Source organism: Paenibacillus anseongensis, assembly GCF_009757995.1.
Classification (GTDB): domain Bacteria; phylum Bacillota; class Bacilli; order Paenibacillales; family NBRC-103111; genus Paenibacillus_E; species Paenibacillus_E chondroitinus.
In genome coordinates this window covers 1-115,343 of record NZ_WSEM01000034.1, presented here as the reverse complement: position 1 = coordinate 115,343, position 115,343 = coordinate 1, and the positions used below count along the sequence as shown (strand labels likewise).

Below are 115,343 nucleotides of genomic sequence, written 5' to 3'. Positions count from 1 at the left end.
TACAACCGTAGAAATCAATAGTCCTACTAATGATCCTGGGATTTTAGAAAAAAGCATTGGTGTGACAATAATGAGCACTAGACATATCACTGCGGTTAAGACACTATACATATTTATTTTTGAAAGATGAAGAATTAATTCCTTCATATTGGAAAGGAAATCTTGATGGTTTTGAAGATTATGTAATCCAAGGAAATTCGCAATTTGTCCTGTGAAAATGGTAACAGCAATCCCTGTGGTAAAACCAATTGTAACAGGACGTGGAATAAAGTTAATTACACCACCCAGTTTAAAAATCCCCATGAATAGCAAAATGACTCCCGCCATAAATCCAGCAATAAGCAAGTTTGCGTATCCATACTGCATGACAATGGCAAATAATATAGGTATAAATGCTCCGGTAGGACCACCAATTTGAAATTTTGAACCACCAAGAAATGAGATTAGTATTCCTGCGACAAACGTAGTATATAACCCATATTCTGGCTTTACGCCTGAGGCAATTGCAAAAGCCATTCCTAATGGAATGGCAACAATACCTACAATAAGCCCTGAAATCAAGTCCTTTTGAAATTTTTTCCCATTATAACCATGGTATCGTCCACTAAAAGAAAATTTCATACCTAATCCCACCATATATTAATATTTGATTATTTGAATATATATAAAATCATATATGTAAAACTATTGTGTGTCAATTTCATTTTTCCTGAAAATTAAACAAATAAAAAAAGGGAGTAAATCGAGAACAAACCCGATTCATCCCTTTTTACATATCACTGATTTTTTATATTTTCTAACATTGAAATAGCATTTACAAGATGGTTGTCAAAAATTTGCTTAGCAACAATAAGTAGGTCTTTAATTAAGGGGTCTGTTAGAGTGTATATCACTGAGGTCCCGTCTTTAATCCCACGCACAACGTTTTTACTTCTTAACACAGCCAGCTGTTGAGAAACAGCAGAACCTTCGCTACCTAATATTGTTTGTATCTCGTTCACGTTTTTATCGCCCTCAACTAAAACCTCAAGGATTCTTATACGTAATGGGTGTGCTAACGCTTTAAAAAAATCGGCTTTAAAATGCTGTATTTCTTGATACATAGCGTACTCCCCTAAATGTTTGACAATTTATATATATAGAATATCATAACACAAACCGGAAAGCACGAAGGTAAAGGCTTGAAATGACCTTTGCCTTCTTAAATGCTTTTAAGTTATAGTATAATTATAAATATCTATAAAATCAAATATTTTGTTTTTTAAAAATTAAGAAGTAAGGAATGGTTTTGAATGCTGGTTGGTGATGAATTGTATATTGCTACAAGAAAGTATCTTATCGACTTTGGTATGCGACATTTAAATGGATTAGGGGCAGACCATATTTGTAAGATCTGTATTCAGAACGGCGGTTCTTGTTGCCGCAGTTGTAAACATTTAATAAACGGAATAGGTTGTCAAAATAGAAATACAAGTTGCACGTCTTGGTTATGCGGATATTTAAAATTATTATATTACAAAGCAGGATTGCTTAAGGACTGGCATACATTTTGGGGTGAAGTGCCTGGTATTGATTTTAGAAAGGATTATACCCCAACATTAGTGAAAATGAAGACTCATTTTGAAGTTACTTTTATGAGAGAACTGGGTGAGGCGCTAGCGAATGACCTTAAAATTAAGTTGAGTAGAGATAAGGACAATATCGATTTCATTGTATTGGCTAGTGAATTGGATGAGCTGATCGATGAGATAGAGTTTGCTAAAGATTCGGATATGATGACTCATTTTATACAGAGGCTTAATTATTTAATTAAAGATTTTGAAAACTTTCGACAAGCCATAAAAACATACAAATTAGGGGGGAGATAATCACGAACTTTAAAGAAAAAAACAATTACTATACAAATTAATAATACGGGAGGGTGTTATCGAATGGTTGGTGCAATCATTTTAGGAGTTGTTGCCCTATTCATCATACTGGGCTTAACATTTTGGGCAACGAAGATAGCGTACTCCCGAAAATGGGATGAGGCTGATAATGATTGAGAGTAAATTGATCATTAGCGTAAAATATCACATAAGAAACAATAGAATGTGAGGAATCCAAATGTCCAAGAAAACTTCATATGGCTTAATTCGTATATCAAACGATGTTATTTCTACTATAGCTGGTATCGCTGCCCTAGCCACACCTGGAATCGCTTCTATGTCAGGCAGCATCTCCGAGGGTCTTACTAAGCGTTTTAGAGGAAAAAACGCCATAAAAGGTGTGTTTGTCGAGGTTTTGGAATCTGAAGCAACCATTAATCTACATGTCATCGTCAACTACCGTACCAATATTCAGGCCGTAAGCCGAGAGCTTCAAGAAAACGTTAGAGAGTCTGTGGAAAACATGACTGGGCTTAGAGTTGTAAACGTAAATGTAATAGTTGAAAGCCTGCTTATAGAACTTTAACTACATGAGCTTTAACTCAAAAGGTAGAATGCAAGAGAGAGAAAAAATCAAAAAAGCAGAGAGGTATCTATTGAGTGCCAATGGAATAGGACTTTGGATTGTTATTGTCGTTTATGTTAGTTTAATCATCTGTTCTTGTATTGTTTTGAAGCAGAACAAGGCCAATAAAAAAAGAAGGGGAAGTGGAAAAAGCAAATAAATATATATGAGTAGAGAAATGAAATGGAGGCATAAAGAAATTAATGGAAAACTCAAACGAGGTACTATCAATAGCGTGCCACGATTGCAATATTAAAGGTTTCATTGAAAACCTTGAACTAATTGAGGTGTCTTATTGTCCAAAATGTGGGGGCAAGAATATAACTGTTCAGGATAATAAGAAGTCTTTCATTCAATAATTCGAGACCATTAGGAGCATCCAGTTGGAGTACATCCGATGAGGCAATCAAAGCTTTTACATACTTACCAATTTTAAGCGGTACTTTGCTGCTTATTCTCGCTATTACCTTTTATTTTTGGATTAAGAATACGACGAAGAACGATAGCTGAGTAAACGATATCAAGAAGGGACTGCTTGATGAAAAAGAAGATTTTTATTTTATTGGTCTTATGCTGCATAATAGTAACTTCATGCTCATCAGAACATAAAGGTAACAATGATAATTTAAATGATTTAGAGAAAAGTAGGTCAAATTTCCAGACAAAACTTATTAAAAAGGGACCGGCACCTCAGGAATATACCAATGATCCACCTCCTAAAGGAGTTTCGGAAATTAACTATAATTCAGGTAATTTAACCCTTAAAGCTTGGTTATCTAAAGTGCCTGGGGATAGCAAGCAACACCCTGCTGTTGTATATGTTCATGGAGGATTTGCTTTCGGAATAGATGATTGGATCGATGCAAAAAAATTTCAAGACGCAGGATATATAGTTTTAACCCCAATGTTAAGAGGGGAGAACGGAAATTCGGGAAACTTTGAATTTTTTTTTGGTGAAGTTAACGATGTTATTTCGGCGGGAGAATTCCTTTTAACATTAAAAGAAGTGGATCCGAATCGAGTTTTTTTAGCTGGGCATAGTTCGGGGGGAACAATTTCGTTGCTCGCATCCATGATGCCATCTCCATATAAAGCAATTTCCAGTTATGGTGCAGCACCAGATCAAGAAGAATTTTTAAAAAGTGGCTGGGATAAGGTTGCACCGTTTAACGTTAAAGATACGAATGAAGTGACACTGAGATCGCCGAATAAGTTTACTGAGAGTATTCAAAAGAAATTATTTGTTTATGTCGGTAACAAGGATAACGATCACCTAAAGGAAAGTTACTCCTTCGTTCAAATAGCAAAAGAAAATGGTAAGAACGTTGACATTATTCTCATGGAGGGCAATCATTTTACTTCCTTAGATAAATCAATTCTTGATAGTATTGATAAATTCAATAAAATGTAAGCATTCCTTGGATCTTCAAACTAACGGGTGACGGTAGTTTAACAAATAACTGAGGCTGCTGGGGTGGAGGTAAAAATATTGGAAAGGAATTTACTTTATCATTTGATAGTTCAGTATATAATTACGTGGTTTCCCCCAGCGGTAGCAGCAATTATGCTTAATGTTAACCCCTACATATCGAATATTTTTGAGGAGTTTATTGCCTACTCAGTTGGAGTAACTGGATTAATACCTATGGCTATCCTATTATTGTTTCATTTTAACCCATTAATTGTTATGTTAATTTTCTTTGTTATAAAGATATTTGTTTTATACCCATTTTTCGTGTTTGTGTATTTAAAATCTAAAAGAGTTAAATGGCTACCTTTTATGATTAGTTCGCTTCTAAGTTTGTGGGGAGTATTTTTGGGGTTTTTTTGGATGGTTGCTGCAATGCAGTGAATTAATCCATTAAACGGGGAACGTTAGTGAAATAATCAGGGGGCAGATCGCGGCGACCGGCATCTGCTTCTTTTCCGTTGAAGTATCGGGAGGATAATTGAAATCCTTTGAGGAATATATATTGAGCAAATTAGGTTATCACCTAGGTTCAACTATAATCAGCGGGGAAGAGTCTTTCTAATGAACGATAGTTGAATAACCAGGGAGCAGATAGCCGACACCGCCATCTGTTCTCTTTTTCTTTGAAGTAACGGGAATTATGTATAGGAAAATAAATGAATTAACCGAATATATTTTTATAATTGATAAATCAGGAAGGAGGGATTACGTAAGATGCTGAATTATTGGGCAGAGAATCAAAATTGGGCTAAATTAACACCTTGGTTGGGGCTCATTTCCATTGTAATGCTATTCTGGACATTGAGTCCTGTCGATACTACATTCTGGGCATTAATCAACATCCCATTATATTTGTTTCATCAAACCGAGGAGCATTATTGGCCGGGTGGCTTTAAGGATTACTTTAATCGAGTCGTGAATGGGTTGCCGGAGGGAGACGAGGCTTTAACGGATGAAAAAGTGTTTTGGATCAATATTATTCTAGTGTGGCTGGCGTTCCTCATTTTCGGGCTTTTATGTATCGTAAATATCGGCTTTGGTTTGTTAATTGTCATTTTTAGCTTGATGAACTGTGCCACCCATATTTATACAGGAATTAAATATAGAGAATGGAATCCAGGACTGGTAATGGCAAGCCTTCAGTTTATCGCATCCGTTTATGGTGCATACGTGATTACGGCTAAAGGTATTTCCCATCCGATGACCTGGTGGATTAGCTCGGTTTTATTTTCGATTCTTGTTCATGCCATCTTATTTAAGTTTGTGATGGGTAAGAAATAGCTCGGGAACTAACGAAAAACGATAGCGCTGCGGAGATGGAACCGATTCATCGCTTATTTTCGTTTCGGTGCGCTCCGCTCAACTGTCTGGAGTTATGCGGGGTCTCATAAACATGAATTCGAATAGACGATTGACATAGAACAGGATAACTCTATCTCTTCTCGAATACTATCTGTTATCAGAGAATCAAAGAAGATCATAGATATGAGTTTGATGAGTAACGGAACATCGCCAATAAATTTAGAACAATTGGATGAGGTGAGAGAGTGATCAAAATCTTTACATTCTTACTAATATTTCTATTTCCCAATATGTCGCAGAATTCGCTAAATTTAAGTTTGTCTAAAGAAGAAGCATTAAGTATTCACGATGTTGCAGCGAATTATCTATTAACTATTAATGAAGGTGGAACTTGCTCTATAGAAGATAGGAGAGTACCAAATGATAAGAATGAGCACTATTACTTTTGTACTAACTTAGATTCTACAGAGAAAATGTACAATTACTTGGAAGAAGGTTTTACTCACAATATTGCTAATCAGATAATTAATGGGTTAGATATATTTGAAGTGAATAATAGGCTTGCTTTCACTCCAAGATCGAGTGGTTCAATGAATGATTGGAAGAACGCAACAGGTGAAATTTTAAATGAGGGAAATGGCACAATAGCTTACAAATATATAGTCCCACTTGTTGTGAAGGGTGATTATCCGCCTGCCGAAGTAATTCTTGATTATGTCTATGTTCTAGGGGCGGGATGGAGAATAAATAATATTCCGACTAATTTCACGTAGGGTTTTAAAGCACGTAACACCTTATTCAGCGGCAGCTCCCTTTTGTTCAACGAACTTTCTGAAAATCACGTTATCTGAAACCAAGACCTAAAACATAAAGGAGCGATTAATTATATGAACCGCCTAGTAATTATGACAGTTGGAATAACGCATAGTGGAAAAACTACCTTTGCTAAAGAATTGGAATCTGTATTACAAGAAGCTGTAATCATTGATCAGGATAATCATGCAGAATTTATAAATAGTCATTATAAGAAACTTCTCCCTAAAGAAGGACCTAATACACTAAAATTCTCTATTACCAATGCGATTGTTGAATATGCTGTATTGCAAAGTAATTTTGACATCATCTTAAGCAATTGTAATTTAAATAAATCAGGACGAACAAATGTACTCAGATATTTTCATGAAAAGGGATTTAAAAGTATTATTGTTTACTTTAATTTATCTATTGAAATACTGAGAGCACGAGTTGAACAAACACAAAGAAGTAAAACTATTTTCAGAAGTGCATCGAGCTTTTTAGAAGTGTTGGAGCGACAAGGAAATTTGGGAGAAATACCACCTAGTAAAGACGAAGCTAATTATCTATTTGAAATAAAAGATCCCAATAATATCACAGATATCATACAACAAATTGAAGCAATTAGCATTTCGGAAGTAAGTTTTCGGTCGAGAGACGATAGTTGAATGACACCAGGCGAGGTTGCCGATTTAATCGGTTGCCTTGACGAAATGCGTGGTCTACCGAAAGGCAAAGTTTATCTTGTTCCTTGGACGAATGAGTGGGGAGCGGAATTTAGGAAGGGACAGATCGCCGTGGTCGGCAACTGTCCCTTATTTTATTCAAGTGACGGGTAGATACGGTGTCTTTTATATACATCTTCCATTGGACTTTGCTGAATTTAGTAGATGAAACTCACTGTTAAAATCCAGTAAGCGTAATTATTCAATTAGGTTTTTCGTAGCCTTATACAGATTTTCCACGTATACATCTACTTCATCTCGGGTCATGCGTAAGCGATTCACAGAAGTACCATATCCAATTTCCTTTTTACCTTCTTCTAATTCTTTGAAAATTCCATCTGCGAAGGCATCTAATGGTTCTCCTTGGGTATGACCCCCCGCTCCACCTAAATCTGTATTCACTGCCGGAGGAGCAACTTCAATTACTTCTACAGACGTTTCAGAAAGTTGGTGTCGTAGACTCATTGTAAATGAATGAAGCGCCGCTTTGGATGCTGAATAAATGGGGGCAATTGCAAACGGTGTAAAAGCTAATCCAGATGTCACGTTGATGATAGTCGCCTCTTTTTTTGTTGCAAAAAATGGAGCGAACATCATAGAGAGATGCAAAGGTGCTTCAAGGTTGGTTGTGATTTCTTTACTGAAATAATTCCAATTGTTCTTCGCATCCCCTTTTAACACATTAAAGCGTTGTTGGATCCCTGCATTGTTAACTAACACATTCACTTCTGGATAGTTTGCTGTTACCCAATCAAACAATGCTACACGCTCGGATTCAATATCCAAATTACTTACACGAGTAATAAGGTTAGGGAATTTTTCTTTTGCATGTTGGAGTACATCTTCACGTCGTCCACAAACAATGACTTTATTTCCAGCTTCGATAAAGCGCTCTGCAAAAGCTAAACCTATTCCAGTGCTTCCGCCTGTAATAAGAATTGTATTTCCTGAAAGTTTCATCTTATTTCCTCTTTTCCAATATGAATTCATCTTCTTTTGCTTCTTTTCTTTCCTGCGTATACTTTGTATAACGTGCGATTTTCACATCAATTCCTTTTAATGCTTCTTGCATTAGCGAAATTTCAGCTAGTACATTTTTTTTGTGATTCTTCATCATTTCAAGTCGCAATTCAATAGTACTCTCTCCCTCTACTACCCAATCAACATATTGTTTAATTACACTTATTGGCATATGCGTGTTTTTTAGATAAATAATGATTCCAAGGAAGGTAATTTGATTTTCTGAAAAAAAACGCCTCCCAGCTTCATCACGCTCAACTTGTGGTAATAATCCTTTTTTTTCATAATAACGTATCGTTGATTCCGGAATATCGAGTCTGTCTGAAACTTCGCTAATTGAATAATACTTCATCTGGAGGCCTCCAAATTTTATATTTCATGTCGACAGGAATATGATACGACTTAAACCATGGTTTAAGTCAACAAAGAAATTAATAATCTGTTGAAAGCTAAAAATTTGAATCCAAGAACGCCTACGTTCCTTCATAAATTGCAACCAAGTGTTTCGACAATCGTAATACAGCATATACTGATGTACGGAGGTGCTTGAAATGGATTTTTTGAAGGATTTAGGCAAGCTGGCAGGCGATGTGACAGGCAAAGTGCTTGGAGGAACTGTCCGTGTGGCAGGGGAGCTTGTTCGCAGTGATTATATAAAGGAAATTGGCAATGATATAGAACAGGTAACGGCCAAAACTGGCGAAATCGCGGGCCATGCAGCGAGCGGTGTATGGAATTTAAGCGCAGGCCTAATTACCTCAGATAAGCAGCAATCGAAAGCTGGACTCCATGAACTTGAACAAACAGCCATTACAACGGCAAAAGGAGTTGTCCATGGCATCGAGTATGTGGTTGAGAGCGGAAAAGATGTCGTGACAGGCTTTAAGGACAGCGATAAAGCGAGGTTGAAAGACGGCGTGAAAAAGCTGGGAAAAGCGGCTGCTATCAGCATTCTGGCTATCGGTGTAATCGATGTCGTTGATGGTCCGGACGTACCTGATTCCTCAGGTACAGTTTAAGACATGTGCCGTCACAGACCCGACGAGAAATCGTTGGGTCTGTTTTAGTATTGGTATTAGTTAATGTACCAGAGTTGGATAGTTTGGAGTAAACCTTTATGTTAAAATGTGGTTAAAAGCCTAAGGTGGATTCTATGGAGAATTGCTCACAAATAATGGGTATTCCAGTACCCAAAATAACAATGGAAGATACAGTCCATATTATTGACCAAGTAATAACGGAAAATAAAGCGGAATTGTTTCATGTGGTAACGCTCAATCCAGAAATCACTATGTCTTGTCAACATGATTTGCTGCTCCATACCATCATTGATGAGGCGGGTCACCTAACCGCGGACGGTGCAGGGATCGTCATGGTCTCTCGTTTAAAGGGAAATCCACTTCCCGAACGTGTTACAGGATGTGATCTTCTATTCCATTTATTAGAGATGGGGAACCGAAAAAAATGGTCATTTTATCTTCTGGGCGCCAATGAGATGACTAGTAAAATGGCAGCAGAAGAAATAAGAAAGAGATACCCAAATGTATCCGTTTTAGGTAGAAAGCATGGCTTTTTTGATCAGAAGGATGAGGCACAAATTGTAGATGAGATTGCGACCTTGAGTCCCGATGTTCTAGTGGTTGCACTTGGAGCCCCAAAAGCTGAATTTTGGATACATAAATTTAAAAACGAATTAAATGTTAGAGTTGCTATTGGCGTTGGAGGAAGTCTTGATATCATTGCTGGGACAGTAAAAAGAGCACCAGTTATATGGCAGAAGTTAAATGTGGAATGGCTTTATCGATTATTAAATCAACCATCCAGATGGCGAAGACAATTAATTTTGCCTCGTTTTGCAATGAAAGCATTGTTATTTAAAGAAAATAATCGGTGATAACGGAACAGAAAAAGGTTTGGGAGAATTAGTCAAAGAGGAGAGTGGAAAGTATATTTCATGTAAAAGATTTGTTATCCGATCAGTTATTAGCAAATGCTAATGACCCTAGTTGGTACCTACCCTTTTCAGCTGCAGTTGACAATTTGTCGGAGGAAGCAGCTTTTTGGAAGCCTAGTGAAGATAGCAATAGTATCGCTGAAATTGTGCAGCATTTACTTTATTGGAATAAAACATGGCAAACCAGATACCAAAAATCTGATGTCAATGCAGTGCCTTCCATAGGAGATAATAATAAAAGTTTTATAGTTCCTAATGACAAAAAGTTCACTGATTTAAAAGATCAATTATTAGATGTGCTTTTAAAATGGCAAGAACTACTTACTGAAGAAAAAGTCGAAAGTGATGTAATAGGATTTCCGGTGGCTGTCAAGTGGTGGGAGATACTTGGAAATGTATCAACTCATAATGCCTATCACATTGGTCAAATTTGCTATATTCGGAAGCTGCAAAAGAGCTGGAGTAAATGATTAGTCGATACTGCGCCGATGAACAGTAGGCTATTAGCCACAAAGGAGGTTTTTATGACAGAGAATCTTATTGAACGTGCTGCCGGTGGATTAGTTATTCGCAAGACACATTCAGGAATCCATGTCCTACTCATTCACGATAGATATGGACATATTGCTTTCCCAAAAGGCCACCTGGAATCCGGAGAGACATGGGAAGAAGCTGCAATTCGAGAAATTTCAGAAGAAACTGGGATTAATTCCAGAATTCTTTCACTTCTTGGCGACATTGAATATCCTATCGAACGAAAAGGGTTAACCATTCGCAAGCAGGTGCGCTTATTCCTTCTAGAAGCCATTGACGAACAGGCTGAACCTATCCACCAAGCTGACGAAATTCAAGGTGCTCAATATTTCATTTGGGAAGATGCCGTTCGACTACACTTGGAACGAGGCTATGCGGATCTAAATTGGGTATTTGATAAGGCGAAAGAACTTATGGATTTGCACGAGAAACACTAATTGGCTGGAAGGCATATACGATACAATTACATGTTTTAATAGGCAAAATTGTAATGTCAAATCTATCAACTTATTAGACAAGATCATGATCTCATTAAAAGCCGCGCAAATCGCGGCTTTTTCTCATTTTATAGGAAAAACTCCTCTCGCATTCTTTAAAAACAGTCAGCATACTGTTAGAGGCGACTTCAACGCTATTGTATGATAGGAGCAAAGAAACGCAGAAAGAGGGGAACTACTTGGCGGAGGCAGCAAAAATGCAAAAGAAAGTTTTTAAAAAGTATATCCGACTTACAGTAATGACGGTTCCTGGGCTGCTTTACCTGGCGCTCAATTACTACCTACCCATGTTCGGCATCATTATTTTTTAAGTTTATGAGCTATTCCTTGAAGTTATCGTTCGATCATTTTTTCGTATTTAATCATTTGTCCATCGCATGTTAAAATCCGATTAAACAAGTTGGAAAAGTAAGAAAGACAATGGAGGGGAGGACAAGCGAGTATGCGTGCATACATGATGAAGCGGGTGCTGCACCTAATTCCAACACTTGTCGGCGCCTCGTTGGTTATTTTCTTTATCTTCGCCCTGGCGCCGGGAGATTTCATCGACTCAGACATAAATCTGACACCGGAACGGGCGTTGGAGCTTAAGGCGCTCTACGGTTTCGATAAGCCGCTGTTCGAGCGATATTTCATCTGGCTAGGCAATGCGCTGAGGGGTGACTTCGGCTACTCGTTGCAATACCAGCAGCCTGTCATGAAAGTGCTCGGGGAATATATATGGAACTCGTTTCTCATAGCCGGCGCCTCGCTCATCATGACCTGGATCATCGCACTTTTGGCGGGTGTCATATCGGCTGTCAAAATGTACACCTGGTACGATTCACTCGTCACCTTCGGTGTATTTGCGCTGATGTCGTTTCCTTCGTTTTTCCTCGGTTTGCTGATGGTGAAGTTTTTCGCCGTTGACTTGGGGTGGCTGCCTATAGGAGGCATGCTGAACACCGGAAGCGAGGCGACGGGGTGGGCTTACGCATGGGAGGTACTGAACCATATGCTTTTACCGGCTACCGTTATGACGCTGCTAAGCGTTGGATCGCTTACCCGGCATTTTCGGACCAATATGATCGACGTCATCAAGCAGGATTTTGTCCGTACGGCAAGAGCCAAGGGACTCAAGGAGCGGGTCGTAGTGTTCAAACATGCGCTGCGCAATGCTTTGCTTCCGGCAATTACGCTGCTGGGGCTCGAACTGCCGGGATTGTTTTCCGGCGCTATTATCACCGAAAAAGTGTTCACTTGGCCGGGAGTTGGCTACATCCATATGGAGGCGATCACTAACCGGGATTATACGCTGCTTATGGGATTTACGATGTTTCTGGCCATTATAACGGTGCTCGGCAATTTACTTGCCGACTGGCTATATGCCACAGCGGATCCACGAATACGGATGAAATAGGGAGGTGGGGGAATGCAAGCGGAGACCTGGAGCTCGGTGCAGACCGGAAATAAGACCGCCGCAGATCACGAATCCCGCACAAAGGCCACGTCACTTTGGGGAACTGCACGAAAACGGTTAGGTAGAAAAAAATTGGCTATGGCGGGACTGTTCTTTTTGCTCTTTATGGCGCTATTATGCGTGATTGGACCTTTGTTCTCGGATTATAAGGAAGGCAAGGTGATTGTATCGCTGATTAACAAGCCGCCTAATGCCGAGCACTGGCTAGGAACGGACCAGCTCGGCCGGGATGTGCTGACGAGGCTGATGCAAGCTGGGCGCATATCGCTGCTTGTTGGCGTCGTATCGATGGTACTCTCCGTTGTATTGGGTTCGCTGCTCGGGGCTCTCGCAGGCTACTATCGCGGAGCGGTTGATAACATCATCATGCGTGCGGCAGATATTTTGCTGGCAGTCCCGGAAATTCCGATTCTTATCATCATCGGTGCCATTTTATCCGACCTCAAGGTGCCTTCCGAATATCGGATCTATCTGGTCATGGTCATGATCAGCTTCATGGCTTGGCCGTCGCTCGCCAGGTTCGTGCGCAGTCAGATTTTATCGTTCAGGGAGAGAACCTTCATGCTCGCTGCAGAATCGCTCGGGCTGCGAGACCGCAGGAAAATCGTGCATCTGCTGTTGAATGCGGTGCCGGTCATCATCGTCGTTGCCACCTTAAGTGTGGCCAGGGCTATTTTAAGCGAGACAGTGCTCAGCTATTTAGGGCTTGGCGTTGTGCCGCCAACGCCATCTTGGGGAAATATGATGGCTGCGGCCAATTCGCTCATCGATTTCCAAACACGGCCATGGTTGTGGATTCCGCCGGGGACGGCGATTTTCTTCACGGTCATTGCCATTAACTTGCTCGGAGATGGACTGCGGGACGCTTTGGATCCGAAACTAAAAAGGTAGGTGAATCCGTTGCCCGGAACATTAGCGGAATTTAAAGATCTGCATACTTATTTTTATACGGAGCAGGGGATTGTCAAATCCGTCAACGGCGTGAGTTTCTGTATCGGCGAAGGGGAAACGGTGGCATTGGTCGGGGAATCCGGCTGCGGCAAAAGCGTAACGGCGCTTTCTATGATGGGCCTGATCGAGCAGCCGCCAGGCCGTATCGTCGGCGGTGAAATTATATTTGAAGGCGAAAATTTGCTGCGGGACGGCGGAAAGCCGGTGCACCGGCTGCGTGGGCACGAAATCGCGATGATCTTCCAAGAGCCGATGTCCTCGCTTAATCCGGTGCTCACGATCGGTGAGCAGCTCATGGAGCCGCTGATGGAACATTTGCATCTTCGTAAAAAAGAAGCTCGCGCCGAAGCGGTCGAGTGGATTCGCAAGGTTGGCGTCCCGAGAGCGGATCAGCTCGTGGATGCTTACCCCCATGAACTTAGTGGGGGGATGCTGCAGCGAATCATGATTGCGATTGCCTTATGCTGCCGGCCGAAGCTGCTCATTGCCGACGAGCCAACAACGGCGCTGGATGTGACGATACAGGCACAAATCCTCGATTTGTTGAGGACGCTTAGGGTAGAAACCGGGATGTCAATTCTACTTATTACGCACGATCTTGGTGTGGTGGCAGAAATGGCCGATCAAGTTATTGTCATGTACGGTGGCCAAGTGATCGAACAGGCGCCGGTGCTGCCGTTGTTCCGCAATCCACAGCATCCGTACACACAAGGGCTGCTGAAATCCAGACCCCGACTCGGGCAGCGGGTGGACAGACTATACGCCATCCCTGGACAGGTGCCGAGCCCAATCGGCCTTGCAAGCATATGTCGGTTCAGCGACAGATGCGAATATGCAATGGAGATTTGCCGTACGAGAGAACCGGAAAATCGAAATACTGAAAAAGATCATTCCGTAGCCTGCTGGCTGTATGAGGAGGGGAGCGACATTGTCCGAAGCGTTGGTGCAAGTCAAAGGGCTTAAGACATATTTTCCTATTACTCAAGGGTTATGGGGACGTAAGGTCGGCGACGTAAAAGCGGTTGATGGCATCGACCTGACGATTCGCAGAGGGGAAGCCTTTGGGCTTGTCGGTGAGTCCGGCAGCGGCAAAAGCACGATCGGACGCACAATTTTGCGTCTCGGTGAGAAGACCGACGGCGAAGTCCGGTTCGACGGGATCGACCTATACTCCTTATCTCGGAACGAACTTCGCAGCATGCGCTCGCGGATGCAGATGGTGTTTCAGGATCCGTTCGGTTCGCTCAACCCGCGCATCCGCATTGGAGACGCTATCGGAGAAGCGCTGCTCGATCATGGTCTTGCCTCCAAAGCGGAAATCAGGGAGAAAGTGCTGGAGGTGCTTAACCTGTGCGGATTGGCTTCCTATCATATCGACAGGTATCCGCATGAATTTTCCGGCGGCCAGCGGCAGAGGATCGGCATTGCTCGCGCTATCATCTTGAATCCTGAATTTATCGTAGCAGATGAACCGGTTTCTGCGCTCGACGTGTCGATTCAAGCGCAAATCATCAATTTGCTCAGCGACCTGCAAGAGAGCCGTGGCTACACGTATTTGCTCATCTCGCACGATTTGAGTGTGGTCGAGCACTTATGCACGACCATCGGTGTTCTATATCTGGGCTCACTGGTGGAGCTTGCTCCCCGTGATGAGTTGTTCAGCCATCCCCAGCACCCGTATACAAAGGCGCTGCTCTCCGCAGTACCGATCCCAGACCCGACAGCCGTGAGGGAGAGGATTGTGCTGAAGGGAGATATCCCAAGCCCGGCCCATCCTCCATCCGGCTGCAAGTTTCATACGAGATGCCCATGGGCAGAAGCCGTTTGCCGAGAACAGAAGCCAATGTTTAGAGATGTAGGCGGCGGTCATTATGCTGCTTGTCATTTGATCTAATTGAGAAGGAGGCAGAACGATGCCGAAAGTAAAACTTCCGCAGCCGATAGGCGTTCGTATTGAAGCTGCCCGGGCATACGGGATTTCCGGAACGGAGTTGACGGAAATATTAAGATCAGGCGACTTCAATAGACTGAAGAATGCGGTTCTCGACGACTGGACGTGGGACAGCTTGTTCGAATACGCAGCCTCCCGGCGGGAGGAGTGCGAGGAAGCCATCCTGCACGGCTATTCTTTTACCTTTATTACGATTCGGGGATTAAAGACGTATTTGAAATACCGGTTTGGACTGGTAGAGGACCAAGACTTCAGCAGCAGTGAATACGGTGTGGAACAATTGAGGCTGAATCAGGAAGAGTTAGTCCAATTGCGGGAGACCATACCCGATGTACATTGGCATATCGTGGTTCGCGAAAATGTCGCCGTAGAAGGTAAGAGTACGGTGGACATCGTCTTGAAGTCTCCGGGTTTAACAACATTTTGAGTTAGAGAAAGGAATAGAAAATGAAGAGAAAAAAGTGGGTTACACTCATATTATTGAGTCTTATGACAACAACGTTGGTGTCAGCATGCGGAAGCAATCCAGGGGCTACCTCTACCGCCAATCAAGCGGGCCAGACTCCACCAGCAGCCGAGCAGTCAAGCGCTAGTGATATTAAAGATGGTCTACTGAAAGCGACGGATCTTTCGAAAAATCCGGATACCTCCAAGAAACGAATCAACACATTCGTATCGGGGACACTGTCGATGGAGGGTGTTTTCAATCCGTATTTTTCGCAAAACGGCTGGGATGGCAACGTGACGAACGTCATTTTCGGTCAATTGGTCGGCAAAGACGGTGCGGGCAAAGCGATTCCCGAGTTGGCTGAGAAATGGGAGATCTCCCAAGATCAATTGACCTATACATTCCGGCTGCGTCCAGACTTGAAATTCAGCGACGGTACGCCGTTAACGGCCGAAGATGTAGCTTTTACGCTGACGCTGCTACACGATCCCGTTTATGATGGAAATACGGATATTACGCAAGCGAACATTATGGGTGGCAAAGCCTACAAAGAGGGGAAAGCGTCCTCGGTAGAAGGAATCAAAGTGATTGATCCGCAAACCATTCAAGTGACGACGGATAAGGTGAGTACGCTGTCGCTGCCGTTGATTGGCGGCAAGGTGTTGTCCAAGGCCTACTACGGCAAGGGTTACAAGCAGGGGAATTTGGATGAAATTAAAACTTTGCATTCACAGCCTCTAGGTGCTGGACCCTATAAATTTAGCAAATACGTAAAGGGCCAGGAGGTACGGCTTATAGCGAATCCTTATTACTTTAACGGCAAGCCGGCTGTGGAAAATTTCATTTTCAAGGTCACCGATGGCAGTACGAATTTTCAATTGTTAAAAGTAGGCGAAACCGATTTTGATCGATTCACGGCGAACCGCGATAACTATGAGCAGCTGAAATCGCTCGGATTTGCCAATATCAACATTTTTACGGCAACCTCTTACGTCTATCTGGATTTCAATTCGAATAAGCCGTACTTTAAAGACAAACGCGTTCGTCAGGCGTTATATTACGGGCTGGATCGGCAAAAGTTCACTGACATTTTGTACCAAGGCTTCGGTTCCGTAGCCAATGTTCCAGTTTCTCCGAGCTCGTGGGCGTATACCAAAGACGTGACCGCATATCCGTTTGATCCGCAAAAGGCGAAGCAACTGCTTGACGAAGCTGGCTGGAAAGTGGGCTCTGACGGTATTCGGGAGAAAGACGGACAAAAGCTCGTGCTGCAATATTTGGGCCGCAAAGGCTACAATATCGATGATGTGCTCATTCCTCTGGCTAAAGAAAACTTGAAGGATATAGGGATCGGTGTAGAATCGGAGATTTTGGATTTCAACGCGTTGCTGGCCAAGCGGAAGAAAGGGGACTTCGATCTCGCGTCGTTCACAACGACGAATTTATCCGATCCGTATGATGGAGTAAAAAGCTACCATTCGAAATACAACATCAGTGGCTATGCCAATCCGAAGGTGGATCAATTGATCGATCAGTCGACGGGCGTTCTGGATACGGGCAAAAGAACGGAGCTTTATCATTCGCTGTACAAAGAGCTGAAGGAGGATCCGCCTGTGCTGCTGCTGTCTTATCTGAAAATTTTGTCCGCACATAACGCACGGGTTAAAGGGGTGGACCTCGATCCGATCAACATTTTGGGCAATTCGATTCCCTCTTTGAAAATTGAATAGCATCCGAGCTTATTCTTGATTGACTATAGGCTTGAAGGGTGATACGCTCAATAACAATGTAATTTCATAGGAATTGTTGGTATGTCGATCAGATAACTGAAGACATAACATTTGTCGTTTATTCACGGCTGTGTTATGTCTTTTTTTTGTCTAGGGGAGGAGTGTAACGATGGATAGTCGGAAGCTGCAATACTTCGTAGAGGTTGCTGCATCATGCAGCTTCACGAAGGCGGCGGAGAAGCTGCTGGTGGCTCAGCCTGCCATAAGCAAAGCGATTCAAAAGCTGGAAGAGGAGCTGCAGCTGAAGCTGTTTGATAGGTCGGACAAAAGTGTTGTGCTGACTTCAGAAGGGAATGTGCTGCTCGCATACGCTCAGTCGATTCTAGGCCAATTCGACGAAGCTCGCCGGGAGATGGAGGAGCTGCGCAGACTTGAGCGCGGGGAGATTCGGATAGGCCTTCCTTCCATCATCGGGAGCAGCTCATTTGCTCCATTGTTAAAGGAATTCAAAAAGCTGCATCCCAAGCTCGCTATTACGGTCATCGAAGAAGGGAACGACCATATTCGCCATCTCATTGAATGTAAAGAGATCGATTTCGGTATCCTGCTTGGTTCGAATGAAGATGCTGAGCTCATGGTCGTTCCGCTGTTGACCGACGAAGCGGTTGCTTGTGTTGCTGAAGATCATCCGCTTTCCAACAGAAGATCGGTGACGATGGAGAAATTGCTGGAGGAACCGCTGATTTTGTTCAAGGAGGATGAGCAGCAGCTAAACATTTTCTTAGAAGCCGGCAAAGAGTCAGGTATCGCACCAAACATCGCTTTTACAACGAATCAGTTCGCTTTGCTCCGCTCTTTAGTCGCCGAAGGAATGGGGGCAAGCATTTTGCTGCGAACGACATCCAGTACGGATGAAGGGCTTCGGACTGTACCGCTCTCTCCGCCCGTTCCCGTGCAGCTTGGTATAGGCTATAGGCGGAACTATCAGCTGCCTCAAGCTTGCGCTGCTTTCATCGACTTTTTACAAAGGAAAATCAATGAACGAAAACACGTGCTGCCGCTGATTCCACGGAGAGAGGTTTATCCGGCGACAAGTGAACCTTTGACAAGCTTGCGCTTGCCATTCTGTTAGGTTATTGATGGATGAATAATGAGTATTGTTCCAGAGCGGAATCCACGTGATATATTGTTAATATCAAATCCGATTAAACGGGTAAGAAAAGTATTAAATTATAAATGGGAGTGTGTTCATATGTCAACATTAAACGAGTATCTGATTCAGAAAAAAGCGGCAGGTGCCGCTCTGCGTGAGAAAGCGGCGCAAGATCCGAAGCCGAATGTGTTAAAAGCACAAGCCCGCGCAGCCGGCCGCAGCGGCATACGCGAAATCCGCATTCGCGACTTCCAAATCATTAGCGACAGCCCGGAAAATTTCGCCGGCTACAATCTCGGGCCAAGCTCACCGGAGCTACAGCTTGGCGTCCTTAGCAGCTGCATTACGCATATTGCGCTGATCCAAGCGTCAGAGCGTGGTGTTACGCTCGAATCCCTCGAGGTGGAAGTGACCGGGGAGCAGCATCCGCTGGCCGGCAAACCAGGATATGAGGATGTTCCTATTTATCCGCATAATATTCAATATAAGCTCTACATCACCTCTAATGAATCGCCGGAGACGATCGCCGCCCTTCATGAAGCCATTGAGCGGGTATGCCCGATTTATAACCTGCTGAAGAATCCGCAGGAGATTCAAGGCGAAGTCGTTCACAAAACGGTTCAAGTTGTTCAGGAAGCTTAACATAGTTTCATGCTTAAGACGCTCGAGGTTTTCCCGAGCGTCTTATTTTTGCTTCGCTTGAGCCAGGTTGCTCCCTTGCAGGGGAACTACAGGGTGCTATTTCAGCGATAGAGGCTCTTTTTTGCGCGGAGGAACTGTGGGCCGCTATTTGTCCCGTTTCTCAAGTCACAAGATTTCTAGGTTGACAGATTTTGTCTCATGATGCTATCATACAAATACCAAGTAATCTCATAGAAATTTAAGAATATCTAATACTGACCGGAAAACCGGAAGCATGGGTGCTATATCCATGCTTTTTTTCGTTCAATATTTTGGAGAAAGGAGGAGTGAGTATGACTACAAAGCAAGTCAAAATTTCATACAATGAAGTTCCTGTACCCGTTTATTTGATCGGCACCACACAAAAGCTGATTCCGGCTCTCTTATCTGCATTAAGGTTAAATAAACTTACATTGGCATCCATTAAGGAGTCTCCTTTGTATATTGATTTATATAATTCGGAGGCCATACTGTACGCAAGCGAAGGAAATAAATACAGGATCCCTATTTTCTAAACGCAAAAGTAGAGATTCGACTATAGCTTTCTGAAACAAATACTAGAGAATACGGGAGTGGGCAAAAGCATGAAAAGATCGCATTTATTATCTATCCTATCTATGATTTTTATTTTGTCGGTAACGGGATGCGCAAAACCGTCGAATACGAAACCTGCCGCAAGTCCAGCTGCAACGGCAGCAAGTACTACAGCTGCTCCTTCACCCTCAGCCAGTCCAGCAAATGAAAAAGCCAAATTGAAGGTCGGCATTTCCGCAGGCGTGGAGGAAGAAATTTGGAAGAAAGTTAAAGAAGTAGCTGCGAAGGACAATCTGGAAATCGAGATTGTAACGTTCAACGATTACATTCAGCCGAATAAAGTGTTGGCGGATGGCCAGTTGGATGCCAATGCTTTCCAGCATGAGCCATATCTCAATCAGTTCAAGGCAGATAACAAGCTGGATATCGTTAAACTGGCGAATACGTTGAATTTTCCGATAGGGCTTTATTCAAAGAAAATTAAAAACGTTTCTGAGATCAAAGAAGGTGATGAACTGGGGCTGCCAAATGATCCGTCCAACGGGGCAAGAGCATTAATTTTATTTGAACGGGCAGGCTTGATCAAGCTGAAGGAAGGCGTAGGCGTCAAAGCTACAGTTCGTGATATCGTAGAAAACCCTAAGAAACTAAAATTCAAGGAGTTAGAAGCTCCTTTTATCCCGAAAGCACTGCCGGATCTTACCGCAGCAGTCATTAATACGAACTATGCAGTGGATAACGGGTTCGTGCCTACTAAGGATGCCATTTTTATCGAACCTAAAGATTCACCTTGGGTAAACCTGATAGCTGTGCGCACAGCAGATAAAGATAAACCGGTGTTTCAACGATTAATTAAAGCTTATCATTCGGATGAAGTGAAAAAACTTGTTGAAGACAAGTACGGCAGCTACATCGTACCTTCTTGGTAAATATATGCGGAATGGAAAAATAGAGGTCTCTTTCCAAACGAAAGAGGCCTCTTGCTTTGCACTTGAACGGAGAGGAGATGTACAGCTTGATCGAGTTGAGGAATGTCAGTAAAACATTTGAACAAAAAGGAGTGCGGGTAGAAGCGGTTAAACAAGCCAACATTCAAATCCATAAAGGCGAAATATTCGGTGTAATCGGCTACAGTGGGGCTGGCAAAAGCTCCCTCTTGCGCTGTATCAATTATTTGGAAAAGCCGACCTCCGGCAGTATCCAGATCAACGGCGTGGAGATGTCGCAATTAAACGAAAACGATCTAAGGATGATGAGAAGAAAGATAGGGATGATCTTTCAGCATTTTAACCTGTTGTCTTCAGGAACTGTTTATCAGAACGTAGCCGCACCGCTGCAGTTGGCAAAGGTTCCAAAAAAGATGATCGACGCCAAGGTGAGAGAATTGCTTGAGTTGGTGGGACTAGAGGACAAAGAAAAATCGTATCCACGCCAGCTTTCGGGAGGGCAGAAACAGCGTGTTGCCATTGCCAGAGCCTTGGCAAACGATCCGGAGATTTTGTTATGCGATGAGGCTACTTCGGCATTAGATCCTCAAACTACGGAATCTATCTTAGATTTGCTACTGGATATTAACCGTAAATACGAGATAACGATAGTCCTTATCACGCATGAGATGCATGTCATCAAGAAAATCTGCGATCGGGTTGCTGTCATGGACAATGGCCGTATTGTCGAACAAGGTTCGGTTATCGATCTGTTTTACTCCCCCCAAACGAATACCTCGCGTAAGTTTATCCAAAGCGTTTTTGATATGGAAATCCCGGAATTATTATTGTCTAAGTTACGAAACTCTGGGAAAACAAGCCTCTTGCTCCGTGCTTCATTCATTGGTGAATCTGTCACAGAGCCTGTACTGGCCGACTTAACCGCAAAATACGGTCTACGACCCAGCATTATTTATGGGAATATTACACAAATCAAAGAGAGTATTTTTGGAATGCTTGTTTTACATATAACTGGCGATCGCGAAATTATCGAGAATGGCATACGCTTCCTGAAGGAGCAGAACTTAAAGATTGAGGTGATACAGGATGTTGAATAAATTAATTGAGGATGCTGATCTCTATGTGAAGTCTCTGAACGAAACAGCTGTCATGGTCGGATATTCAATCGTTTATTCAAGCGTGATTGGACTCTTGTTAGGGGTACTGTTAGTTGTGCTTAGACCAGGCCATCTTTATGCAAATCCAGTTGTCTATCATATCTTGAACACGATCATTAATATTATTCGATCTATACCTTTTATCATTATTATGGTTGCAATTATTCCCTTAACGAAATGGCTTGTTGGTACGACTATCGGTGTAAAAGGAGCTATTGTGCCTCTTGTTTTTTACACGGCCCCTTATATCTCACGTTTGATGGAAACGGCGCTGTTGGAGGTCGACCACGGTGTCATTGAGGCTTATCAGGCTATGGGCGCTTCCAAACGGCAGATTATTATCCGAGTTATATTGAGAGAGGCACGGCCAGCTGTGATTCTCGGACTTGCAATTGCTACAATTGGGTTGGTTGGGGCATCGGCAATGGCTGGTGTTATGGGGGCCGGAGGTTTAGGGGATGTAGCGATAAGGTTCGGATATCAGCGGTGGGAACCTGATGTGATGTATACCTCTGTGCTATTGCTTGTTCTGATTGTTCAGATCGTGCAATCCCTAGGAAATTGGATATCGAAGAGTTTGAGGAAGTAAACTTGCGTATGATTTGGAGAAATTGGGAAACCTTAGGTGTAGTTAATTCGCGTTTACTTTCTCAAGGAGGACAGAACATGTCAGTCACAGTCAAAAATTTAATAAGAGGAATCTCAATAGTAAGTTTGATAACTGTAGCAGTTGTTGGTTGCTCTAGCAAATCAGGGAATAATACGCAGGGAACAGCTTCAGCAACACCAAAGAGCACCAATGCTGCCTCTGAGGATTTGTTGGCATCAATTAAGAAGTCAGGCAAAGTCAGAATTGGCTTGATGGGGACGTATGCACCCTACAATTTTCTCAATGATAAACATGAAGTGGACGGATTCGATGCCGATGTTGCCAAGGAAGTTGCCAAGCGGATCGGTGTTCAAGCAGAATTCATTACGGGTGAGTTTTCAGGATTAATCGAAGGGCTGCAAACAAAAAAGTATGACGCCCTTGTCAGCCAAGTTACCATTACGGACGACCGCAAGAAAACGATGGATTTCTCTTCACCCTATATAAAAAACAGCGTGAGTGTCATCGTTAAAAATGAGAATACCTCTGTGAAAGGGATTGAAGATTTTAAAGGGAAAAAAATCGGGGTTGGGCTTGGAACAAATGATGAGACTTATTTACGCAACGAAGTACTGCCGAAGGTGGGCACCTTTGATATCGTGACCTATAACGATGTGATTACATCGCTTACGGATTTGAATGCGGGGAGAATCGATGCCACAATCAACAATATTTTTGCCATTCAACCGTTGGTTGAAAAGAACCATTTTCAGATTAAAACCGTAGGTGCTTCAGTAAAAGATGACTTTGCCGGTATCGCGATTCGTAAAAATAACGCTGAACTCTTAAGTGCATTGAATAATGCATTGGCCGAAATGAAATCAGACGGAACATTTAAACAAATCTTCCAAAAATGGTTCAAAGTCGATCCTAACATCTGAGCATCAGTGCGTAGGAGGAGGCATGTATGGAGCTTGTTTGGCAAAATCTCGACTTTCTATTGAAGGGTGCGTATTACACGCTGTTAATCACCGTGGTGTCGATGTTTTTTGGCTTCATTCTTGCTCTGGTTTTGGCGTTTGCCCGCCTAAAAGGAAACATCGTTGTGAGGAATATCGCGATGTTTTATGTTTCTGTTTTTCGGGGAACGCCAATTCTCGTCCAAATTTTCATCATCTACTACGGCTTACCGGATTACGGCATACGTTTGGGTCCCCTTACAGCCGCTTTTCTTTCACTCAGCCTTAATATTGGCGCTTTCTTATCGGAGACCTTCCGCGGTGCCATTCTATCTGTCAGCAAAGGGCAGACGGAAGCGGCGATGTCACTAGGTCTTACTCCTTGGCAAACGACTTATAAGGTTGTACTGCCACAGGCCGCGCGCGTAGCGATACCGCCGATGGGCAACACCTTTATCGGGATGCTCAAGGAAACATCGCTCGTTTCCATTGTTACCGTGACAGAGCTGCTCCGCACAGCTCAGCTTTTGATCGCACAGTATTATATCGCCATGCCATTTTACATAGCTATTGCTATTATGTACTGGATCATGAGCTTGCTGTTTTCCCATTTGCTGACGAGGATCGAAAAGAATTTATCTAAGGCTTATTGAAGGTGTGAACCGTATGATTGAAGTGAATCAGCTTTCGAAGAGTTTTAATGACTTGCAAGTGCTGCAACAGATCGAGTTTAAAATGAAGGCCAAAGAAATCGTCGTGCTGCTTGGACCAAGCGGTTCGGGGAAGAGCACGCTGCTGCGCTGCCTCAATGGGCTGGAAGAACCGGATTCCGGCACAATTCGCATGGATGATGTCACATGGAACGCTAACATGGCCAAATCCGCGAAGCGGGAAGCCATTAGACGAATTCGATTAATGAGCGGGATGGTCTTTCAATCTTTTCATTTGTTTTCCCATATGACAGTACTTGAAAATATTACGATGGCGCCTATGCTGGTTAAAAATTTGAGCGTTAAGCAAGCGGAAGAACTAGCAGAAAGATTACTCGTGAAAGTCGGTCTTCTGGAGAAAAAACACGAATATCCTTCTCGTCTTTCCGGCGGTCAACAGCAGCGAGTAGCGATTGCACGCTCGTTAGCGATGCAGCCGAAAGTAATGCTTTTCGATGAGCCGACCTCGGCATTGGACCCTGAACTGACCAGTGAAGTGCTTCAGGTTATGAAGGAGCTTGCACTTGATGGAATGACGATGATCGTTGTCACTCACGAAATGAAGTTTGCGAGCGAAGTTGCAAATCGAGTCATTTTTATGAGCGATGGTGCCATTCAAGAGGAGGGGAGTCCGAGTCAATTTTTCGTGCAGCCGCAGACAGAACGTGCTCGCAGATTTCTAAGACAGTTAGGGGATTTGTAGGCATATCGCCTCACGTAAGCCGAAGGAGAGGAGAAAAATATACCAGTGTCCCATCCCGATGAGCATCATTTAAACACGATTGCGGCAAGAGCACGAGTACTGATGGAGGAAAAGAACCTGGATGCGCTCGTGGCATCGTCTTATGAAAATTTCTATTATCTTTGCGGGCATGAAAGCACATTTATGTATACTTTGCGGATGAGCGAAGTTGCATTAGCGGTCCTATTCCGTGATCCCAGTTCCAAGACAGTCATGATTATGAATGACTTTGAAGCGGCTGGCGTATCCAGCGATTTGCCGAATTGTGAGCTGCGAACTTATCCGACTTGGGTAGATGTTGATGATCCGCTCGGTATGAGAGGCGGCAAGTATGAAGGCAAACGACCAACAGGTCATCAGGCGCAGGAAATGTTCGGTCTGCTCCAGAAGACGCTAGCGGAATATGGCTGCCAGGCCGGCAGAATTGCTGTCGAACTGAACAACATGCGGCATTCCTCAGTGGAAACACTGCATCAGGCGGCACCAGAAGCGGAACTGGTGGAGGCCCAAGGTCTGTTCACAGCGCTGCGCATGATCAAAACAACGTGGGAGATCGAGCAGCTTCGTGCCGCGTGCGTCTATGCGGAAGCAGGTATAACGGATGCGATTCAGAGCATTCGCCAAGGCAGCACAGCGCAGGACATCGTGCATGAGTTTCGCCTGTCTTTGATGAAATACGTGAAGGGCTTATCCGCACGTTTCGATATGATTTCGGTGGGTGCTTCATTTGCACCTGCTCATCGCTTTGATACCTCCCCTGCGAAAACAGGGGACGTCATCAAATTTGATGTTGGCGTAGATGTGAACGGCTACGGGTCCGATATTGCGCGGACCTTCGTTCTCGGCAATCCCTCGGAAACGATATCGCGGGTCTACAGCGCATTGAAGGCTGGTCACGACCGCCTTTTGGAGATCATAACACCGGGCATCTCGATGCAAGCAGTATTTGAGGATGCGATGGGAGTGATCCGGCGCTCGGGGCTTCCGAATTACAATCGTGGGCACCTTGGGCATAGCGCAGGTTTAAGCCTCGCAGCCGAGGAGCCGCCTTTCCTGGGTCCATCTGAAGCGACATTGTTCCAGCCTGGAATGGTCATTTGTCTTGAAACGCCTTATTACGGTTACGGCATTGGTGCGATGATGATCGAGGATATGGTGTTGGTCACAACGAATGGTTGTGAACGTTTGAATCAGCTTTCCCGAGAGCTCGTTTCTCTGTAAGAAGGGAGCTGATCTTTTCATTGACAAATTTTGGTCGATGGTGCTATTGTGTAAATACCGAGTAAACTTATAGGAATATATTAATCTAACACTGACCGGAAAACCGGAAGCATGGATGCTAAATCCATGCTTTTTTTCGTCTACTAGTATTGTGGAATGAAAAACTTTTATGGAGGAATGACGGATATGAGCACTCAAAATGCAGAAAGAATTTCACAGAAAAGAAGAGAGCGAGCTTTTCAGGAAGCCTTCACTTACCAGCAATTTATTGACAACGCCAAGGTAAATGTTGAAAGGTTTCAAGCGAATTTCGAGCAGTATACATTGAGCAGACAGGAATTAGCTTATTTCAAGAGTCTTCCGGAGCCAATAAATGTCTTGGTGCTAGCCCATGATTGGTGCGGAGATGTTGTTGCGAATTTACCTTTATTTGCAAAGATTGAGCGCGAAACAGGTAAACTGAAGCTGCATATTCTACTACGAGACCCTGACAATCAAGATATTGCTGCCGCTTACCTGCACAAAGACGGGCGTAATCATATTCCAACTTATGTGTTTTTTAATGGTGGAGAGGAGCTGGGCTTGTTCATAGAACGCCCCGATCAAATAACTGATCTAATCAGCATTTGGAAGGAGGAATTTTGGAATCTTCACTCAGAGTGGGAAGGGAGAGATAAGGCACTTTCTGAATTGGATGAAGAAGTAAAAAGGTCGTTATTGCGTTATTTAAATGAACAACGCCCAAAGGCTCGTGAGCAAGAAAAGACGGCTATTATTGAAAGTATTCGTTCCATTCTCGGCTAACTCAATAATTACTACCGGGAGGGTTAAATCGGTTTATTCGATGAAGGATCACCCGAAAATAAACAGGCCGAGTTCATGCTACTCGCCCAATAGGAGGATGTCTCATCAAGTGTCTATTCCAACATTAGATCAGGACCATAAGTTCCCAGGGAAAACATATGCGGAGGTTGTCTTAAGTCCAGCTTATGACCATGCCAAGGAAGAATTGCTGAGTCCCATGATGGACATTAACAAAGCGCATTTAATTATGCTGTGGGAGCAATCGTTAATAAGTGATCATGATGCCCATACGCTTGCAGTCTCATTAAAGGCATTGGATATTAAGCGGTTGAGGGAAACTTCTTACACGGGAGAGTTCGAGGATTTGTTTTTTGAGGTCGAGCACCAATTGCACCTATTGGCTGGGGAAGCTGCAGGTCATTTGCATCTAGGGCGAAGCCGGAATGATATGGGAATAGCGATCTATCGAATTACGCTGAGGGAAAAACTTTTGGATACATTGGCATCCGCTTTATTTCTCGAGGAGAATTTGTTGCAGTTTGCACGTTCTCACGTCCATACAATTATGATTGGCTATACGCACACACAGCAAGCGCAGCCAACGACGATAGGCCATTATATAGCAGCAGTTTCTGACTCGCTAGGCCGGGATATCCGCCGGCTTCAATCCGCCTATGCGAATTGCAACCGCAGTAGTATGGGAGCTGCAGCTTTAACGACTTCCGGATTCCCTGTGAACAGAGAGCGGATGGCTGAATTACTTGCATTTGATGAGGTTATTGAAAATGCATACGACGCAGTTAGCGGAGCGGACTATGTCGGTGAAATCGCTACTAGTGTTCAACTTGCGGCAATAAACCTAGGCCGTTTTGTACAAGAACTGCTGCTTTGGAGTACACAGGAATTTGCCGTTCTGAAGGTGGCAGCCCCTTACGTTCAGATCAGCTCCATTATGCCGCAGAAACGGAATCCTGTATCTATTGAGCATATGCGCTCGCTTTTGTCCAGTTGTGTTGGCCTTACACAGACCGTGTTGACTATGATTCATAATACACCGTTTGGCGATATTGTTGATACCGAAGATGATATGCAACCCTACGCTTGGAAAAGCCTTGCTGTACTTGAATCCATTTATCGGTTGCTTGCTAATGTTATTGCAACACTTACGATTAATAATGAAGTGCTGGAGGCCAGAGCAGAGGAGAGCTTTTCAACGGTTACTGAGCTTGCGGATACATTGGTTCGTGAGGAGCAGCTTTCGTTCCGCACCGCACATTCCATTGTTAGCAGTGTCGTGCGAAAAGCGCTGGAATTCGGAAATTCCAAACGTTATCTTTCCTTGGAGCTGTTAAACGATGCCGCTTCTGAAGTTATTGGACGTAAGTTGGAAATAAGTGAAGAAAGGTTAAAACTTGCATTGGATCCCAGACATTTTATTCATGTCCGAAAGATTATCGGCGGACCGAATCCATCGGAGGTGGAGCGGGCATTGAAGGGGCAAGATCAGCGAGTAGATGCTGAAAAAGTATGGCTCGCAAGTAAAAGAAGCGCGATACACGATGCTCATGAGAAAGTGGAACGCGTACTCGATAAACTGGCTAAACAAGATAAATAGATCCGTTCCATTCAATTTACCGGACAACCGGAGATGAGTTTTCTTCTGCCAAGAGGAGATGACGCATCTCTTTTTTTATTATTCTAGGAGACATGACTTAGGAGGAAGATGGCTATGTTTAAAAATGGTTTTCGTGTTTTTGATATTCATGCTCATTTACCTTATTCTTTGCCATTAGGTTCACACCATGAGTTCATTAATCGTCACAAAGCGCTGCGATCCGAGCGTATGCGTTTGACTTGGGATTTTCCATCCCAGCCAGACAATGAAGAGGAGTCCAAGCGTCCGCTCATAGACCGATGGATTGATGAATTGGATCGCTATTCGATTGGCGGTATTAATTTCTTAACGGCTTGGAATAACGATGATCTGGCTGCGCAAATTCGTAAGTATCCCGATCGTGTGACAGGATTTGCCCATCACAACATTGAAGAGCCAAATGCTGCGGAAGAACTCCAAAGAGCCGTTGATACACTAGGTTTGAAAGGTTATAAATTATTTGGACCGCTGGTTGAAATTCCGTTTCATGATCCCCGATTGACTCCGGTATGGCGGTTTCTGGCTGAGAGAAAGCTTCCGGTTTTAATCCACTTTGGCCTATTAGGTCACACGGGAGGAATTGTGCAGCATTTGAACATTAACCCGTTGGCCATTTTCAACGTCGCCAGAGAATATCCCGACATCCCGTTTATCATTCCGCATTTTGGAGCCGGATATTTTCAGGAACTGCTGCATTTATGCTGGAGCTGCCCCAATGTCTATATCGACACATCGGGATCTAATCAGTGGATTCGATGGAGTCCTTATGAATTGACGCTGGAGACGTTATTTCGCAAATCCTATGAACTCATCGGGCCTGAGCGCATCATATTCGGCACAGATTCGAGTGCGTTCCCCAGAGGTTTCGTATACCGATATTTGCAGGACCAGGTCCGGGTCTGTAGAGATCTTCGGTTCAGTGAAACGGATATGGAACTTATTTTCGGAAATAATGCGAGGAAGTTACTGCAAGTGGGTACATATTCACTGATAAGTGGAGGGGAAGTAAGATTATGATAACCACATACCGTATGGCCAAAAGAGCTATTTTTTCATCTTTAGGATTCATTGTTCTACTAACCGGGTGCTCAGCAGGAGACAGTAAATCAGTCTCGACTACAGTGCCAACGAATACGACAGCACCACAAGCAGCGGTTACAGCCAATGCTAGTAATGATGAGAAAGTGACGATTGAATACTGGCAGTATCAGTACCCAGCCAAGGTGGAACTTATTACCAAATTAATTGACGATTTTCAAAAGAAATATCCGAACATAACGGTGAAGCAAACTACTTTCCCGTATGATCAATACAATGAGAAAGTGGCGACGCTCGTACCTGCCGGCAAAGGGCCGGATGTCATCAATCTGTATTATGGCTGGCTGCCCAAATATGTCGCATCGGGCTTCTTACAGCCCCTACCGGAAAGTGCATTTTCTGAAGAGAAAATTAAATCGGAGTTTTTCCCTTTTGTTGAGACAGCGAAGCTGAATGGCAAATATTTTGCCATACCGACGGCGGTGCGAACACTAGCGTTGTTCTACAATAAGGATCTATTTGCGAAAGCAGGACTTGATCCGAGTAAGCCGCCTGCTACTTGGGATGAGCTAGTCACATATGGGAAGAAGTTAACGGAAAAAGACAGAAATGGTCAATTTGTTGTTGAGGGCATTGCTTGGCAGCCGGGAGCGCAGCTGCACCACTGGTTCCGTGATGCATTGGTTTATCAAGCGGGAGGTAAAGATATCAGCGATGACCGCCGGCATATTCTGTGGAATGAATCCCCTGCAGGTTTGGAAGCATTCAAATACTTGATTGACTTGTCGCTTGTTCATCAATTGGGCACAAAAGATTTTTACAATGATGACATCACGGCGTTCAAAGGCGGTCATGCAGCGATGAACATTGACGGCTCCTTCCAGCTGGGTGGAATTGGTAAAGATGCGCCAAACCTTAATTACGCTGTTGCGCCACTGCCTTCCTATAAAGATAAGGCTACTCAGGTTTCTTTCTGGGCGAACGCCATAACAAAAAATGTGCAAGGAAAGAAGCTTGAGGCTGCTACAGCATTTTTGCAGTTTCTAACGAGTAAAGAAGTTCAAGAGCAATGGGCGGAAAAGGTGGGCGAGCTGCCTGCCAAAAAAGAAGTCGCGCTCCAAGATAAATATACGAAGGATGAGAAACTGGGGCCGTTCATTAGCCAGCTCAGTTATGCCCATGCGCATTACTTTGTGGATGAGAAACTAGAGAGAGATTATTTCACACAGGCTGTCGATGAAGTCGTATTGAACAAAGTTCCGTATGAAAAAGCCTTTGATGACCTGGTGAAGAAAACGCAAAAGCTATTTGATGATTATTGGGCCAAACAGGATAAAAAATAATGGTAAAGCAAAAATATTTGTTTATCTACAGCTGCTTACTACTTCCACTATTCTTTTTCTTAAGTATTCGAATCGTACCGATCCTATACTCGTTTAACATAAGTTTCAGGGAGTGGGATATGCTTTCGGAAGAGAAGCCATTTGTAGGCTTGCAAAATTTTGTTCATTTATTTCAAGATGAAGTTTTTATCGCGTCAATCCGAAATACGCTCATTTATGTCATTGTTGGTGTGCCAGCACAGCTTCTGGTAGGACTTGTGATTGCACTCTTGTTGCAGCGGTTGAAATGGTTAAAAGGCTTCTTTCGTACCCTTTATTTTATCCCTTACGTGACAAGCGTTGTGGCCGTAAGTTGGGTATTTCGTTGGACGTTAATGAAGAACGGTATTGTGAACGCTCTGCTGATTAAGCTTGGGTTCGAGCCGCAGCTATTTCTTGGATCTCCATCACAGGGAATCTACATCATTATTACCGTTATGATTTGGCAAAATATCGGGTTTCAAATGCTCATTTTTCTGACGGGGTTGGAGACGGTACCGAAATCCTATGAAGAAGCGGCAGCCATTGATGGCGCCAATTCATGGCAAAGATTGTGGCACATCACGCTGCCGCTGCTGAATCCCGTGATCGTCTTTTCCATCGTGATCGCGACGATAAGCTTTCTGCAATCGTTCACGCAAGTGCTGAACATGACCAACGGCGGACCCCTGAACTCTACAGTTTCGCTAGTCCTTTACATTTATAATTTAGCATTTAAGCACTTTAAAATGGGGGAAGCATCGGCAGCCACGATTATCTTATTTGCAATGATTCTGTCATTGTCACTTCTGCAGATGAAGATACTCAATAGAAAGATTGATTATTGACGGAACGGCCAGGATTACGGAGGTGTAACAATGAGCAGAACGTTCCGGTTGATTTTACTAGCAGTCGGAAGTTTGGGCATGATTTTTCCATTTGTGTGGATGATATCAACATCTTTGAAATTTCCGGTTGATGCTTTCACACTAAACCTATTACCGAAACAAGCAACATTGTCTAATTATGTGGAAGTATTTACCCGAACGCCATTCTCTCAATGGATTCTGAACAGCGTTATCATAGCTATTATAACAACGATAAGCGTCTGTTTCTTTGATACTGTGATCGGGTATGTCTTGGCAAAGTTCTCCTTTAGAGGAAAGAAGCTTATTTTTGCTGCCATTCTGAGCACATTAATGGTTCCTACCGAAATGCTCATCATTCCTTGGTATTTACTCACCGTAAAGCTGGGCTGGGTAGACACGTATATAGGGATTTTATTTCCTGGTCTTATCTCGGCATTTGGTATCTTCCTGATGAAACAATTCATGGAATCCTTACCAGTGGATCTACTGGATGCTGCAAGAATTGATGGAATGAATGAGTGGAACATACTTTTTCGTATATCCATTCCGCTTGTAAAGCCTGCTCTTGCCACGCTATGTATATTGTCTTTTCTTGGTAGTTGGAACGCGTTTATTTGGCCGTTAATTGTTACGCAAACCCCCGAACACCTGACGATTCCGGTAGGAATCTCGTATTTCTCAAGTGAATTAAAAGACAGCTCAAGCTGGGTATTAATTATGACGGGAGCTTCATTATCTGTCATTCCGCTTATTGTTATTTTTTTCATTTTCCAGAAACAAATTATTCGAGGGATAGCTCTTACAGGATTTAAATAACGAGGTAGGAAAGACAAGACACGGTAATCAGAGAGCGGTGACAGCATGGAACGCTATTGGAAACGCAATCTTTATATGTTATGGCTAGGCTTATTTTTTAATCACATGGCGTATACCCTTTCAGTTCCGTTTTTTCCTATCTTTTTGCAAGAAGATTTAGGTATTCAGAGTGGTTTAGAAGTTTGGTCAGGCGTTTCCATTTCGATCAGCTTTCTGATTAGTGGTTTGTGTGCGCCATTTTGGGGTGGGCTCGCCGATATATATGGCAAGAAACCTATGCTCATTCGTTCTGGTATAGGCCTAGCTTTGGCACACTTCGCGAACTACTTCGTTCATGATCCTTATAGTTTCATGATTGTTAGGATCTTTCAAGGACTTATGGCGGGCTTTAGTCCTGCTTCAATTGCTTTGGTCGGCACGAATACGCCTGAGAAACATGTCGGTTACGCACTTGGCGTCATATCGACGGCAACTGCTGCTGGGGGAATTCTAGGGCCGCTCGCCGGTGGTGTTCTTAGTCATTGGTTGGGATTGCGGGCGTGCTTCGTCGTATCTGGTCTTATCACGTTAGTTTCCGCTTTCATCGTTCTGATCGGTGTTAAAGAAGTTCATGAACGGCATAAGGGGACTCGACCAAGTGTCATCGGTGATCTTAAACAAGCTGCTGGCAACACGCGATTGATGCAGATATTTGGGCTAACCTTATTAGTCTCAACTTCCGTTATGATCCTGGAGCCGCTGCTCACAATCTATGTGGTGCAAATTGGTGGCAGTATAAACAACGCTACGCTCAGCTCGGGTGTTGTCTTTTCAGCAGTGGGCATTGCCATCGTCATCATGGGTCCTCGATGGGGAATCATCGGAGGGCGTATCGGTTATGACAAAATCCTTTTCATCGGGCTGATCGGCGGAGGTGTTGGAAATATCATCCAGCTCGGTGTTCATCATCTTATCGGCTTTGGTATACTGCGTTTCAGTTATGGGCTGTTTTTTGCTGCCGTTTATCCCGCATTGAATTCACTTGTCGTTAAATACAGCGAGGCAGATTTTCGCGGAAGGGCAATCAGTCTTAACCAATCGTCAAATCAGTTCGGCATTGTCGCTGGTCCTTTGCTTGGCGGTGTACTTGGTGGATGGATAGGAATCCATTTCGTATTCCTCGTTACCGGTGTTGCCTTGATTGGAGCCGCCTTGACGCTCAAGGTGCTTGAAGCTAAACGTGTGAAACAGCTCGTATAAAAAGTCTTCTGGAGACAAATTCTTAAGAATAAATTTCTTGAGATTTTTGTCTCTTTTTTTGTTTTGCTTCCTGCTTGCGATTAAATGAAGATGCATCATCCGTGATACAATATGGAGTGGTTGGATTTTCATTAGTTGAGATTGAATTCAAGTTGTAGGAGGAAATCATAGTGAGGAACCTGCTCATTGCAGACGATGATGCGAATATTCGAGAACTGCTTCGATATGTGCTCACGAAAGAAGGATATGGGATTTACGAGGCTCAGGATGGCATGATAGCGATCGAGCTGATGAAGCAAACACCCATTGATTTAGCGATCGTTGATGTCATGATGCCGAGAATGGATGGGCTCGAACTATGTGACTATCTTCGACGAAATTACGATATCCCCATTATTATGCTTACTGCTCGGGATCAACTACAAGACAAGGAAAAGGGATATACCCAGGGGACAGACGATTATCTGACCAAACCATTTGAGCCGGAAGAGCTGGTATTCAGGGTTAAAGCCTTATTCCGACGGTATCATCGAGCTTCAAGTGACACCATTCGATTAAATCGAATTACAATTGATCGGAGAAATATTGAGATTACGGACGGTCAGACTGTATTTCTGCTGCCGATGAAGGAATTCGAGTTGCTTTCGCAGCTTGCTGAGTATCCTGGCCGATTGTTCTCGCGCGATGAACTCATTCAACTAGTATGGGGAATGGATTACGAAGGTGATGATCGAACGGTCGATGTGCATATTAAACGGCTTCGTGAACGATTTGCAGATTACGCGGACGATTTCGCTATTAGGACGGTTCGCGGGATCGGTTACAAAATTGAGGTGGGCAAGCCATGAAGTCGCTATACTCTCGGGTCTTCCTGATTACGCTAACGGTCATCATTGTAAGCAGTATCATCGGTTTTCTGGGATCCAATATGTACTATCATGTCAAACTTAAGCCCTACAACGACGAGAAGTTAATTGGCATTGCGGAGCAGATGAAGCAGTATGCGGAGAAACAACCTGATAACATCCATGAATATCTGCAAAACGCCGCGGCACTTGGGTATCAAATCTATTGGACAGATGGCCAAGGGACCAATCGCTATTATGGACGTGATTTCCGCGAACAGGATATGGATGATCACGCGAAAGAATCTGTTCTCAACGGTAACTTGTATCACGGTGTCGCTGAATTCCCGAACAAACCTTTTATCTCTGGTTTTTTTGATAATCGGTTGAGTAATACAGTAGGGGTCCCCGTTCATGGAAGAGACAGGACTTATGCCCTCTTCATACGCCCGGATGTGCTCCTGCAATTTGGTGAATTACGCATATTTTTCGCACAAATCATTTTGTTCACCATTATCATTAGCATCGTGCTTTTCTTAATCAGTACAACCTATTTAGTGAAACCGATCACACGCCTGTCCGATGCGACGAAACGAATTGCTCAGGGAAGCTATAAGATTAAACTCCCGATCCATCGCCGCGATGAAATCGGGCAATTGGCTGAGCATTTTATGACCATGAGCCATGAATTGGACAGAGTCGATCAAGCACGGCAACAATTCGTAGCCAACGTCTCCCATGAGATTCAATCACCGCTAACGTCCATTCAAGGCTTCGCCTCCGTACTCGCAGATCGTGAGCTTCCTCAGGATGAAAGAAAGCATTATGCATCCATTATCGAGAAAGAGAGCCGCCACTTATCGATGTTAAGCAAGCAACTTCTGTTGCTATCGTCACTTGAGCAAGGACAAGAATCAGTGAACAAGACATCCTTCTCGCTGCGAGGGCAGATTCGCCAAGCTGTTCAAGTCCTGCAATGGCAGATTGAAGAGAAGGAGCTGCTGTTAAAGCTTTCTGTACCTGAAACGATCAACCTTTACGGCGATGAAGTGCTGCTTATGCAAGTTTGGATGAATCTGATTGGCAATGCCGTCAACCACATCCCAAAGGGAAGAAGCATTGATATACGAGCGGAACGGACAAATTCTTTTTGCAAAATACAGATTCAGGATACAGGCGACGGTATTGCGACAGAGCATCTGCCGTTTTTGTTCGACCGCTTCTATCGGGTAGATCGTGCACGCGAGCGTTCCTCCGGCGGGACAGGTCTGGGACTTTCTATTGTAAAGAAAATCGTTCAAGTTCATGAAGGCCGTATAGAAGTAGCCAGTTCGCCGGAAGGAACCACCTTCACGGTAACGCTGCCTCAGATGTAATCTGTTATTCATTTGCCGTTCATTTTCGCTTCCTATACTTGAGTCATTACGAAGGAGGGAAGCATGATGTATCTTGCTATTCGAGAAATGAGGTTTGCTAAGGCGCGATATTCATTAATCGCCACCATTATGGTGCTGGTAGCATTTCTTGTTTTGTTTGTTACCGGGCTTGCGCAGGGTCTGGCGTATGATAATGCCGCATCGGTTAAAAACATGGACGCAACACATTTTGTAATGGAACAGGACGCAAACCACCGATTTACCCGATCGAAGATAGATAAGAACCAGATCGAACAAGCCGGCCTTGTCGTAGGACAAGAAAATGCCGAACCGCTTGGCGTGAAAATGACAACGGTTATGCAAGCTGGAGGAACGGAGAAGATCGATGTTACGATACTGGCTGTGAATCCGGATGGTTGGCTGGCACCCAAATCCGTAGAAGGTTCGCCGATGACCGAACTGACAGCAGGACATGTTCTTGTTGACAGGAAATTGTCGGATTCCGGCGTCAAAATAGGCACAGAGCTGGTCGATCAAGCTTCAGGGACAAAATGGACCGTCAGCGGCTTTGTAAAAAACGAGTCATTTAGTCACACACCTGCTGTCTTTCTAAATAAACAAGATTGGCAAAATCTTCAGCAGTCGTCCAGTCGATCCAACTCTTCGGAGGAGCCATACAATGCGATTGCGATAAAGACCTCGAATGAAAAAGCCGATCAGCTCCAAAGCGTGCTGCCTCATACCGAAGTGATAAAAAAGTCTGAGGCTGTGTCAGCTATTCCTGGATACAAAGAAGAGCAAGGCTCGTTGATGATGATGATTGTTTTCTTGTTTGTTATCTCTGCTTTTGTATTAGCCGTATTCTTTTATGTCATTACGATTCAGAAAACAAGCCAATTCGGCATTTTGAAAGCCGTAGGGGCACGTACGGTCTATTTAGCAAAGAGTGTGGCGCTGCAGGTTCTAGTCTTATCCATTGGCAGTTTAGTTATTAGTATTCTCTTCATTCAATTGTTTAAGGCTGTAATACCGAGTTCTATGCCATTTCAATTAGGTTTCTCTACATTGGCGGTTACTAGTCTATCTTTTATGGCCATGTCTCTTGTCGGTTCGTTAATTTCGGTGTGGAAAATTGTGAAAATTGACGCTTTAGACGCGATTGGGAGGACTGCAGCATGACAAACAGACTCGTATTACAGGCGATTACCCGTACTTTTCAGGACGGCGGCAATGAAAGAATGATTTTGGATAAGCTCGACTTGGAGGTAGCCGAAGGCGAACTCGTTGCGGTGATGGGGCCTTCAGGCTCAGGCAAAAGCACTTTCCTGTCCATCGCAGGAGCGCTTCTTGAACCAACGAGCGGACAGGTACTGATTGACGGAGAAGCCATTCACGGTAAGGACATGCAAGGACTGTCCGAACTACGGCTTCAAAAAATCGGCTTTATTTTTCAAAGCGCCAATTTAATCCCTTACCTCAAAGTCGAGGAACAACTGATCCTGATCTCCAAGCTTGCCGGGACGGAGAAGGCGCGGGCAGGTCAAAGAGCCAAAGCTTTGCTTGATAAAATGGGGCTCACGCATCGACGAAACGCCTATCCTGAGAAGCTTTCAGGTGGGGAACGTCAACGGGTAGCGATAGCCAGGGCCTTTATGAATGACCCCGCCGTCCTGTTCGCAGATGAACCAACAGCGAGTTTGGACGCTTCACGCGGACTCGATGTCGTGCGTATGATTGCCAAGCAAGTCAAAGAGCAGCGAAAGAGTGCCGTTATGGTTACGCATGATGACAGAGTGCTGCCGCTTTGTGACCGAGTGCTTTGGCTTGAGAACGGTAAACTAATCTCGAAGTAAAAAAGTCATTACAAGATTTTATCATCTAAAAAAAACGTTCTATTAAGACTCCCTTGACGTTAATGGTAAGATAGAGACAAACGAAGAAAAGGGAGTGCTTTTTTGGCTGATAATTCCTGGAAAAGAAATCTTTTCGTGCTGTGGGTAGGGACTTTCCTCGTCAGTATGGCCTATACGGTATCCATACCGTTTATGTCTATATTTCTGCAAAATGATCTCGGTGTACAAAGCCATTTGGAACTGTGGACGGGTGTCGTATTTGCCATTACTTTTTTGGCCGCTGCTTTAATCGCTCCATTCTGGGGCTCCATGGCCGATAAGTATGGCCGGAAGCCGATGATGCTTCGCGCCGGAATTTGCTTGTCCATCGCGTATTTTTTATACTTCATCGTACAAAATCCATACGAGCTTATCCTCGTAAGAATTATCGAAGGCTTGCTCGCGGGTTATATTCCCTCAGCCATAGCGATGGTAGCAACGAATACGCCGGAAAAACACGTCGGCTATGCGCTTGGCATCATCTCTACCTCCGGTGCAGCCGCTTCCGTCATAGGACCGCTGGTGGGAGGAAGTGTAAGTTACCTGATCGGCACGCGTGAAACCTTTTTGCTGGCAGGTGTGATGGTGCTGATTGCCTTCGTCATTGCATGGGTTTGGGTGAAGGAGCCTTCCTTTGTTAAATCCGAAGCGAAGCGATCCTCGGTGCTTAATGATCTTAAAGAAGCGATTGCGAATCGGACGCTCGTATACGCGCTGTTCATTGTCTTTATTACCTCGACATCCATCATGATTTTGGAACCTTTACTAACGATCTATGTGCTGAAGCTTGGCTCCAGCCAGTCGTCCGCCTCACTTCATGCGGGGATTATTTTCTCCGCGGTAGGAGTTGCAACATTGATTGCGGCGCCCCGTTGGGGCAAGCTCGGAAGCAAGCTGGGTTACGAAAAGGTGCTGTTCATCGGGCTTATCGGCGGAGGCATCGGGAATTTTTTGCAAATATTGTTCCACGATCTAATTGGATTCGGATCGCTGCGGTTTGTTTACGGGCTCTTTTTCGCTGCTGTATTTCCAGCGCTTAATGCTTTTATCGCTACTCATACGGAACCAAGCTTCCGCAGCCGCGCGTTCAGCCTTAATCAATCGGCCAATCAAATGGGCCTGCTGTTGGGGCCGCTGATTGGGGGCTTTCTAGCAACCCAACTATCTATTCCCGTCGTGTTCGCCATCAACGGTAGTTTGTTGTTGCTGGTTGCTGTGCTGCTTAAGCTGCCGAAGTTTTCTTTCCAGTCCAGTGTATCCGCAGCTAAGGAGATATCTAAATAAGAGCTTTACCACACAGTTCCATGGCGCATAACGCCCAATCTCTGCAATAATATACTATAGCGACTATAATCTAAGATGTAATATATGAGAAAAGCCGGTAAGAGGAGGTTCTCATGAATATTACATCTTTTGTTATTTACTGTATGATTGCTACCTTTACGCCTGGACCTACGAATATCGTGATTTTGTCCACCGTCCATCATCATGGGGCGAAAAAGGCGATGAAATATACGTATGGAGCAACGGTTGGCTTTGGCGTTTTACTGATCATTTCCGCTTTTTTAAATTCGATGCTCATGGCGTTTTTACCGAAAATCATCCTGATTCTGCAGATCATTGGAAGTGCTTATATGCTCTATCTTTCCTATCTGATTTGTAAAATGGATACAGCTAACCCGACAGTAAACCAAGCGGCGACCTTTCGGTCAGGCTTTCTGATGCAGTTTATGAATCCGAAAGTCGTGTTATTTGCACTAACGGTAATTCCAGCGTTTATTATACCTAGCTATAGCTCACGCACGATGATGTCAATTAGCATTATGGTTATCATTGGAATCGGATTTTTAGCCTTTCTCACATGGGTGCTTTTCGGTGCGATTTTCAAGGCATTTTTACATAAATACAACAAAATTGTTAATGTCTTGTTGGCGTTATCTTTGGCTTATGCTGCCGTTATGGTTTGGTTGTAAGCAAGCTTACCAAGAGGTGAATGAAATGAACCAATTTGTGTATAAAAAGTCGGCCGGTATTAAAGCGCTGTCGGCAAGTATGACGGATTTTAAGTATAAAAAGCACGCTCACCAGGAATACGCCATCGGAGTGACGTTACGTGGGATTCAAGAATATCACTTGGACGGCAGTCTGCAATTATCGCATCAGAATGGTGTTATGCTCTTTAATCCGGAACAGACGCATGATGGCATGGCTCATGACAAGACAGGTTTGGATTATGTCATGCTTTATTTTGAACCCCAATTACTCTTGGATGCCTCAGAGAAAAAGGAGATCTTGCGATTTTCAGCTCCGATTGTCTACGATGTTCAGCTAAAACAACGCGTTTTAAGTCTCTCACAGGCCATTTTGAGTGAGAAAGATGAGGCTTTGTGCAGCGAATTATTCGTAAATCTCGCAGAGAGCCTGGTTCAAACGAACTTTTCAACGAACGTCAAGAAAGATAACCAGTTGATTCGTAAAGCAAGGGAAATGCTGCATGCCAACCTGGAACATGTGCTTAAACTTGACGAAATCTCTAGTGAGCTTCAATTATCAAAGTTTCAATTTATTCGTTTATTCAAGGCGCATATGGGCATATCACCCTACCAATACTTCTTGAACGCCAAAATCGAACGGGCGAAATGTATCATCGAGAAAAATAAGGATATTTATTCGGCCGTAGCTGCCTGCGGATTTGTTGATTTAACCCATTTAAACAAACATTTCAAAAGTGTCTACGGGACAACAGCGTTTGAGTATATATCACATTTGCATTGAAAAAAGTCCAATGAGAATGAAGCCCCCAGCCGGAATGGGGATGCCGGCAGAGCTGCCGTCGTCAACCAGATATCAATCTCGGACACAATTTAATGGATGTTCGTGCATTTCCAACTGTAAACGCATACATTATGATTTGAATTATAGACAGTCCTACTAAATTTTCAAGAATTGGAAAGGGTGTGTAGGTGATGAGGAAAAAGTGGTCATCGACTGCTGCAGCAATTTCGTTAACAATCGCGTTAACTGCATGTACACCTAATGTCGGAGAGTCTACATCTGGCGAAAATAAAAATGCAGAGCAAACAAATGCAGGTGGAAAAAAGCTGACATTATGGGTGTTTGCAGAGCCTCATAAACGGTTTTTTGAGGCTGTAAAAGAAGATTTTAAGAAAAAACAGCCGGATGTTACGGTTGACATTAATTTAATGGAGAGCACAGCGCTTGTCGACAAATACTCCGTTATTTCCAAATCTGGAGGAGAGGGCGCACCTGATCTGATCGACATTGAACAAGGACAGTTTCCTAAATTTATTCGCGGTGATATCCCATTCGTGCCTTTAAATGACTATTTGAAAAAAGACAATCTAACCGAAGTGATGTCTAAAGGTCGGCAAGCGTTGTACACCATTAACGACAAGCAGTACGGGATCGAACATGCCGCAACGGCTTCTGCTCTTTATTATCGTAAGGATTTGTTTGATAAAGCAGGAATCTCTGTCACCGAGCTCAAAACGTGGGATCAATTTACGGAACAAGCTAAAAAATTAGTCGGTGATAAACATTTTATATTTCCCGGAAATTCCACGACGAAAACCGGAGGGGACCAAACCTATTTCGAATTGTTCATTAAGCAAGAAGGAGGAGATATTGTAACGAAAGACGGCCAACCCGGCTTTAATACCCCGGAAGGCCAAACCGCTTTGAAGCGGATGTACGCATGGAAAAAAGACGGCATTATGGATAAAAATTATTATGACGGCCCGGCGTACTGGGATCAATTCAAGAAAGGGAACTACATAGCCGCTTTCGGCCCCGATTGGTGGGTCAATCTGCTTGCGGATAACGCACCGGAATTAGAGGGCAAATGGGCGGCTGTTCCCATGCCTTTAGGCGGCCCGAAATCAGTCCCGACTACCGTATGGGGCGGAACAGGCTTGATGATTTCAAAGTTTTCCAAGAATAAAGATTTAGCCTGGGAATTCATGAAGCTTGCGCAGTTAACTCCTGAAAACTCCGTCAAACGCTTCCAAATTGTGAACCTGTTCCCTGCGCTTCTGACTTCCGTCAAGGAGGCGGGCTTGCATGAGCAAAGCAAGTATACCAAGTATTTCGGCGGTCAGGATCTGGGAGATCTGTATGGGAAGCTTGTAGCTGTAGCGCCAAACCAAAACCAGGCTTGGTGGCGGACCTTATTCGCCGATGCTTGGGATAAGTATAGATTTGAATTGGAAGGTGGCAAATTGACTCCTGAGCAGTTTCTTCAAAAGGTTGATGATGAATTAAAGCAGTCGATGAAGAAAAATGAAACTGCCGGTTAGATGGCGGGCAGTTTGAATGACAAGGGAGATGAGGGGCAACCTGCACCTCCTTTCTTCTTGTTAAGTAAGGTTTGGACATTGGTTTTAAGGAGGTTTGAACGTTGCCTATCAAACAGTCAAAGTGGTTTAAACTTGCACCATATCTGTTCATTAGTCCTTTTTTTATTCACTTTGCCGTGTTTAGCCTTTATCCGACTCTATACGGGTTCTGGCTCAGCTTATTCCAAGGTGTCAGCAAGCTGACCTACGCAGGATTCAAGAATTACACGCTTGTTATGAATGATGATGTTTTTTGGAAGTCGATGTGGAACGGGCTGAAAGCGACAGGGGGCAGTGTCTTTATCATCTTGCCGATTGCGCTAATGGTTGCTTTGCTAATTAACCAGCCTTTCATTGAAAAGAAGAAGGGGTGGTTTGCAACCTTCTTTTTTACACCTAATATTACATCGGCTGTTGCGGTAGCTATCATTTTCGGATTCATCTTCAACAAATCATTCGGCATTTTAAATACAGTGCTTACTTTCGTCGGTATGGATCCGATCGGTTGGTTGGAGAATCCAAGGTGGACGCTTCCCTCATTAATCATTTTATTAACGTGGCGATATTTGGGCATTAATATCCTTTATTTTATGGCAGGACTTCAAAACATCCCTAAGGAGCTTACCGAAGCGGCCAAAATAGATGGGGCAAACGCGATCCAAAGGTTGTGGTTTGTGACTTTACCGTTGCTGAGGCCTATCATGACTTTTATCGTCTTTCAGGCCATTATCGGCTCATTTACCATGTTTGCCGAGCCGTTTGTGCTTGCCGGGCCTGGACAGTCAGGACCTGAGCAATCGTTGCTATTCCCAACGATGTACATCTACCAGCAAGCTTTCCGGTTACAAAACTTCGGGTATTCATCCGCTGTGGGTTATGTGTTTACTGTCATTCTACTTATCGTAGGAACTATTCAAATCCGGTTGTTTCAGGAGAAGAAGTAAAGGGGGAATGCCACAATGACAGTAAACCGGATTCATCGTTTAGCTGTATATACTGCTTTAGTTTTATTGAGTTTATTATTCAGTCTCCCTTTTCTATATATGGTAGGCGTATCGTTTAAAACATACGATGACATCGTAGCATCTCCGTTGAATCCGATCCCGCTGCATCCAACGCTGGACAACTTTATCTTGCTGTTCGAGAAGATACCGTTTTGGACCCAATTTTTCAACGGAGTTTTTATTGCCGTAGCGGTTTCTGTGCTCTCTATGATCGGTAATGCCTTGGTTGCTTATGGCTTTTCACGGTATGATTTTAAAGGAAAAAATGTGCTGTTTACCGTTGTGATCGCAACTATTCTCATTCCATCGCAGATGACGCTCGTTCCGAGTTTCATTATGTTTAAACAGTGGGGATGGTTGGATACGTTTTCTCCTTTAATATTTCCCGGAGCGATATCGGCCATTAACATATTCTTGATACGCCAAGTGATGACGGCCATACCCAAAGAACTGTATGAAAGCGCACGGGTGGATGGTTGTACGGAATGGCGAACATTTGTGAGCATTGCAGTTCCTTTATCCATGAGCGGCATCGGAATTGTGGGACTTCTCAACTTTATGAACTCGTGGAATGACTATTTAAGCCCGTTGATCTTTTTAACCTCTGAGCACAAAATGACGTTATCCGTAGGCATTTCGACGATGAATAATCCCTATAAAGAGGACTATGCTACGCCGATTACAGGCGCGTTTCTGATGGCGGTTCCGGTCTTAATTCTTCTAAGCGTGGTGGGGAGGAAGTATTTTATCAGCGGAGTTGCGTCAGGAGCTGTAAAAGGATAATGAATAAAGCCCGGTACTACGCTTGGAAGCGTGGCCGGGCTCTTCTTCTGAATCATACGTTCGTTCCAGAGCGATAGGGCTTGTTGTAGTGTTCCTTACGAATTTCACTAGGTGTCAGACCGGTATGCCGTTTGATGGTTCGTGCAAAATGATACGAGGTTTTAAAACCGGATTGTTCGGCAACTTCACCAATATTCAAGCCTGTACTGCGCAGCAATTCCAGCCCCTTTTTTACCCGGTACTGCCATAAATATTGGATCGGTGTTACCCCTTCATCCCGCTGGAACAGGCGGATCATATGCTCGGGCGTTTTTCCGGTAATCTGCGATAAATCCTTAAGGTTGAGCTCCTCGCCAAATCTTTCGTGGATTGTTTCCACAGCAAGGAGAACGGCCGGATGTTTCAGGTGATTCAATCCCAAATGCAAATACTCCGTCGCATACAACCACAAAGCAGAACGGCCTAGCGCTTTTACCACTTCATCCTCCGTAGAGCATCCATCGTTTTGCAAAGACATCAGCATATCTGTCAATTGATTCAGTCGCGTCGTCAAAGGGATGTAGAGGGGTAATGAATCGAAATAAGCCGCTGCGTCTGGTAATAGCGGGTCCACAGCCACAGCAATCCAACGGTGCCACGTGTCACGTTTCTCATTAAAATGAAACATCTCCTCATGTCCCGGTTTGAGCAGCGCAATGCTCTCTGGAGGGACAGAGAAGGGGACGCCGTCAATCTCTACGGTCATGGAGCCGCTATGGAGCAGGACAAGCTGCAAATCCATCTGAATACGGGGACCGTATTTCCCGCCGGGGCCATAGACTACGGTACCTGCGTAGGTATTCGTCACAACAAAAGAAGGTGGAATGACTTCCACCTTGGATGCTATGTCCATTCGATTATTCCATCCTTTCGGACAGCTTTTCTTTCATTATACAAGAGAGATTTTCTTTTTTAAATCTTCTCGCTCAATCGTTGAGTCATGGCGGATGTAGTGGCATACATAGGAGCGCCGCCAGCGGTTGGAACGGTTCCGTGTAGAAGAGTGGATAAGGTTACTGTCAAAAATTAAGATATCCCCTTTATCCAAGATAACTGGAATCTCCTTGCTTAAATCGATGCCTTCCACCTCATGAGTCCAAGCTTCGTGTTCCTGTAAATTTTTCACATCGCCATGGGGCAGAACTCCGAGTTTCTGAGAGCCGGGGATGACGTACAGGCAGCCGTTCTCTTCATTGGTATATTCCATGGCAACCCATGCGGCGGTCAACGTGTTCGGATCATTCTTAATGTAGTAATAGTCCTGATGAGCGGCTTGCCCTGGGGATCCGGGTTCTTTGTAAAAGTACATGCTTTGAACGCCAGCGGCTTCATCGCCAAGAACTTGGGCCAGTGCGCCGCGTACAACCGGCAATTTCATCATCTGCAAGGAAAAGCCATCATGCAGGTGAGGATTAAACAACCGGAGGGAGAAGCGGTCCTTATCATCGACCACGGCTCCGCCTTTTCTTGGTTTTGCCCATTCAGGCATAGATTCGGAAGAACGGATAGCATGAATATGCGAATTAAAAGCATCGATCAGATCATCGCTGCAGCCATTTTTAATAATAATAAAACCGTCTTCATGGTACTGCTTGATTTGCTCCGGTGTAAGTGGATTTACTCTCTCGGATTGAACTTGAATTGTCATAAAAAAATCCTCCTTTGTTCGTATAAAACTGATGTGCAATTCCTTTATATTTATAATAGTAGATGATTTTAAAAGGGAATAAAATGCACGTGAGTCAGATATTTTGTGTCTGAAATTGATATCTACTATAAAACCTTTTGGAGGTAAATTTTTAAAATGGTTGTGAAAATGATCATTATGAATTAACATACAGGAAGTGTTCATTCAAGCAATAGAGAAACACATGTTCGTTTTATTTGTAGCGGAATTATCAAAGGAAGTAATGGTGGAAGCGGAGTTGACTGACGGATCATGATGAAAAAAGAAATTGCGCATATTCGCAAGTTATTTAAATTGGATCACGAGTTGCTAAATCTTTACGAAATTTTTAACGTGTATATTATGAAGGAAACGAATGAGATCTACCACTACGAGCGCCAGCCGTTCGCCTTATTGGACAGAGAGAAGCAGGAGCTCTATATGGCGAATTTCAAAAAACTGCTGACCGGCGAATTAGATCAGAAGATGTTCGAATTGAAATTTCAGGAAGAAGCGGAACAGCCAACAAAGGTGCTTCTCCATCAAGGTTTGATAACCGGTGATCCGCAAGAATGGCAGGATTTAATGCTTTTGTTGGTGGATAAAATGTTGGCGGATACCGTATACGAACAGGATACGGTGATTACTTTTGTCCGCGGACAATATTCCCGCCCGACCAAGGCGAGGAACGATGAAGCCGAGCAGAGCGAAAAGGATGAAATGTTCGCGAATTTGTTCATTCTGTGCAGCATTAATTCCACGGAGCAGCAGCGGAAAACGCTCATGTTTGATTATGTCGAGAGGGAATTCAAGTACAATGTCTTCGTAGACCCGATCATCAAATTGAACACCCCGGAGCAAGGGTTTTTCTACCCTAGCGTGACGGATAACTACTCCGACGTAAATCGGATTCTGTACTGCTCGGGGAGAGCGCATGAACCGAATGTGCCTTTCATTGAGCAAGTCCTGAATGCCGAGAAGACCGTAACGGCGCTGGAAGAAAGAGCTATTTTCGAGGATATCGTGAAGGAAGTTGCCGGTGAAGAACTGGATGCCTCTACGATTGCTCAGGTATACGAGGAAATTCATCGGGTCATCGAGTCCAACGAGCAAGAAGAGCCTCCGAAGCTGGATTATCAAGATGTGGAACGTATGCTGATGGTGAGCGGCGTGGAGGACGTGACGAAGGAAAAGGTGGAACGGGCGTTTCAAAATGTCGTCGACGACAAAAACTATGAGATTAAAGCAAGCAGCGTCCTTCCGAAGTTCACGTCGAAATCCATTAAGATTGATACAAAAGTAGCGACGATTTCGGTCAGTCCGCAAGATTTAAAGTATGTGAGACAAGTGAATTACCAAGGAAAACGATGCATTTTGATCGAGGTTGACGAAGACGTCATTATCGAAGGATTTACGCTCAGCACGGAGACGTTGTAAAACGGAATAATTAAGTGGGGCCACGCGGGTTTGCGGGCTCCTTTTTCTAATTAACAGGCATTTTTTATTTTGAAAATGTGAATGTTATCATAGCAAGTGTGAAATGTGAAATGCAGTCTACATAAGGGAGAATATGATGATGCAAGACAGCCAATTTGATCAAATTTATGCGATTATGGAAGCTTCATTTCCTGAAATTGAACGCAGAACTTATGCAGGAGCAAAGGAACTGCTATCTGATCCTAACTATCGGCTTATTCCTGAAGTCGAGGACAACAAGATCATTGCTTTTTTAGCCGTATGGGAATTCCCTATGTTTCGGTTTGTGGAGCACATTGCTGTTGATCCTGGCGTACGGGGAAGCGGTTTAGGCGGAAAATTAATGACGGCTTATATCGCAGAATCATTAAAGCCCGTTTTATTGGAAGTGGAACCCCCAACTACGGACATAGCGGAGCGAAGAGTAAACTTTTATACACGGCTCGGCTTTCATCTGAATGATTTCGACTATATGCAGCCGCCACTTCAGATTGGGATGCCTGATTTACCGCTCAAGATGATGAGCTATCCTCAAACGCTCACGGAAGCGACGTTTTCTGTTTGTAAAGACATTTTATATACAAAAGTGTATAAGGTTGCTAGAACATATTGAACAAGCTCCCGTACGGTTCATTTTCCATTTAAGTTTCATTAAAGGTTGTTCTCTTAAACTAAGTGCATCACAGTCGTTCATGTGGCGGCTACTTAGAGAAGGAGATGTCAATATGAATATAAAAATGTTAATGAAACAAGCCAGCTATGTGTTATTATGCTCAGCTTTGCTGACGGCATGCAGCCAAGGAAATACGCAAACGTCTGGTGCTTCGACCGAAGCTGTAGCAGCGACCGCGGCGGCGGACACTTCAAGTGCGCAAACGCTGGGGTATGTCAAGGAAATGGATAAAACCAAAATCATGTCATTCTCCGTTGATGTTGATGAAGCGAAATGGCAGGAGATGCTGGATAACGCAGCAGAAGAGGAATACATTTCAGCGGATGTTACGATTAACGGAACGACCATCAAGAATGTCGGAATCCGGCCCAAAGGTAATTCCTCCCTCAAGCAAGTTGTATCAGACGATACGACAGACCGTTATAGTTTTAAAATTAAATTCGATGAGTATGTAGACGGCCAAACCTGGATGGGTCTCGACAAAATCGTCGTTAACAACATGCAGTCTGACAGCAGCTACATGAAGGAATATTTAAGCTATGATATCATGAGCTATATCGGAGTCGACGCTCCGTTGTATGCTTTTGCAGATATTCAAGTCAATGGCGAGTCATGGGGCTTCTACTTGGCGGTTGAAGTGATAGATGGCAGCTACCTCGACAGAACGAAAGACGGCGAAGGTGAGCTGTACAAACCGAACAATGATGGCGACATGCCAGGTGACATGGGCAAAATGGGGAATGCTCCGGGCGCAAATGGCGAAACCGCTGGAGCCGGTGCACAGGGCGCTACAGGGGATGCTGGCGCAACGGGCGCGACTCCTCCGCAGATACCGTCAGGTGACGCTGCGACGCAACAAACCGGCATGCCTCCAATGGATGGTAACGGAAACCGTGGTCCTGGCGGAGGCGGCATGAATGGCGCGCAGAACGGAGTTTCCCTCGTTTATACCGACGATGAGGTTAGCAGTTATTCCGCCATTTTTGACAATGCTGAAACGAAAACGGATGAAACCGACTACGAACGCGTTATCGCGGCGCTAAAAAATCTGAGCACAGGCACGGATCTGGAGTCGTCGGTGGATGTGGACGCGGTATTGAAATATTTTGCCGCGCACACGGTCGTGGTGAATATGGACAGCTACACGTCCAATATGGGGCATAATTATTATCTCTATGAAAATGACGGTCAACTCAGCATGCTGCCTTGGGATTACAATATGGCCTTCGGTGGGTTCCAGGGAGGTAGTGCATCCGATGTCGTCAATCAGGCCATTGACACGCCGCTCTCCGGCGTAAGCCTGGAGGATCGTCCGATCCTTGGCAAGCTGCTTGAAGTACCGGAGTATATGGAGAAGTATCATGAGTACTTGCAAGAAATTGTGGATGGTTACTTTGCGGACGGTAAATTTGAACAAACGGTTGCGAACCTCGATCAATTGATTTCCAGCCATGTGCAAAATGACCCAAGCGCCTTCAACACCTACGACGAGTACAAAGCCGCTGTAACGGAGCTAACGAAGCTGGGAACACTTCGCTCGGAGAGCATTCAAGGTCAGCTTAACGGCGAAATCCCTTCAACAACGGATGGTCAAAAAGCTGACGCCAGCACACTGATCGATGCCTCAACGGTGGATCTGTCGAAGATGGGCAACGGGATGGGCAAAGGTGGTCCCGGCGGCAAAGACGGCTTCGGAAGCGGGCAAGGCCGATTCCCGAACGGAATGAATGGCGGTAATGGAGGTAACCAGCCTTCGACGGAGCAAGGAAGTGAAGCGGCCGGACAGGCAGCTTCGACACCTGCGAACGAATAGGAAAAGTCCTCAAACCGCTCGTACCGAGTTGGTTTGGGGCTTTTTTTAGGATGAACCATTGCTTGCATCGACAGTTAGATGAATATATAATTATATATGCATTATAAAAAGGAGGTTTGCGTAATGTCAGACATGACCGAATCGCAATTTAACAGAATATCCAGAGCATTAGCTGAACCTCGGCGTTTTCAGATACTCAAAGAAATTAAGGATTCCAGTCAACCACTGCCTTGCAGTATGTTGCTTGAGAGCCATAACGTGAGTGCAGCTACAATTTCTCACCATATTAAGGAGCTTGAAATTGCGGGTTTAATACAGAGCATTCGCGAAGGTAAATACATGAGCCTTGCTTTTCAACCAGAGGTACTACAAGCATATCTAGATAAAATTTCTGAGGATCTAATAAAAAATCTAGCTGAGTAATAAAAAGAAAAGGTCATGAGTCGTTCAGGTTGGTAACCCTAACGACTCATGACCTTTTCTTTAGAGAATTTTATGCGGCTATCTGGGAAACTTCTTTGATTTTGGCTTTACGGGTAAGTGGTATAAATAACAGGATAGACAAGAACCCGAGTAGTAAGAACACGATGCCAGACCACATGACACTTTGAATACCCAACCCATTGATAAATGCGCCACCAACCATTGTGCCAATGGTAACCCCAAGATTTCCAAAAGCTACGAAAAGACCATTAGAAAAGTCTGGTGCTTCGGATGCCGAAGATGTAATCATATATTGGGAGATATTAAGGCCAAATGTAAACAACACGCCCCACAATGCAATAAGCAGTATCATAGGAACCGTGAACGATCCAAATAAGAATAGGACCAAATAGCTTACAACGAACACGAGCGGAAACACGAAGGCAGTTTTTAACGCATTATTCGTTAATAATTTACCTGCGAGCAAATTCCCCACCATGCCTGTTAAACCAAACAGGATAAGCATCAAGCTAATCATATTTGAAGACATTTCCGTTACACGTCCAAGGTACTCTGCGAAGAAGCTGAATGTTGCATACATACCAGACAGGATAAAAATCGCACCAAAGATGGCTGCCCAGACAACACCTTTCTTCAATACTCGAACCTGTGAGCCATAGGATTGCTTTTGTTTGACAGGCAGAGAAGGGACGAAGAGAAGAATAGCCAAGAAGGTTAAAGCATTGACCACAGCAAAGAACAACATCGCTAGCTCAAGATTCGTGTTGTCTGCAATGAAAGAAGCAATTGGAGTTCCAATAACCATTCCCGCGGTGACACCCATGAACACGCGACCGATGGCTTTCGGAGCCATTTCCGGATTTACAGAGGAAGCAGCTGCCGTAAAGGCAACAGAAAAGTAAACGGGATGTAAGAACGCTGGAACAATTCTGGCGATTAAAGCTATTGTAAAATTGGGTGCGAACATGGACACAAGATTACCGACCACAAAGAGCCCGATTACCAGTAGCATAACGCCCTTACGATTAAAGCCTGAAAATAACAAAGGCAAAATTGGACCTGAAATCGCTACTGCGAGTGCGAATAGGCTGACAAGCAATCCGGCTGTTGAAACGCTAACGCCAAAGTTTTCAGCAATGAGCGGCAAGATCCCGATAATGCCCATCTCCGTATTAATGATTCCGAAGATCCCGAAAGCTAGGATAAAAATGATAAATGATTTTGATTTCGTAACAGACACAAAAATTCACTCCTATTTGTATAATTTTTTTATCACTGATTGAAAAGTGACAGAAAAAATGTGGATGAGTTTCTCTTGGGATCAAGCTAGAATCGTGACAAAAGGATAACCTCCTCGCTCTCAGTTAGACGCATGTATAACTATCTCATTGAAAATGATAATCGTCAAGAGTAAAAATGTTTTCAGATTAACGATTAAATACTTGACAAAAGTGTCATAACGATATGATACGTTGATAACTATCTAACTGAAATGGGGCAGTCTCTTAGAACAATACGGAGTCTATGTGCTGAATAAAGACAGAGCAACTGGGGAAATTTAGTAGTGCTGTCGGTTTCATAAGTCGAGCAAGCATACTGAAAAAGGTGGATCTCACATGGATTGGACGAAGCTTGCCCACAAGAAACTACATAAATCGTTCATTGAGAGTCGGAATTCACCTATTCTTTCTACCACGGAGCTGTCAAGCAGATTACTGCATGAAGCATCGAAGAATCAACTTCTGAGTCGGCGCTTCGAGGACCACGGAAAGTTTTACAGAAAATGGATCGGCATACAGAAATTCAATTTATTCACGTTGGGGTAATATTATGGGGTTGTACTAAAACAGGGGCAATACTTTGGGCATTTGGCAGGGTAAGAGCAACTGAAGTTGTCATGATGGGCTGCAAAAGCAGAAGCAGAAGCAAATCTTCAAACATACTAGTGAAAAAATCAAAGAAAAGAACGAAAGAGAAAAATAGGTTGCCAGTTGTTACTGGTCAGCCTATTTTTTTGTTTTTTTGGTAAGTTAACACTTTTATGGGTCTAAAGGCTCTTAAACACGTTAATGAGAAACAATATTATTGTTGTACCTATGACTTTGGTAGTGAAAGAATAGGATAATTTATCTAAAGTCGCAATAAGCCTTTTTCGTTATTTCGACAAAAAATATTATAATTCTAATACTTTTCTAAACATTTTGTGAGAAAATGCCGATATAAACTTTATGTACATCGACATAATTCTACAAAATGTAGGTACTAAGTAGGAGTTTTGGAGAACTGCACTTACGTAGGAGTTGATGAAAACTATGAAAAGGGGAATATACGTTGAATAGACGTCGGAAAGCTGGATGGGCCAAGCTATTAATTGCTGCATTGCTACTACAGTACATACCGCTCTTACACGGCGGGTTGAGTGTAGCTCAAGCAGCAGGAGTGGCTAACGGAACCAACACTGTGTTGCAGAATACATACGGTCCAGCAACAAAAATTACGGATTATACATGGAGCAGAGTAACAACGAATCTTGCGCCTGCTGCTAGACAAGGTGCCTCCATGGTCTTTGACGAAATGGCTGAGAATGTGGTCATGTTCGGAGGCCAGGATAACAACAAGTTCTTCGATGAGACTTGGATATGGGATGGCAAACAAAAAACTTGGCAAGAACAACTAAGCCTTGCGAGCTCTCCTCCAAAACGCAAAGGTGCAGCCATGGCTTATGATCCAGGCACAGGGAAAGTTCTTCTATTCGGAGGCGAGGGTCAGTCCGGCGTACTGCTGGGTGATACTTGGCTTTGGGATGGTATGAACGCGACATGGGAGCAAGTTACAGGGCTTCCTGACTCCCCGACAGCTCGCGGAGGCGCTCAACTTGCCTTCGACGGCAAACAGTTGGTTCTGTTCGGCGGATATTCGGGCAGCGGAAGTTCTAAGATTCTGCAAGACGATACTTGGCTGTGGGATGGGACAGGCTGGACGGAAGCTAATCCTACTGAAAAGCCGCCTGCTGCCTATGGCGGACAGATGGCTTTTGACGGCAAAACGGCTGTACTTTACGGTGGAAATGCAGGCACTATTACGAAAGAGTATACGAGTGATGGTACGAAAGTAACGAAAACGGTCACGCACGATGACAGCTCACCATTATTGTGGAAGTGGGACGGTGAGGCAAAGTCATGGAGTTCGACGAATGGTCCTGAGGCTTATGGGCGTTGGGGGCAGGCGATGGCCTATGATGGGCGCCGCGTTGTCTTTTTTGGCGGAGAACGCGACTATGTCCATACTTATGATAACGAATTGGTTAAAAAATTAAAGCTACCATCGAGCACATACCCTCCCACGAGGGGGAGCATGGCCTACGGGTGGAATAGAAGTGTGTGGGAAACGGCTCCTTTAAAATTCTCCACGGGGGTTATGTATAAAAGTAATATGGATAAGGATGGAAAGGTATATGAAGTTCAAGGGCTTCCCAATCAGGTACCTTTCCCACTAAGTTATGCCTCCATGGCGTTTGACGGCAAAAACTTCGTCATGTTTGGCGGAAGTCGCGATCAAATTAGTATCATGGATAAAGTTTTCGGCTCAGTAGTTGATTCTGTGCCTGCAGGCAATATGAACGAAACCTGGCTGTATGGCTATACACCGCCGACAGCACCTGGTGTTAAGCTTACGGTGGATCCGATTCTTCAGTTTGATCCAAAACATACGGATGATACTGTGAGTGTAGTTACGAATGTCTATGATGATGGAACTAGAGACATTACAGCACGAGGGGTAGAGTACCGCACTTACTCAGATACGGGAGTTGGCGATTGGGTTCAAGTACCTTATACAGCTACGGAAGAAGGAACAAGCTCCTTTACAGTTGTTTTAAAAGGACTTACTTGGCATCAAGAGTATGAAACCCGTGGCTATGCTGCGAATGCAATTGGTAAAAGCTATACGGAAATAAAACGATTTATTTTGAAAGATGACCCGAATATGACGCCTCCGGATGTCGATTATGACCGCGTAGGCGCTTCGGTTTTGCACGTGAAAGACAAGAAGCGATTGGTTGCAGTCGGAGTAGGCATTCCTAATTTGCTTCGCAAACCTTTAGCAGATATTCATTACTATTTACAAAGTAAGGACGGCACCAAATATAACCTTAATTACAATGTTATTAATGAACGTCAGTTGGAATTGACCTGGAAGGATGAATTGCCGCCGGGCAAATATGATGTGCACCTGGAGCATGATTTCTATAAAGATTATGTATTCCCAGAAGGTCTTCTAATAACAGCACTAGACTTCTACAAACCAAGAAACTTCGCCAGAGTAGACGTACCTAGTACATCTGCCAGCAACGAAGTAAACGGTCTTGGTCTGCAAGGGCCGTTTACGGAAGATCCGTCAGCGCCTAATGTCTATGTACTTAATGATCCATCCGAACCAGTAGTCATCAACGACTCTGTCATGTTTAAAGGCACAAGTCTTGTCGTGGACAAAACGAAAACCCCAGCCACAATAACCGGCAACGGCCGCTTATACGTCAATGGCGGCGGAGCACTCGGTTCGAATCTGTCTTACACGATTCATGATGGACCTTTCACCATCACGTCAGACAAGTTCTCTTTCGACTTGAACGGTTCGGAAGCGACAGACTACTTGAATATGGACATGCCCGTCAAAGCAAGCTCGCTTATTTTCACAAAAGAAGGCCTGCGCCTAACTGGTGATCTGGAAATCGGCTTGCAGGTAGGCAGTCAAAAGATTAAGGAAACTGTGCCGTTTGATGGCCTGAAATTCCGTAATAACCGCTTTGATTTGTCGGGCACCTTTACGATGAAAAATAGCTTTCAAGTTGGCCCAATCAAAGCAAGTGATACCAAATTCGTCGTGGAAAGCCGCATTCCTTATGTCGGTGTTCAGGGAACAGGCAGCTTACCAGATACGAAATTAAGCTTCGATTTGAATATGAGAACCAAACAAGGACGTTTGGATAGCGTAAACTTTGGCATGTATCAGAAAGTGAAGCTGGCGTCGACAGGTCTTCAAGTCAACTATCTGTTCGGCAGCGTGGACAAACTTGCTGAGATGTCTCAGATTCCTCAAAAATTCGCTGTCACCGGATCTGTGAACGATGTTATTGTCCCTGAAATGAAGCATCCTCAGGCGAATTACAAGTTCAATCTGATCGGTACCGATTCCATTGATACGGATCTAACGACCTACGGTTTTAACGGCAGCGGAACGGAATATTACTATTGGCTGCCTGTGAAGAACATGAACATGCAAACGGTAGTGAATCCGGCAACGGCTGGAATCAAAGGATTTTCTTCACCGGGCTTTGCAACGAAAGGCGACATCAATCTTTTTGAAGTCGTCAAAGGAGCCATTGGCACGTACTCTTTTAACCAAAAAGGATTCAACGGCGCGATTAAAGGAACGGTTTATGTTCCAAAAGGCATTCCGCGTATTGGCGGAGCGACCGTGAGTAACGTTGCACTCAGTGTAAATGAAACAGGTGTATACGGGACTTTCAAACATAACGGCGTTGGCGCTAATCTGAAGTATACGTTTAATAACAATACGATTCTGTTTGAAGTGGAAGCAGAACCGCCTAAGAAGTCTTGGTGGGAAAAAGGTCTGGATTTCGTGAACAATGTTTCCGATTTTATGGACGCTGCAGAACCATGGTTGGACATTGCGGAAGAATTATTCTTAAGGAATACAGATTCGGGCAATCAGAGCAAAGAAGGCAATGAGGTAAGGATCGCTGCTGCGAATCCACTTAAGCGTGTCTTTGATCTAAGACCGGTCAGCCTGTCTTTCCAACCGGAGGAGCCAGTGCATACCGATGCGAAAGCACGCATTGTGAATGGGCAGCTTACATCACTGGATCAAACACCTTTGATCACAACGGAAACCAACGCTGCAAACGGGAAGTCGACGGCTTCTTTTGCGGTGGAACGTTCTTTCACGGCACTTATTGCCTTGACAGGAGATCAACGGGCTGCTGTTTTAAAAGCGACGGCATCGGGACAAGGTTTTGAGCAGACCTTGCGTCCAGAAATCAGCTATGATGCCGCCAGCCAAATGACCTATATGCGTGTATCCTTGTTTGCAGGCAAATGGAGTCTAACAACAAACACGAATAGTCACATTCAAGTGAATGAATTGTTATTTGCCAACGGAGCGCTGAACTTGAGTCAGTTGGCGGATCTATGGTCGCAAACACCGGATCGCTCGGTTACCTCATTTACAGTGAAAGAGCGTGGAAGCTACGTACTTAACGTTGGTGAGGCTGGGGGCGATGTTATTGTTTACAAACCAGATGGACGGCCATACAGTCTGAACACGGCACAGAACGAACCAAATTGGAATGCTTTGCGCGACGCCAATGGTCATGTGTACACGTTAGTGGATGCGGTCGAGGCCGGAACATGGATGATCAGCGCAGGCACAAGTCCAAGCGCCGTATTAAGCACAGTATCATCTAAGGTGAAAATCGAGGATGTTGCGCAGTGGGTGCAGGATCAAGCTTATCCTACCGTGTTTGATATGACCAAAACAGACAATGGTCAAGCGATTGTAGAAATTTACGGGGCCAATGAGCAGACGAAGCTGTATGCGCCAAATGGTGAATTATACAAACTTCAAACGGACCCGAGTTTGCCAGGTTTGAATGTGCTGTATGATGAATCACAGCAGAAGAAAACGTATTTGCTGGACGGTATTGATTTGAGTGGACAGTGGAAAGTTGTAAGCAGCAGTTTTACAAGTGTTGTTGCCTACAAGTCGACAAGGAAGTTTAAGTCGATTAAACCACTGACGATGGAAGGCCGATTTAGCAAATATTTTGATATCAGCGAAAAAGGCGATTATATGTTGACGGTCAGCGGCGGAAACGCCAATACCGTGATTACAGCACCTGACGGTTCGCCGTACACGCTGAACTTTGATGCTCCTGCTGGCAACGCTTATTTACAGCCGGCGTCAGACCGAGTATCAAGTGCGAGCCCAGGCGGAGATCCGCTTGAACAGACGAAGGTCTCAACACCAAATCCAGTAAACGACGGCAAGGATACGCTTTACGTGACACTCCTTAATGCGCCAGCTGGCAAATGGATGATTCAAAACGCGAAAAAAGTGGATTTGCAAATACAGAAACTAATCCCTCAGCCAGAGATTAAGGCTTCCGTGAAGACTGTAGCTGGCGCGGAAAATCGTGTTCAAGTTGCGTGGTCCATGGAGAATGCATCGTCTGATGCACAAGTAACCATGATGTTAACGGACAGCGCCGATCAATGGGTTGGAGAAGTTATTCAAAGCGGTCTGCCATCTTCCGGCAGTAAAGCTATTGATCTTCCGACTTCCATGCTGCCTGGAACTTACTATCTTTCTGTAGTAGGCGAAAGTGCAGATAAAGCACCGATCCATGTTATTGCAGATGCAACTGTTGAGGTGACTGCGCCTATTTCACTGAGCACACCTGAGCAACCTAAGGTACTTTCTACAGGAAATGGAGAAATATCCTTGCACTTTGCTTCTATTTCAGGTAATGTGACTGCTTATCGTATCTGGGTTAGTGACGGCACGAGCGGCAAAGCGGCAGTTCCGGTGATGGATATAACACCTGAAGCGGGAAGTGAGCAGAACGCCGTAATGACTGGATTAACGGCTGGAGCAACGTACCAGATTGCCGTCTCGGCTATTGGCAATGAGCAAGGGCGTGTTGTGCTCAGCCCAACATCTGCGAGTGTGACGACGGATTTGCCAGTTCCGCAACCGTCAACGTTAGCTGTGGCGCTTGACGCTGGCGCACAACCCGTGATTGAACAAACGTATACGTCATATGACGGAAATGAAGAGACGTTGTTGCTTACAACAGCTGAACAAGCCTCTTTGAAGGTGACGGCTAATCAAGCTGCAGCTATTACTTTGTTTGTGAACGGACAGCAGCTTGGCAGCAGCGAGCAAGTAGCAGCAGGTGGAACTTCCACGTTTGTTCTGCAAGATTTGCTTCAAACGGCTGTATTGAAAGAGCGGGAATATAACGTATTGGTTGAAGCCGTGAATGAGCGCGGCGACCGCAGTACGGCATACCGCAAGGTCTTCATTGACCGCACCGGACCGATGCTGATCGCTTCCGGAGGCAATGACGCACAGGGCAAGCCGATTTCGTTGAATGGTATCGTTACAGATACCAGCAGAGTTTATATCACCGGCCAAACTGACGCGGGAGCTAAGCTTGTTGTCAACGGTATTCAAGTACCGCTGGATGATAAAGGGAAATTCGACTATTACGCACCATTGGAGTGGGGAACATCGACGGATCGAGTGCAGTTCACGATGACGGCTACGGACCGGGTTGGCAACAAAACGGAGTATGGCTTTGAAGTCATTCGAGGTGTAGCTGAAGCAATTCCGGCAACCCCTAGTGATCTTGCAGCACTGACAACAGGCAACGCACAGATGCGGGCTCCGTATCAATTTGGTACAACCGCTTATCAAGCTTTAGCTTATTCGGACAACGTTCGTGTTTATGCAGTTCCGATGGCTGCTGCTTCTGTCGTGACGATCGACGGCAAGACAGTTTCTGAGAGCGGTTATGTCGATATCGCGGTACCTGTTACAGGAAAATCCGTATCCATCAAAGTGCATTCCGATAGTGCAGGAGACAAGTTCTATACGCTAAGTCTTGATGGAACAGGTTCCAATGAAGCATTGTTGGCTACATTGAAGATTACGAATGCCACGGCTTCGCAAAAAAGCGATGTGCTTCCAGCGCAAGCCTTCACAGGGGCGGAAGAAAGCTATGCTGTTTATGTGGATAACACCGTGGACACAGTAACCTTGACACCTGGTGCTATGAAAGCAGGTTCCAGCATTAAGGTAAAAGGACAATCCGTTCAGAGCGGGCAAGCATCCCAAGCGATTCAGCTGCAAGTTGGCGAGAATCAAGTTCCTGTGGAAGTTACCTCTCCGGACGGTGCGGAAACACGAAACTACCAAGTAGCCGTATGGCGGGAACCAAGCGGCAATGCGCTGTTGCAAAGCTTGGGGCTTGCTACAGACGGAGCTGATTTGTTAGCTGATTTTAACCCGGCAGTGAAAAGTTATGAGGTACTAGTGCCTTACACAGCGCTCGAGTTTAAGCTTCTGCCAGTTCCTGAACAGTCGGATGCAGAAATTCATATCGATGGTCAACAGGTAACGAGCGGAGCGGTCTTGTCCCTTCCATTTACGAAGGATTCACAGACCTATACCATTGAGGTCAAAGCTCAAGATGGGACGACGCTCACATATAACATTTCTGTATTGCGTAAGCAGACAGTGCCTGGGCAGCCGCCATTACTGGCGAGTTTGCAGGCAGGTACGATCTTGGACGGTGCTTTTACACCATACAAGCTTAAATACGGAACGATTTCAACAACCGAAAGTGCTAACGCAACAATTAAGGCGATTACCAATGATCCAGAGGCAACGGTAACGGTGCAGCATGTAAAACAAAAAGGCGGCGGCACCTTTGAACCTGCTCTAGCAATTGGCAGCAATACCATTATCGTTAATGTGGAGTCAGCGGACCTTAAGTCTTCACAGACTTATTCCATCGATGTCAAACGTATCGAGGAGTCAAGTTCTGGCCCTGACACGCGCCAAACGACGGTTGCTGGAAGTTCCGGAGGTTGGACTTTCCAAACCAACATCGTACGGACCCAATCGTCAGATGGTAAAGTGCTGGATACGGTGAAGTTGGATGGCGTGGATGCGCGTAGGATTTTGGAAAAAGCAGCACAGAATAATGACCAAGTTGCTCGCATTTATGTAACGGACTTGCCAGAAAATCCTGCGGATGAGCGGATTGTCAGCTTAAATGCAGAAACGGTTAACTTGCTTGCAGGTGGCAGCATGGCGCTGCAACTGGTGCTGCCTGACGGGCAGATCACAGTATCAGCGGAGTCCCTGAAGCAAATGAGTAAAGACGGAAAAGATGCTTATTTCCGAATTGTTCCAGTCCGTGTTGAAGCTGAGCGCAGTGAAGTAACAAAACGCGTGCAAGCTGCTGAGCTTGTGCTCAAAGATGCAGGAGATCGATCTGTCTCCATTATCGGTCAACCAGTCAAGATTGAGACAAACTATTCAGGATACAAAACGGAAGTTGTATTCCCGCTGAATAACCTCAGCCTGCCGGATAACGCAGCAGCGGCCAAACAAATTTTGGATGAGCTGGCTGTGTACATTGAACATAGCGACGGCGAAAAAGTGCTAACGCACGGAGAAATCCGTTATGATGCGGATGGCAAACCAGTCGGTATTGCTATTGAGATCAGTAAGTTCAGTACATTTACCATTATTCAGAAAAATGGAGCGAATGCACTGCAACCTTATTTATCCGGTTACCCTGACGGCACATTCCGTCCTTCACAGGCCATTACGCGTGCGGAATTGGCGATGATTTTGAATCGTATTGGCGCTGGTAAGTCCAATAATGATTCGGCTTCGGCTCAACCTAGCGGTTATCCAGACGTTGCCAAAGAACATTGGGCGGCAGAAGCCATTGCCAATATGCAGCGCGCAGGTGTGATGCTTGGCGATGACACCGGCTTCCGTCCAGATGACGCGATTACCCGCGGGGAAATGGCCAGCATTGCTGCAAGGCTGCTTCCTGCGGGAGATGCTGGTAGCGCCTATGCGGGATACAGTGATACGCAAGAGCATTGGGCTTTCGAAGCCATTAAGAAAGCTTCGCAAGCGGGCATTTTGCAAGGTTATTCCGACGGCACCTTCCTGCCGGAAAAACAATTAAATCGTGCGGAAGCAGTAACGATTTTGAACCGATTGTTTAAGCGGCCGACCGCCGATGTGAAGTCATCGAGCTGGCCGGATGTACCGCAGGAGCATTGGGCACTTCGTGAAATTGAATCAGCCTCCGGCACCGTACAAACGTTGTCTGATGGCAGTGTATACGTGGTACCAAATCATTAATAAAATTTAAACAAGAAAGCCCATGAGCATGAATTGCTCATGGGCTTTTTCGTGTGAAAACGCATGATTCTCATAACTTGTTATTTTGCTGGTAGAAGCTGCAGAGTTGGTTTAATATATGAAGTATGCGCTAACAAGTTTAAGAATTTTAACAGAAGTGAGGGAGTTATGATTCTATTTGACTTTATAGTCAATATTGCTATATTTTCACTGCTTGTCAGTACACCATTGGTCATCCGCTCGTTTATTCACCAAAAGCCGATTAAGTATTTTAGTTTGTGGGCAAGCCTTTATGCTGGGGTTGTTTCGGTTATTCTCGTCATCCTTTCTATCAAGCAGCAAGGGTATGCCTACGATATTAGATACGCGCCCGTTATTCTTGTTTTTGCCTATTTTGGGCCGATCCCTGGGGTAATAACCGGGTTATTCTCACTGCTTACCAGACTTGTTTCCGGTGGAAATTGGGCTCCGGCAATCATGGGCTGGATGATCAATATGATGATTTTGTGTGTTGTACATAAAATCATGTCTCATAGCTCACAATTCAGAAAAATCGGCTCTCTTTTTATGGCTTATGTTGCGGGATATTTGGTAACGATCCTGTCGTTTCATATTTTATTGACCGAGCCGTTATTTCATATGCAATATGTTCTGTTTGTCATGTTAGGCGTCATTTTGGGCGGCTTGCTGATCGAATCGAATGATCGGCTTTTGAGAATTAATAAGCAAAATAAATATATGGAAGCGACGCTGGAAAAAAGTGAATCGAAGTACAAGCTGATTGCTAATCATACTTCCGATTTGATCATCGTTATGGATCAAAATCATACGGTGAGTTATTTTTCTCCCTCCCATGAGCTTGTGTTAGGGTATGAACACCATGAATTAGCAGGGAATCTATTGTGTATGTTGGTGCACCCGAAGGACTTGGAAATCTTTCATCAAACGATTTCGACGATGATTGGGGGGCAGGAAGGCTATTCATTGGAAGTTCGCCTTAAACATAAAGAAGGACATTGGAAAGAGTTTGAATCACGCTGCCAGCCTGTCAAAGGTAGTCATTATGTCATCGTCATCAGCCGCGATATCTCCGACCGCAAAAAAGCGGAAGAAATTCTATTGCAGTCAGAAAAGCTTTCGATTGTTGGAGAGCTCGCGGCAGGGATTGCGCATGAAATTCGAAATCCTTTAACGACAATAAAGGGATTCCTGCAAGTATACAAAGAAGGCAATTATTCGAGAAAACACAATGAATTGCTGTTATCCGAACTCGAACGGATTGAAGCCATTACCAGCGAATTTCTTTCATTAGCCAAACCTCAATTGACACAACTTACAGTTACAGACCTACGTGAGCTTGTGGATTACACGACTGAGATTTTATCCCCTGAAGCACTCCTGAAAAATATTGAATTCCAATTGAACTACGAAGCGACACACTTCCCGATTACCGGAGAAAAAAATCAGTTAAAACAGATGCTTCTGAATATCATCAAGAACGCAATGGAGTCGATGCCTGATGGCGGAGAAATTCAAATTTGTTTGCGAAAAGACGGGGAATGTCATGGTGTGATTGCCATTCAAGATCACGGTTGCGGGATTCCAGAGGAGCTATTGCCGAAATTAGGGGAGCCTTTTTACAGTTTAAAGGAGAAGGGAACTGGGCTTGGTTTAATGATTTGCAAGAAGATTATTAAGCAGCATGAAGGTGATATTACCTATTCAAGCAAAATGAATGAAGGAACTTTAGTAGAAATTCGGCTGCCATTACTTCAAGCATGATTTAACTGATCCTAGCCATATTAATTGATGGGAGGATTGATGAATTTTGCCAACACGTACATACCTTAACGGATCAGTCCTGGTGCTTTGCCTGATATCGGGCATCGTTGATGTGATCGGCTATTTGGGACTGGGACATGTTTTCACAGCTAATATGACAGGTAATCTTGTGCTAATCGGAATCGCTATCGGGCAAGCGCAGCCGCTAGCTGTGCTTCGCTCCATTCTTGCTTTTATTGGTTTTGTTGCCGGTATCGCCCTCGCAACTGTGATCGTGAAGCGAGGTCGGGAAGAGCAGATTTGGTCTAGAGGAGTAACGGCTGCGTTAGGCAGCGAAGCTCTTCTGCTTTTAATTGCAGCTTTGCTCTCCTACGCGGGAGACAGCGACAGGAACTTATATATCCTCATTTTACTATTGAGCATGGGGATGGGCATGCAAACGACAGTCGCCAGACATTTGAAAGTGGCTGGAATTTCGACGACCGTTTTGACCAATAATCTGGCGAATGTCATTGAGGATACCATTGCTCATTTTCGCCGAGTTAATCGTTTTACTGCAGACGCATCGTTGCGCACATGGGCGGTAGCCATTTATTGCCTTGGTGCGGTAATTACCGCTGTTTTGGAACCGCACGCGCTTTTTGCGTCCATCTGGATACCAGTTGCTCTGTTGGTCGGGCTTGTGACAATGGCGGCAATTCGCTTTCGTTAAAATGATGAGAAGAACTCATACAAAGGGGTATGCATGAATAAGACAAAATTTCTGGGGCCAAAATCATACTTATTCATTTTTCCAGTGATTGCGCTAGTGATAGTTTCTGAATGCATCACCTTCCCGGCAAAAATCAACTGGCTGCTTGTCTTATTCCTCCTTTCGATAGCCATCATCGAACGGATTTATATGCATCTTTTCAATAAGATTTGGCTGCCTTATTTTATCATCGTGATCGGCCTCATTATTTTTGCAAAACACTCGATTTTATATAGTTTCTTCTACCTTATACCGGATGCGGTGATCATTTGGTTGAAAAGAAGGGTTAGCATCTGGTATGATCTGCTACCGTCCTTGTCAATCAGCTTGATTACCATTGTTTTGGGCAATTCATTTTATAATTGGACATCGCACTCCTACATCAGTCGGTTGGGAACCTTATTTCTGCTTTTTGTGGTAAACTGGGTGCTCGCTTACTTTTTCTCGTTTTTTGAGTCCGGTAAGCTGACCACCTCGCCAGTCGTTTCAACGTTCATACCGTCCTGGTTTGAAATCGGTGTCATCTTTCCTTATATGGCCGTATTCAATTATTTCAATTATCCCGTCGTCATGTCATCTTTTTTGGCGTATTTAATTGTAGTTAAAGTCTGTCATTCGAGAAGGATGCAAGTGAACGAATCACATGTCAAGCAGCTCATCTCTCTCATTGGTACAAGACTTCAGCTGCAGGTTCTATTGATGGATTTGGGCTCCATAAAGGGAGTCTATTATCCGAACAAACGTATCATTGTGATTGATCATAAACTGGATTATCCGGAGCAACTGGATACACTGGTGCATGAATGGATCCACTGCGAGTTAAGGAAATACAAAAAGTCCCCACTCTTTCTTGAGGAAATATGGGTCACGATTTTAGAAGCGGTAATCAGTTGGTATTATGTATTCAATTTAAAAAGAATTCTTACGACAGGAGGATACAAATGAGTCAGCGACTGGGTCAAGAATTAAGACGTTTGCGTAAAAAGAAAGGACTAACCTTGGAAGAAGCGGCTTCCGCGACCGGAATAACCTTACAATATATGAGTCTGCTTGAAAAAGGGCAAAGAAAATCGGCCTCGTTTGAAATCATGGCCAACATTTCAAAGTTCTACGGAATTCCATTGGACTACTTCGCCCAATTTGTTGATGATGATCAAAATGAGGTTCATAACTTAAGTGAAACTGAACTTGAAATATGGAGTGCCATCAACAATAAAGTAAAGGATGAAATCTATTATAAGAAGGGAGATTTGCTGGCGGATTGGCTTCGTTCATTTTTTCGAAAATAAGGAAGAAAGGCTTTCCTTTTTCAGTTGTGTCATGAAATTCAACTTTAGAAGATTTAAATTCATATTAATTCATCAATAGTTGAAAAATTCTTGGAAGAACTTTATAATTTAGAATAACCGTTCTTCTGAGGAGGCACTTTGTTGAATCTTAACAAAAAAATTGAGCTTGCCGTATGGTCGATCAAGATTATAGAAAGTGACACGATTTTTCCAAAAAGAGCTAACCCACTTGATTTGACCTATCCTACTCTTCAGTGCACGGATGTTACTGATGTTGAGGCAGAGTTTGTAGCGGATCCTTTCGTAGTTTCGGATGGTTCGAAGTATTATGTATTTTTTGAAGTGTTGAATAAACATTCGGAACGCGGTGAAATTGCGGTTGCTGTCAGTACGGACGGGGAACAATGGCATTATGATAGAGTTGTCCTTAAAGAGAGTTTTCACCTGTCTTATCCAAACGTATTTACATATGAGAATGACTATTATATGCTGCCGGAGTCGGCGGAAGCAGGTGGCGTATTTTTATATAAATCCATGCAATTTCCATATAACTGGGAGAGGAAAAGACAGCTGCTATCTGGCTCATTTGTGGATCCGACCCTTTTCTATCATGACCAGAAGTGGTGGATGTTCGTTGGTAGCAAAGATGGAAGAAATCTTTATTTGTTCTATGCTGACCGAATGGACGGAGAATGGGTGGAACATCCCTGTAATCCTATTATAAAAAATGATCTGCATATATCTCGACCGGCGGGAAAAGTGGTTTGTCAGGATGGGGAGATTTATCGGTTTACACAAGATGGAGTTCCATCCTACGGGAAGATGGTTAGAGCTGTTCGAATCACGAAGCTGAGTGAGACAGAGTATGCAGAGGAGGCCGTTGAGCCTGGTTTGCTGACGGGGTCGGGCCAACAGGGAAGCTGGCGGAAGGATGGCATGCATCATATCGATCATCTCCGAACGAAGGATAATAAGTGGATGATCGCGGTTGATGGGCATTTTTTAAAAGAACAGAACTATCTCGCTTGGAAGACTAAACGCTTTGTGAACAGACCTTTCTATAGCTCTTACAAGCTGTCTCGTAATATTATTAAAAAATTGCAGCTTATTGCTCAGTTATGGTAGTAACTAGCATCAAATCCGCGGAAGTCGCGGATTTTTTTTATTTATGGCTGAGTGTGAAGCAAGGAAGGTTTATTGGAATTAACTATAAATATAATCGATTTAATATATTAGACCAATAGACACTTTGAGAATATGATAAGTATATCAATAATTACCAGAACAAGAGGAGGAACAACATTACTATGTCAATTTATCACTTTCAAGCAAATTTGATAGATGGAAAGCAGGTCAATCTGTCAGACTACAGAGGGAAAGTTCTTCTCATTGTCAACACCGCAAGTAAATGTAGTTTTTCGCGTCAATTCGCTGATTTACAAAATCTTTATGAAACTCGGCGAGAACAAGGTTTTGAAATACTAGCATTTCCATGCAACCAATTTAACGAGAAAGAGCCATCCAGCAATTCGGAAGTACAGGTATTTTGCGAGAATAACTTCGGGATCACATTCCCATTGTTTGAGAAAACGGATGTAAGAGGTCCATCTACCCACCCATTATTTCAATATCTGACGCAGCAAGCACCTTTTAAAGGGTTTGATACGCTGACCAAGGATGGCCAATGGATGGACGAGTTTCTGCGTGAAAAATATCCGGACATTTATATAGGCGACGGGATCAAATGGAACTTCTCTAAGTTTTTAATTGATCGTGAAGGGCAAGTCATAGCAAGATTCGAATCAACGGTGTTGCCTTCTGAAATTGATACTAAAATTGCATCGTTGTTGTAGCATAACGAAAGCCAGCAAACTTTTGAGTTTGCTGGCTTTTTATGCAAAATCAAACTTGTTTGAAACATTTTGATTTTACGGACGTTACAGAATCCATTCGGATACTTGCTCCATCGTTCTTCTTGTTTTATCTCGCGGTTCTTTTGCCCGATAACCGAAAGCGACCATAACGCTTACTTCATACTCGTCGTCTCCGAGCAATCCCCGTTTTGCCAAAATTTCGTTGACCCTATCAGGTACGAAGCCTTCGATCGGACACGAATCGATTCCGATCATCGCCGCGGAAGTCATCATATTCCCTAGAGCGATATAAGTTTGCTTAGAAGCCCAAGCTGTTCTCGCTTGTTCGTTATCGAGATGGAACGAATCGAAGAAATCGTGCCATGCTCCCACATTGTTTCGCACCATTTCAGCGGGATATTTTTTAACTTTTGTCAGCTGTTCATAAATATAAGGGGATTCCGGGATAAGTCCTTTACGAGCAAGAATAACGACCATGTGACTCGCGGTTGGCAGTTGATTGTACGCGCCGTAAGCGAACGGCCGAAGCTCTTCCCTAAGTTCCGGATTTTGAACGACTAGAAATTTCCACGCCTCAAGACCGTTGGAGCTAGGCGATAATCTCCCTGTTTCAAGGATAAACTGGAAATCGTCTTCGGATATTTTTTGGGTTGGGTCAAATGCTTTCGTTGCATGTCTAAAATGATAGGCTTCCAGCACTTCTTTTTTTGTTGCGCTCGTATTCATGTCGCTTCCTCCTTGGTGTGGTTAACAATTTTTAAGCTTGCAGCAACGCTGCCTTTTTCTTTCTCAAGCTGAGTAAGGCCAGGAGCAAAGCGAATAATGCAAAGCAGCCGCCAACGACTAATGCTGTTTGAAATCCCGACAGCATAGCTTCGTTGGACGATGCATCGGTTGCCGAAGCCGTCACCGAGCTCGCGACCGTAGCCAGAATAGACAATCCGAGGCTTCCTCCTAGTTGCAAGAACGTATTTACGATACCGCCTGCCACACCATGCTCCTCAAGTCGCACATCCCTCACGGAACCTACGATGATAGCCGTAAATCCGGCTGCCGTTGAGAGACCTAATAGAATGAAGACCGGTAAAATAAATGCAGCATAGACGCTGTCCATGGACATGGTGCTTAACCAGAACAAGCCGAGTGCATTAACGAGCTGCGAAACAATCAACAACATTTTCGCTCCGAATATACGCATGAAGTAAGGCGTAATTTGCGTGGCTAGAACGGACGATAAACCGAGCGGTAGAAAAGCCAAGCCCGTTATTAATGAAGAATAGCCAAGCGCATGGAAATACAGCGTTGAGAAATAAATAAATGCGGTCATGAAGGAATACATTAAAAATCCGATAATATTCGATGATACCAGCGAACCGATACGGAACAACCGGAGTGGCATGAGCGGGTTTTTGGCGTATTTCTCGATGAAAACGAATCCGACCAGAATAAGTGCTCCGACGATTAAGGTTACGATTTTCGTGGTCGACCAACTGCCATCGAGATCAGGCATGGATAACCCGTATACGAGAATGAATATGCCTAACAGCACGGCAATTGCGCCGGGCAAATCAATGGATTGCTTGTTCTTTTGCTCCATCGGCCGTTCTTTAACAAACACTAACCCGATTATGATCGCAATCCCGAGCGGGACGTTCAAGAAAAACAAGGATCGCCAACCGAGCGAGTCTGTCAGCAACCCGCCAACGATTGATCCCGCAGCGAAACCGCCCGAACCTAATGCGCCGAATATGGCAAAAGCTTTATTCCGTTGCGCGCCTTCTGGAATCGACGTACTAATCAACGACATGGCTGCGGGAATGGACAGCGCCGCGCCGATCCCTTGAATCGCCCTGCTCGCAATGAGCCAAACCGGATTCATCGCGAATCCGCCGGCGAGCGAAGCAGCCGCGAAAATCGCTAAACCGAGCGTCAACACGCGTTTCCTCCCGATCAAGTCGCTTGCACGTCCGCCGATTAGCAGAAAACAAGCGAAGGTGAGGACATATGAAGTGACGATCCACTGTAAATTATTTGTATTCATATGCAGCGACGATTGGATCGCCGGTAACGCCACGGTCACCGTGGAGGAATTCATGACTTCCAAAAATTGTGCAAGACAAACTAAAATCAATAACAACATATTCGCTTTAGAAATCCGATCACCCACGTAATTAACCCTCCTCTTTTCGTTTATTTAATTCTTGGTGCTCCACTGCGCATGAACCGTCTAGGCAGGCGAGCTCTTCCGTATCCCCACCTGCGGAACGAAATTGAACGACGGGATGCTCCTCCGCCCAAGCTTTCTCTAGCGCCTCGACAAATACTTCTTTCGTCTGCGCCCCAGAGATGGCGTATTTTCCATTAATTAAGAAATAAGGCACGCCTCGAACACCTAACTTCTGAGCTTTAAGCTCGTCCGCTCTTACCTCGGCGGCGTATTGCTCACTGTCTAGCATCGCGGCTGTCCCAGCAGCGTCCAATCCGACTTCCACGGCAATCATCACAAGTGTATTCGTGTCCCCGATATGCAAGGAATCGGTAAAATAGGCTTTGTACAACCGTTCCAACAATTCGTTCGTTTTTCCGAATTGCGCGGAATAATGAAGTAGACGGTGCGCATTAAATGTATTCGTGTGTATCGCAGTATCATAATTGAATGTCAAACCGTCTAGTTCTGCACGCTTTGTGATATCATCATGTACAGCTTTCATATGTGCTCTCGTCGATCCGAATTTCTTGGCGGATAGCCCATAAATATCATCGTTTACGTGAACCGCCATGTGCGGATCAAGTTCAAAGCTGCGATATACGATTTCCACTGAATCGCGATGCTCGAACTTTTTTAACCCTTCTTCAAACTTCCTTTTTCCTATATAGCAATATGGACACACAATATCCGTCCAGACCTCTATCTTCATGGATTTCTCCCGCTTTCTGGATGTTTTTTTGCCGGAAAGGAGAAATACTCTCTCCTCTCCGGTTGCATCTTACTCGTTATGTTTTAATGAGATGTTGTGTTCGTTTCATTCACTTTTTGCTCGACTCCGGTACGGGAAGCCGTCATGATCGTGTCATATAATCGGTGACGTTTGAGAGCATGAACGAAGTCCGGCGTTTCATTCGTGCCTTCGCGAAGATCTTTAGCCAAGCTCGCGTAAAATTTCCCGATGTTGCTTGATCTTGCCGGTCCTTCGGGAATCGATTTGATATCTTCGGTGTATTGGCTTGGAATGACGATCTCGCCGATCGTCTTGTCTTCGCCTTTGCCGCCCCTCAATTTCAGCTCGGTATTTTGCATATTTCCGTTGAAATCGGCGGTGATGACAAGCTCGCCGTCCGTGCCGATGATCTCCCAACGCAAGTCGAAGTCCCGCGAAGTTCCGCTGCGGTATAAGGTTGTCGCTAACACGCCACTTTCAAGCGTGCCTATTATGGCCATGTGATCCGGAGCCGTCACTTTAAGTGTCGTCCCATTATCCGCGATTTGAACTTCAGGGTGACGAACTTCAAGCTTCGCGGACACGTTATTGTAATCGCCGAGCACGTAATTCAGCCCGTCGATCGCGTGAAGTCCTGCGGACGCCAACATGGTCGCGCCGGCGTTCACGTCGTACGTATAAGCGAATTTTTGGATCGTAACGGGTTCCCAGATCAAGGCTGTACCAGATAATGTAGTTGCGAGCACGTTGCCGATATAGCCTTGAGTGATCAAATCGCGGGCATGTTGGATTGCCGGAGAGTAACGCGCCTGCAAGCCAATAAACGTCCGAACGCCAGCCTCCTTAGCACGGTTCACCAAGTCTTGCGCTTGTTCCGTGGACATGCCAAGCGGCCATTCGCTGTATACCATTTTGCCTGCTTCAATAGCAGCTCGGGCGATATCGTAATGGTATTGCACATTAATAGCAATCACGACAAGGTCTACGTCAGGATGCTGAATCAAATCCTGGTAATTATCGAATCCAGGAACACCGAACGCTTCGGCAGCCGCATCTGCGGATTCGCGGTTGCTCGTGCTCACCGCAACCAGTTGGAAGTCCGGCAACGCTTGAACCGCCGGGATGTGCGCGGCGACAGCCCACCCTGGGTTGGACGGACTTGCTCCTATAATACCTACACCGATTTTCTTATGATTGGCTTGCTGTTGATGATTGGACATTGTAATTCCTCCTCTAATCTAATTGGCAATCGCGAACCTCGGACTCATTCCCTAACGATATTGACCCACCTGTACAAGATGGATAAGATATGTTCTAATAAGAGTTATTCGAGCTCGTTAGTGGACTGCGGTCCGCTTGTTAAACAATATAACCGGATCATGGTCCGGTTGTCAAATGGATAATATTAATAAACGGGGGAAATCTAATGTTGGAGAAAAACCTTCGCAAAGATGCGGAAATACGCAGACAAGTCATTTTAGAAAAGGCAGCTGCTTTATTCGCTGAATATGGGGTCGAGCATGTCAGCATGCGTCAGATCGCCCGAGAAGCTGGAGTCGGGCAAGGCACACTTTACCGAAGCTATAACAACAAAGGGGAATTGTGCTGGGATCTCATCGGCGAAAGCTGCATCCAGAACTACGATCGGATCCAATCATTTTTAGGGGAACATACTTCCAGCCCGATTAAAGATCGTTTGGAAACCGTACTTCTGTATCATTTGGAGTCGCTTGAGACGCATTCTCCCGTTCTTGCAGCCATCCAGGCGAACAGTGGCGGTGATGAGCAGCAAAACGTTCCTTTCTATTCAGAGCATTACGAATCCATTCATTCCGTTATCGTCCAATTATTGAACGAAGTCGCGAAGAATACGGAGAACCTCGCCCTCGATGCTGTTTTTACGTCGGATGCCATCATGGCGATATTGCGTCCTGATGTTTATATTTTCCAAAGACAGCATCGCGGTTATTCACCAGAAGAGATTAAAAACAAGCTCTTTCATGTGTTTATTGAGCCGCTATTCCATAAGTGATGAACATGGTATTGCATTAATAACGCAAAAAAAAACAGCCAGCTACGCAAAGTAGGGGGCTGTATTATGTGTGCCAAATACCAACCACAAAGCTCATCGATGCAAAAGGTTTGCGCTAAAAGGTATAACAAATCCCGCCCGATCGGAGTCACTCCATCGGGCGGGATTTGTATTAGAAACGAAGGTTGAAGATGATAAGAAGAAGATGGAATGAAACGAACTCATCCTTTTTCAAGGGACGGACTACTCGTTACTTGTGCGCCAAGGAGACGTCGCGATAACAGAAAGGCATAGGCCAGAAAGGCTACCACGATAAAACCGTACAACAAGTAATAGCCCCCGATACGGTAAAATAGGCTGCCAACGATCGGGCTGAGAGCCATTCCCATATATCGGAAAAGGTTGTATGCTCCAACAGCGGTCGCACGGTTTTTCGTGAACGCTCCAGTCAGCAGCGTGGTTTGCACCGGAAGAGAGAGTCCGAGAAATAAGCCAAATAAAATAATGCCAACCAGCAGCCATTGTAAAGAAATTGCGTAGAAGATCAGAAAAAACAGGATCGAAATTGCATTTAGATAAGTTGTCAGAACGAGCAGTTTTTCCCCTTCTATCCGTGTTTGAATTTTCCCGCCCAAATAACTGCCAACCACGATGCCAAGCGACATCGGCAGAAAGACAAGCCCCTTTTGCTCAGCTGACAAGCCGTAACGCTCGGTTAAAATATTCGGCAAGAAGACCAGGAAATAATAAAACGCGTAATATTGAATGAACCCAAGATAGATAATGGACGATCCGATCCGATTCTGAAGAATGCCTGCAAAATCCCGCAGTTGAAAGCGCGCACCTTCGATGTTGTCCGGCTTCGTTTCCTTCAAATAAAGGTAGTTGAAAACCAACACAAGCATACCCGTTGCCGCAAGTGCGAGAAATACGGAATGAAAATTGAACAGTCCGCTAAGGAAGCCGCCGATGACCGGCCCAAGCACAGGGCCTAACGAAACCAGCATTTGAAAGGTTCCCATCGCTTGGCCGCGTTCTCTGCCTTCGAATAAATCGCTGATGACCGTAACGGCCACGACAGATCCCGCAGCGATGCCAATCGCCTGCAGCGCTCGGAAGACCAACAGCAGCGCTATCGTGTCAGAGAAGAAACAGCCAACCGAAGCCATAACATACAAGGTTATTCCGAACAGCATGACTTTGCGGCGGCCCTTCAAGTCCGTGAGCGGACCATAAATCACCTGCATCATGGCAAGAAATAAGGTAAACACGGAAATCGTCAAGTTGACAACGAATGAGGTGGAGTGGAGCTGACTGGCAACCTCGGGTAACACCGGGGTGTAAATGGTTTGTGTGAACGGTCCAAGAAATGCAGCAAACGCAACAAGGTAAACGACGAATTTACGATTCATGATGCTCAGTCCTTTCTTTGAAATTCCTATTATCATCGTAATTGAAATCTGTTATTTATTCCAATGCATTTCATGCTATAATCTCATTGATTAGAAGGAATGAATGGGGTGTACGGAATGGAACTTCTTCAACTGCACTATTTTCTTGCGGTCGCTCGTTCAGAGCATGTGACCGAAGCTGCCCGGAAACTGCATGTCACACAATCGTCATTGAGCAAAACGATTCAACGCCTGGAGGAGGATCTAGGCGTCTTGCTATTCGATCGAATCGGCAGGAAGTTGCAACTGAATGAGTTCGGAAGAAGATTTCTTCGGCGTGCAGAAAGGGCTTTGTTTGAATTGGAACAGGGGAAGCAGGAACTCAGCGATTTAGCCAGCCCCGATCATGGCGCACTTGAATTAGGAGTAACCAGCGCAAGCGTATTACCCGACATTCTTCGGAAATATCGAAAAAAGCGGCCGAATATTCAATTTCACGTCCAAATGCTGACTACACAAGAAATGATTATGCTTCTAGAGCGAGGTGAGGTCGATTATTGCTTGTCCTCGCCTCCTGTTGAACGGGATGAGATCGAATGTCAAGTCGTCTTCATCGACCCCATCCTTGTTGCAGTTCCGATGGGGCATCGGTTGGCGGAGCGAAGCAGCGTATCTTTGAGCGAACTGAAGGATGAATGGTTTGTCGGGCTAAAAGTTGGCTACGGTACACGCGATTTAATGGACCCCGTGTGCAAATCGGTTGGATTTACCCCTCATTATGTGTACGAAGGGGATGAACCGGCAAGGCTGGTCAATCTGGTGGAAGCCGAAATTGGCATAGCTTTCATACCAAGCACGGCTAGAAATGATCGAGCACAAATTAAATATTTGCAAGTAGAGACTCACGAAGTGGTGCGGAAAATCGCATTATTATGGCATAAGAGTCGTTACATATCACCGGCAGCTCTGGATTTTCATGAGGTTGTTGTTGAATATTTTGAGGGGTTATCCAAAGAGACCCAACTATGAGATGAGGTGTTAGCTATGAAAACCATAGGACTGATAGGTGGAATGAGTTGGGAATCTTCCTTGCTTTATTACCAAATTATCAATCAAGGCGTAAAGGAAAAGCTAGGTGGGCATCATTCCGCAAAAAGTTTAATGTATTCGGTGGATTTTCACGAAATCAAGACGCTGCAACATGAAGGAAAATGGGATGAAGCCACAAACATCATGATGGAATCAGCTCAAAAACTCGAAGCAGGTGGTGCAGATTTCATCGTCATATGCACGAATACGATGCACAAGATGGCAAAAGAAGTAGAAGAATCGGTATCCATCCCCTTACTGCATATTGCTGACGCAACGGCAAGGGAAATTGTTAAATGTGGCATAAAAACAGTCGCTTTACTAGGAACTGCTTTTACGATGGAACAAGCTTTTTATAAGGGTAGACTTACTGAAAAGTTTGGACTTAACGTAATCGTTCCAGGCGAAGCAGACAGGAAAATTGTACATGATATTATCTACGAGGAGCTTTGTCTCGGAATTATGAATGAAAATTCGAAACAGTCCTACTTGGCGATAATCGATCTTCTTGTCCAAGATGGAGCGGAAGCGGTCATCCTTGGTTGCACGGAAATCACTCTGTTAATATCTCAATCGGACTGCAAGGTTCCTGTATTCGATACAACGAAAATCCATGCGGAATACGCCGTAGACTTTGCAATTAGTAATAAATGTATATAACTAAATTATACGGGTCTATTCCCGATAGATATCGCTTATAATCAAAGCATCAATGAATAGAGGAGGCATTTTACATGGAAAACTTAACGATTTATATCACCGTACCAACATCAAAGGGTGGACCCCTTGCTTAAAATGTTAGCGGTGTACACCCTTTGATGTGTTAGTTAAATAACACGAAAAAGGGGTAAAACCATGCGTTTTCCAGTGAAAAAGTTTTTTTCTTATTACAAACCCTATCTACCCTTGTTTCTTAGTGTATTGGCTTGTTCCTTTATCGTTTCTGCTGTGACATTGCTGTTTCCGCTGCTCGTTCAGCATATAACGAAAGACGTTTTGCAGGGGGACTTGTCCTCAGCATTAAGCAGCGTGTATAAAATTGGCGGGTTGATGCTTGTTTTAGTCGCGATCCAAAATATCGGGAATTACTTTGTAGATTTCAAAGGTCATGAAGTTGGCGCACGCATGGAAAGAGATTTGCGCAGCGAGCTGTTTGCACATATGCAGACGCTTTCCTTTGGTTTTTATGATAAGGAAAAGACGGGGCGGCTCATGTCTCGGATAACGAATGACCTGCTGCTGCTTTCCGAACTCTACCATCACGGTCCAGAAGACTATGTGAAATACCTTGTCCGCTTTATTGGAGCATTTTTCATTTTATTTTCCATTAACGCCAACTTAACGATAGCCGTGTTCTGTTTCTTTCCGTTTTTAGGTGCTTTTTCATTGTATTTCAATAAGAAGTTAAACCGTGCCCTTAGAAATAACAAGGAGCGAATCGGGGACGTAAACGCTCAGGTAGAAGATAGCCTATCGGGCATCCGTGTCGTCAAGTCGTTCGCTAACGAGCATGTTGAAATCGAAAAGTTTGAGCGGACCAATAATCATTTTCTCGATAGCAGAAAGAGAACATACAAAGCGGAAGCGTATTTCTACAACGCTGTGGAGTCGATCATCCAGCTGATTACCATTACGGTGATTATCTTTGGCAGTGCCAGTATCGTTCGCGAGACACTCCATATAGCGGATTTGATCACTTTTTTGCTATATATCAGCTTTATGATTGAACCCATACAACGGCTAACGCATATGAGCTCTCAGTTGCAAGAAGGAATAACGGGCTTTCAGCGGTTTATGGAAATCATGCATGTAAAGCCGACGATTGCCAACAAACCGAATGCTTTGATTCTTCCTGAAGTACATGGAGACATTGAATTTAGGGAGGTTTCCTTCCGGTATGAAGCCCACTTGAAACCTGTATTAAATAATGTATCGCTACGCGTGCAACCTGGAGAGTATGTGGCGCTAGTAGGGCCGTCCGGTGGGGGGAAAACGACATTATGCTCCCTGATCCCCCGTTTTTATGAAGTAACCCATGGGGATGTATTATTGGATGGAAATAATGTCCGGGACCTCGAACTGAGGTCATTAAGAAATCATATCGGGGTCGTACAGCAAGATATCTTCCTTTTCGCGGGAACGGTGATGGACAATATCCGGTACGGAAACCCGGAGGCGGACGAAGCCGCAATTATCGAGGCCGCGAAACGCGCGAATGCCCATGATTTTATCATGAATTTATCGAACGGTTACCATACCGAGATCGGGCAGCGAGGCGTTAAATTGTCAGGTGGTCAAAAACAACGGCTAAGCATCGCTCGTGTATTTTTAAAGAATCCGCCCGTTCTTATTTTAGATGAGGCTACAAGTGCACTTGATAACGAAAGTGAGAGCCTGGTCCAGGAATCACTGGAGTTATTAGCAAAAGGGCGAACCACGATTGTCATTGCCCATCGACTTTCCACGATCCGTAATGCCGAACGCATTATCGTATTGACAGAGGGCGGCATTATGGAACAGGGAACGCACGAAGTTTTATTAGCACGAAATGGTGTTTATGCCCAGCTGTATGCCAAGCAGTTTGAATTACAAGTATAAACGCTCAAACCCCAAATCGGCCTTCTTTTAAAAACAGGTATTTCCATTAATTGGAATGTATCTGTTTTTTTATTTGCTGCTTCAGCTCCACTTAACTCTAGGTAACTTAGTATAAAATTATTTACTCCTTCTCATAACAGGAATGACTATTTATAATTGATAATAAAGAATAAATGATGAGGTAGACATGCAAATCATTCGTGATGTTCGCAAGTTTGTTTCGATCCCCGGAGCGAGAACGCTGCTTACTATGTTGTTTCTCTACGGCATAGGAACCGGTATTTTAGCGCCAATGAATGCTGTGTATCTCAACGAGAGTGTAGGGCTTTCGAAAGATCAGATCGTTGCTGTTTTCGCGGTAGCCCTGTTCTGCAATATGGCCATTACGATTACTGTTGGATGGATCAGTGACCGGCTGAAGAACAAGAAAAAGCTCCCGGTAATAGCCGCCATTCTTTGCATCATCGGATTGTTCATTTACATGAATGCTTCCGATTTTCGGAGTGCGCTCATTGGCATGACGATAACGGTTGCACCGTCCGGATTAATTATGGGGCAGCTGTTTGGCATGGCTAGAAATCATTTTGCCCGCAGTGCCGGTGAGATTGTGGAGATGGCTCAAATATGGCTTCGGGCCACGTATAGTATTGGTTTTTTTACGGGGCTGCTGCTGGGAGCAAACATCTTCCTTATTGCAACGTTTAAAGGCGTGCTGTGGGGAAATTTGGCCGGCTATGTAAGTTTGGTCGTTCTCTTGCTGGTGTACAAAGAGACAACGGGTGAACCGGGAGTAAAGCAAGCTGTGAAGGGAGAACCGTTCTCCATTGTTATGCTGATTGCACTGCTTATGCTCGCTTGTGCTGATGCCATTCGAGGCTTATATTTACAGCTTGTCGTATTAAAGTTGTTCGGTAAGCCGGAGATTATGTCCTATATATGGAGTGCACAGGCGGTATTCGAGCTGTTTTTCATGACACTGGGCGGATACTTGGCGGCACGGTACGGTAGCAAGAAGATTATTTTACTCGGCGGTTGTTTCGCACTCGCCACCTATTTGACGTATACGAGCAGTACCTCGCTTCCTGTTTTCTTTGCCGTCCAGCCGTTGTATTCGTTTTTTGTTTCGATTCTGTACGGAGTTGCCATGGGGTATGTGCAGCGGATGTTTTTAAGCCGAACAGGATTTGGGGCAAGCCTGTACGTGTTCATCTCGCAAACAGCATCTTTAATCGGATATTTCTTGCCTCTGTTCATTCAGGGGATAACGCCGAAAATATTCATCATTCCAAGCTCGCTTGTAGCGCTATCGTTACTTATTATCGGAATTGTGTTATACAGGGAAAGACGATTGAATAGGAGAAATTCGATCGTCATCGAGCAACTGTGAACACTTGAAATATTTCCCGAGCAATAAAAGTTCGTAAAACTAAAATCTGGAGGGATTCGTTATGCGATATCGGAATTTGGGGACAAGCGGATTGGAAGTTTCGGTGCTGGGTTTGGGGACAAATGCATTTGGGGGGCGCGCAGACAAAAATACCTCGATTCGAGTCCTGCATCATGCAGTGGATAATGGGATTACGTTTATTGACACTGCAAATATTTATACAGGCACGAAATCGGAAGAGATCATCGGAGAAGCGTTTGAAGGACGGCGCCACGAAGTGCTCCTTGCGACAAAAGTGGGGATACAACGAGGAGAAGGCCCGAATACAAGAGGTTCCTCGCGTCAACATATTCTAAAGGAACTCGAAGGAAGTTTGCGCCGTTTGCGAACAGACTATATTGACTTGTATCAGATTCATGTTTTTGATCCGAAGACTCCGCTTGAAGAGACGCTCCGTGTTTTGGACGATCTGGTGACGTCCGGAAAAGTGAGATATGTAGGCGCTTCAAATTATGCAGCCTGGCAAATGATGAAAGCCTTGTCCATTAGCGAAAAGGAGCGGCTTGTGAAGTATGTTTCGGTGCAGCCCGGATATTCATTGGTTGACCGCGGTGTGGAAAAGGAGCTCCTTCCATTCTGCGTGGATCAGGGAATCGGCATTATTCCTTATTTCCCACTTGCAGGAGGAATTCTTACAGGGAAATATTCGGGGGGTTCTGTACCAAGCGGATCACAGTTGGATATGAATCCTAACTTCGTGCGGCGTGTGAACTCCGCTCGCGTGGAGGTCGGGGAACAGGTGGCGAAGATCGCGGCGGAGATCGGCACATCGGCCACGGCTCTTTCGCTGGCCTGGTTGTTGCACCAACCTGCAGTAAGCACAGTTATCGCCGGGGCGACCCGTGAATCCCAAATCGATGAGAATTTGAAGGCGGTTAATCTTGAGCTTACCGAGGACGTTCTGAAAGCGCTTGATGAAGTAAGTAAAGATTTTGTTTATTCGCCTCCGTTTTGAGGTAGATCGAAATCATGAGAAGATGGAGGTGAATACTGAGTGATATATGAATTGAGAATCTATACCATTCATCCAGGAAGAATCGATGCGATTCGAAAGCGTTTCTCCGATCATACGCTTGGCATTTTTGCCAGACTAGGCATGCAGGTGTGTGATTTCTGGGAGGATTTGGAGGAGCAGCCCAAGCTCTATTACACGATGAAATATGAAAGTATGGAAGAAAGAACAAGACAATGGGAAGTTTTCTCGCAGGACAAGGAGTGGAACGAAGTAAAGCAGAAATCTGAAGAGGACGGGAAAATTGTTGCATCTGTCGAGCAGATTTTTATGAAAAGAGCGGAATACTTCGTGCTTTGACTAGTGCGAATATTGAGGAGCCCAGGCCAGGTATACTGCCGGGTTCTTTTTTATATGTCCAAGTATTTGAAAATGTAAAAAGTTGAGTTATAATAGATTTGAAATTATGTTCATTATGAATGAACATAATTTCATGATAAGAAGAGGACGGAAACATATGGGCGGAGACAAACTGGAGAAAATTGTAGATGCGGCTCGCATGTACTACCAATTGGATTATAGTCAACAAGATATAGCCAAGAAGCTAGGCGTATCTCGTCCGACTGTATCCCGATTTTTGCAGCAGGCAAAAGAAGAGGGAATAGTCCAGATCAAAATTATGGATCCGACCGAAAATAAAGAACTTTTAGCCGAACAATTGGAAGCAAAGTTCCGGCTCAAAAAGGCGGTCGTCGCTTCGGTCCCTGAATATGAAGATCATATCGTTAAGAAATATATTGGGGAAGCAGCCGCTGTATATTTAGATGAAGTCGTGAAAGATGGCGACACGATCGCGATGACTTGGGGAACAACGCTCTACGAGGTAGCCTCTCATTTGCCGAATAAGCTTGTGAAAGATGTGACTGTCGTTCAACTGAACGGTGGTGTCAGCTATTCGGAGACGAATACGTACGCTTCTGAGATTATTCATCTTTTTGGTAATGCGTTCAATACTACTCCGCATTTATTGCCATTGCCAGCGATCGTGGATCACGCAGTTGTGAAGCAGGCGATTGAGGCGGATCGGCATATCCGTAAAATTCTAGAAATTGGCAAGCGTGCGAATATCGCTGTGTTCACCGTTGGTGTACCTTCGGAAGATTCGGTGCTGATCAAAGCGAATTATTTCTCCGAAGCCGATCTGGAGATCATCCACGCGAAGGGTGCGGGTGATATTTGCTCTAGATTTATCGATCTGGAAGGCCGAGTGTGCAGTGAAGCGTTGAATCTTCGCACGATTGGTATCGATCTCGCTGAATTGAGAACGAAAGAGAAATCAATCCTCGTCGCAGGCGGCATGAAGAAGGTCGAAGCCATCTACAGTGTTATTAAAGGTAACTATACGAATACATTGATTACAGATCAATTTACCGCACAACATTTATTGGCTTATGCCAATGAACAATCACAATGAATAATTGGAAAAGTAAAAGGAGTAAATCCCATGGAAAATAAAGACATTGCTCAAATGATAGATCACACGCTTCTGAAGCCGGATGCAACGAAGAGTGAAATTTTGAAGATTTGCAGCGAAGCCAAACAATACAGCTTTGCTACAGTCTGCATAAATCCAACGTGGGTCTCGCTTGCAGCGCAAGAACTCGAGGGCTCGGGCGTAGGCATTACTACTGTTATTGGCTTTCCTTTGGGTGCAACCACAACATTCGCCAAAATGGCTGAAACACGCGACGCCATCGCGAACGGAGCGACGGAAGTGGATATGGTGCTGAATATTGGCGCGTTAAAATCCGGAGATTTGGACACTGTGAAAAAAGACGTCGAAGGCGTCGTTCAAGCGAGCAACGGCCAAGCGGTCGTTAAAGTGATTCTGGAAACAGGGTTGCTGACCAATGAGGAAAAAGCAACGGCTAGTAGGATCTGCAAAGAAGCTGGAGCGGATTTCGTGAAAACATCGACAGGTTTTGGACATGGCGGAGCAACAGTGGAAGATATTGCGCTGATGAGGAAAACAGTTGGACCCGAAATGGGCGTTAAAGCATCTGGCGGCGTGCGCGATCTCGAAACAGCTCGCAAGATCGTTGAGGCCGGCGCAACGCGGATCGGTGCAAGCTCCAGTATCGCCATCGTTACCGGCGGCAAAGGACAAGGCTATTAAAAAAAGGAACAGACGAATCCTTAGGATTTGGTTCTGTTCCTTTTTTTTACATTTTCAAAAGAGCTAAACAAATCGGGAGGACAAATTTCCAATTTCGGACTGTATTCATAACCTAAGATAGGCACTTAACCAGTGGCAAATTTGAAGTGGTTAGAATATGGGGTGTGAAACATATGAAAATCAATACACCGAATCAAAATATACCTCAACCGATCCGAAGTGATGGGGCTGGTTGGTGGGATTTAGGACCACGTGATATTATGCGAGACAGGGAGAATCCTGACATGCTGGTTTCTCCTGTCACCGATGCCGGTTCGCTTCCCAATCTGAAATTCTCTTTTTCCGATACGAATATGCAGTTGAATCACGGTGGTTGGTCACGTGAAGTGACGGTTAGACAACTTCCGATTGCGACCGAGGTTGCTGGGGTGAATATGGCTCTGACTCCGGGTGGTGTGCGAGAGATGCATTGGCATCAGCAAGCGGAATGGGCGATCGTGCTTGTGGGGCGAACACGCATTACATCCGTCGATCAAAACGGGAGGAACTTTATTGCCGACATAGGCGTAGGAGACCTCTGGTACTTTCCTCCAGGAATTCCGCATTCTCTTCAAGGACTCGAGGAAGGTACGGAGTTTTTGCTCGTTTTCCCGGACGGTAATTTCTCTGATCTTAATACATTAGCTATCTCTGATTTCTTCGCACATACACCAAAGGAAGTTCTTTCAGCGAATTTTGGCGTTCCCCAAAGTGCTTTTAACAATATCCCGAACCATCAGGTATACATTTTTCAATCCGAAGTGCCCGGTCCAATAGAAAGTCAACAGGTGGCAGATCCTCAAGGTACGGTGCCCTTGCCCTTTAAACATCGACTGCTTGCACAAGAGCCGATTATAACCCCGGGCGGGAGTGAAGTGCGTATCGTGGATTCAAGCAATTTCCCTATTTCGACTCAAATATCCGCAGCGTTACTTGAAATCAAACCGGGTTCCATGAGAGAGATGCACTGGCATCCAAACGCGGATGAATGGCAGTATTATATCTCGGGTACGGCGCGCATGACAGTTATGGCACCCAACGGTACGGCACGTACTTTTAATTATCGTGCTGGCGATGTGGGTTATGTACCGCGGGCTTTCGGCCACTATATTCAAAACACGGGTAATGAAAGCGTGTGGGCTTTGGAGATGTTCAGGAGTGACCGCTTTGAAGATGTTTCGTTGAATCAGTGGATGGCGCTCACACCTCCGCAACTCGTATCGCAAAATTTAAATCTTGGACCTGAATTCATTCACGCATTGAATAAAGAAAAACAATTTATCGTTAAAAATCCGGGGATTTCTTACCCAAGAACGAACAAATAAGTGTTTGCAAAGATGTTAGTAATCGCCTATAATACTGAATGAATGTTCAGTATTATAGGCGATTTTCATTGTCCAGACCTGTCAGCCAGAAAGCGGTGAAGCAAGTGTGAATAAAAAGAAACAGCAGACCGAGCTAACGAAGAAGAAGATAGCTGACGCGGCAAGAGCTTTATTTGCCCAAAAGGGCTATAAAGCAACCGCTATTGAAGACATTGTAAAAGCAGTAGGGTGTAGCGCAGGTAACATCTACTATCACTTCAAGAACAAGGAAGGGCTTTTTTTATACTTGCTTGAGGAATGGAACAGGGAATGGGATAGTAATTGGTTGGTTAAAGAAAAGTTGTACCTGACCACAACCGATAAATTATACGGCATGGTTGAATATTTGGCGCTTGATCAGCTGAGTCATCCGTTGACGAGAGCTGCTGACGAGTTTTTTAATAATGCAGAGAAAGCTCCGGATGTGGAGGAGCGAATAAACGTAATGGTTAAAGGGTACATTGACTTTAATCGGGAATTGCTTCAAAAGGGAATCGATAACCAGGAATTCGAAATTTCGAATGTCTCCGGTCACGCGATTATTTTGGACAGCTTGCTGCTCGGGTTAAGCCAGCATTGCCGGAGAATGGAACGAGTGGAAGCGCTAGCGACCTATCGGTTGGCTGTGGATGTGTTTCTGCAGGGCATTGCCAAGCCTATCCGCTAGCTTTTTTTTGCAATAATACTGAATATATATTCAGTGTTTTTCGAGATCGGGAGGAATTTAAATGACATTATTGACAAGACATCAAGGCGCTTTATTAGTACTTATGTTTAATCTTTTTCTAGTCTTTTCGGGAATAGGGCTTGTTATCCCTATTATGCCTAAATTTATGGATAGTCTAGGGATCACCGGAGGAGTTATCGGGTTGTTGATTGCTTCGTTTTCGCTGACGCAATTTCTTTGTTCGCCGTTGGCCGGCCGTTTGGCTGATTCATTTGGCAGAAAAAAGATGATCGTCATTGGCATGATTGTGTTCGCCGTCTCTGAAGGCATGTTTGGATTAGCCAGTTCGCCTGCCCTGTTATTTGTTTCAAGGATGCTAGGCGGCATCAGTGCAGCCATGATCATGCCGGCCGTTATGGCTTACGCAGCGGATATCACGACTCAGGAAGAACGAGCGGCAGGAATGGGGTATATTACAGCCTCGATTACGACGGGGTTTATTATTGGACCCGGTATAGGCGGTTATATCGCTGAATTTGGGATTCGCGTACCTTTTTACTCCGCGGCGGCTGCGGGACTTTTTGCGGCGTGCATCACCATGTTTATTCTAAGGGAGTCGCTTCCTGCAAAAGAGAAAGCATCAGATACGCCACCTAGAGCAGCAGTTGAACGAAAAGGGCTTTTATCACAAATGAAGAATGCTTACAAAGAGCCCTATTTTTTAAGTTTAATTATCGTTTTTGTAATGTCTTTTGGGCTTGCTAATTACGAAACGATTTATGGACTTTTTGTGGATCGAAAATTTGGTTTTCAGCCCAAGGATATCGCCTTTATCATAACGTTCGGTTCCATAGCTGGCGCCGTGATTCAAGTCACAGCCTTTAGTTGGATATTGAATCGTTTGGGGGAGCAGCTTGTTATTTCTCTTTGTCTTTTCTTTGCAGGTTTGTTTATTCTGCTGACGCTTTTCGTTCACCAATTCTGGATGATTTTTGCTGTTACCTTTGTTGTATTTTTGGCGATCGATGTTTTACGACCCGCAATCAGTACCCAATTGTCCATGGTGGCTGAGGATCAGCAAGGTTATGTTGCCGGCTTGAACTCCGCTTTTACCAGTCTTGGTAATATTGTTGGGCCTATTGCAGCTGGTTTTTTATTAGACTTGAATGTCAATTATCCATATACGCTGGCGAGCTTGGTCTTGTTAATTTGTTGCGTTTTATCGGTTGCAGCGAAAAAGCGCAGCTTGCAGGGGGCTTAATAATCCTTTTGATGAGGAACACGTGCGACGAAAAGAAAGGATGAACAGAGCTCCGCGAGTTAGCGGGCTCTGTTTTTTTCTTACAACGGGATTTTGAGCTCCGAGGCAATTTCTGTGATATACCCCGCAGCTTGCTGATAGGCTTCGTTGCTTGAAAGATGCTCAATGATGAGCGTTGTATCGGGATGGAGCTTGTTAAGTTCTGTGAGGAATGTCCGATAGTCCAGATGACCTTGACCAGGAATAACCTCATCCAGATGCACGGTTAACTTGCCCCTCAGTAGAACATCCTTGGCATGGCAGTTTCGTATATAGGGTCCAAGCTTCGCAAAAAAATCTCGGATCATGTCACCATTGCGATAATAAATACGTGGATTCGTGACGATGTTCACAGGATCGAAATGAACCCCGAAGCCTTTACGGTCAATGGCCTGAACGAGAGAAAGGTAAGAATCTGCGGAATCCGGGAAAATCCAAGGCATCATCTCAAGCGCAAAAACCGTACGCTCAGGCTTTACAGCGTCTATAATTTCGCGGGTTGTTTCCACAATCAGCTCAAAAGTGTCTTCACTAAAATTCTCGGGGTCGGGGCCGTCCCATTGCTCTCCTCGGGATCCGGCTATATTAACGCAGCATTGTGCACCAATTCGCTCTGCCAACTCCAGCCTTTTTATGCAATAGGCAATGGCTTTCCGCCTTGTTTCCTCATTTCGACTGATTGGATTGCTCCAGGCACCGACTTCGGAGATGAGGATGTCATAGCGCTTGGCCAAAGTCAGATAATCTTCCAGCTCACCGATATCCTCCTCACCGCTAATCGGGCAAGTTGTTGCGCGAAAGCCAGCTTTTTTAAGGGCAAGCGCCCAATTCTCCGGGTTTTTCTCATTCAGAAATACTTGACCGCCAAGACGCATCGCAACCCCACCTTTTGTGAATAGATATTAAAAAATATTGACAACGATTTCTAGGCATGTGTATGATGTGCGTAAACACGCGTTCACGAAAGAGGATGAGCAACATGAAAAAACCAGAGATCAACAGCACAGAGATTGCTAAGCTTGCCGGGGTTTCCAGAAGCACGGTAAGCAGGGTCATCAACAATTATTCGAATGTACCTGCTGAAACGCGCGAGAAGGTTTTGAAAGTGATACAACAATATAATTATTTCCCAAATGTGTCTGCCCAGGTCCTTGCTGGGAAGCGGGCGCGTACGATTGGGCTGTTTCTCATTGAGCAAGGGAATGTATCCGGCGATATGCTGACGAATATGCTGATCGTTAGTGTTATCGAACACGCTTCCGAGCACGGCTATTATGTGCTTACCCACATTATTCGTGATGCCAAGGATACGGAAATGATCAAAAACGTAAAAGAAATCTTCTTCCAGCGTAGAATCGATGGCGGCATCTTTATCGGAGCAGCCATTCATGAACCGTTCATTGAAGAATTAGTTGATGAAGGTTTTGTAATCGGCATTGTTGATCAAACGCTTTCGGATCATCCTGAACCGAATCGAATTGTATCCAAATTTAATAATGATTCAGGCATGAAACAGGCCGTAGCCTATTTGGCAGGACTTGGCCATACTAGCATTGGTGTCATCAATGGGGATATGAATCGTCTATCCGGCCAGACCAAATATGAGGGCTACAAAACAGCGATGCGCATGTGCGGCTTACAGGTGAATCCGAACTGGGTTTTGAATGGCAACGATTTTCATGAGAGCAGCGGTTATAAAGCTATACAAAAACTAATGAGTCAGGAAACGGATCTGCCAACAGCGATCATAGCAGCGAACGATAGTGTAGCATTTGGAGCCATTCGGGCGCTGAAAGAGCATAAGCTGCGTGTCCCCGAAGATCTATCCATGATTGGATTTGATGATCATGCCCTAAGTGAAAAACATCATCCCGCTTTGACGACGATTCGTGTTGATTTTAGCGATATGTTGAAACGCATGACCTCCTGCTTAATCACAAAAATTGAACAGAAGACTACGGATATAAAAGAAATCACGGTTGATTGCAGCCTTGTGGTCAGAGAATCATGCCGAAGAATTTAAATATTTGGTTCGTTCCCCGGTTGACTAAGCTCCCGAATTTGAATATTGCGCCATCTGCAAGCTGCGTTTGGTGCCCAGCGCGCATCTCCCATTCCAGGATCGTTATCATGGATTTCAAACGCGATATGTCCTTTCGAGCCAAGGAGTTCCCGGACTTTAGCTGCATCATAGAAAGGATGCTTCAGATCCGCAGTATTCATTTCTGAAATTTTCATGTCGTTAATATGTACGGTGATTCGCGGGGACGCCCCTTCTACACGAATTTTGAATGTATTCCACTCATTCCATTTCCATATGGACAGGAACTCCTCGCCGTTGGCTGCGTAATCAAGCAGTGCGGGTTTGTCGGGTGTAAGGGGTTCAATGGTTGTCGAGGGGTCTTCCAGCCGCAGCCCTGTGGGATTTCCTTGCTCATCGTATGTCGCATTAAGGGTGAAAGAAATGCCATGGAAGCCACCGATCCCATTGCCATAAATACCACCGATATTTCCCGAACGGCGGTGGTCCAGAAGGATTTGGAATCCTTGAGAACCGAGGGCTGAGGCCCGGACCAAGATGCCCGTATCCGCTGGCCAATCGGGACGCGCCTCAAAAATCAATTCAAAATCCTCATAAAGCCCGTCGCTAAGCAGATAACCGCCATAACCGGATCCCGGCGGATCCTGCCGACCTGTGATAGCACCGTCCTCAACGGTCCATTTTCCACATGTCTGCGCAGCGCGTTGGTATTTCTCGGTTGTAGGATCAGGGCCTGGTTCGCCGGGAGCGCGGGGGACAGGCAGGCGGGGAACGAAATGCCATCCTGTGAGCGTTTTGCCATCGAAGATGGGGGTGAAATTTGCGTCGTTTTTCTGCATAATACCTCCTTGTGTTCAACAATGAGTGGAAAATTCCCTGTTTGATAATTATATCATAAACGCGTGTTTAGACAATGGAGTTTATGAGAGTGGATCATTTTTATTTGGAAATGTGTAGAAATTAAAGGTTGACAGCGCTTTTGACGGTTGTGTATGATGAGTCCATAGACGCGTGTTCACGAAGTTGGTGGCACATTGAAGCTTGAAAATAGTGGGTTAGAAGTCTGATATTTTTTTGAACCAAAATAAACGCGCGTTCAGTCGGTTTTTGGCGATTCGAGGGACGTATATACTAACAAATAAACACGCGTTCACAAAAGTGGGAACACATAAGAAACTGTATGCAAGTTTTGGTTACATGTTCATCAGCCTTAGCTTTATCATAGCTTACAAAGCTGTGTCATTATAACAATCCAAATACAGGAGGAATTACACGTGAAAGAGCTGAAAATCAAAAGAGTTCTACCGCACGCGATGGTGGCCCTACTGACGGTTTTTACTATTTCAGCTTGTGAAACCGCTACCACGGGGTCTGATCCACAAAGCACTAGCAATCCTTCAGAAAACATGGACGCCAATGGGAAATATCAGAAACCGGTCACCATGACCTGGGCTGTTCAAACAGCAGCCGCTTCCAAACTCCTGGACAATGAAACCTGGGAAGATAACCGTTGGAGCCGCTTGTTCAAAGATAAGCTCAATATTGATCTTCAGGTTGCTTTCACGGCCGACAGCAGTACCGATGCTTATAAAAATAAACTGAATGCCATCATTGCTTCAGGTGATCTGCCGGACGTATTCAAAACGCAGGATACAAACGTTTTTCTGCAGTTGGCACAGAATGGGCAGTTGGCTGATCTCACCGAGGTGTATAACAAATACGCGACGGATTCCATTAAGGAGTATCAAAAGAGATTTGCTGATTCATTTAAGGGAGCTACGATAGACGGCAAACTTTATGCCATACCTCGAATGAACGATAACTTCCACGAAGCGCCGTTTCTTTGGATACGTGAAGACTGGCTTAAACGAACGAATTCTCAGCCTCCTAAGACCATCGAAGAACTTGTTGCTCTGGCTAAAAAGTTCGCCACCGAAGATCCGGATGGAAATGGTAAAAATGGTGATACGATTGGCCTTGCTCTCAACAAGGATCTCATCAGACAAAATCATGCCAGCATTCTTGGTTTGGTTTCTGCGTTTGGCGTACCTGGGCGCGACGAAAGCATGTTTTATCGTGATCAAAATGGCAAAATGACGTTTGCCTGGATTCAGCCGAACATGAAGCCGGCGCTTGCTGCATTGGCAGATATGTATAAACAAGGACTTATCAATAAGGATTTTACCTCCAAAAGCGAATCAGCACTCGTAGAAGATATCACCAGCGGCAAGATCGGTATGGCTTTCGGCAGTAACTGGGGCACCTGGTATCCCTACAATAATGTGTATAAAAAAGATGGCGTCATCGTACGTCCCTACCCGATCCCCACACAGTCCGGCTACGATTACAAGATTGGTATCGAGAGTAATGCTGTAGGCCAGATGACGATGGTAAGGAAAGATTACAAAAACCCCGAAGCCGTCATTAAAATGCTAAATCTGTACGATGAGACCGTTAATTATTCTACAAAGGATGTCTACGATAAATATTGGGCTAACGAGCAATATCGCTTATCGCCAATTTATATCGATCAACCGGGTGAGGTTTATGCAGCAGATTTGCTGAAAGCAATGGATAAAGGCTCGTCCGAAGGCCTTCCTCCTGCCGCAAAGCCCTTATATGACTATATTGCTGGCTTTGAAAATGGAACTCTTGCCAAAGATGACAACGCCTTCGGTACTTGGGGTCAAATGTCCAAGTCAGGCTCTTTACCCATCGTTTTGAACAAATACATCCCCGACAAGGCCATCGTTCAGAGTATCCTGGGCATTCAAAGACCCGATGTATGGTTAACGAACGTTGCTTCCTTGGACACTCTGACCATCACGACCTTTACGGATATCATAACGGGTACTAAGCCTGTCGATTATTTCGATACCTTTGTGCAGCAGTGGTTGAAGGCAGGCGGTCAAAAATCACTTGACGAACTGGATAAAATGTATCCGGCCAAATAATGGTTTAGATGGCAGCGGTGGGTGATATCTCACCGTAAATCATTGACAGGTGGTGAAGTGGTGTTTGCGAGTCTGAAACGAAAAGACAAGATGTTAAGAGAACTACCGTTATATCTCATGCTGCTCCCCGCTGTCATTCTGGTTGCAATCTTCAGCTATGGCTCTATGGCCGGCGTAATCATCGCTTTTCAAAAATTTATTCCGGCGAAAGGGATGTTCGGGAACCAACAATGGGTAGGCTTTCAAAATTTCGTTACGTTGTTTTCCATGCCGAATATAGGGTTGGTCATTCGCAATACGGTTGTGATCGCCTTGTGCAAAATGATTGCAGGCGTTGTTGTTCCAGTGGGGTTCGCCTTGCTGCTCAACGAAGTCAGGAATCAATTAACCAAGCGTATTTTTCAGACGCTGGTGTATTTACCCCACTTTTTGTCCTGGGTCATTTTATCCGGAATTTTATTAAATCTTTTGTCACCGAACGAGGGTTTTGTCAATGTTATTCTATCCAAGCTTGGTATTGAACCTATCTTTTTCCTGGGTAACCCGAATGTGTTTCCAGCCACCATGGTCATCAGCGATATTTGGAAAACTTTTGGATTCGGATCGGTGATTTATCTGGCTGCTCTCACAGGCATAGACCCTGCACTTTACGAGGCAGCAGTCATTGATGGCGCAAACCGTTGGCAGCAGACCAGACATATCACCCTGCCCGGCATCTCATCGATGGTCGTACTGATGACCGTGTTGGGTCTTGCCAATATTCTCAATGGCGGTTTTGATCAAATTTATAATATGTACAGTCCCGTGGTCTACTCTACCGGCGATATTTTGGATACCTTCGTGTTCCGTCTAGGCATTGAACAGGCGCAATATGCGCTCTCCACTGCGGCTGGCCTGTTTAAGTCGTGTGTATCGCTAATTTTTATCGTCGTATCTTATTACTTGGCGGACAAATTAACCGGATATAGAGTCTTTTAATGGAAAGGAGAGATGACCATGGGAATAAAGGCTTCCCTATCACGCAAAATATTCCTAGTGAGCAATGCCATATTCTTGCTGCTTGTTGCACTTTTATGCATTGCGCCTTTTATCAACCTGTTGGCTGTATCATTCTCGGATAAAGTAGCTGTAGCGGCAGGGGAGGTTACTTTTTTCCCAGTGGGATTTACAACGATCTCTTACCAATTTATTACGAACACATCGAAGTTCTTCATGTCGCTGCTGGTTTCTATTAAACGAACGGCCATCGGCGTTCCGCTCAATTTATTATTGATCATTCTGACTGCCTATCCTCTCTCTAAATCAAAAGAAGATTTTGGTGCGCGTAGTATTTTCTCATGGTTTTTTGTTGTGACCATTCTCTTTAATGCCGGATTAATTCCTACCTATATGGTCGTGAAAAGCACCGGATTAATGAATACCATCTGGGCGCTTGTTCTACCAGGGGCACTTCCCGTGTTCAGCATGCTCGTTGTCATGAATTATATGCGCAGTCTGCCAAAGGAATTGCTGGAGGCAGCGTATATGGATGGCGCAAGTCACGTGCAGACACTAATCCGTGTGGTTTTGCCAGTCTCGATACCCACGCTTGCGACAGTAACGCTTTTTTCATTCGTAGACCACTGGAACAGCTGGTTTGACGGCATGATTTATATGAACAAAATTCAAAACTATCCCTTACAAACCTATTTGCAAACGGTTGTCGTGAATCCGGAGGAATTTATTCGCAACAACACGGATCTTAGCGGCAATTTATCCAAATATTTGTCCATGGTCAGTGCCCGAACGACGGGAGCTGCACAAATGTTCTTGGCTATGATACCAATTTTGTGCATCTATCCTTTCTTGCAAAAGTATTTTACAACGGGGCTAGTAATGGGCAGTGTGAAGGAATAGGCCGTAAAAAATGAAAATTGGAAGGTGTAAATATGAAAAATAACATTAGCTTTGATGGCTTTATTCAGATCGCGATTGTCGTAAATGATATCCAGAAAGCTGCGGAGGCATGGGCGAATCTATTGAATTTTCCTGTGCCGGAAATCCGTTATTTGCCTCCCGTACATAACCCCGATTTGACGTATCGTGGAAAACCCGCTTACTACGGCCTGAAGCTAGCGAATATCCGAGTTGGCAACTTTGTTATTGAATTGCATGAACCAGACGAGAAAGATAGCACTTTCAGGGAGTTTCTTGATCAACATGGCAACGGGGTACATCATCTAGGCTTCCAGGTAGGGGAGAAACGTGATGCCATCATCGGCGAGTTGGAGGAGATGGGTTACGCCATGCGGACGATAGGTTATTACCCTGGCAGCAGCTGGACAATTGTCGACGCCGAGGATGATTTGGGCGTTAATTTAAACATCAAACCCCGAGCTTAGCAGGGGCACAAGGAGGAGCAGACATGAATATCGTCATTACCGGTGCAAATCGTGGTCTTGGGTATGAATTGACACTCGCTGCCGTACAGAGAGGGCACAAGGTTATAGCGGGAAATCGTTCACCGCAGGAAGATGTGAATTTGTTGGAGCTGGTCAGCCGTTTTCCCGGCCAAGTTAAGCCTGTTCAGCTCGATGTATGCGACGAAGCATCGATTGTTCGGTTAGCGGAAACGTTACGTGCAGATAAACAAACGGTTGATGCCGTGATCAACAACGCGGGGATTTTGCTCGGAAGAGGTGTTGCGTTAGAAGAATTGCCGATCGAGGATGTGGTTCGTTCCTTCGAAGTTAATTTGTTTGGCCCGATGATGCTCATCAAGCATATGCTGCCTCTCATGGAGGAAGGCAGCTCGCGCGCCATTCTTAACATTTCGTCCGAAGCAGGCAGTATGTCCAACGCTTACGGGGGAGATTTTCCTTATGCTATTTCCAAGACGGCGATCAACATGTTCTCTAAGCAGCTTAAAAGGTATGTAAAAAACAGAGGAATCCGTGTGTACGCCATCCACCCAGGCTGGATCAAGACAGACATGGGCGGCGAGAAAGCTCCGGGAGATCCTGTCGAAAGCGCTAATGGGATTATCGATATCCTCGAAATGAAAAAAGAGATCGATTCGGAATCCTTTTTTGTCAATTACAAGGGAGAACCGATGCCTATGTGACAGTTAGGCGAATTAAAAGATGAAGGAGATTCGCGATGAATACGTTAAAGGAACCACGAAAGGTAGAGAAAAGAAACGTGATCAGTACGTTGGAAACAGTCGATGTGATGACTGGTGAACGGAACATCTTGGCTGAATTTGATTTTCTGATCGAAGCACCCAATTGGACGTGTGACGGCAACCACTTAGTCTATAACAGCTTAGGCCGTCTCTATAAGTTTGAGCTCAAGACGAAGGAAAGTACAGTTATTGATTCCGGCTATGCCACCCAATGTAATAACGACCATGTGCTTTCACCGGATAACGCTTTTGTTGCGGTAAGCCATCACACTCAAGAGGACGGTCTTTCTCGCATCTATACGTTCCCCTTGCAGGGTGGCGACCCGACACTTATTACGCCGATAGCACCAAGCTATTTGCACGGATGGTCACCGGACGGAAGCACATTAGCTTATTGTGCGGAGCGGAATGGCGAATACGACATCTACACGATTCCAGCGAATGGGGGCATAGAAACACAATTAACGTTTACCACGGGGTTAAATGACGGCCCTGAATATTCACCTGACGGTCAACACATCTGGTTCAACTCGGTACGAACAGGTCTTATGCAAGTATGGCGCATGAATGCCGACGGCAGTGAACAGACCCAAATGACGGTTGATGAGAGCAATAATTGGTTTCCTCATGTATCTCCGGATGGAGAACTGGTAGCCTATATCACTTATCGCAAAGGCGATGTCGCTCCGGGAGATCATCCCGCTAACAAAGATGTAGAAATTCGTGTGATGTCCAGCACTGGAGGCAGTTATCGAACGGTTGTTGAGCTTTTTGGAGGACAGGGAACTCTTAACGTCAATTCCTGGTCGCCGGACAGCAGGCATCTGGCTTTTGTTAGTTATCGTATCCAACCTTCTTAAAGTAAAGGAGAAAAACGATGGAACAGACGATTCTGGGTACAACTTTGGTTTGTCAGATTGCTATGATCGTGCGAGATGTGGAAAAGGCGACCAACCGCTTTGCCGAGCTTCTAGGAGTCACTGCTCCCAAGATCATCATGGCCAATGAAGATGGCAGCGACACCGTCACCTACATGGGGAAACCTACCCAAGGGAGAGTACGACTTTCATTTTTTCACATGGAGAATGTCGTCATAGAATTCATTGAACCTACAGAGGATCCTTCAACTTGGAAGGAATTCCTTGAAACAAAAGGTCCGGGAGTCCACCACATCGCATTTAAGGCAAAGAATAAAATGTTGGAAACAGCTTCCAAACTGGAGGAATTCGGGTTCCCTCTTATTCAAAATGGCAATAAATATGCTTATGTAGAAAGTACCGACGATTTGGGCGTCATTCTTGAACTTCTTGATATTGATTAAATGTACATTTCATGCCAGGACTAAGCGTTAACACCGTTCTAGTAGAACAGTGTTAGCGCTTTTTAAATTGGAGGAGTTATTCGGATCACACTCCCGCCGTATTGCACGGGGTAAGCACTAAGCACTCCACTCCATGAAATTTGCGCTAAGGCTTGGACGATCCCTGGGAGGAGAACTACAGGGCGCTATTTCTACGAAATAGGCTCTTTTTCGCGGGGAGGGGAACTGTGGGGCGCTATTTGTCCGTATTCTTAAAGAAAACGGGAGTAGGCGGCCAAATAAGGCCCTGTAGTTCCGCATGAACGCGAAAACGGGCGAGTTTGCTAGAATAGTGGCCTGCAGTTCCTTAAAGGAGTATCATTGGCTAACTTATCTCCGCCGCCAAGTGTCTCAGTAACGCTAAATTTTTAGCGGTGCTGGGTGTTCCCCACCTCAAACATTTGCTCCTACCGGCTCTTAACAAGCTAAATTAGGGAGGAGAAGTAACTCCACCAACGGTTCCTTTCTCCCCAGCGATGTCAATTCCCCTCATATTGGACGATGAAATAATGGCGTAGACGAACACCTCTGTTTTTTGAACAAATAGGTATGATTTTTAACTTACCCCTTAACCGACACGTAGTGTAAGGTGGAACTATCTGGATTTCGCAGCGGTTCCGATGGTTTGCTACGAAATGGATCAAGGGGGTGAATCGAATGGTTCCCGATCTTTAGAGAATGAAAAGCTATCAACGGCACCTGGATTTGGAATATTTAATTGTTGACCTATCAACGCATCTCCCGATAGGGCAAAAAATGCTGCGAGCTCTCTTTTCCAAATGATGATGCCAAAGATTCCCCACAACGATGCCTTTAAAAGGTACATGATTAATGCCCAGAGAGACATGGGAGGTATATCGCATAAGTTCCGCAGAGATTCATTCTGCCTGACATAATTTTCTAACACATACTTTCCATCATCATCGACTTCGACTTCATGTACCTGTATGTTGGAATAGTTTCGCATGATACAAACCATTTTAGAAAGCGTTTCCAATTATGGGTTTATCAGCACCTACTTTACAACGGATCAAACCACTAATATAGCTTCATGATTAGAGGGAGGAAAACAAAATGCAAAAGTCACTGCTCAGACTCGTATCTATGTCCCTGGCGCTTTCTATGTGCCTGTCCCTGTTCGCTTTCAGCGTCCCAGCGTCAGCTGATGGTGCAGCGCCCAGACTGCGCCCGATGGAATATCTGACACGCGGCTTGGTCGCTGCCCAAGTCACAGGCGGCATATTCTTGAGCTGGCGCTTCCTGGGAGACGAACCCGATGGCCTCTCCTGGAACGTCTACCGCAAAGATGGGGATGCTGACTTTGTGAAGATCACGACCATCACTCCCCGGGATGTACAGCCAGAGAGCAATTACGAGACAAACCCCGGCATTGTGAAAGAAAATGTCACCCCGTCTAACTACACCGACCCGGCTGGTCTCATATCTTCCATCTATGAAGTGGCGCCAGTCATTAACGGCGCTGAGGGAGTCAGGCAGGGGATGTCCGTACCCATGCTGTCGGCTTTAGCGGGAAGCGCCGGACAGGCCAACAGGGGCGCCGTGCATTATATCCCAATGAAGCCGGCTCCATCCCCCGTGCCGCTCGCGCACTTTACCTACCGCGGCAACAGGTTCGGCCCTGGCACGAATTTGACTACGGCCAACATGGTAATCCCCGGTACGGGCGGCCAGCACTGGTACGTCGTCGACATGGATCTGCTCAGGGCATTCCGCGAGCCGCACGATAACAAAACCCCGGTCAGCGCTGCAGACCTTAGCGGATGGGTCGACAAGCTGGGTGAGTACAATAAGGAAACTTGGCAACCGACCCATTCGCTCGGGACCGACGGTATCATCAGCGATGCCTTGTACGCGGAGCTAGAGGCCAAGTTCATGAAGTACGTCGAGGAACTGGACGCAGGACCGAAACTTCCCTATGCGAAAACCGGCACAGGGGCCATATATACATCGCAAAGCAGCGCCTACTCCACCCATGACATGACGGTGGGCGATTTTGACGGCGACGGCGAGTATGAGATCGTCGTGAAGTGGCGCAGCACCCAGCAAGATCCCATGTATTCCGAGCCGATCTTCAGTGGCAGTAACAACTTGACCGCTCCCGAGTACATAGACGTGTATAAGCTGGACGGCACGCTGCTGTTCCGCGTCGATATGGGCTATAACGTAAGAGCAGCCAACGACCACGAGACCACCTTGTTTAGCCAAGACTTTGACGGTGACGGCAAAGCCGAGCTAATGCTGAAGACAGCCTTGGGCACTCGCATCGGAAATTGGGACGAAGAGTCGCAGTCCGTCATATATCAAGACACCCTTAATACCGTTGTGGGTGGCAATGACGGCTTGAATGCCACCACAGACAAGTTCAAGGAATACTTCGCATCCGGCAACGAACAGGCCCTTAATACCTACTGGTCTCTCCTTAACAGCTTCACCATTTCCTATCGCAGCCCGATAGCCGGTGGCGGCAACGACGGAGTCAATGATCCGACGATCAAACGCTGGATTAAGACCTACCATGTTGGCCCGATCGGCTCCGCCAAAGACGATCAAGAGTTTTTCTCAGCTTTTAAGTGGGACGGCGAAGCTGGCAAAGGCGTGCTCATGGACAGCTCCAAATATCCGTTTCCTTACAAGGGCAGTGTTGACGGCGAGAACTGGGCTATGACGCCAGAATCCCAGCGCGGTAATTATTCTTATTTGGCTTTCCCCGGCCCGGGTGCCGGAAGCTCGACTAGTGATTATAAAGCGCAGATCATGGCTGAAAAAGAAGCCTACTGGCTTGAGCATCCCTGGAAGGCGGCCGTGTGGGGCGACGCGCAGGGGAACCGCGCCAACCGCTACCTCGGCGTCGTCGCTGCTCTTGACGGCGTGAACAATTATGCCGTCTCTCAGCGCGGCTACTACGCAAGGACGACCTTTGCCGCTTACAATATCGTGAACGGCAAAGTCAACCTTCAGGCCAGCTTCGACTCGGCCGATCCACGGTATTGGACACTGGGCGGCTCCGCCTACGACTACCAGAACCGAGGCAACCATCAAACTCAAACCGCGGACCTCGACGGCGACGGACGGGACGAGATCGTGATGAAAGCGATGGTCCTCGGTTTGAACGCCGACAAGACCATGATTTTGCCCAAGGTACTGAACGGCGACATCATGCCGACAATCGAGGGTCAGAATAGCATCCCTCCAGTTGCAGACAGCTTCGAGTTCGCTACCGACGCGGTTCGGAATAACCCGCTGAATGTGTGGGCTCCGCTCCGTCACGGTGACCGCAGTGCGCTGCTCCCAGTCGCAAAAGACAATAGCATCCGAATGTGGTCCGGCAGCGAGGAGCACATGCTGGACGACATTCGCAACGGCAAGCATTACGGCTGGCTGCCTGGCCCGGAGGCACACGACCCGATGAAGGGCAAACGGTTGAACGCGCAAGGCGAGATTGTCTATGAAAACTCGCTGGTCTTCGGCGTATACGCCGGTACCGATGCCGAGGGCGCAGTAGCCGGCAACTTCTCTAACCGCTGGCCCGGCGCGCAGGGCTATTCGCAGAACGGTGCCAGGAGCATGATCACGGGCGAGCTCCTGAACGGCAGCAGGAATTTGGGCAGCGGCCAGAATGCCATCTGGTTCGGTGGCGGCTTGACAGCCATGGCTGTCAACAGCGCTACGATCAACACGGTCAACGACTTGACCTTCGCGACCACCTCTTATCTCGCGACCGGGCTTACGTCGACCGGCAATAAGAGCACTCCGACACTCAAGGCCGACATGTTTGGGGACTGGCGCGAGGAGCTCATTCTCCGAGGCAGCAATAACCGCCTGGCCATTGTCACAACTCTGTCGCCGACGGAGTACGGTATTCGCACACTGATGCACGACCCGATGTACCGCAGCGGCGTGGCGAATAAGAACACCGGCTACGATCAGATGGGATTCGCGAGCTTCTATTTGGGTGACGAGGCAAAGTTGCCCTCTATGAGGACGGATATCGCTATTCCGAAGACGGCACCGAATGCCCAGAGCAAGATCAAGCTGACGGGACCGTCCACGGTACAGCCCGGTGAAACGTTCGATTTGATTTACAGTGGAAAGGATCTGGAATCAGGAGTGATGGCACAGGATCTGACCTTCGAGTTCGATCCGACAGTCGTGGAGCAGGTATACGATCCTGTCTCTATGGCCGATAAGGAATTCGTCGTCGTCAGTCACAAACAGGTTGACGGCAAGCTGCGCGTGCTGGGTGTACATCTTGGCGCGAAGCAGACAGATCCGAATGGGGATCTGTTGAAGCTGAGCCTGAGAGCGAAGCCGGAAGCGGAAGGGAATACGTCGATCCTGCTCAGCAAGGTGATTACGGCGGATGCTAATGGCGTGGAGACGACGCTCGACGGAGTGAGCCACAGCTTGAGAATTGAGCAGCAGATTGTGGTAGATAAGTCGGCTCTGAATGCTTTGATTGCGGATGCCCAGGCTAAGCATGACCAAGCAGCGGAGGGCAGCGGAGTCGGTAGTTATCCGGCAGGTACGAAGGCCACACTGCAGGCGGCGATCGATCTGGCCAAGGAGGTTGCGAATAACCCGGCAGCCGATCAGGCGGCGGTGGATCAGGCAACAGCCCAGCTGCAGACGGCGCTGCAGACGTTCTTGGATGCGGTCATCAAGCCGAATGGCGGCGGCGATTTCAACAATGACAACAAGATCAGCATCGGTGACCTGGCGCTGGCGGCCAAAGCTTACGGCAAGTCGTCCGCAGATTCCGATTGGAACTCGTGGAAGCAGTTCGACTTGAGCGGTGACGACACCGTAGACATTGAGGATCTGGTCATACTTGCTACTCAGATTCTGAACTAGGAAACTGGCAGGAGCAAAATAACAAATACAAAAGCCTGACGGAGATTGATCCGTCAGGCTTTTGTGTTAGGAAGCGCTTTTGACTTACCAAAATTACATACGTTATAGTTGTAGGAGATGAGGGGGAGCGAGATGAAGGAACAGCAAACGAGTCGGTACCTGAAGGGGAAAGCCACGAAGAAAAAGATATTTGCCGTAGCGAAAGAGCTCATCTTGACGAAGGGATACAACAAAGTTACGGTTGATGAAATTTGTGAGACATGCAGCCTTTCCAAAGGAGCATTTTATATTCACTATAAGTCCAAAGAGGATATCGTTAAAAAATTGTACCGAGACGATTTCTCTGAATATATGGAAGAGAATTTCGGGAAATATATCCATGAACATCAAGATGCTTCTCCGGTAGACAAAGTAAAAAGTTTCATGATGGTAGCACTGGAGTTTCCATTAATCGTTGGAAAAGAAATGACCAAACTCAACCTTATTGTCAATTTATCATTAAAATCAACAGAACCGTCCTTTTTTGCCGATTGCATCGAGCAGGAACTGTTTGTTCAAGCGATTAGCGATGGACGGTCTCAATCGTTATTCAGAAATGAGTTGTCCGTAGAAGAGATCGTAAATTATGTATACTCCTTTTTGTCGGGAGCCTTCGTAACCTGGTGCCTCTCCGATTCCACCTACGACATTAGTAAAGCAAGCGAGAAATTCGTAGATTCTTTCATAAAAGGTCTTCAATAATTGTGACCGAAGCTTGAGAAATCAAGCAACCAAAAACGGAGCCCCGCATTTGCGGTCTAAAGGCTCCGTTTTTTAGTGTATATTTATCCGATATAAAAATCGATTCGAACCTCTTCGCTGAATCCAAGCGCACGATACACACTAACGCCCATCTCGCTTGACTGCAGCACAGCTATCTTGCCGCCTGCGGCTTGTCCTTCACGAATGGCATGCGCGGTCAGAGCGTTTCCGATACCTCGCCGTCTGTATTCTCCAGCAGTAGCTACATTGTAGATGCCAATGGTTTCTCCATCTTGAAAGGCTGTAACCACTCCGGCAGGACGTCCATCCAGGAATCCGACATAATGCCGTAAAATGGCTTGTTCACCGAGCGCTAACGATTCGTTCACTTGCATGAATACCTCACCAGTTTCTCCTTGTAGGCCGAATGCAGGAAGGGCAATCTCTTTGAACCAGGAGAATTCCGCTGTTGTCCGAATAGGTTTGATTTCGAAGCTAGAAAGGCTTGGAGCCTTATACGTCCAGTCCACAAGGGAAAGTGACATGCCGGGAGATTGACCGGACTTTTTAAGTCCTTGTTCCTCCAATACACTTGCCAGCTCAGCGGCGTCGGTGTCATGTGACCAGATCAACCATGAGAAAGGGCGCTTAGATGACCGATAATGATCGGCAATTGTTGCGATATCGTTCAATGCGCCATCGGATTTCAGTCCTTCATAGGTGATAATCCGATTGAATAGCGAATGAGGAAGATCGCTTTCGTAACGAATCACTTGGGGTGTCTTCACGAATGACATGCGAGGACAGGAGCCGCTCATTTGCTTCATAATATGAATCATGTTTTGTTTGATGATGTCTGGCGTGCTTATCATGGTTTGACCTCACTGGGGTATAGGATTAGGGCCTGCATTCCGTTATTGTAAAGCGTAAAATTTCTTCAAACAAATAACGAAATGTTTATGAGGCAATAAGTACTTTTATGAATAGATAGCTTTCGATGCTGTTGCTTTCCTATCCAGCCCCATAACTTTTCATTATGTCGCCCCCAACTTACCTGTAGTACAATCCACAGTGCCAAGGTGTTAAAGTATGTTTACCGCCAAAACAAAAGGCGAATGCAGCTGCTGATATAAAAAAATCTTCACATCGGTTTTTATAATGTGTAATAAGCGTCTCAGAGGCAATAATATCTTTCGTAAGTCAGCTGCATGGACGAAAAGGGGGAATTTCAATGACCAAACGTATTCTAATGGTAGTCACAACTGCCGATCAAATAAATGAGAATGAGCGAACAGGTTTATGGTTGTCAGAATTTGTAGAGCCATACCTCGCATTTAACAATAAAGGATATGAAGTTACGATAGCAAGCCCACTAGGTGGGAAGGTTCCTCTAGATCATAGAAGTCTAGAAGGTGCTCCTCAAGAGATGTTAGATATGGCTAAATACCTGAAAGACACTATGAAGCTGGAAAATGTGAACGACATTCATTCTTACGATGCTATTTTCATCCCGGGTGGTCATGGAACGATGTTCGACATGCCAGATAACGAGGTGCTGCAATCCATGATCCGTACGATGTATGAATCCGGTAAAATCGTTGCCGCTGTTTGTCATGGTCCGGCAGCACTTGTCGGCGTGAAACTGTCAGATGGTACGCCTCTCGTAGCAGGAAAAACGATCGCGGCGTTCACCGATGAGGAAGAAAGAGAAACGACCTTAGATAAATTCATGCCGTTTTTACTAGAAACACGGCTTCGCGAATTGGGAGCTAATATCGTCTTAGCACCGAATTGGACAGATAACTTTCAAGTGGACGGCAATCTCATTACAAGTCAAAACCCACAATCTGCGGAAAGTGCCGCTAAGGAAGTTATTCGTCAACTAAATAAATAATCAGGGGGCTATATACAATGAAAAATGAACTTACAACTACACAACAAATAATGAAACGTTGGAAAATGCACCGCAATGCCTTGCTCGAACTTGTAGCGCTATTGCCTGAATCAGGAGGTACATGGCGTCCATGGGACGTCGGGATGACGACAATTGAGCTTATCCATCATCTTGCGATGACGCCGGATTTCTTTTTTGCCGCTATTGAATCGCGTGATATGTTCGTCCCACCCGTTCCCTCGACCATTTCGGAAGCTCGTGAGCTACTTCAGCAGTTAACCGCCGAACACGAGCAAAAGCTTGCCTCTTATTCAGAATCAGATCTGCAACAAGACGCAACTATTTTTGAAAATGTAGAACCAATCGTAGAAGTACTTCATCGTTTAATTGGACATGAGGCCCATCATAAAGGACAACTCTTCGTATATGCCCGCATGCTAGGCGTAACGCCACCGTTTTATGTCGATTTGAGCGTATAATTGGCAGAAATTCATTCACATTCGAGAGGGGTAACAACGACGATGGATAAATTTGAGTTTTATAATCCGACTAAGCTTCTATTTGGAAAAGGTCAATTAAGCAGTTTGAAAAAAGAAATTCCCGCTTATGGCAAACGTATTTTGCTATTGTATGGTGGCGGCAGTATCAAAAAGAGCGGCCTTTACGACAAGGTTATTCAGGAACTGAAAGAAATCGACGCTATAGTTGTTGAGTTAGGAGGCGTTGAGCCCAACCCGCGACTAACAACCGTCAAAAAAGGAATTAACCTGATAAGAGAAAATCAACTTGAATTTATTCTTGCCGTTGGTGGCGGCAGTGTGCTGGATTGTGCAAAAGCAATTGCCGCGGGCGTGCCGTACGATGGAGACGTATGGGATTTCGTGCTTAAGAAAGCGATAGCTTCATCAAACTCTGTTCCGATTGGCGCCGTCCTAACGTTAGCGGCAACAGGTTCCGAGATGAACGGAAATTCCGTCATTACAAATTGGGAAGAGAATGAGAAAAAATCGTTTAACTCCATTCATGTCTATCCAAGATTCAGTATTCTGGATCCTGAGCTTACCTTCACAGTACCACGTGATCAAACGGTATACGGCATTGTTGATATTATGTCCCATGTCTTCGAACAGTATTTCCATGCTTCGAGCAATGCGCCTCTTCAAGAAAGAATCGGTGAAGCGATCCTTCACACCGTCATCGAGACGGCACCTAAGCTCGTGAACGATTTGAACAATTACGAATATCGCGAAGTCATGTTGTTGAATGGAACATTAGCCTTGAACGGACTAACCTCTATGGGGGTTAAAACCGATTGGGCAACGCATTACATTGAACATGCCGTATCGGCTGTCCATGATATCCCGCACGGCGGAGGCCTCGCGATTCTTTTCCCGCGCTGGATGGAACATGTCGCGGCTGTGCGTCCGGAGAAAGTGGCGCAGTTGGGTGTACGTGTATTCGATTTGGATCCGGCAGGAAAAACGGATACACAACTGGCAGCGGAAGCGATCGAGTCGCTCGTGAAATTTTGGACATCCATTGGAGCGCCTACTAAGCTGTCAGACTATGGCATTGATGATAAGGAAATTGAGTTAATGACGGAGAGAGCTATGCTCGCCGATCAAATAGGTAACTATGTTCCTCTTACAATTGAGGATGTCCGAAAAATTTTGAGAAATTCTTTGTAATTTAATGAAAAATGGGGCTGTCTCGAAGGTTTATTCGACCAGAGAGATAGCCTTCTTTTCTTTGATTGATTTCTCCAACCACGCTCTCTGAAGCCAGTCAAAACTATAAAGAGATTCTGCGACTGTGGGAGATCAAGAGGGTTGCTTAAATCAAGACGACGATTTGGAGTAAGCTTTTGAGCGACTCGTCCCTGGCAGGGGAATTACGGGGCGCTATTTCATCGAAATAGGCTCTTTTTCGCGTGGAGAGGAACTGTGGGGCGCTATTTGTCCGCTTTCTTAGAGAAAACGGGATTAGGCGGTCAATAAGGTCCTGCAGTTCCGCTTGAACGTGTAAGCGGCTGAATTTGCTAGATTAGCGTCCTGTAGTTCCTCTAGGGTGTTTCGTTGACCAACTTCACGCTAGTATGAGATGCCCCCTCTGCTTAGTGTCACAGTATCGCTGAATTTGTAGCGTTGCAGTCCCAACCTGGCAAGGAGTGAAGGCACATGAGCCATAACTTTTTGTTATGCATTCCAAACTTAATGATAGTACAATTCTCGCATTCAGCATGTTACGGTATGGCTACAGCAGTCATATTAATTGACCTGTATATAAATAAATTTATTTACGAGTCTTTATTTTGTAATTTGTTGTGTATGTGAGAAAAACTTACAATGACAACATGTGGTTTTTTTTCCAGATGTGCGTTATATGATTCTTTTTATATAAGAGGAAGGAGTGGCCATGGTCGATTTTGAATGGTACAGAAGCTTTATTGCCATTTTTAAGCATAATTCCGTATCGGAGGCCGCTAAGACGCGGATCATGACCCAGCCCGCATTGAGTCAGCACCTCGCCTGCCTTGAATCGGAAGTCGGTGAACCGTTGTTCATTCGAACTTCACGCAAAATGGTGCCGACCGAACGAGGAAAGCAGCTGTATTCTCATCTAGCGCCCCTAATTGAGTCGTTAGAGGAAAAGACAATGAGTTTAAAATTGCATCAAGGGCCTACCATGAATCCGATAAAAATCGGTGCAACCCCGGAGTTGTTCACTGAGAACATATTGCCTCATTTGTCGAGATTGAAATTGGATACGACAACGTACTTTGGAGATGCGGAGCAGCTGCTAGAACTTTTAAAAGAAGAACGTGTAGATCTTATTTTAACCAATCAAAGATTCTTAACGCCCGGAATCGAATATGTACGGCTTATGGAGGAGAGTTTTGTCATTGTTGCACCGCTGGAGACGGCCGTGCCGGATTTCACGCTTTTGAAGGAGAAGGAACGATGGCTCTCCGAACAAAAGTGGATCAGCTATGGCCTGGAACTTCCTATTATAAGAAGATATTGGAAAGAGTTTTTCAAAAAAGGGCCACTCATTAATCCAGCCCATGTTATCCCTAGCATGCATTTAATTCTAAAGGCCGTTGAGGAAGGGGCGGGGATGAGTCTGCTCCCAACGCATATTCTGAAGCATCAGAATGGGACAAATCCGAGATGGAAATTCATTTTCGAAGATTTGAAGGTTCATAATGAAATATTCATTGGGTTTAAATCCAAACATAAACATGTGCTCATCATCAATGAGTTTATTCAACGTGTTTCTGAGGAAATCAGGGATGAACCGAGAGATGTTCATTTGGCTTCGAACTCGTATTAAATAAAGTTAACAATTGTTTGCTTATTGATTTTTCGCGGGTAACGACAGAGATTTGACGGGTTAATCCGAAATCAGTAATCGGGATTGCCTTAATCGTATCATTCGTTTGGTTAATGAAGATTTCAGGCAAAATGGTTATGCCTAGATTGGCTTGTACAAAACCAAGGATGCTTTGTCCCAACTCAATTTCTAACGCGATATGTAACGTTTCACCTCTTGTTGAAAATTCCTTTTCCACCAGCATTCTGACATCGCATCCCTCAGGCAGCATAACAAAGGGGTCGTCCTTTATCTCATGAAAGAATACTTTTTCTTTATGACCAAATAAGGGATGATTGGCATTCACAAATAAGAAGAAGTTTTCTTTAAAAACAAGGGTCGAGTGAAAGTGATGTTGGACGCCTCTGTCATCAAATAAGGCCGCATCGATGGTGCCGGTTTCTATATTTTTTATCAGGTCAAAAAAGCTGTAAAACACCCTGATTTTGAATGCCATTTTGGTATCTTCCTGCTGATTAGCCGCCATATGGTTTGGCAAAAAAATAGTTGCAACGCTTGGCCATGATCCAATGACAAGATCAACTTTGCCCTCGTCTTGAGTTAGCGCAATCTCTCTTCTCAGATCATTTAGTTCGTTCATAATTTTCTTGCTTCTTTCAAGTAAAATCTGGCCGGATTGCGTGAGCGTTACGCCAGTGGAGGAACGCACCAATAATTGTGCTCCTAATTCATCCTCCAGAGTGCGAATTTGTTTGCTTAAGGCGGGCTGACTAATATGCAGAATTTCACTAGCTTTCGTTAAACTCTTCGTTTCAGCCGTTTGCCGGAAGGCTTCTAACCATTCGATCTTCACGTCCATCCCCCATAACCTTTGGTTATTCCTCACCTAACTTATCGGTAGTTCGATTCGAAGCTCTAAGATGTTACAGTATGTATACGGCAAACACGACGAAATGTTTAAGATGATCTTTTGCATTTTGGGAACAAATTATTTACGCAAGATTACGTGGAGCCCTGGTAATATATCCAACGATGGGGGACGCATTCGTACTGGGATATTGCTATGTTTGATGGTTATGCTACTGGTTATGGTTTTAAAAATAACGAGGACTAATTCGTTCATATAACGATTGGAGGAACAAAAAATGGACCATTTATTTACACCCTACAAGCTGAAAGGTTTGGAACTGAAAAATCGCGTCGTCATGCCGCCAATGTGCCAATATGCTGTCAGAAATAATGATGGAGTCGTAAACGATTGGCATTATAATCACTATCTTAGCCGTGCGATTGGCGGAGCAGGACTTATCATCATTGAGATGACGGACATCGAGCCGGATGGACGAATTACCGATTTTGACCTTGGGTTATGGTCTGACGAACAGATCGCTCCATTAAAGCGAATCGTTGATGCCGTTCACCAATACGGGGCTAAAGTGGGCATTCAGATTGCTCATGCGGGACGTAAAGCGGAACATGCAGAAGTTCCTGTAGCGCCGTCCGCTATTCCATTCGATGAGACCGAGACATACAAAACACCTCGCGCACTTACTACGGACGAAGTCAAGCAAATGGTGGACAAGTATCGTCTGGCTGCCGAGCGTGCGATCAAGGCTGGCGTAGATACGATTGAAATTCATGGAGCCCACGGCTATTTGATCCACCAGTTCCAGTCTGCTTACACAAACAAACGCACGGATGAATACGGCAAGGATTTGCCATTATTCGGTCAGCAGGTCATTCGGGCCGTCAAAAGCGTGATGCCTGATGACATGCCGCTTTTGATGCGTATTTCGGCAAGAGAATACGTGGATGGCGGTTATGGGCTTACAGAAAGTATTGCCTTTTCCAAAGTGTATAAGGAAGCAGGTGTGGACATGTTTCATATCAGCTCCGGTGGAGAAGGGCCGATTCTTGCGCACGGGAGACCTGGCACCCATGTGGCGTATCAAGTTCCTATGGCAAGAGAAATCAGGAATGCGCTGAATGTACCGGTGATTGCCGTGGGACGGTTAGACGATCCGGCGTTAGCGAATTCCGTGATCGGCAACGAGGACGCAGATCTCGTGGGTGTGGGCCGCGGGATGTTAAGAAATCCATATTGGACGTTAGAAGCTGCTAAGAAGCTAGGAAAAGAAATAGAGTTTCCTGGCGTATATGGCATGGGTTTTGGACTTAAGTAAATCGATATAATGAGGAGGCAGCCGGTGATCAATCGGCTGTCTTTTGCATGTTAACGGGAACCGCTGTAATAACAGGTTTAAATGATGTCAACATTATTCATGACGAAAAGGGATTTTGATTTGATTGATCATGAAAGCGTTTTTGCATTACGATAAGATCATGAAACAGACAAAGGGAGGTTATTCTAATGAGTGAAATTGCTGCACAAAAGCAAGCATCATCCGGCGGATTCCGGGTGAAAGTGCAAAGTTTCGGTCGTTTCTTAAGCGGCATGGTGATGCCTAATATCGGGGCGTTTATCGCTTGGGGATTGATTACAGCTTTATTTATTCCGACGGGCTGGATTCCAAATGAATATTTGGCTAAGCTCGTAGGTCCAATGATAACTTATCTTCTTCCGCTCTTGATTGGGTATACGGGAGGGACGATGATCCACGGCACACGCGGTGGTGTCATTGGGGCAGTAACCACGATGGGGGTTGTCATCGGGACGGATATTCCGATGTTTATGGGGGCAATGATCGTAGGTCCGTTCGCCGCGTGGGTGCTGAAGCAGTTCGATAAGTCGATTGAGGGTAAAATCAAGTCCGGTTTCGAGATGCTTGTAAACAATTTCTCATCAGGCATCATAGGAGCCATACTAGCCGTTCTGGCTTACACGGTTGTCGGCCCTGCCGTTCAAGTCGTGAGTAAAGGACTTGCTTCCGGAGTTCAAGCGTTAGTTAATGCAGGTTTGCTTCCACTAGCCAATATACTGATCGAACCAGGTAAGGTACTGTTCTTGAACAACGCGATTAACCACGGCGTTCTGAGCCCGATCGCGCTTGATCAAGCATCCAAAACAGGCAAGTCCATCTTATTCATGCTAGAATCCAACCCTGGTCCAGGACTTGGTATTCTATTGGCCTACTGGATTGTTGGGCGCGGTGCAGCGAAACTTTCCGCTCCAGGTTCTGCTATTATTCACTTTTTCGGCGGTATCCATGAAATCTATTTCCCATACATCCTGATGAATCCGCGTCTTATTCTAGCGGTGATTGCAGGTGGTGTGACAGGTACGTTCACATTCTCTCTTTTCAATGCGGGTCTGGTTGCGCCTCCTTCACCGGGAAGTATCTTTGCTTACATCGCGATGGCTCCAAAAGGCGGTATGCTGCCGATTTTCAGCGGCGTAATCACTTCAACGATCGTTTCTTTCGCAGTAGGCGCTCTGTTGTTGAAAACAACGAAGCAAACGGAAAGCGAAGATTTGGATCAGGCTAAAGCCAGAATGAAAGAAATGAAGCAAGCTCCAGCTGCAGCGGCAGCAGAGCGTGTAGAAGTTCCAGTAACGAAGTCTGCCAACAATGTGCAGAAAATCGTTTTCTCCTGTGATGCCGGGATGGGATCAAGCGCGATGGGAGCTTCTATTTTAAGAAAGAAAATGAAAGAAGCCAGTATCAATATCAACGTCATCAATACTGCAATCAATGATATCCCATCTGATGCTGACATCGTGATCACGCATAAATCCTTGACGGACCGCGCACGAAACAAAGCACCGCAAGCTGAACATATTTCGATTGATAATTTCATGAAAAGCCCGGAATATGATGAGCTTGTGAAACGATTGGGCTAAATATAAGCATCTAACGCTGGCATCTTGCCGGCGTTATCTCCATTTTGTTCGTGAGGAGAATAATTATGAGCCTCTCAAACAGGCATCGGCAGATCCTTGAGCTGTTAATGAAGCAAAGGGATGACATTACGGCAGGAGAAATAGCTGCTGAGATTAATGTAAGCACTAGAACGGTTCATAGAGAATTGTCTGAGTTGGAGACTGTTCTGGGGAATCTCGGCATAGCGCTGCGTAAGAAATCGGGAAAAGGGATTCAACTTCTGGCGGAGCCGGAGAAATTGGAGGCATTGAGATATCTGCTCGAAGGCAGGGTGAATGTGGCCTATTCAGCTGAAGAACGAAGGATGCTGCTGTTAGGCCTGCTGCTTCAGGAGGAGGAACCCGTAAAGCTTTTTACATTGTCGCATGAGTTGGCTGTCACGATTCCAACCATTACGAATGATCTGGATGAGTTGGATAGCTGGGTTAATCGGTCCAATCTCACCCTTGTTCGCAAAAGGGGTTACGGCGTTGAGTTGAGCGGCACAGAAGCTAACAAACGGAGGATGATCTTGCACCTGGCGAGAAACGGACTTGATGAGTCTGATCTCTTTGGAAAAAATGAGAGCCAACATTCACCGTTAGCGCAAAAGCTTTTGAAGCTGATAGGAAAAGAGAATTTTACGAAAGTGGAAGAAGCGCTTTGGCTGGCTGAAGATGAAGGCTTAAGCGAAATTTCCGAGGAGGAGTACACCAATTTACTTATTTCCCTCTCGATAACGATTGCCAGAATTCAGATGGGCAGACCGATCGAGGCGAATAGTGATCATCACTCGGCGCGTCCTAGCAAACTGCTTACCCATACCATTGATCACCTGACCGAAGAAATTCCAATTCAGTTAACTCCAGCTGAAATCTCGTATATTGCTGAGCTGCTGGAACCTACTGCTGAACCTCATGCTAATTTACTGCTTCCGATCGATGAGTTGAGTTACATGGAAATGGTATGGAAGCTGATTCGCAGAATGGAAAGAAATCTAGGCGTTCCGTTCAGCGATGACCGTTCCTTGAAAGATGGGCTGCTGAGCCATCTGGAGTCCGCGATTAAGCGGTTATTGGCGGGAGCTACGATTCGCAATCCGCTTTTGACGCAAATTAAAAAAGACTATGAAGTCCTGTTTGAAGCCATTCGGGAAGCTGTCAATACGACCATCAGTGAAATTGCCATACCGGACGAAGAAATCGGGTTCCTGGTCATGCATTTCGGTGCTTCCATCGAGAGGCAGAAACAATTTAAGCGAAATGTGAGGGCCATTCTGGTCTGCACAAGCGGCATAGGCACCTCCAAGATGCTGGCTGTACGCCTAACGAAAGAGCTGCCGCAAATCAATATTATCGGTAATGCGTCTTGGTTTGAAGCTGCGCGTATCCCTAAGAAGGACTACGATTTAATCATATCGACGGTAGACCTACCGCTCCCTTCCGATCAATACATGAAGCTGAGTCCGTTATTGACGAAAGATGAGGCGGAACGGCTAAGGCTTTTTATTCAAAATGTGACATTACAAAAAGAGTCCGGTGAACCGATTTCCATGCACCTGGAGGCAGGATCAAGAGATCGGTTGCATCGCATCCAGTTCTATATTAATGAAATTGTAAGCATCATTGATCAATTTACGGTGTTTCACATCGAGCAAAGCTATGAAGACTTGGAAGAAGCCTTGCAGGATATATGCAGCTATGTCAGTAGAGCGGGTGTCTTTGACGATGTAAAACCTATCGTTGAGCTGCTGCTTGCGCGGGAGAAGTTGAGCAGTCAAGTGATTCCTGACACGGGTCTGGCACTTTTCCATATCCGAAGTGAACAGGTGAAAAAGCCTTCCTTCACTTTGTTTCGATTAGCGGATGACTTGCCGTTAGAAAGCGGAAAAAAATCCGGCGTGAGGCAAATGCTGCTTATGCTCGGTCCGCAGGAGCTCTCCAAGGAGAGTTTGGAAGTGCTAAGCGAAATCAGCTCTTTCCTGCTCATCCCTGAAATGATTGAACTGTTGAGATCAGGCAGCCAGTCAGAGATTAAGCAATTTTTATCCCAAGAGTTAGCAGCTTTTCTAGAGAATAAAAAATAATCGGATATGGGGAGAGATCTACGATGAGTATTTTATCAACCAATAAAGTAAAATTGAACGCGAAACCTAAAGACAAATTCGAGGCCATTCGAATGGCGGGCCAATTGCTGGTAGATGCAGGTCATGCTTCAGCCGGTTATATCGATAAAATGATCGAGAGAGAGCAAACCTTATCGACATTCATGGGCAATGGATTGGCCATTCCACACGGCACACAGGATTCCAAATCATTGATCCTCTCCACGGGACTGTCCATTGTTCAAATTCCGGACGGTGTGGATTTTGGTGACGGAGAGACGGCGAATCTGGTGATCGGGATTGCTGCAGCAGGCAATGATCATCTGGACATATTGACCAATGTCGCGATGATCTGCTCGGAAGATGAGAACATCGAGCAAATCATGCAAGCTTCCACACCTGAAGCGATGGTGAAGATTTTCGAAAGCGGGATGGAATGATGAAGGCTGTACATTTTGGAGCGGGTAACATCGGAAGAGGCTTCATCGGATTGCTTTTGTCACAAGCCGGTTATGAAGTTATCTTCTCAGATGTCAACGATACCTTGGTGGAGCTGCTGCAGGAAAGAAAAACGTATACGGTGCGTTTGGCTAATGAAGCACAAGAGACCTTCATGGTTTCCGGTGTTACAGCGATCAACGGCAAAAATCTGGAAGATGTAGCTGAAGCCGTTGCACAGGCTGATCTTGTGACAACAGCGGTTGGCGTCAATATTCTGAAGCATATTGCAGGCGGAATTGCCAAAGGGATCGAGCGAAGAATCGCGAGGGGAGCCGCGCCGCTGCACATCATCGCGTGTGAAAATGCAATTGGCGGAAGTACGCAGCTCAAAGAACACGTATATGCTTTGTTAAGTGAAGAGCTGCGTGCGAAAGCAGAGATGGTTGTTGCCTTTCCCGATGCTGCTGTGGATCGAATCGTTCCTATTCAGCATAACGAGGACCCGCTTGAAGTCACTGTAGAGCCTTTTTACGAGTGGGTTGTTGATGAGTCGCAAATGCTGGAAGGCTTTACTCGCATTGCCGGCGTTCATTACGTGAAGACACTAGAGCCATACATTGAACGTAAACTTTTTACTGTTAATACGGGTCATTGCAGCGCTGCTTATCTTGGCTATTTGCAAGGGAACGCAACGATTCAAGAGGCGATGGCTAATCCACAAATTGCTTCATTAGTTAGGCACGTTATGCACGAGACGGGTTCGATCTTGATTAAAAAGCATGACTTTGAGCTTGCACAGCATGAGATCTATATCGATAAAATCTTGCAAAGATTTACGAACCCCTACTTGATAGATGATGTAGCGCGCGTAGGAAGATCACCGATTCGTAAATTATCGGTCAATGACCGTTTGGTTAGACCCGCTTTGCAAGGGTATGAGTTAGGGATGACTCCATCTTATCTTACTATGGTCATGGCTGCTGCCCTGCTGTTTAAGGATCCAGCGGATCCTGAAGCTGTCCAAATTCAAGCGGATTTGCGAGACATGGGCCTTGCTGGGACGATTACCAAGTACACGACAATTGGGGAAGAGCACCCTATTCATCTCCTGATTCGAACACATTACGAACAATTCAAACAAACCGTTGTTTCTTAAGAAAGGGGAGTTACCTCATGGCGAACATGATGACCAAACGTCTAACCGGCATAGCTGCTTCCCCCGGCATTGCGCTGGCCAAAGCTTTTCGATTGAATAAGGAGCAGTTCGAGCCCGAGGCTGTGGAAGTGGCTGACAAGGATCAGGAGGTCCTTCGTTTTAGTAAAGCTGTGGAAGAAACCAAGCAAGAATTAGAAGAGCTTAAAGATTTGACTGAGCAGCGAATGGGCGCGGCAAAAGCGGAAATTTTCGAAGCACACTTGATGCTTCTCGAAGATCCTGATTATATAGATGCCATTATAGATAGCATTAAAGATGAAAGCATGAATGCGGAATTCAAGCTCCATGAAGTTGCAAGCAGCTTTATTGAAGTGCTCAGTTCAATGGATAATGAGCTGCTTCGCGAACGCGCGGCTGATGTTCGTGACGTCACCGGGCGAATCATGAGCAAGCTTCGCGGTGTTTCCTATGCAGCGATTACGGCTATTAATGAGCCATGTATTCTGATCGCTGATGATCTGACGCCTTCTGATACGGCACAATTAAATCTTGACTATGTGCTTGGATTTGTGACCGAGGTTGGCAGCCGTACCTCTCATTCCGCCATCATGGCTCGTTCCCTGGAAGTGCCTGCCGTTGTTGGTGCAGGTGAAGAGGCTAAGGACATCGCGACAGGTACGATGCTTATCCTGGATGCGGTTGAAGGTGTGGTGCTCGTCGCACCAAGCAATCAAGAGGTTGAAGCGTATCAAACGCGTAAAGCTTCGTATGACGAGAGAAGAGCCGAACTGCGCAAGCTGATCAATGAGCCGACTGTTTCTTCGGATGATCATCGTGTAGAGTTGGCTGCCAATATTGGCAGTGTGGAAGATTTGCAAAAAGTACTCGCTAATGGAGCGGAAGGAATTGGATTATTCCGAACCGAATTCCTCTATATGGGGCGTAGCGCGCTGCCAAGTGAAGAAGAGCAGTTTCAGATTTATAAACATGTTTTGGAGCGGATGGACAACAAACCTGTCGTCATTCGCACCCTTGATATTGGCGGAGACAAAGAACTGCCGTACATGAAGCTGCCAGTTGAAAGCAATCCATTTCTTGGGTTACGTGCGGTACGGTTATGCTTGAGCCAAGAGGACCTGTTTCGTACGCAGCTTCGAGCACTTCTGAGAGCAAGCAGTTATGGACAATTGAAAATCATGTTCCCTATGATTGCCGTCATGGATGAGCTGTTAGCTGCCAAACAATTGCTGCAGGAAGAGAAAGAGAAGCTTTTACAAGAAGGAATCCCTGTGTCCGATAACATTGAAGTTGGGATTATGATTGAAGTGCCCGCAGCAGCGATAGCAGCTGATTCATTGGCGAAAGAGGCGGATTTCTTCAGTATTGGAACCAATGACCTCATTCAATATACGATGGCTGCGGATCGGATGAATGAAACCGTTTCTTACTTATATCAACCTTGTCATCCGTCCATTCTTCGCTTAATTCAAATGGTCATCCAAGCTGCGAGCAAGGAAGGCAAATGGGTGGGCATGTGTGGAGAAATGGCTGGAGATGAGCACGCGATCCCGATTTTACTCGGCATGGGACTTCATGAATTTAGCATGAGTGCCAGCTCGATTTTACCTGCGAGAGCTTTGATCAAAAAGACCTCACAACAAGAATGGGCCGGCTATACCCAGCAAATTCTGGCGATGAGCAGCCAAGCCCAAATCAAACAGTTTGTAGAACAGAAGACAAGGAGTGATCAAGCATGATATCTCAAACTTTTACGGTGTTGAATCCATCCGGCTTCCATGCCCGCCCGACCAAAGTATTCGTTCAAAAGGTGGGCACGTTTCCCTGCAAAGTAAGTGTGATTAAAGGGGAGAAGAAGGTCAACGGCAAAAGCTCGCTTAGTATGCTGACACTCGGAATTCAACAGAATGACGAAGTGACGTTGGAAGTGGATGGCGAGCAAGAGGAGCAAGCGATGCAGGAGCTTGGCGCTTTGCTGACGCGTATATTTGAGGAGTAGGGGAAATTATAGTACCCCCTCCGAGCCACAAACTCGGACTCGTCAGAGCCGAAACCCCATTTTCCGCCGCGGCACTTGATCGTCGGAGCAAAATAAAGGAACCTGAGGGCGCTATTTGTGCGCTCACGGTTCCTTTTGCAGTTCTTGGGGAACTGCAGGGCCTTATTTCTATGTATTGGGCAGAATATCCGCCCGTGGCATAGAAATAACGGCCCGTAGTTCCCCTTCCCTGCGTTAACGGGCGCAATTCGCAGAAATAACGCCCTGTAGTTCCCATCCGAGCTGCAAACTCAGACTCGTACGAGCCGAACCCCCATTCTCCGCCGCGTTACTTGATCGTCGGAGCAAAATAAAGGAACCTGAGGGCGCTATTTGTGCGCTCACGAACGAATTTGGCGGAATAACGTCTTCTGAGTCCGTAAGAGAAAAAGTAGCTACTCGGAAGGGCTTGTAGGGTGAGCTGCTATTGGCTGGATTCGAGGTACTTTGACTAGTTAGCGACTATTGGTAGTGTAGAGCGCTATTTCAGTGAAATGGGCACTTTACCACAAGCGAGCATTCCTGTAGATGCTAATTATTCAGCTTTGCAAAAAACAAGCACCCTCTGTACAT

Annotated in this window: 108 protein-coding genes (1 of these 108 running past the window's edge); 91 read left to right on the top strand and 17 right to left on the bottom strand. The window is 45.1% G+C overall.

Annotated features, from left to right (window positions below):
• Positions 1-621, bottom strand: the start of a protein-coding gene (locus GON05_RS31745; RefSeq protein ID WP_157325067.1) for a SulP family inorganic anion transporter. The gene continues 1,047 nt to the left of window position 1, outside the view; the window shows 621 of its 1,668 coding nt (coding positions 1-621); the start codon lies at positions 619-621; its stop codon lies beyond the left edge, outside the window.
• A gap of 155 nt (positions 622-776) precedes the next feature.
• Complete coding sequence (locus GON05_RS31740) at positions 777-1,103, bottom strand: ArsR/SmtB family transcription factor (RefSeq protein WP_157325065.1); 327 nt, start codon at positions 1,101-1,103, stop codon at positions 777-779.
• Positions 1,104-1,292: 189 nt separating this feature from the next.
• Here GON05_RS31740 and GON05_RS31735 point away from each other — a divergent pair, with 189 nt between their 5' ends.
• From GON05_RS31735 to GON05_RS38905, 9 genes are all read left to right on the top strand, one after another.
• Positions 1,293-1,868 carry a hypothetical protein gene (locus GON05_RS31735; RefSeq protein ID WP_157325063.1) on the top strand — a complete coding sequence of 192 codons (576 nt, stop codon included), beginning with the start codon at positions 1,293-1,295 and terminating at the stop codon, positions 1,866-1,868.
• A gap of 238 nt (positions 1,869-2,106) precedes the next feature.
• The gene (locus GON05_RS31730; protein ID WP_157325061.1) at positions 2,107-2,454 is read left to right on the top strand and encodes an Asp23/Gls24 family envelope stress response protein; all 348 of its coding nucleotides are present in this window, start codon (positions 2,107-2,109) and stop codon (positions 2,452-2,454) included.
• Between the two features lie 4 nt (positions 2,455-2,458).
• A complete protein-coding gene (locus GON05_RS38910; protein ID WP_185157259.1) occupies positions 2,459-2,653 on the top strand; it encodes a hypothetical protein in 195 nt (64 codons plus the stop codon).
• A 378-nt stretch (positions 2,654-3,031) separates the two neighbouring features.
• Positions 3,032-3,904, top strand: a complete 873-nt coding sequence (locus GON05_RS31725; RefSeq protein WP_157325059.1) for an alpha/beta hydrolase family protein — start codon at positions 3,032-3,034, stop codon at positions 3,902-3,904.
• A 78-nt stretch (positions 3,905-3,982) separates the two neighbouring features.
• Positions 3,983-4,345, top strand: a complete 363-nt coding sequence (locus GON05_RS31720) for a hypothetical protein (protein ID WP_157325057.1) — start codon at positions 3,983-3,985, stop codon at positions 4,343-4,345.
• A 333-nt stretch (positions 4,346-4,678) separates the two neighbouring features.
• Entirely contained in the window at positions 4,679-5,245 is a 567-nt protein-coding gene (locus tag GON05_RS31715) for an HXXEE domain-containing protein (protein ID WP_157325055.1), read from the top strand.
• Positions 5,246-5,583: 338 nt separating this feature from the next.
• Positions 5,584-6,039 (top strand): DL-endopeptidase inhibitor IseA family protein, encoded by a 456-nt coding sequence (locus GON05_RS31710; RefSeq protein WP_157325053.1) that lies wholly within the window; start codon positions 5,584-5,586, stop codon positions 6,037-6,039.
• 114 nt (positions 6,040-6,153) lie between these two features.
• The gene (locus tag GON05_RS31705) at positions 6,154-6,729 is read left to right on the top strand and encodes an ATP-binding protein (RefSeq protein ID WP_157325051.1); all 576 of its coding nucleotides are present in this window, start codon (positions 6,154-6,156) and stop codon (positions 6,727-6,729) included.
• Entirely contained in the window at positions 6,730-6,900 is a 171-nt protein-coding gene (locus tag GON05_RS38905) for a hypothetical protein (RefSeq protein WP_181646293.1), read from the top strand.
• A gap of 84 nt (positions 6,901-6,984) precedes the next feature.
• Here the strand turns inward: GON05_RS38905 and GON05_RS31700 are convergent, their stop codons facing one another.
• Together GON05_RS31700 and GON05_RS31695 are read right to left on the bottom strand one after the other, a co-directional pair.
• The gene (locus tag GON05_RS31700; protein ID WP_157325049.1) at positions 6,985-7,746 is read right to left on the bottom strand and encodes an SDR family oxidoreductase; all 762 of its coding nucleotides are present in this window, start codon (positions 7,744-7,746) and stop codon (positions 6,985-6,987) included.
• Between the two features lies 1 nt (position 7,747).
• Positions 7,748-8,158, bottom strand: a complete 411-nt coding sequence (locus GON05_RS31695; RefSeq protein ID WP_157325047.1) for a MerR family transcriptional regulator — start codon at positions 8,156-8,158, stop codon at positions 7,748-7,750.
• A gap of 199 nt (positions 8,159-8,357) precedes the next feature.
• On the opposite strand from GON05_RS31695, the gene GON05_RS31690 reads away from it, so the two are divergent.
• The 37 genes from GON05_RS31690 (at position 8,358) to GON05_RS31510 (ending at position 44,059) form a co-directional block, all read left to right on the top strand.
• The gene (locus GON05_RS31690) at positions 8,358-8,825 is read left to right on the top strand and encodes a hypothetical protein (protein ID WP_157325046.1); all 468 of its coding nucleotides are present in this window, start codon (positions 8,358-8,360) and stop codon (positions 8,823-8,825) included.
• A 155-nt stretch (positions 8,826-8,980) separates the two neighbouring features.
• Positions 8,981-9,700 carry a WecB/TagA/CpsF family glycosyltransferase gene (locus GON05_RS31685; protein WP_338114250.1) on the top strand — a complete coding sequence of 240 codons (720 nt, stop codon included), beginning with the start codon at positions 8,981-8,983 and terminating at the stop codon, positions 9,698-9,700.
• A 53-nt stretch (positions 9,701-9,753) separates the two neighbouring features.
• Positions 9,754-10,230, top strand: a complete 477-nt coding sequence (locus tag GON05_RS31680) for a DinB family protein (RefSeq protein WP_181646332.1) — start codon at positions 9,754-9,756, stop codon at positions 10,228-10,230.
• Positions 10,231-10,284: 54 nt separating this feature from the next.
• Positions 10,285-10,731 carry an NUDIX hydrolase gene (locus GON05_RS31675; RefSeq protein WP_157325043.1) on the top strand — a complete coding sequence of 149 codons (447 nt, stop codon included), beginning with the start codon at positions 10,285-10,287 and terminating at the stop codon, positions 10,729-10,731.
• 502 nt (positions 10,732-11,233) lie between these two features.
• Positions 11,234-12,190, top strand: a complete 957-nt coding sequence (locus GON05_RS31670) for an ABC transporter permease (protein WP_157325041.1) — start codon at positions 11,234-11,236, stop codon at positions 12,188-12,190.
• 12 nt (positions 12,191-12,202) lie between these two features.
• Entirely contained in the window at positions 12,203-13,141 is a 939-nt protein-coding gene (opp4C, locus tag GON05_RS31665; RefSeq protein WP_157325039.1) for an oligopeptide ABC transporter permease, read from the top strand.
• Positions 13,142-13,150: 9 nt separating this feature from the next.
• On the top strand, positions 13,151-14,164 hold the full coding sequence (locus GON05_RS31660; RefSeq protein ID WP_157325805.1) for an ABC transporter ATP-binding protein: 1,014 nt from the start codon (positions 13,151-13,153) through the stop codon (positions 14,162-14,164).
• A complete protein-coding gene (locus GON05_RS31655) occupies positions 14,130-15,095 on the top strand; it encodes an ABC transporter ATP-binding protein (protein WP_246239624.1) in 966 nt (321 codons plus the stop codon). The genes GON05_RS31660 and GON05_RS31655 overlap by 35 nt, the downstream gene beginning before the upstream one ends.
• A 19-nt stretch (positions 15,096-15,114) precedes the next feature.
• Positions 15,115-15,579, top strand: a complete 465-nt coding sequence (locus tag GON05_RS31650) for a hypothetical protein (RefSeq protein WP_157325030.1) — start codon at positions 15,115-15,117, stop codon at positions 15,577-15,579.
• A 62-nt stretch (positions 15,580-15,641) separates the two neighbouring features.
• Entirely contained in the window at positions 15,642-17,330 is a 1,689-nt protein-coding gene (locus GON05_RS31645) for an ABC transporter substrate-binding protein (protein WP_246239622.1), read from the top strand.
• 169 nt (positions 17,331-17,499) lie between these two features.
• On the top strand, positions 17,500-18,462 hold the full coding sequence (locus tag GON05_RS31640) for a LysR family transcriptional regulator (protein ID WP_157325025.1): 963 nt from the start codon (positions 17,500-17,502) through the stop codon (positions 18,460-18,462).
• Between the two features lie 120 nt (positions 18,463-18,582).
• The gene (locus tag GON05_RS31635; protein WP_157325023.1) at positions 18,583-19,125 is read left to right on the top strand and encodes an OsmC family protein; all 543 of its coding nucleotides are present in this window, start codon (positions 18,583-18,585) and stop codon (positions 19,123-19,125) included.
• A 332-nt stretch (positions 19,126-19,457) separates the two neighbouring features.
• Positions 19,458-19,679: a hypothetical protein gene (locus GON05_RS31630; protein WP_157325021.1), complete on the top strand. Its 222-nt coding sequence runs from the start codon at positions 19,458-19,460 to the stop codon at positions 19,677-19,679.
• Positions 19,680-19,748: 69 nt separating this feature from the next.
• Positions 19,749-20,627, top strand: coding sequence for a MetQ/NlpA family ABC transporter substrate-binding protein (locus tag GON05_RS31625; RefSeq protein WP_157325019.1), 879 nt, complete (start codon positions 19,749-19,751; stop codon positions 20,625-20,627).
• Between the two features lie 86 nt (positions 20,628-20,713).
• Entirely contained in the window at positions 20,714-21,742 is a 1,029-nt protein-coding gene (locus GON05_RS31620; protein WP_157325018.1) for a methionine ABC transporter ATP-binding protein, read from the top strand.
• Complete coding sequence (locus GON05_RS31615; RefSeq protein WP_127448954.1) at positions 21,732-22,391, top strand: methionine ABC transporter permease; 660 nt, start codon at positions 21,732-21,734, stop codon at positions 22,389-22,391. Before GON05_RS31620 ends, GON05_RS31615 begins: the two co-directional genes overlap by 11 nt.
• Before the next feature lie 77 nt (positions 22,392-22,468).
• Positions 22,469-23,332 carry a transporter substrate-binding domain-containing protein gene (locus GON05_RS31610; protein WP_157325803.1) on the top strand — a complete coding sequence of 288 codons (864 nt, stop codon included), beginning with the start codon at positions 22,469-22,471 and terminating at the stop codon, positions 23,330-23,332.
• 26 nt (positions 23,333-23,358) lie between these two features.
• Positions 23,359-24,003, top strand: a complete 645-nt coding sequence (locus GON05_RS31605) for an amino acid ABC transporter permease (RefSeq protein ID WP_127448956.1) — start codon at positions 23,359-23,361, stop codon at positions 24,001-24,003.
• A 13-nt stretch (positions 24,004-24,016) separates the two neighbouring features.
• Positions 24,017-24,763 (top strand): amino acid ABC transporter ATP-binding protein, encoded by a 747-nt coding sequence (locus GON05_RS31600; protein ID WP_157325017.1) that lies wholly within the window; start codon positions 24,017-24,019, stop codon positions 24,761-24,763.
• A gap of 45 nt (positions 24,764-24,808) precedes the next feature.
• Positions 24,809-26,023, top strand: a complete 1,215-nt coding sequence (locus GON05_RS39990; RefSeq protein WP_309491802.1) for a M24 family metallopeptidase — start codon at positions 24,809-24,811, stop codon at positions 26,021-26,023.
• Between the two features lie 186 nt (positions 26,024-26,209).
• Positions 26,210-26,827: a thioredoxin family protein gene (locus tag GON05_RS31590; RefSeq protein ID WP_157325014.1), complete on the top strand. Its 618-nt coding sequence runs from the start codon at positions 26,210-26,212 to the stop codon at positions 26,825-26,827.
• A gap of 109 nt (positions 26,828-26,936) precedes the next feature.
• Positions 26,937-28,442 (top strand): argininosuccinate lyase, encoded by a 1,506-nt coding sequence (gene argH, locus GON05_RS31585; protein WP_397369629.1) that lies wholly within the window; start codon positions 26,937-26,939, stop codon positions 28,440-28,442.
• A gap of 114 nt (positions 28,443-28,556) precedes the next feature.
• Positions 28,557-29,498, top strand: a complete 942-nt coding sequence (locus GON05_RS31580) for an amidohydrolase family protein (RefSeq protein WP_157325010.1) — start codon at positions 28,557-28,559, stop codon at positions 29,496-29,498.
• Positions 29,495-30,862, top strand: a complete 1,368-nt coding sequence (locus GON05_RS31575; RefSeq protein WP_246239617.1) for an extracellular solute-binding protein — start codon at positions 29,495-29,497, stop codon at positions 30,860-30,862. Before GON05_RS31580 ends, GON05_RS31575 begins: the two co-directional genes overlap by 4 nt.
• On the top strand, positions 30,862-31,728 hold the full coding sequence (locus GON05_RS31570; RefSeq protein WP_157325008.1) for a carbohydrate ABC transporter permease: 867 nt from the start codon (positions 30,862-30,864) through the stop codon (positions 31,726-31,728). The genes GON05_RS31575 and GON05_RS31570 overlap by 1 nt, the downstream gene beginning before the upstream one ends.
• A 30-nt stretch (positions 31,729-31,758) precedes the next feature.
• Complete coding sequence (locus GON05_RS31565) at positions 31,759-32,565, top strand: carbohydrate ABC transporter permease (RefSeq protein ID WP_157325006.1); 807 nt, start codon at positions 31,759-31,761, stop codon at positions 32,563-32,565.
• A 45-nt stretch (positions 32,566-32,610) separates the two neighbouring features.
• A complete protein-coding gene (locus GON05_RS31560) occupies positions 32,611-33,804 on the top strand; it encodes an MFS transporter (RefSeq protein WP_157325004.1) in 1,194 nt (397 codons plus the stop codon).
• A gap of 170 nt (positions 33,805-33,974) precedes the next feature.
• A complete protein-coding gene (locus GON05_RS31555) occupies positions 33,975-34,652 on the top strand; it encodes a response regulator transcription factor (protein WP_181646292.1) in 678 nt (225 codons plus the stop codon).
• Complete coding sequence (locus tag GON05_RS31550; RefSeq protein ID WP_157325002.1) at positions 34,649-36,025, top strand: sensor histidine kinase; 1,377 nt, start codon at positions 34,649-34,651, stop codon at positions 36,023-36,025. Before GON05_RS31555 ends, GON05_RS31550 begins: the two co-directional genes overlap by 4 nt.
• A gap of 63 nt (positions 36,026-36,088) precedes the next feature.
• Positions 36,089-37,204 (top strand): ABC transporter permease, encoded by a 1,116-nt coding sequence (locus tag GON05_RS31545; protein WP_246239616.1) that lies wholly within the window; start codon positions 36,089-36,091, stop codon positions 37,202-37,204.
• Complete coding sequence (locus GON05_RS31540) at positions 37,201-37,878, top strand: ABC transporter ATP-binding protein (protein ID WP_157325000.1); 678 nt, start codon at positions 37,201-37,203, stop codon at positions 37,876-37,878. The genes GON05_RS31545 and GON05_RS31540 overlap by 4 nt, the downstream gene beginning before the upstream one ends.
• A gap of 102 nt (positions 37,879-37,980) precedes the next feature.
• Positions 37,981-39,201 (top strand): MFS transporter, encoded by a 1,221-nt coding sequence (locus GON05_RS31535; protein ID WP_157324998.1) that lies wholly within the window; start codon positions 37,981-37,983, stop codon positions 39,199-39,201.
• 113 nt (positions 39,202-39,314) lie between these two features.
• Complete coding sequence (locus GON05_RS31530; protein WP_157324996.1) at positions 39,315-39,890, top strand: LysE family translocator; 576 nt, start codon at positions 39,315-39,317, stop codon at positions 39,888-39,890.
• Positions 39,891-39,915: 25 nt separating this feature from the next.
• Entirely contained in the window at positions 39,916-40,692 is a 777-nt protein-coding gene (locus tag GON05_RS31525) for an AraC family transcriptional regulator (protein WP_157324994.1), read from the top strand.
• Between the two features lie 191 nt (positions 40,693-40,883).
• Complete coding sequence (locus tag GON05_RS31520; protein ID WP_157324992.1) at positions 40,884-42,233, top strand: ABC transporter substrate-binding protein; 1,350 nt, start codon at positions 40,884-40,886, stop codon at positions 42,231-42,233.
• Between the two features lie 101 nt (positions 42,234-42,334).
• Positions 42,335-43,216 (top strand): carbohydrate ABC transporter permease, encoded by an 882-nt coding sequence (locus GON05_RS31515; RefSeq protein ID WP_157324990.1) that lies wholly within the window; start codon positions 42,335-42,337, stop codon positions 43,214-43,216.
• A 15-nt stretch (positions 43,217-43,231) separates the two neighbouring features.
• A complete protein-coding gene (locus tag GON05_RS31510; protein WP_157324988.1) occupies positions 43,232-44,059 on the top strand; it encodes a carbohydrate ABC transporter permease in 828 nt (275 codons plus the stop codon).
• Between the two features lie 52 nt (positions 44,060-44,111).
• On the opposite strand, the gene GON05_RS31505 is transcribed toward GON05_RS31510, so the two are convergent.
• Both GON05_RS31505 and GON05_RS31500 read right to left on the bottom strand, forming a co-directional pair.
• Positions 44,112-44,951, bottom strand: coding sequence for a helix-turn-helix transcriptional regulator (locus GON05_RS31505; protein ID WP_157324986.1), 840 nt, complete (start codon positions 44,949-44,951; stop codon positions 44,112-44,114).
• Positions 44,952-44,987: 36 nt separating this feature from the next.
• Positions 44,988-45,746, bottom strand: a complete 759-nt coding sequence (locus tag GON05_RS31500) for a phytanoyl-CoA dioxygenase family protein (protein WP_157324984.1) — start codon at positions 45,744-45,746, stop codon at positions 44,988-44,990.
• 291 nt (positions 45,747-46,037) lie between these two features.
• Here GON05_RS31500 and GON05_RS31495 point away from each other — a divergent pair, with 291 nt between their 5' ends.
• The 4 genes from GON05_RS31495 to GON05_RS31480 all read left to right on the top strand — a co-directional run bounded on the left by GON05_RS31495 (position 46,038) and on the right by GON05_RS31480 (position 50,149).
• Positions 46,038-47,201 (top strand): DUF4317 domain-containing protein, encoded by a 1,164-nt coding sequence (locus tag GON05_RS31495; RefSeq protein WP_157324983.1) that lies wholly within the window; start codon positions 46,038-46,040, stop codon positions 47,199-47,201.
• A 139-nt stretch (positions 47,202-47,340) separates the two neighbouring features.
• A complete protein-coding gene (locus tag GON05_RS31490) occupies positions 47,341-47,853 on the top strand; it encodes a GNAT family N-acetyltransferase (RefSeq protein ID WP_157325792.1) in 513 nt (170 codons plus the stop codon).
• 112 nt (positions 47,854-47,965) lie between these two features.
• Positions 47,966-49,726 carry a CotH kinase family protein gene (locus GON05_RS31485; RefSeq protein WP_276509722.1) on the top strand — a complete coding sequence of 587 codons (1,761 nt, stop codon included), beginning with the start codon at positions 47,966-47,968 and terminating at the stop codon, positions 49,724-49,726.
• 123 nt (positions 49,727-49,849) lie between these two features.
• A complete protein-coding gene (locus tag GON05_RS31480) occupies positions 49,850-50,149 on the top strand; it encodes an ArsR/SmtB family transcription factor (RefSeq protein WP_157324978.1) in 300 nt (99 codons plus the stop codon).
• Positions 50,150-50,219: 70 nt separating this feature from the next.
• On the opposite strand, the gene GON05_RS31475 is transcribed toward GON05_RS31480, so the two are convergent.
• A complete protein-coding gene (locus GON05_RS31475) occupies positions 50,220-51,410 on the bottom strand; it encodes an MFS transporter (protein WP_309491801.1) in 1,191 nt (396 codons plus the stop codon).
• A gap of 376 nt (positions 51,411-51,786) precedes the next feature.
• Between GON05_RS31475 and GON05_RS39105 the strand changes: the two genes are divergently transcribed.
• From GON05_RS39105 to GON05_RS31435, 8 genes are all read left to right on the top strand, one after another.
• On the top strand, positions 51,787-51,996 hold the full coding sequence (locus tag GON05_RS39105) for a hypothetical protein (RefSeq protein WP_157324976.1): 210 nt from the start codon (positions 51,787-51,789) through the stop codon (positions 51,994-51,996).
• A gap of 505 nt (positions 51,997-52,501) precedes the next feature.
• Positions 52,502-61,144, top strand: coding sequence for a cadherin-like beta sandwich domain-containing protein (locus GON05_RS31465; protein WP_157324974.1), 8,643 nt, complete (start codon positions 52,502-52,504; stop codon positions 61,142-61,144).
• 168 nt (positions 61,145-61,312) lie between these two features.
• Positions 61,313-62,926 carry an ATP-binding protein gene (locus tag GON05_RS31460; protein WP_157324972.1) on the top strand — a complete coding sequence of 538 codons (1,614 nt, stop codon included), beginning with the start codon at positions 61,313-61,315 and terminating at the stop codon, positions 62,924-62,926.
• Positions 62,927-62,972: 46 nt separating this feature from the next.
• Positions 62,973-63,638: a YoaK family protein gene (locus GON05_RS31455; RefSeq protein WP_157324971.1), complete on the top strand. Its 666-nt coding sequence runs from the start codon at positions 62,973-62,975 to the stop codon at positions 63,636-63,638.
• 33 nt (positions 63,639-63,671) lie between these two features.
• Positions 63,672-64,622 (top strand): hypothetical protein, encoded by a 951-nt coding sequence (locus tag GON05_RS31450; protein ID WP_157324969.1) that lies wholly within the window; start codon positions 63,672-63,674, stop codon positions 64,620-64,622.
• The gene (locus tag GON05_RS31445) at positions 64,619-64,966 is read left to right on the top strand and encodes a helix-turn-helix domain-containing protein (protein WP_157324967.1); all 348 of its coding nucleotides are present in this window, start codon (positions 64,619-64,621) and stop codon (positions 64,964-64,966) included. Before GON05_RS31450 ends, GON05_RS31445 begins: the two co-directional genes overlap by 4 nt.
• A gap of 141 nt (positions 64,967-65,107) precedes the next feature.
• Entirely contained in the window at positions 65,108-66,091 is a 984-nt protein-coding gene (locus GON05_RS31440; protein ID WP_157324965.1) for a glucosamine inositolphosphorylceramide transferase family protein, read from the top strand.
• 182 nt (positions 66,092-66,273) lie between these two features.
• Positions 66,274-66,819, top strand: coding sequence for a glutathione peroxidase (locus tag GON05_RS31435; RefSeq protein WP_157324963.1), 546 nt, complete (start codon positions 66,274-66,276; stop codon positions 66,817-66,819).
• An 84-nt stretch (positions 66,820-66,903) separates the two neighbouring features.
• Here the strand turns inward: GON05_RS31435 and GON05_RS31430 are convergent, their stop codons facing one another.
• From GON05_RS31430 to GON05_RS31415, 4 genes are all read right to left on the bottom strand, one after another.
• The gene (locus tag GON05_RS31430) at positions 66,904-67,566 is read right to left on the bottom strand and encodes an NAD(P)H-dependent oxidoreductase (protein ID WP_157324961.1); all 663 of its coding nucleotides are present in this window, start codon (positions 67,564-67,566) and stop codon (positions 66,904-66,906) included.
• Between the two features lie 31 nt (positions 67,567-67,597).
• Positions 67,598-69,007, bottom strand: a complete 1,410-nt coding sequence (locus GON05_RS31425; RefSeq protein WP_157324959.1) for an MFS transporter — start codon at positions 69,005-69,007, stop codon at positions 67,598-67,600.
• A gap of 4 nt (positions 69,008-69,011) precedes the next feature.
• The gene (locus tag GON05_RS31420) at positions 69,012-69,758 is read right to left on the bottom strand and encodes a DsbA family oxidoreductase (protein ID WP_157324957.1); all 747 of its coding nucleotides are present in this window, start codon (positions 69,756-69,758) and stop codon (positions 69,012-69,014) included.
• 83 nt (positions 69,759-69,841) lie between these two features.
• Complete coding sequence (locus GON05_RS31415) at positions 69,842-70,999, bottom strand: Gfo/Idh/MocA family protein (protein WP_157324955.1); 1,158 nt, start codon at positions 70,997-70,999, stop codon at positions 69,842-69,844.
• Positions 71,000-71,205: 206 nt separating this feature from the next.
• Here GON05_RS31415 and GON05_RS31410 point away from each other — a divergent pair, with 206 nt between their 5' ends.
• The gene (locus tag GON05_RS31410) at positions 71,206-71,811 is read left to right on the top strand and encodes a TetR/AcrR family transcriptional regulator (RefSeq protein ID WP_157324953.1); all 606 of its coding nucleotides are present in this window, start codon (positions 71,206-71,208) and stop codon (positions 71,809-71,811) included.
• A 221-nt stretch (positions 71,812-72,032) separates the two neighbouring features.
• On the opposite strand, the gene GON05_RS31405 is transcribed toward GON05_RS31410, so the two are convergent.
• Entirely contained in the window at positions 72,033-73,259 is a 1,227-nt protein-coding gene (locus GON05_RS31405; protein ID WP_157324950.1) for an MFS transporter, read from the bottom strand.
• An 81-nt stretch (positions 73,260-73,340) separates the two neighbouring features.
• On the opposite strand from GON05_RS31405, the gene GON05_RS31400 reads away from it, so the two are divergent.
• The 11 genes from GON05_RS31400 to GON05_RS31350 all read left to right on the top strand — a co-directional run bounded on the left by GON05_RS31400 (position 73,341) and on the right by GON05_RS31350 (position 84,795).
• Complete coding sequence (locus GON05_RS31400) at positions 73,341-74,231, top strand: LysR family transcriptional regulator (RefSeq protein ID WP_157324948.1); 891 nt, start codon at positions 73,341-73,343, stop codon at positions 74,229-74,231.
• 15 nt (positions 74,232-74,246) lie between these two features.
• Positions 74,247-74,951, top strand: a complete 705-nt coding sequence (locus GON05_RS31395) for an aspartate/glutamate racemase family protein (protein ID WP_157324946.1) — start codon at positions 74,247-74,249, stop codon at positions 74,949-74,951.
• A 195-nt stretch (positions 74,952-75,146) separates the two neighbouring features.
• Positions 75,147-76,889 carry an ABC transporter ATP-binding protein gene (locus GON05_RS31390; RefSeq protein ID WP_157324944.1) on the top strand — a complete coding sequence of 581 codons (1,743 nt, stop codon included), beginning with the start codon at positions 75,147-75,149 and terminating at the stop codon, positions 76,887-76,889.
• Positions 76,890-77,076: 187 nt separating this feature from the next.
• Entirely contained in the window at positions 77,077-78,276 is a 1,200-nt protein-coding gene (locus tag GON05_RS31385; RefSeq protein WP_157324942.1) for an MFS transporter, read from the top strand.
• 61 nt (positions 78,277-78,337) lie between these two features.
• Positions 78,338-79,291 (top strand): aldo/keto reductase, encoded by a 954-nt coding sequence (locus tag GON05_RS31380; RefSeq protein ID WP_157324940.1) that lies wholly within the window; start codon positions 78,338-78,340, stop codon positions 79,289-79,291.
• Between the two features lie 39 nt (positions 79,292-79,330).
• Positions 79,331-79,648 carry an NIPSNAP family protein gene (locus tag GON05_RS31375; RefSeq protein ID WP_181646291.1) on the top strand — a complete coding sequence of 106 codons (318 nt, stop codon included), beginning with the start codon at positions 79,331-79,333 and terminating at the stop codon, positions 79,646-79,648.
• Positions 79,649-79,805: 157 nt separating this feature from the next.
• Entirely contained in the window at positions 79,806-80,762 is a 957-nt protein-coding gene (locus GON05_RS31370) for a sugar-binding transcriptional regulator (RefSeq protein WP_157324939.1), read from the top strand.
• 30 nt (positions 80,763-80,792) lie between these two features.
• Positions 80,793-81,464 (top strand): deoxyribose-phosphate aldolase, encoded by a 672-nt coding sequence (gene deoC / locus GON05_RS31365; protein WP_157324937.1) that lies wholly within the window; start codon positions 80,793-80,795, stop codon positions 81,462-81,464.
• Between the two features lie 173 nt (positions 81,465-81,637).
• Complete coding sequence (locus GON05_RS31360; protein WP_157324935.1) at positions 81,638-82,828, top strand: oxalate decarboxylase family bicupin; 1,191 nt, start codon at positions 81,638-81,640, stop codon at positions 82,826-82,828.
• Positions 82,829-82,934: 106 nt separating this feature from the next.
• Positions 82,935-83,534 (top strand): TetR/AcrR family transcriptional regulator, encoded by a 600-nt coding sequence (locus GON05_RS31355; RefSeq protein WP_127448999.1) that lies wholly within the window; start codon positions 82,935-82,937, stop codon positions 83,532-83,534.
• A 61-nt stretch (positions 83,535-83,595) separates the two neighbouring features.
• A complete protein-coding gene (locus GON05_RS31350) occupies positions 83,596-84,795 on the top strand; it encodes an MFS transporter (protein WP_157324933.1) in 1,200 nt (399 codons plus the stop codon).
• 80 nt (positions 84,796-84,875) lie between these two features.
• On the opposite strand, the gene GON05_RS31345 is transcribed toward GON05_RS31350, so the two are convergent.
• Positions 84,876-85,709, bottom strand: coding sequence for a sugar phosphate isomerase/epimerase family protein (locus GON05_RS31345; RefSeq protein ID WP_157324931.1), 834 nt, complete (start codon positions 85,707-85,709; stop codon positions 84,876-84,878).
• A 104-nt stretch (positions 85,710-85,813) separates the two neighbouring features.
• On the opposite strand from GON05_RS31345, the gene GON05_RS31340 reads away from it, so the two are divergent.
• A complete protein-coding gene (locus GON05_RS31340) occupies positions 85,814-86,857 on the top strand; it encodes a LacI family DNA-binding transcriptional regulator (protein ID WP_157324929.1) in 1,044 nt (347 codons plus the stop codon).
• On the opposite strand, the gene GON05_RS31335 is transcribed toward GON05_RS31340, so the two are convergent.
• Positions 86,854-87,714 carry a 3-keto-disaccharide hydrolase gene (locus tag GON05_RS31335; protein ID WP_157324927.1) on the bottom strand — a complete coding sequence of 287 codons (861 nt, stop codon included), beginning with the start codon at positions 87,712-87,714 and terminating at the stop codon, positions 86,854-86,856. The genes GON05_RS31340 and GON05_RS31335 overlap by 4 nt on opposite strands.
• A gap of 435 nt (positions 87,715-88,149) precedes the next feature.
• Here GON05_RS31335 and GON05_RS31330 point away from each other — a divergent pair, with 435 nt between their 5' ends.
• The 7 genes from GON05_RS31330 (at position 88,150) to GON05_RS31300 (ending at position 94,313) form a co-directional block, all read left to right on the top strand.
• Positions 88,150-89,829, top strand: coding sequence for an extracellular solute-binding protein (locus GON05_RS31330; RefSeq protein ID WP_157324925.1), 1,680 nt, complete (start codon positions 88,150-88,152; stop codon positions 89,827-89,829).
• 90 nt (positions 89,830-89,919) lie between these two features.
• Positions 89,920-90,807 carry an ABC transporter permease gene (locus GON05_RS31325; protein WP_157325786.1) on the top strand — a complete coding sequence of 296 codons (888 nt, stop codon included), beginning with the start codon at positions 89,920-89,922 and terminating at the stop codon, positions 90,805-90,807.
• A gap of 18 nt (positions 90,808-90,825) precedes the next feature.
• Positions 90,826-91,725: a carbohydrate ABC transporter permease gene (locus GON05_RS31320; RefSeq protein ID WP_157324923.1), complete on the top strand. Its 900-nt coding sequence runs from the start codon at positions 90,826-90,828 to the stop codon at positions 91,723-91,725.
• A 32-nt stretch (positions 91,726-91,757) separates the two neighbouring features.
• Positions 91,758-92,210: a VOC family protein gene (locus GON05_RS31315; protein WP_127449009.1), complete on the top strand. Its 453-nt coding sequence runs from the start codon at positions 91,758-91,760 to the stop codon at positions 92,208-92,210.
• Between the two features lie 23 nt (positions 92,211-92,233).
• Positions 92,234-92,932, top strand: coding sequence for an SDR family oxidoreductase (locus GON05_RS31310; protein ID WP_157324921.1), 699 nt, complete (start codon positions 92,234-92,236; stop codon positions 92,930-92,932).
• A 35-nt stretch (positions 92,933-92,967) separates the two neighbouring features.
• On the top strand, positions 92,968-93,852 hold the full coding sequence (locus tag GON05_RS31305) for a TolB family protein (protein ID WP_157324914.1): 885 nt from the start codon (positions 92,968-92,970) through the stop codon (positions 93,850-93,852).
• A 17-nt stretch (positions 93,853-93,869) separates the two neighbouring features.
• A complete protein-coding gene (locus GON05_RS31300) occupies positions 93,870-94,313 on the top strand; it encodes a VOC family protein (RefSeq protein ID WP_157324912.1) in 444 nt (147 codons plus the stop codon).
• Positions 94,314-94,992: 679 nt separating this feature from the next.
• Here the strand turns inward: GON05_RS31300 and GON05_RS31295 are convergent.
• Positions 94,993-95,319, bottom strand: a complete 327-nt coding sequence (locus GON05_RS31295) for a hypothetical protein (RefSeq protein ID WP_157324910.1) — start codon at positions 95,317-95,319, stop codon at positions 94,993-94,995.
• A gap of 107 nt (positions 95,320-95,426) precedes the next feature.
• Between GON05_RS31295 and GON05_RS39985 the strand changes: the two genes are divergently transcribed.
• Both GON05_RS39985 and GON05_RS31285 read left to right on the top strand, forming a co-directional pair.
• Positions 95,427-99,224 carry a rhamnogalacturonan lyase family protein gene (locus tag GON05_RS39985; RefSeq protein WP_157324909.1) on the top strand — a complete coding sequence of 1,266 codons (3,798 nt, stop codon included), beginning with the start codon at positions 95,427-95,429 and terminating at the stop codon, positions 99,222-99,224.
• A gap of 132 nt (positions 99,225-99,356) precedes the next feature.
• The gene (locus GON05_RS31285; protein WP_157324907.1) at positions 99,357-99,965 is read left to right on the top strand and encodes a TetR/AcrR family transcriptional regulator; all 609 of its coding nucleotides are present in this window, start codon (positions 99,357-99,359) and stop codon (positions 99,963-99,965) included.
• A gap of 83 nt (positions 99,966-100,048) precedes the next feature.
• On the opposite strand, the gene GON05_RS31280 is transcribed toward GON05_RS31285, so the two are convergent.
• Positions 100,049-100,837: a GNAT family N-acetyltransferase gene (locus GON05_RS31280; RefSeq protein WP_181646290.1), complete on the bottom strand. Its 789-nt coding sequence runs from the start codon at positions 100,835-100,837 to the stop codon at positions 100,049-100,051.
• A 359-nt stretch (positions 100,838-101,196) separates the two neighbouring features.
• Here GON05_RS31280 and GON05_RS31275 point away from each other — a divergent pair, with 359 nt between their 5' ends.
• From GON05_RS31275 to GON05_RS31260, 4 genes are all read left to right on the top strand, one after another.
• On the top strand, positions 101,197-101,859 hold the full coding sequence (locus tag GON05_RS31275; RefSeq protein ID WP_157324903.1) for a type 1 glutamine amidotransferase domain-containing protein: 663 nt from the start codon (positions 101,197-101,199) through the stop codon (positions 101,857-101,859).
• Between the two features lie 17 nt (positions 101,860-101,876).
• A complete protein-coding gene (locus tag GON05_RS31270; protein WP_157324901.1) occupies positions 101,877-102,338 on the top strand; it encodes a DinB family protein in 462 nt (153 codons plus the stop codon).
• 42 nt (positions 102,339-102,380) lie between these two features.
• Entirely contained in the window at positions 102,381-103,547 is a 1,167-nt protein-coding gene (locus GON05_RS31265) for an iron-containing alcohol dehydrogenase (RefSeq protein WP_157324899.1), read from the top strand.
• A 727-nt stretch (positions 103,548-104,274) separates the two neighbouring features.
• Entirely contained in the window at positions 104,275-105,192 is a 918-nt protein-coding gene (locus tag GON05_RS31260) for a LysR family transcriptional regulator (RefSeq protein ID WP_157324897.1), read from the top strand.
• On the opposite strand, the gene GON05_RS31255 is transcribed toward GON05_RS31260, so the two are convergent.
• Positions 105,146-106,045 (bottom strand): LysR family transcriptional regulator, encoded by a 900-nt coding sequence (locus tag GON05_RS31255; RefSeq protein WP_181646289.1) that lies wholly within the window; start codon positions 106,043-106,045, stop codon positions 105,146-105,148. The two genes, GON05_RS31260 and GON05_RS31255, sit on opposite strands and share 47 nt — an antisense overlap.
• 292 nt (positions 106,046-106,337) lie before the next feature.
• Between GON05_RS31255 and GON05_RS31250 the strand changes: the two genes are divergently transcribed.
• The 7 genes from GON05_RS31250 to GON05_RS31220 all read left to right on the top strand — a co-directional run bounded on the left by GON05_RS31250 (position 106,338) and on the right by GON05_RS31220 (position 114,731).
• On the top strand, positions 106,338-107,375 hold the full coding sequence (locus GON05_RS31250) for an NADH:flavin oxidoreductase/NADH oxidase (RefSeq protein WP_157324893.1): 1,038 nt from the start codon (positions 106,338-106,340) through the stop codon (positions 107,373-107,375).
• Positions 107,376-107,563: 188 nt separating this feature from the next.
• Complete coding sequence (locus GON05_RS31245; RefSeq protein WP_157324891.1) at positions 107,564-108,994, top strand: PTS mannitol transporter subunit IIBC; 1,431 nt, start codon at positions 107,564-107,566, stop codon at positions 108,992-108,994.
• A gap of 65 nt (positions 108,995-109,059) precedes the next feature.
• Entirely contained in the window at positions 109,060-111,099 is a 2,040-nt protein-coding gene (locus GON05_RS31240) for a BglG family transcription antiterminator (protein ID WP_157324889.1), read from the top strand.
• Positions 111,100-111,122: 23 nt separating this feature from the next.
• Positions 111,123-111,557 (top strand): PTS mannitol transporter subunit IIA, encoded by a 435-nt coding sequence (locus GON05_RS31235; protein ID WP_157324886.1) that lies wholly within the window; start codon positions 111,123-111,125, stop codon positions 111,555-111,557.
• Entirely contained in the window at positions 111,557-112,714 is a 1,158-nt protein-coding gene (locus tag GON05_RS31230) for a mannitol-1-phosphate 5-dehydrogenase (protein ID WP_157325784.1), read from the top strand. The genes GON05_RS31235 and GON05_RS31230 overlap by 1 nt, the downstream gene beginning before the upstream one ends.
• A 29-nt stretch (positions 112,715-112,743) precedes the next feature.
• On the top strand, positions 112,744-114,471 hold the full coding sequence (gene ptsP / locus GON05_RS31225) for a phosphoenolpyruvate--protein phosphotransferase (protein WP_157325783.1): 1,728 nt from the start codon (positions 112,744-112,746) through the stop codon (positions 114,469-114,471).
• The gene (locus tag GON05_RS31220; protein WP_127449032.1) at positions 114,468-114,731 is read left to right on the top strand and encodes an HPr family phosphocarrier protein; all 264 of its coding nucleotides are present in this window, start codon (positions 114,468-114,470) and stop codon (positions 114,729-114,731) included. Before ptsP ends, GON05_RS31220 begins: the two co-directional genes overlap by 4 nt.
• Positions 114,732-115,343 lie beyond the last annotated feature (612 nt).

Coding starts and splice junctions, on each gene's coding strand:
- GON05_RS31740 (WP_157325065.1), bottom strand. CDS start 1,103: ATGTATCAAGAAATACAGCATTTTAAAGCCGATTTTTTTAAAGCGTTA.
- GON05_RS31735 (WP_157325063.1), top strand. CDS start 1,293: ATGCTGGTTGGTGATGAATTGTATATTGCTACAAGAAAGTATCTTATC.
- GON05_RS31730 (WP_157325061.1), top strand. CDS start 2,107: ATGTCCAAGAAAACTTCATATGGCTTAATTCGTATATCAAACGATGTT.
- GON05_RS38910 (WP_185157259.1), top strand. CDS start 2,459: ATGAGCTTTAACTCAAAAGGTAGAATGCAAGAGAGAGAAAAAATCAAA.
- GON05_RS31725 (WP_157325059.1), top strand. CDS start 3,032: ATGAAAAAGAAGATTTTTATTTTATTGGTCTTATGCTGCATAATAGTA.
- GON05_RS31715 (WP_157325055.1), top strand. CDS start 4,679: ATGCTGAATTATTGGGCAGAGAATCAAAATTGGGCTAAATTAACACCT.
- GON05_RS31705 (WP_157325051.1), top strand. CDS start 6,154: ATGAACCGCCTAGTAATTATGACAGTTGGAATAACGCATAGTGGAAAA.
- GON05_RS38905 (WP_181646293.1), top strand. CDS start 6,730: ATGACACCAGGCGAGGTTGCCGATTTAATCGGTTGCCTTGACGAAATG.
- GON05_RS31700 (WP_157325049.1), bottom strand. CDS start 7,746: ATGAAACTTTCAGGAAATACAATTCTTATTACAGGCGGAAGCACTGGA.
- GON05_RS31695 (WP_157325047.1), bottom strand. CDS start 8,158: ATGAAGTATTATTCAATTAGCGAAGTTTCAGACAGACTCGATATTCCG.
- GON05_RS31690 (WP_157325046.1), top strand. CDS start 8,358: ATGGATTTTTTGAAGGATTTAGGCAAGCTGGCAGGCGATGTGACAGGC.
- GON05_RS31685 (WP_338114250.1), top strand. CDS start 8,981: ATGGGTATTCCAGTACCCAAAATAACAATGGAAGATACAGTCCATATT.
- GON05_RS31675 (WP_157325043.1), top strand. CDS start 10,285: ATGACAGAGAATCTTATTGAACGTGCTGCCGGTGGATTAGTTATTCGC.
- GON05_RS31670 (WP_157325041.1), top strand. CDS start 11,234: ATGCGTGCATACATGATGAAGCGGGTGCTGCACCTAATTCCAACACTT.
- opp4C (WP_157325039.1), top strand. CDS start 12,203: ATGCAAGCGGAGACCTGGAGCTCGGTGCAGACCGGAAATAAGACCGCC.
- GON05_RS31650 (WP_157325030.1), top strand. CDS start 15,115: ATGCCGAAAGTAAAACTTCCGCAGCCGATAGGCGTTCGTATTGAAGCT.
- GON05_RS31645 (WP_246239622.1), top strand. CDS start 15,642: ATGACAACAACGTTGGTGTCAGCATGCGGAAGCAATCCAGGGGCTACC.
- GON05_RS31640 (WP_157325025.1), top strand. CDS start 17,500: ATGGATAGTCGGAAGCTGCAATACTTCGTAGAGGTTGCTGCATCATGC.
- GON05_RS31635 (WP_157325023.1), top strand. CDS start 18,583: ATGTCAACATTAAACGAGTATCTGATTCAGAAAAAAGCGGCAGGTGCC.
- GON05_RS31630 (WP_157325021.1), top strand. CDS start 19,458: ATGACTACAAAGCAAGTCAAAATTTCATACAATGAAGTTCCTGTACCC.
- GON05_RS31625 (WP_157325019.1), top strand. CDS start 19,749: ATGAAAAGATCGCATTTATTATCTATCCTATCTATGATTTTTATTTTG.
- GON05_RS31615 (WP_127448954.1), top strand. CDS start 21,732: ATGTTGAATAAATTAATTGAGGATGCTGATCTCTATGTGAAGTCTCTG.
- GON05_RS31610 (WP_157325803.1), top strand. CDS start 22,469: ATGTCAGTCACAGTCAAAAATTTAATAAGAGGAATCTCAATAGTAAGT.
- GON05_RS31605 (WP_127448956.1), top strand. CDS start 23,359: ATGGAGCTTGTTTGGCAAAATCTCGACTTTCTATTGAAGGGTGCGTAT.
- GON05_RS31600 (WP_157325017.1), top strand. CDS start 24,017: ATGATTGAAGTGAATCAGCTTTCGAAGAGTTTTAATGACTTGCAAGTG.
- GON05_RS31590 (WP_157325014.1), top strand. CDS start 26,210: ATGAGCACTCAAAATGCAGAAAGAATTTCACAGAAAAGAAGAGAGCGA.
- GON05_RS31580 (WP_157325010.1), top strand. CDS start 28,557: ATGTTTAAAAATGGTTTTCGTGTTTTTGATATTCATGCTCATTTACCT.
- GON05_RS31575 (WP_246239617.1), top strand. CDS start 29,495: ATGATAACCACATACCGTATGGCCAAAAGAGCTATTTTTTCATCTTTA.
- GON05_RS31570 (WP_157325008.1), top strand. CDS start 30,862: ATGGTAAAGCAAAAATATTTGTTTATCTACAGCTGCTTACTACTTCCA.
- GON05_RS31565 (WP_157325006.1), top strand. CDS start 31,759: ATGAGCAGAACGTTCCGGTTGATTTTACTAGCAGTCGGAAGTTTGGGC.
- GON05_RS31560 (WP_157325004.1), top strand. CDS start 32,611: ATGGAACGCTATTGGAAACGCAATCTTTATATGTTATGGCTAGGCTTA.
- GON05_RS31550 (WP_157325002.1), top strand. CDS start 34,649: ATGAAGTCGCTATACTCTCGGGTCTTCCTGATTACGCTAACGGTCATC.
- GON05_RS31545 (WP_246239616.1), top strand. CDS start 36,089: ATGATGTATCTTGCTATTCGAGAAATGAGGTTTGCTAAGGCGCGATAT.
- GON05_RS31540 (WP_157325000.1), top strand. CDS start 37,201: ATGACAAACAGACTCGTATTACAGGCGATTACCCGTACTTTTCAGGAC.
- GON05_RS31530 (WP_157324996.1), top strand. CDS start 39,315: ATGAATATTACATCTTTTGTTATTTACTGTATGATTGCTACCTTTACG.
- GON05_RS31525 (WP_157324994.1), top strand. CDS start 39,916: ATGAACCAATTTGTGTATAAAAAGTCGGCCGGTATTAAAGCGCTGTCG.
- GON05_RS31520 (WP_157324992.1), top strand. CDS start 40,884: ATGAGGAAAAAGTGGTCATCGACTGCTGCAGCAATTTCGTTAACAATC.
- GON05_RS31510 (WP_157324988.1), top strand. CDS start 43,232: ATGACAGTAAACCGGATTCATCGTTTAGCTGTATATACTGCTTTAGTT.
- GON05_RS31505 (WP_157324986.1), bottom strand. CDS start 44,951: ATGGACATAGCATCCAAGGTGGAAGTCATTCCACCTTCTTTTGTTGTG.
- GON05_RS31500 (WP_157324984.1), bottom strand. CDS start 45,746: ATGACAATTCAAGTTCAATCCGAGAGAGTAAATCCACTTACACCGGAG.
- GON05_RS31495 (WP_157324983.1), top strand. CDS start 46,038: ATGATGAAAAAAGAAATTGCGCATATTCGCAAGTTATTTAAATTGGAT.
- GON05_RS31490 (WP_157325792.1), top strand. CDS start 47,341: ATGCAAGACAGCCAATTTGATCAAATTTATGCGATTATGGAAGCTTCA.
- GON05_RS31485 (WP_276509722.1), top strand. CDS start 47,966: ATGAATATAAAAATGTTAATGAAACAAGCCAGCTATGTGTTATTATGC.
- GON05_RS31480 (WP_157324978.1), top strand. CDS start 49,850: ATGTCAGACATGACCGAATCGCAATTTAACAGAATATCCAGAGCATTA.
- GON05_RS39105 (WP_157324976.1), top strand. CDS start 51,787: ATGGATTGGACGAAGCTTGCCCACAAGAAACTACATAAATCGTTCATT.
- GON05_RS31460 (WP_157324972.1), top strand. CDS start 61,313: ATGATTCTATTTGACTTTATAGTCAATATTGCTATATTTTCACTGCTT.
- GON05_RS31450 (WP_157324969.1), top strand. CDS start 63,672: ATGAATAAGACAAAATTTCTGGGGCCAAAATCATACTTATTCATTTTT.
- GON05_RS31445 (WP_157324967.1), top strand. CDS start 64,619: ATGAGTCAGCGACTGGGTCAAGAATTAAGACGTTTGCGTAAAAAGAAA.
- GON05_RS31435 (WP_157324963.1), top strand. CDS start 66,274: ATGTCAATTTATCACTTTCAAGCAAATTTGATAGATGGAAAGCAGGTC.
- GON05_RS31430 (WP_157324961.1), bottom strand. CDS start 67,566: ATGAATACGAGCGCAACAAAAAAAGAAGTGCTGGAAGCCTATCATTTT.
- GON05_RS31420 (WP_157324957.1), bottom strand. CDS start 69,758: ATGAAGATAGAGGTCTGGACGGATATTGTGTGTCCATATTGCTATATA.
- GON05_RS31415 (WP_157324955.1), bottom strand. CDS start 70,999: ATGTCCAATCATCAACAGCAAGCCAATCATAAGAAAATCGGTGTAGGT.
- GON05_RS31410 (WP_157324953.1), top strand. CDS start 71,206: ATGTTGGAGAAAAACCTTCGCAAAGATGCGGAAATACGCAGACAAGTC.
- GON05_RS31405 (WP_157324950.1), bottom strand. CDS start 73,259: ATGATAATAGGAATTTCAAAGAAAGGACTGAGCATCATGAATCGTAAA.
- GON05_RS31400 (WP_157324948.1), top strand. CDS start 73,341: ATGGAACTTCTTCAACTGCACTATTTTCTTGCGGTCGCTCGTTCAGAG.
- GON05_RS31395 (WP_157324946.1), top strand. CDS start 74,247: ATGAAAACCATAGGACTGATAGGTGGAATGAGTTGGGAATCTTCCTTG.
- GON05_RS31390 (WP_157324944.1), top strand. CDS start 75,147: ATGCGTTTTCCAGTGAAAAAGTTTTTTTCTTATTACAAACCCTATCTA.
- GON05_RS31385 (WP_157324942.1), top strand. CDS start 77,077: ATGCAAATCATTCGTGATGTTCGCAAGTTTGTTTCGATCCCCGGAGCG.
- GON05_RS31380 (WP_157324940.1), top strand. CDS start 78,338: ATGCGATATCGGAATTTGGGGACAAGCGGATTGGAAGTTTCGGTGCTG.
- GON05_RS31370 (WP_157324939.1), top strand. CDS start 79,806: ATGGGCGGAGACAAACTGGAGAAAATTGTAGATGCGGCTCGCATGTAC.
- deoC (WP_157324937.1), top strand. CDS start 80,793: ATGGAAAATAAAGACATTGCTCAAATGATAGATCACACGCTTCTGAAG.
- GON05_RS31360 (WP_157324935.1), top strand. CDS start 81,638: ATGAAAATCAATACACCGAATCAAAATATACCTCAACCGATCCGAAGT.
- GON05_RS31350 (WP_157324933.1), top strand. CDS start 83,596: ATGACATTATTGACAAGACATCAAGGCGCTTTATTAGTACTTATGTTT.
- GON05_RS31345 (WP_157324931.1), bottom strand. CDS start 85,709: ATGCGTCTTGGCGGTCAAGTATTTCTGAATGAGAAAAACCCGGAGAAT.
- GON05_RS31340 (WP_157324929.1), top strand. CDS start 85,814: ATGAAAAAACCAGAGATCAACAGCACAGAGATTGCTAAGCTTGCCGGG.
- GON05_RS31335 (WP_157324927.1), bottom strand. CDS start 87,714: ATGCAGAAAAACGACGCAAATTTCACCCCCATCTTCGATGGCAAAACG.
- GON05_RS31325 (WP_157325786.1), top strand. CDS start 89,920: ATGTTAAGAGAACTACCGTTATATCTCATGCTGCTCCCCGCTGTCATT.
- GON05_RS31320 (WP_157324923.1), top strand. CDS start 90,826: ATGGGAATAAAGGCTTCCCTATCACGCAAAATATTCCTAGTGAGCAAT.
- GON05_RS31315 (WP_127449009.1), top strand. CDS start 91,758: ATGAAAAATAACATTAGCTTTGATGGCTTTATTCAGATCGCGATTGTC.
- GON05_RS31310 (WP_157324921.1), top strand. CDS start 92,234: ATGAATATCGTCATTACCGGTGCAAATCGTGGTCTTGGGTATGAATTG.
- GON05_RS31305 (WP_157324914.1), top strand. CDS start 92,968: ATGAATACGTTAAAGGAACCACGAAAGGTAGAGAAAAGAAACGTGATC.
- GON05_RS31300 (WP_157324912.1), top strand. CDS start 93,870: ATGGAACAGACGATTCTGGGTACAACTTTGGTTTGTCAGATTGCTATG.
- GON05_RS31295 (WP_157324910.1), bottom strand. CDS start 95,319: ATGCGAAACTATTCCAACATACAGGTACATGAAGTCGAAGTCGATGAT.
- GON05_RS39985 (WP_157324909.1), top strand. CDS start 95,427: ATGCAAAAGTCACTGCTCAGACTCGTATCTATGTCCCTGGCGCTTTCT.
- GON05_RS31285 (WP_157324907.1), top strand. CDS start 99,357: ATGAAGGAACAGCAAACGAGTCGGTACCTGAAGGGGAAAGCCACGAAG.
- GON05_RS31280 (WP_181646290.1), bottom strand. CDS start 100,837: ATGATAAGCACGCCAGACATCATCAAACAAAACATGATTCATATTATG.
- GON05_RS31275 (WP_157324903.1), top strand. CDS start 101,197: ATGACCAAACGTATTCTAATGGTAGTCACAACTGCCGATCAAATAAAT.
- GON05_RS31270 (WP_157324901.1), top strand. CDS start 101,877: ATGAAAAATGAACTTACAACTACACAACAAATAATGAAACGTTGGAAA.
- GON05_RS31265 (WP_157324899.1), top strand. CDS start 102,381: ATGGATAAATTTGAGTTTTATAATCCGACTAAGCTTCTATTTGGAAAA.
- GON05_RS31260 (WP_157324897.1), top strand. CDS start 104,275: ATGGTCGATTTTGAATGGTACAGAAGCTTTATTGCCATTTTTAAGCAT.
- GON05_RS31250 (WP_157324893.1), top strand. CDS start 106,338: ATGGACCATTTATTTACACCCTACAAGCTGAAAGGTTTGGAACTGAAA.
- GON05_RS31245 (WP_157324891.1), top strand. CDS start 107,564: ATGAGTGAAATTGCTGCACAAAAGCAAGCATCATCCGGCGGATTCCGG.
- GON05_RS31240 (WP_157324889.1), top strand. CDS start 109,060: ATGAGCCTCTCAAACAGGCATCGGCAGATCCTTGAGCTGTTAATGAAG.
- GON05_RS31235 (WP_157324886.1), top strand. CDS start 111,123: ATGAGTATTTTATCAACCAATAAAGTAAAATTGAACGCGAAACCTAAA.
- GON05_RS31230 (WP_157325784.1), top strand. CDS start 111,557: ATGAAGGCTGTACATTTTGGAGCGGGTAACATCGGAAGAGGCTTCATC.
- ptsP (WP_157325783.1), top strand. CDS start 112,744: ATGACCAAACGTCTAACCGGCATAGCTGCTTCCCCCGGCATTGCGCTG.
- GON05_RS31220 (WP_127449032.1), top strand. CDS start 114,468: ATGATATCTCAAACTTTTACGGTGTTGAATCCATCCGGCTTCCATGCC.